Origin of the sequence: Alkanindiges illinoisensis DSM 15370 (assembly GCF_000619845.1) — a bacterium.
GTDB classification, from domain to species: Bacteria; Pseudomonadota; Gammaproteobacteria; order Pseudomonadales; family Moraxellaceae; genus Alkanindiges; species Alkanindiges illinoisensis.
In genome coordinates, this window is the sequence record NZ_JHUX01000004.1 from 295,190 (window position 1) to 410,532 (window position 115,343).

Annotated in this window: 90 protein-coding genes, 4 tRNA genes and 3 pseudogenes (1 of these 97 cut by a window edge); 33 read left to right on the forward strand and 64 right to left on the reverse strand. The window is 45.3% G+C overall.

Annotated features, from left to right (window positions below):
- A partial coding sequence (locus Q337_RS19425; protein WP_211253607.1) for a hypothetical protein occupies positions 1 to 382 on the forward strand: 382 nt, incomplete at its 5' end.
- Positions 383 to 472: 90 nt separating this feature from the next.
- Here Q337_RS19425 and Q337_RS0110250 read toward each other — a convergent pair.
- Both Q337_RS0110250 and Q337_RS0110255 read right to left on the reverse strand, forming a co-directional pair.
- Positions 473 to 1,717, reverse strand: a complete 1,245-nt coding sequence (locus Q337_RS0110250; protein ID WP_051526779.1) for a TIGR03862 family flavoprotein — start codon at positions 1,715 to 1,717, stop codon at positions 473 to 475.
- 1 nt (position 1,718) lies between these two features.
- Positions 1,719 to 2,345 (reverse strand): class I SAM-dependent methyltransferase, encoded by a 627-nt coding sequence (locus Q337_RS0110255; RefSeq protein ID WP_026471522.1) that lies wholly within the window; start codon positions 2,343 to 2,345, stop codon positions 1,719 to 1,721.
- A gap of 317 nt (positions 2,346 to 2,662) precedes the next feature.
- Here Q337_RS0110255 and Q337_RS0110260 point away from each other — a divergent pair, with 317 nt between their 5' ends.
- The gene (locus tag Q337_RS0110260; RefSeq protein ID WP_034279888.1) at positions 2,663 to 2,857 is read left to right on the forward strand and encodes a DNA gyrase inhibitor YacG; all 195 of its coding nucleotides are present in this window, start codon (positions 2,663 to 2,665) and stop codon (positions 2,855 to 2,857) included.
- Between the two features lie 180 nt (positions 2,858 to 3,037).
- Here Q337_RS0110260 and Q337_RS0110265 read toward each other — a convergent pair whose 3' ends face one another.
- From Q337_RS0110265 to Q337_RS17430, 6 genes are all read right to left on the reverse strand, one after another.
- Positions 3,038 to 3,472 (reverse strand): DUF4377 domain-containing protein, encoded by a 435-nt coding sequence (locus Q337_RS0110265; RefSeq protein ID WP_034280033.1) that lies wholly within the window; start codon positions 3,470 to 3,472, stop codon positions 3,038 to 3,040.
- Positions 3,473 to 3,615: 143 nt separating this feature from the next.
- Entirely contained in the window at positions 3,616 to 4,260 is a 645-nt protein-coding gene (locus Q337_RS0110270; protein ID WP_026471525.1) for an MBL fold metallo-hydrolase, read from the reverse strand.
- 87 nt (positions 4,261 to 4,347) lie between these two features.
- A complete protein-coding gene (gene hemH, locus Q337_RS17420) occupies positions 4,348 to 5,475 on the reverse strand; it encodes a ferrochelatase (RefSeq protein WP_084494793.1) in 1,128 nt (375 codons plus the stop codon).
- Positions 5,476 to 5,605: 130 nt separating this feature from the next.
- A complete protein-coding gene (locus tag Q337_RS0110285; protein ID WP_026471526.1) occupies positions 5,606 to 6,610 on the reverse strand; it encodes a DUF4062 domain-containing protein in 1,005 nt (334 codons plus the stop codon).
- A gap of 161 nt (positions 6,611 to 6,771) precedes the next feature.
- Positions 6,772 to 7,713, reverse strand: coding sequence for a glutamate racemase (gene murI, locus Q337_RS17425; protein WP_051526782.1), 942 nt, complete (start codon positions 7,711 to 7,713; stop codon positions 6,772 to 6,774).
- Between the two features lie 174 nt (positions 7,714 to 7,887).
- A complete protein-coding gene (locus tag Q337_RS17430) occupies positions 7,888 to 8,535 on the reverse strand; it encodes a DUF1285 domain-containing protein (protein WP_034279891.1) in 648 nt (215 codons plus the stop codon).
- Between the two features lie 201 nt (positions 8,536 to 8,736).
- On the opposite strand from Q337_RS17430, the gene Q337_RS0110300 reads away from it, so the two are divergent.
- Together Q337_RS0110300 and Q337_RS19340 are read left to right on the forward strand one after the other, a co-directional pair.
- Entirely contained in the window at positions 8,737 to 10,407 is a 1,671-nt protein-coding gene (locus tag Q337_RS0110300; RefSeq protein ID WP_026471527.1) for an electron transfer flavoprotein-ubiquinone oxidoreductase, read from the forward strand.
- A 163-nt stretch (positions 10,408 to 10,570) separates the two neighbouring features.
- Positions 10,571 to 11,149, forward strand: a complete 579-nt coding sequence (locus Q337_RS19340; protein WP_034279893.1) for a cold shock domain-containing protein — start codon at positions 10,571 to 10,573, stop codon at positions 11,147 to 11,149.
- Positions 11,150 to 11,157: 8 nt separating this feature from the next.
- Here Q337_RS19340 and Q337_RS17435 read toward each other — a convergent pair whose 3' ends face one another.
- From Q337_RS17435 to tusA, 3 genes are all read right to left on the reverse strand, one after another.
- Positions 11,158 to 11,985, reverse strand: coding sequence for a phytanoyl-CoA dioxygenase family protein (locus Q337_RS17435; RefSeq protein WP_084494794.1), 828 nt, complete (start codon positions 11,983 to 11,985; stop codon positions 11,158 to 11,160).
- A 31-nt stretch (positions 11,986 to 12,016) separates the two neighbouring features.
- Complete coding sequence (locus tag Q337_RS0110315; protein ID WP_034279895.1) at positions 12,017 to 12,649, reverse strand: TetR/AcrR family transcriptional regulator; 633 nt, start codon at positions 12,647 to 12,649, stop codon at positions 12,017 to 12,019.
- A 184-nt stretch (positions 12,650 to 12,833) separates the two neighbouring features.
- A complete protein-coding gene (gene tusA, locus Q337_RS0110320) occupies positions 12,834 to 13,109 on the reverse strand; it encodes a sulfurtransferase TusA (protein WP_051526783.1) in 276 nt (91 codons plus the stop codon).
- A gap of 198 nt (positions 13,110 to 13,307) precedes the next feature.
- Here tusA and Q337_RS0110330 point away from each other — a divergent pair, with 198 nt between their 5' ends.
- From Q337_RS0110330 to Q337_RS0110340, 3 genes are read left to right on the forward strand one after another with little or no spacing between them, the layout of a single operon-like run.
- Entirely contained in the window at positions 13,308 to 14,141 is an 834-nt protein-coding gene (locus Q337_RS0110330; RefSeq protein ID WP_026471531.1) for a CBS domain-containing protein, read from the forward strand.
- On the forward strand, positions 14,138 to 15,709 hold the full coding sequence (gene lnt, locus Q337_RS0110335; RefSeq protein WP_026471532.1) for an apolipoprotein N-acyltransferase: 1,572 nt from the start codon (positions 14,138 to 14,140) through the stop codon (positions 15,707 to 15,709). Before Q337_RS0110330 ends, lnt begins: the two co-directional genes overlap by 4 nt.
- Positions 15,710 to 15,747: 38 nt before the next feature.
- On the forward strand, positions 15,748 to 16,434 hold the full coding sequence (locus Q337_RS0110340) for a glutathione S-transferase (protein WP_026471533.1): 687 nt from the start codon (positions 15,748 to 15,750) through the stop codon (positions 16,432 to 16,434).
- A 3-nt stretch (positions 16,435 to 16,437) separates the two neighbouring features.
- On the opposite strand, the gene Q337_RS0110345 is transcribed toward Q337_RS0110340, so the two are convergent.
- Positions 16,438 to 17,568, reverse strand: a complete 1,131-nt coding sequence (locus Q337_RS0110345; protein ID WP_228133116.1) for a CobW family GTP-binding protein — start codon at positions 17,566 to 17,568, stop codon at positions 16,438 to 16,440.
- A 184-nt stretch (positions 17,569 to 17,752) separates the two neighbouring features.
- Here Q337_RS0110345 and Q337_RS0110350 point away from each other — a divergent pair, with 184 nt between their 5' ends.
- Positions 17,753 to 18,448 (forward strand): pirin family protein, encoded by a 696-nt coding sequence (locus Q337_RS0110350; RefSeq protein WP_026471535.1) that lies wholly within the window; start codon positions 17,753 to 17,755, stop codon positions 18,446 to 18,448.
- A 50-nt stretch (positions 18,449 to 18,498) separates the two neighbouring features.
- Here the strand turns inward: Q337_RS0110350 and Q337_RS0110355 are convergent, their stop codons facing one another.
- The 6 genes from Q337_RS0110355 to gspF form a co-directional block, all read right to left on the reverse strand.
- Positions 18,499 to 19,311 carry a YwqG family protein gene (locus Q337_RS0110355; RefSeq protein WP_026471536.1) on the reverse strand — a complete coding sequence of 271 codons (813 nt, stop codon included), beginning with the start codon at positions 19,309 to 19,311 and terminating at the stop codon, positions 18,499 to 18,501.
- A gap of 161 nt (positions 19,312 to 19,472) precedes the next feature.
- Positions 19,473 to 21,029, reverse strand: a complete 1,557-nt coding sequence (gene ahpF / locus Q337_RS0110360; RefSeq protein ID WP_026471537.1) for an alkyl hydroperoxide reductase subunit F — start codon at positions 21,027 to 21,029, stop codon at positions 19,473 to 19,475.
- Positions 21,030 to 21,374: 345 nt separating this feature from the next.
- On the reverse strand, positions 21,375 to 21,938 hold the full coding sequence (gene ahpC, locus Q337_RS0110365; RefSeq protein ID WP_026471538.1) for an alkyl hydroperoxide reductase subunit C: 564 nt from the start codon (positions 21,936 to 21,938) through the stop codon (positions 21,375 to 21,377).
- Between the two features lie 258 nt (positions 21,939 to 22,196).
- Complete coding sequence (locus Q337_RS0110370; protein WP_026471539.1) at positions 22,197 to 22,532, reverse strand: hypothetical protein; 336 nt, start codon at positions 22,530 to 22,532, stop codon at positions 22,197 to 22,199.
- Positions 22,533 to 22,827: 295 nt separating this feature from the next.
- Positions 22,828 to 23,283 carry a type II secretion system major pseudopilin GspG gene (gene gspG, locus Q337_RS0110375; RefSeq protein WP_051526785.1) on the reverse strand — a complete coding sequence of 152 codons (456 nt, stop codon included), beginning with the start codon at positions 23,281 to 23,283 and terminating at the stop codon, positions 22,828 to 22,830.
- 136 nt (positions 23,284 to 23,419) lie between these two features.
- Positions 23,420 to 24,628 carry a type II secretion system inner membrane protein GspF gene (gspF, locus tag Q337_RS0110380; protein WP_026471541.1) on the reverse strand — a complete coding sequence of 403 codons (1,209 nt, stop codon included), beginning with the start codon at positions 24,626 to 24,628 and terminating at the stop codon, positions 23,420 to 23,422.
- A 408-nt stretch (positions 24,629 to 25,036) separates the two neighbouring features.
- Here gspF and Q337_RS0110390 point away from each other — a divergent pair, with 408 nt between their 5' ends.
- The 3 genes from Q337_RS0110390 to hslO all read left to right on the forward strand — a co-directional run bounded on the left by Q337_RS0110390 (position 25,037) and on the right by hslO (position 30,207).
- Positions 25,037 to 27,256, forward strand: a complete 2,220-nt coding sequence (locus tag Q337_RS0110390) for a primosomal protein N' (RefSeq protein WP_034280048.1) — start codon at positions 25,037 to 25,039, stop codon at positions 27,254 to 27,256.
- Between the two features lie 127 nt (positions 27,257 to 27,383).
- Entirely contained in the window at positions 27,384 to 29,216 is a 1,833-nt protein-coding gene (locus Q337_RS0110395; protein WP_026471543.1) for a monovalent cation:proton antiporter-2 (CPA2) family protein, read from the forward strand.
- Between the two features lie 118 nt (positions 29,217 to 29,334).
- Complete coding sequence (gene hslO / locus Q337_RS0110400; protein WP_026471544.1) at positions 29,335 to 30,207, forward strand: Hsp33 family molecular chaperone HslO; 873 nt, start codon at positions 29,335 to 29,337, stop codon at positions 30,205 to 30,207.
- An 80-nt stretch (positions 30,208 to 30,287) separates the two neighbouring features.
- On the opposite strand, the gene Q337_RS0110405 is transcribed toward hslO, so the two are convergent.
- Both Q337_RS0110405 and Q337_RS0110410 read right to left on the reverse strand, forming a co-directional pair.
- Positions 30,288 to 31,682 (reverse strand): YdgA family protein, encoded by a 1,395-nt coding sequence (locus Q337_RS0110405; protein ID WP_026471545.1) that lies wholly within the window; start codon positions 31,680 to 31,682, stop codon positions 30,288 to 30,290.
- 135 nt (positions 31,683 to 31,817) lie between these two features.
- Entirely contained in the window at positions 31,818 to 32,699 is an 882-nt protein-coding gene (locus tag Q337_RS0110410; protein WP_026471546.1) for a LysR family transcriptional regulator, read from the reverse strand.
- Between the two features lie 94 nt (positions 32,700 to 32,793).
- Between Q337_RS0110410 and Q337_RS17440 the strand changes: the two genes are divergently transcribed.
- Positions 32,794 to 33,243 carry a PACE efflux transporter gene (locus Q337_RS17440; protein WP_051526786.1) on the forward strand — a complete coding sequence of 150 codons (450 nt, stop codon included), beginning with the start codon at positions 32,794 to 32,796 and terminating at the stop codon, positions 33,241 to 33,243.
- A 180-nt stretch (positions 33,244 to 33,423) separates the two neighbouring features.
- Here Q337_RS17440 and Q337_RS0110420 read toward each other — a convergent pair whose 3' ends face one another.
- The 7 genes and pseudogenes from Q337_RS0110420 to Q337_RS0110450 all read right to left on the reverse strand — a co-directional run bounded on the left by Q337_RS0110420 (position 33,424) and on the right by Q337_RS0110450 (position 38,246).
- Complete coding sequence (locus Q337_RS0110420) at positions 33,424 to 34,683, reverse strand: YncE family protein (protein ID WP_156935772.1); 1,260 nt, start codon at positions 34,681 to 34,683, stop codon at positions 33,424 to 33,426.
- Between the two features lie 652 nt (positions 34,684 to 35,335).
- Complete coding sequence (locus Q337_RS0110425) at positions 35,336 to 36,109, reverse strand: MORN repeat-containing protein (protein WP_026471548.1); 774 nt, start codon at positions 36,107 to 36,109, stop codon at positions 35,336 to 35,338.
- 382 nt (positions 36,110 to 36,491) lie between these two features.
- Positions 36,492 to 36,713, reverse strand: a pseudogene (locus tag Q337_RS0110430) (integrase); the annotation flags it as partial.
- A 290-nt stretch (positions 36,714 to 37,003) separates the two neighbouring features.
- Positions 37,004 to 37,080: transfer RNA gene (locus tag Q337_RS0110435), tRNA-Arg, on the reverse strand.
- Positions 37,081 to 37,196: 116 nt separating this feature from the next.
- A tRNA-Ser gene (locus tag Q337_RS0110440) sits at positions 37,197 to 37,287 on the reverse strand.
- A 119-nt stretch (positions 37,288 to 37,406) separates the two neighbouring features.
- Complete coding sequence (locus Q337_RS0110445) at positions 37,407 to 37,604, reverse strand: hypothetical protein (protein WP_026471550.1); 198 nt, start codon at positions 37,602 to 37,604, stop codon at positions 37,407 to 37,409.
- A 557-nt stretch (positions 37,605 to 38,161) separates the two neighbouring features.
- Positions 38,162 to 38,246 (reverse strand) — tRNA-Leu (locus Q337_RS0110450).
- Between the two features lie 261 nt (positions 38,247 to 38,507).
- On the opposite strand from Q337_RS0110450, the gene rnr reads away from it, so the two are divergent.
- The 10 genes and pseudogenes from rnr to Q337_RS17460 all read left to right on the forward strand — a co-directional run bounded on the left by rnr (position 38,508) and on the right by Q337_RS17460 (position 49,846).
- Positions 38,508 to 40,871, forward strand: a complete 2,364-nt coding sequence (gene rnr, locus Q337_RS0110455) for a ribonuclease R (protein WP_034279897.1) — start codon at positions 38,508 to 38,510, stop codon at positions 40,869 to 40,871.
- 191 nt (positions 40,872 to 41,062) lie between these two features.
- Positions 41,063 to 41,635: pseudogene (locus Q337_RS17445) on the forward strand (SIMPL domain-containing protein); the annotation flags it as partial.
- Between the two features lie 77 nt (positions 41,636 to 41,712).
- On the forward strand, positions 41,713 to 41,988 hold the full coding sequence (gene rpoZ / locus Q337_RS0110465) for a DNA-directed RNA polymerase subunit omega (protein ID WP_026471552.1): 276 nt from the start codon (positions 41,713 to 41,715) through the stop codon (positions 41,986 to 41,988).
- Positions 41,989 to 42,215: 227 nt separating this feature from the next.
- A complete protein-coding gene (locus Q337_RS17450) occupies positions 42,216 to 44,339 on the forward strand; it encodes a RelA/SpoT family protein (protein WP_051526788.1) in 2,124 nt (707 codons plus the stop codon).
- A 51-nt stretch (positions 44,340 to 44,390) separates the two neighbouring features.
- Positions 44,391 to 44,774 (forward strand): RidA family protein, encoded by a 384-nt coding sequence (locus tag Q337_RS0110480; protein WP_026471553.1) that lies wholly within the window; start codon positions 44,391 to 44,393, stop codon positions 44,772 to 44,774.
- A gap of 167 nt (positions 44,775 to 44,941) precedes the next feature.
- Positions 44,942 to 45,136 carry a bacterioferritin-associated ferredoxin gene (locus Q337_RS0110485; protein WP_026471554.1) on the forward strand — a complete coding sequence of 65 codons (195 nt, stop codon included), beginning with the start codon at positions 44,942 to 44,944 and terminating at the stop codon, positions 45,134 to 45,136.
- A gap of 545 nt (positions 45,137 to 45,681) precedes the next feature.
- A complete protein-coding gene (gene bfr, locus Q337_RS0110490; protein WP_026471555.1) occupies positions 45,682 to 46,146 on the forward strand; it encodes a bacterioferritin in 465 nt (154 codons plus the stop codon).
- Between the two features lie 249 nt (positions 46,147 to 46,395).
- Positions 46,396 to 47,345 (forward strand): annotated as a pseudogene (locus tag Q337_RS17455) (IS481 family transposase).
- A 351-nt stretch (positions 47,346 to 47,696) separates the two neighbouring features.
- Positions 47,697 to 48,854 carry a glycosyltransferase family 4 protein gene (locus tag Q337_RS0110500; protein ID WP_034280061.1) on the forward strand — a complete coding sequence of 386 codons (1,158 nt, stop codon included), beginning with the start codon at positions 47,697 to 47,699 and terminating at the stop codon, positions 48,852 to 48,854.
- 23 nt (positions 48,855 to 48,877) lie between these two features.
- On the forward strand, positions 48,878 to 49,846 hold the full coding sequence (locus Q337_RS17460; RefSeq protein ID WP_051526789.1) for a glycosyltransferase family 2 protein: 969 nt from the start codon (positions 48,878 to 48,880) through the stop codon (positions 49,844 to 49,846).
- Here Q337_RS17460 and Q337_RS0110510 read toward each other — a convergent pair.
- From Q337_RS0110510 to Q337_RS0110615, 22 genes are all read right to left on the reverse strand, one after another.
- A complete protein-coding gene (locus tag Q337_RS0110510) occupies positions 49,843 to 50,709 on the reverse strand; it encodes a glycosyltransferase family 2 protein (RefSeq protein WP_034280066.1) in 867 nt (288 codons plus the stop codon). The genes Q337_RS17460 and Q337_RS0110510 overlap by 4 nt on opposite strands.
- Positions 50,710 to 50,714: 5 nt before the next feature.
- Positions 50,715 to 51,617 carry a glycosyltransferase family 2 protein gene (locus Q337_RS0110515; protein ID WP_026471558.1) on the reverse strand — a complete coding sequence of 301 codons (903 nt, stop codon included), beginning with the start codon at positions 51,615 to 51,617 and terminating at the stop codon, positions 50,715 to 50,717.
- Positions 51,614 to 53,056, reverse strand: coding sequence for a mannose-1-phosphate guanylyltransferase/mannose-6-phosphate isomerase (locus tag Q337_RS0110520; RefSeq protein WP_034279899.1), 1,443 nt, complete (start codon positions 53,054 to 53,056; stop codon positions 51,614 to 51,616). Before Q337_RS0110520 ends, Q337_RS0110515 begins: the two co-directional genes overlap by 4 nt.
- Before the next feature lie 6 nt (positions 53,057 to 53,062).
- Positions 53,063 to 54,769 carry an ABC transporter ATP-binding protein gene (locus Q337_RS0110525; RefSeq protein WP_026471560.1) on the reverse strand — a complete coding sequence of 569 codons (1,707 nt, stop codon included), beginning with the start codon at positions 54,767 to 54,769 and terminating at the stop codon, positions 53,063 to 53,065.
- 9 nt (positions 54,770 to 54,778) lie between these two features.
- The gene (locus Q337_RS0110530; RefSeq protein ID WP_034279901.1) at positions 54,779 to 55,627 is read right to left on the reverse strand and encodes a glycosyltransferase family 2 protein; all 849 of its coding nucleotides are present in this window, start codon (positions 55,625 to 55,627) and stop codon (positions 54,779 to 54,781) included.
- Positions 55,628 to 55,633: 6 nt separating this feature from the next.
- Positions 55,634 to 57,559, reverse strand: coding sequence for a tetratricopeptide repeat protein (locus Q337_RS17465; RefSeq protein ID WP_211253608.1), 1,926 nt, complete (start codon positions 57,557 to 57,559; stop codon positions 55,634 to 55,636).
- Between the two features lie 125 nt (positions 57,560 to 57,684).
- The gene (locus Q337_RS0110540) at positions 57,685 to 58,092 is read right to left on the reverse strand and encodes a pilin (protein ID WP_026471562.1); all 408 of its coding nucleotides are present in this window, start codon (positions 58,090 to 58,092) and stop codon (positions 57,685 to 57,687) included.
- Positions 58,093 to 58,361: 269 nt separating this feature from the next.
- Positions 58,362 to 58,925 (reverse strand): TPM domain-containing protein, encoded by a 564-nt coding sequence (locus Q337_RS0110545; protein WP_026471563.1) that lies wholly within the window; start codon positions 58,923 to 58,925, stop codon positions 58,362 to 58,364.
- Positions 58,916 to 60,010 carry a TPM domain-containing protein gene (locus Q337_RS0110550; RefSeq protein WP_026471564.1) on the reverse strand — a complete coding sequence of 365 codons (1,095 nt, stop codon included), beginning with the start codon at positions 60,008 to 60,010 and terminating at the stop codon, positions 58,916 to 58,918. Before Q337_RS0110550 ends, Q337_RS0110545 begins: the two co-directional genes overlap by 10 nt.
- 155 nt (positions 60,011 to 60,165) lie before the next feature.
- Entirely contained in the window at positions 60,166 to 60,807 is a 642-nt protein-coding gene (locus tag Q337_RS17470; protein WP_051526791.1) for a LemA family protein, read from the reverse strand.
- 305 nt (positions 60,808 to 61,112) lie between these two features.
- On the reverse strand, positions 61,113 to 62,000 hold the full coding sequence (locus Q337_RS0110560) for a metal-dependent hydrolase (protein ID WP_034279903.1): 888 nt from the start codon (positions 61,998 to 62,000) through the stop codon (positions 61,113 to 61,115).
- 174 nt (positions 62,001 to 62,174) lie between these two features.
- Positions 62,175 to 64,349 carry a TonB-dependent siderophore receptor gene (locus tag Q337_RS0110565; RefSeq protein ID WP_407636768.1) on the reverse strand — a complete coding sequence of 725 codons (2,175 nt, stop codon included), beginning with the start codon at positions 64,347 to 64,349 and terminating at the stop codon, positions 62,175 to 62,177.
- Positions 64,350 to 64,561: 212 nt separating this feature from the next.
- Complete coding sequence (locus Q337_RS0110570; protein WP_026471567.1) at positions 64,562 to 65,986, reverse strand: FAD-dependent oxidoreductase; 1,425 nt, start codon at positions 65,984 to 65,986, stop codon at positions 64,562 to 64,564.
- 78 nt (positions 65,987 to 66,064) lie between these two features.
- Positions 66,065 to 70,561: a glutamate synthase large subunit gene (gltB, locus tag Q337_RS0110575; RefSeq protein ID WP_211253611.1), complete on the reverse strand. Its 4,497-nt coding sequence runs from the start codon at positions 70,559 to 70,561 to the stop codon at positions 66,065 to 66,067.
- 471 nt (positions 70,562 to 71,032) lie between these two features.
- Positions 71,033 to 71,932, reverse strand: a complete 900-nt coding sequence (locus Q337_RS0110580; protein ID WP_026471569.1) for a hypothetical protein — start codon at positions 71,930 to 71,932, stop codon at positions 71,033 to 71,035.
- Complete coding sequence (gene aroB / locus Q337_RS17475; RefSeq protein WP_051526792.1) at positions 71,929 to 73,038, reverse strand: 3-dehydroquinate synthase; 1,110 nt, start codon at positions 73,036 to 73,038, stop codon at positions 71,929 to 71,931. The genes Q337_RS0110580 and aroB overlap by 4 nt, the downstream gene beginning before the upstream one ends.
- A 36-nt stretch (positions 73,039 to 73,074) precedes the next feature.
- A complete protein-coding gene (gene aroK / locus Q337_RS0110590; protein ID WP_051526793.1) occupies positions 73,075 to 73,623 on the reverse strand; it encodes a shikimate kinase AroK in 549 nt (182 codons plus the stop codon).
- A gap of 26 nt (positions 73,624 to 73,649) precedes the next feature.
- Positions 73,650 to 75,866, reverse strand: a complete 2,217-nt coding sequence (gene pilQ / locus Q337_RS0110595) for a type IV pilus secretin PilQ (protein ID WP_026471571.1) — start codon at positions 75,864 to 75,866, stop codon at positions 73,650 to 73,652.
- Between the two features lie 19 nt (positions 75,867 to 75,885).
- Positions 75,886 to 76,413 (reverse strand): pilus assembly protein PilP, encoded by a 528-nt coding sequence (locus Q337_RS0110600; RefSeq protein WP_026471572.1) that lies wholly within the window; start codon positions 76,411 to 76,413, stop codon positions 75,886 to 75,888.
- Positions 76,413 to 77,132: a type IV pilus inner membrane component PilO gene (locus tag Q337_RS0110605; RefSeq protein ID WP_026471573.1), complete on the reverse strand. Its 720-nt coding sequence runs from the start codon at positions 77,130 to 77,132 to the stop codon at positions 76,413 to 76,415. Before Q337_RS0110605 ends, Q337_RS0110600 begins: the two co-directional genes overlap by 1 nt.
- The gene (locus Q337_RS0110610) at positions 77,132 to 77,800 is read right to left on the reverse strand and encodes a PilN domain-containing protein (RefSeq protein WP_026471574.1); all 669 of its coding nucleotides are present in this window, start codon (positions 77,798 to 77,800) and stop codon (positions 77,132 to 77,134) included. The genes Q337_RS0110605 and Q337_RS0110610 overlap by 1 nt, the downstream gene beginning before the upstream one ends.
- Positions 77,800 to 78,858 (reverse strand): pilus assembly protein PilM, encoded by a 1,059-nt coding sequence (locus Q337_RS0110615; protein ID WP_026471575.1) that lies wholly within the window; start codon positions 78,856 to 78,858, stop codon positions 77,800 to 77,802. The genes Q337_RS0110610 and Q337_RS0110615 overlap by 1 nt, the downstream gene beginning before the upstream one ends.
- Before the next feature lie 166 nt (positions 78,859 to 79,024).
- On the opposite strand from Q337_RS0110615, the gene Q337_RS17480 reads away from it, so the two are divergent.
- Positions 79,025 to 81,712, forward strand: a complete 2,688-nt coding sequence (locus Q337_RS17480) for a penicillin-binding protein 1A (protein WP_084494795.1) — start codon at positions 79,025 to 79,027, stop codon at positions 81,710 to 81,712.
- 103 nt (positions 81,713 to 81,815) lie between these two features.
- Here the strand turns inward: Q337_RS17480 and Q337_RS0110625 are convergent, their stop codons facing one another.
- The 10 genes from Q337_RS0110625 to Q337_RS0110675 form a co-directional block, all read right to left on the reverse strand.
- Positions 81,816 to 82,619: a putative RNA methyltransferase gene (locus Q337_RS0110625; protein ID WP_026471576.1), complete on the reverse strand. Its 804-nt coding sequence runs from the start codon at positions 82,617 to 82,619 to the stop codon at positions 81,816 to 81,818.
- A gap of 175 nt (positions 82,620 to 82,794) precedes the next feature.
- The gene (locus tag Q337_RS0110630; protein ID WP_026471577.1) at positions 82,795 to 83,565 is read right to left on the reverse strand and encodes a hypothetical protein; all 771 of its coding nucleotides are present in this window, start codon (positions 83,563 to 83,565) and stop codon (positions 82,795 to 82,797) included.
- A 139-nt stretch (positions 83,566 to 83,704) separates the two neighbouring features.
- A complete protein-coding gene (gene mraY / locus Q337_RS0110640) occupies positions 83,705 to 84,823 on the reverse strand; it encodes a phospho-N-acetylmuramoyl-pentapeptide-transferase (protein ID WP_026471578.1) in 1,119 nt (372 codons plus the stop codon).
- 26 nt (positions 84,824 to 84,849) lie between these two features.
- Complete coding sequence (locus Q337_RS0110645; RefSeq protein ID WP_034279905.1) at positions 84,850 to 86,304, reverse strand: UDP-N-acetylmuramoyl-tripeptide--D-alanyl-D-alanine ligase; 1,455 nt, start codon at positions 86,302 to 86,304, stop codon at positions 84,850 to 84,852.
- A gap of 57 nt (positions 86,305 to 86,361) precedes the next feature.
- The gene (locus Q337_RS0110650; protein WP_051526794.1) at positions 86,362 to 87,963 is read right to left on the reverse strand and encodes a UDP-N-acetylmuramoyl-L-alanyl-D-glutamate--2,6-diaminopimelate ligase; all 1,602 of its coding nucleotides are present in this window, start codon (positions 87,961 to 87,963) and stop codon (positions 86,362 to 86,364) included.
- An 8-nt stretch (positions 87,964 to 87,971) separates the two neighbouring features.
- Positions 87,972 to 89,804 (reverse strand): peptidoglycan D,D-transpeptidase FtsI family protein, encoded by a 1,833-nt coding sequence (locus tag Q337_RS0110655; protein ID WP_034279908.1) that lies wholly within the window; start codon positions 89,802 to 89,804, stop codon positions 87,972 to 87,974.
- Positions 89,805 to 89,821: 17 nt separating this feature from the next.
- A complete protein-coding gene (locus Q337_RS0110660) occupies positions 89,822 to 90,130 on the reverse strand; it encodes a cell division protein FtsL (RefSeq protein ID WP_026471582.1) in 309 nt (102 codons plus the stop codon).
- Complete coding sequence (gene rsmH, locus Q337_RS0110665) at positions 90,130 to 91,041, reverse strand: 16S rRNA (cytosine(1402)-N(4))-methyltransferase RsmH (protein ID WP_026471583.1); 912 nt, start codon at positions 91,039 to 91,041, stop codon at positions 90,130 to 90,132. The genes Q337_RS0110660 and rsmH overlap by 1 nt, the downstream gene beginning before the upstream one ends.
- A gap of 205 nt (positions 91,042 to 91,246) precedes the next feature.
- Positions 91,247 to 99,988 (reverse strand): Ig-like domain repeat protein, encoded by an 8,742-nt coding sequence (locus tag Q337_RS0110670; protein ID WP_026471584.1) that lies wholly within the window; start codon positions 99,986 to 99,988, stop codon positions 91,247 to 91,249.
- 455 nt (positions 99,989 to 100,443) lie between these two features.
- Positions 100,444 to 101,454, reverse strand: a complete 1,011-nt coding sequence (locus Q337_RS0110675) for a sulfate ABC transporter substrate-binding protein (RefSeq protein ID WP_034279910.1) — start codon at positions 101,452 to 101,454, stop codon at positions 100,444 to 100,446.
- Between the two features lie 195 nt (positions 101,455 to 101,649).
- On the opposite strand from Q337_RS0110675, the gene gltX reads away from it, so the two are divergent.
- The 3 genes from gltX (at position 101,650) to Q337_RS0110690 (ending at position 104,677) form a co-directional block, all read left to right on the forward strand.
- Positions 101,650 to 103,167, forward strand: coding sequence for a glutamate--tRNA ligase (gltX, locus tag Q337_RS0110680; RefSeq protein WP_026471586.1), 1,518 nt, complete (start codon positions 101,650 to 101,652; stop codon positions 103,165 to 103,167).
- Positions 103,168 to 103,210: 43 nt separating this feature from the next.
- Positions 103,211 to 103,286, forward strand: a tRNA-Ala gene (locus tag Q337_RS0110685).
- 206 nt (positions 103,287 to 103,492) lie between these two features.
- Positions 103,493 to 104,677, forward strand: a complete 1,185-nt coding sequence (locus Q337_RS0110690; RefSeq protein ID WP_026471587.1) for a tyrosine-type recombinase/integrase — start codon at positions 103,493 to 103,495, stop codon at positions 104,675 to 104,677.
- A gap of 275 nt (positions 104,678 to 104,952) precedes the next feature.
- Here Q337_RS0110690 and Q337_RS0110695 read toward each other — a convergent pair whose 3' ends face one another.
- Positions 104,953 to 105,411: a hypothetical protein gene (locus Q337_RS0110695; protein ID WP_026471588.1), complete on the reverse strand. Its 459-nt coding sequence runs from the start codon at positions 105,409 to 105,411 to the stop codon at positions 104,953 to 104,955.
- Positions 105,412 to 105,628: 217 nt separating this feature from the next.
- On the opposite strand from Q337_RS0110695, the gene Q337_RS0110700 reads away from it, so the two are divergent.
- The 5 genes from Q337_RS0110700 (at position 105,629) to Q337_RS0110725 (ending at position 110,280) form a co-directional block, all read left to right on the forward strand.
- Positions 105,629 to 106,807 (forward strand): hypothetical protein, encoded by a 1,179-nt coding sequence (locus Q337_RS0110700; protein ID WP_026471589.1) that lies wholly within the window; start codon positions 105,629 to 105,631, stop codon positions 106,805 to 106,807.
- 69 nt (positions 106,808 to 106,876) lie between these two features.
- Positions 106,877 to 107,176: a helix-turn-helix transcriptional regulator gene (locus Q337_RS0110705; RefSeq protein ID WP_407636769.1), complete on the forward strand. Its 300-nt coding sequence runs from the start codon at positions 106,877 to 106,879 to the stop codon at positions 107,174 to 107,176.
- Positions 107,177 to 107,541: 365 nt separating this feature from the next.
- Positions 107,542 to 108,627, forward strand: a complete 1,086-nt coding sequence (locus Q337_RS0110715; RefSeq protein ID WP_026471591.1) for a YagK/YfjJ domain-containing protein — start codon at positions 107,542 to 107,544, stop codon at positions 108,625 to 108,627.
- A gap of 112 nt (positions 108,628 to 108,739) precedes the next feature.
- Positions 108,740 to 109,054 carry a hypothetical protein gene (locus tag Q337_RS17485; protein WP_051526795.1) on the forward strand — a complete coding sequence of 105 codons (315 nt, stop codon included), beginning with the start codon at positions 108,740 to 108,742 and terminating at the stop codon, positions 109,052 to 109,054.
- Between the two features lie 236 nt (positions 109,055 to 109,290).
- Positions 109,291 to 110,280, forward strand: coding sequence for a Fic family protein (locus Q337_RS0110725; RefSeq protein WP_026471592.1), 990 nt, complete (start codon positions 109,291 to 109,293; stop codon positions 110,278 to 110,280).
- A gap of 216 nt (positions 110,281 to 110,496) precedes the next feature.
- Here the strand turns inward: Q337_RS0110725 and Q337_RS0110730 are convergent, their stop codons facing one another.
- The 4 genes from Q337_RS0110730 to Q337_RS0110745 all read right to left on the reverse strand — a co-directional run bounded on the left by Q337_RS0110730 (position 110,497) and on the right by Q337_RS0110745 (position 113,462).
- Positions 110,497 to 111,054, reverse strand: a complete 558-nt coding sequence (locus Q337_RS0110730; RefSeq protein WP_026471593.1) for a hypothetical protein — start codon at positions 111,052 to 111,054, stop codon at positions 110,497 to 110,499.
- 109 nt (positions 111,055 to 111,163) lie between these two features.
- Positions 111,164 to 111,892, reverse strand: a complete 729-nt coding sequence (locus tag Q337_RS0110735; protein WP_026471594.1) for a DUF805 domain-containing protein — start codon at positions 111,890 to 111,892, stop codon at positions 111,164 to 111,166.
- A gap of 95 nt (positions 111,893 to 111,987) precedes the next feature.
- Positions 111,988 to 112,353: a hypothetical protein gene (locus tag Q337_RS0110740; protein WP_026471595.1), complete on the reverse strand. Its 366-nt coding sequence runs from the start codon at positions 112,351 to 112,353 to the stop codon at positions 111,988 to 111,990.
- Positions 112,354 to 112,931: 578 nt separating this feature from the next.
- A complete protein-coding gene (locus tag Q337_RS0110745) occupies positions 112,932 to 113,462 on the reverse strand; it encodes a DUF6985 domain-containing protein (RefSeq protein WP_026471596.1) in 531 nt (176 codons plus the stop codon).
- A 409-nt stretch (positions 113,463 to 113,871) separates the two neighbouring features.
- Here Q337_RS0110745 and Q337_RS0110750 point away from each other — a divergent pair, with 409 nt between their 5' ends.
- Positions 113,872 to 114,915, forward strand: a complete 1,044-nt coding sequence (locus Q337_RS0110750; protein WP_026471597.1) for a DUF932 domain-containing protein — start codon at positions 113,872 to 113,874, stop codon at positions 114,913 to 114,915.
- Between the two features lie 139 nt (positions 114,916 to 115,054).
- Positions 115,055 to 115,343, forward strand: the 5' portion of a protein-coding gene (locus Q337_RS19100; RefSeq protein WP_084494797.1) for a transposase family protein. Its footprint extends 107 nt past the window's final position; 289 of the gene's 396 nt are visible here — the first part of the coding sequence; the start codon lies at positions 115,055 to 115,057; its stop codon lies off the right edge, out of view.

Below are 115,343 nucleotides of genomic sequence, written 5' to 3' on the forward strand. Positions count from 1 at the left end.
GGATACTGCGGATACTGCGGATACTGCGGATACTGCGGATACTGCGGATACTGCGGATACTGCGGATAAGCTATCTTCCGCTAATATTAATGCAAGTGGCTTAGCCTCAGCCAGTGCATCGGAAATTGCTGAAAGTAATGCCAATCACATTGCCGATAATCCTGCCGAATTCATTGATGAGAAAAATACATCAACAGCAGCGGATGAACCGGCAACAGGTGCAGAAGATCATATCCATGCCAGCACAGCGCCTGAACATGACACCGACAAGCATATACTTGATGGTCACGGTGCGGCTGATCCTGCAACAGATGCTACCCGCGATGGTGAACGCACTGAAAAAGTGGTAAGCAGCGAAAATCAGCCAGCCAATAAACCGTAATACAGGCTGTTGTCTTGGGCTTTATGACAACACAGCCCCATTAAAAAAAACGGCAGAAATTTATCGTTCTGCCGTTTTTTTAATTCATTTTTAAAGCTGTTCCTGAGCAAGCCAGTGCATCACGCCCTGTGCTGCCTGCTGCCCGGTTGCAAAACAGGCTGTGAGTAAATAGCCGCCGGTTGGTGCATCCCAGTCCAGCATTTCGCCGCAGCAAAATACACCCGTTTTGTGCTTGAGCATTAATTGGCCATCCAGTGCTTTACGGCTTACCCCACCAGCGGTACTAATGGCCTCATCAATAGGTCGAAACCCTTTAACCTGAACAGCTAAGCATTTTGTCATAGCTGCTACCTGTTGTGGATTTTGCCAGTCTGCCTTGGGCAATACTTCACGTAACAAAGCTGCCTTGGTTTGATCCAGTCCAGCCTTGCGCCAGATATTATTAAGCGATTGCTTGGCAACTGGCTTTAATTTTTGTGCCAGTACAGCCTCCTCCAGATCTGGCAATAGGTCCAGATAAATACAGGCAGATTTGTACTCATTAAACTGCTGACGCAATTCACGGCTCAAGCGGTAGATTAGTCCGCCTTCCAGCCCGTAATGACTAATGACGGCTTCGCCCTGATAAATCCTGATTTCCTGACTATTATCTGATTGTACCCAGGCCTTAATGCGCTTAAGAGGTTGTCCGGCCAGTGGCTGCATAAAGTCCGACCAGTTAACCTGCACCCCCACATTGGAGGGCTGCAACGGCACAATGTCTACATTCTGCACCTGCAATAACGGAATCCAAGCAGCATCACTGCCCAGCCTTGCCCAGCTTCCACCACCAGTGGCCAGAATCACAGCTTTTGCCTGAACAGTAATTGATTGATCCTGACGCAAAAATTCCAGTTGCTGATCTTGCCATCCTGTCCAGCGATGACGGTAAAAAAACTCTACCCCCAGTGTTTTTAACCGGTTTAACCAGGCACGCAATAAGGGTGCGGCTTTCATTTCTACCGGAAAAATCCGCCCGGAACTGCCAACATAGGATTTAATACCAAGACCCTGCATCCAGTCCTGAATCCAGCGTGCATCACACGCCGCCAGCATGGGTTTGAGCCAGTCTGGCTGGTCATAACGCTGCACAAACGCCTCAAAGGCTTCATTGTGGCTAATGTTAAGGCCAGTTTTCCCAGCCATCAAAAATTTGCGTGCTGCCGAAGGCTTTTGCTCATAGACCTGCACCGTATGCCCAGCCTGCGCCAGTACTTCTGCTGCCATCAGTCCGGCTGGCCCGGCACCCACAATGACTATCGGTAAGTCGCTTGATGAACAAGTATTTTCAGGCATATCAACAGCGCGCCATAGGACTGATATAACTATCAAAACGGGTTTGATACTGCGCAGGCTTGGTGATAATCAATTCTTCACATGGCTCGCCACGCGCCAGATATTTCACCTCAAAATGGGTACGTGCCGAATCAGGTGCAATGGCCTGCCGCACAAACGGCAATTTCCACATCTGCTCAAGCTGGCTAGCTGCTTCATCCAGATAGGCCGGGATATTGCTGGCAAGGGTAATGCGGGCATTATCCTGCAAGCGCGATAATAAAAATTCAAAAAATGGCATGTTCAGCCAGCGCTGCGCCGGGTTTTTCGGTTCTGGATTGGGATATAGCAGAAATAACTGCTCAACCGTTTGTGGCAATAAAGCATGCACCACCCACGGAATGGCATCGGCATGTACCGGATATAAATTTTCCAGATGGTGATCCTGCTGGCGTGCGGCAAACACCTTGAATTTTGCGCTGGTGCGTTCAACCGCCACCAAGATTTTGTCAGGGTTTTGCTCGGCAAACAAAATGGCATGCCGACCCATGCCTGCACCGATTTCCAGGCAAATGGCCTGACTAAACTGCGGCAGCACAAAATTGCGCGGCGCTTGCAGGTATTGGGGCTGAAATAAACGCGCAGACATGGTTAATTTCCTAAAACAGTTTAGCGGCAAATTTACTCACCACCCTCAATTCTTCCTAGACCTGCCCTATGGTGCTGTTCAGGTTTGTCTTGCTATAAACAGGCGCCAGATACATTGTATAGCTACGTTTTATAAGCATGTTGAACTTTAATATGGCAGCAAAACCTTGCAGTAGTGTAGTTGAACAAGGGCTTATCATTGCGCGAAGTCTAGCAAGACTTTGACAGGCGGTGGGAACATTGTACAGAACTCCACATTGCAAAAAAATCTCAAGCTTTTACACTAGTGTTTTCCATGACCAAAAACTTGTACGCATCATGTCCAAGCCTGTTACTTTTCCATGCCCACACTGCAAAAAACCATCCCTATGGCATGACAATCCCTCGCGGCCATTTTGCTCGGAACGCTGCAAACTGATTGACCTAGGGGCATGGGCCAATGAAGATTACAAGATTGCCAGCCCCACTGCACCTGAACATACAGAGCCCAAGGCTGATGATCTGAATGATTAATCCATAAAATATTTAAGATGCTGTTTTGCTGAGATATTATCGAATAAGTCCTGACAATAAAAAAACTCCTGTCATTGCCAACAGGAGTCATCACCGTATATATCAACTTACTGCATTTTTCTTAATAAATTTTTAACTGCTAGCTTTCTTAGCCTTCTTTAATTTTCAAAATAAATCTGGTTAATTAGCCAGAGGCGCAACGGATTTAGAAATAATCTGGTTGAGTACCCATTTGGTTTCCAGTTGGCCAGAAGCGGGATTTTGCATCACATCCTGTCTGACATCCAGAATATAGGAATAGCCAGGTTCAAAATTAAAGCCTTCAATATTGGTTTTGAGTGGATTAAAGTTGTTTTCATAACGGTTGCGATATTGCAGGCATTCAATCTGGCCACCGTTGATACTGTCACACAAGGCTTTACGCGGTGAAACTTCAATCAGGAAACTAGGAATAGGTTTTACCTTGACTGCTTTAACCTCGCCATTTTTAACCACTGGCGCCTTGGTATCTATCGCTTGATTGGTCTGGCAGCCGGTTAGGATTACAGTACTAGATGCCACAGCAGCCAGCACTAGTTGTTTGAACGACAGGTTTTTTAGCAGCAGGTGTTTCATCTCATTACTCCAGTCATATGACATTTTAAAAAATTTTAATAAACCTAGAGTAAAGGTTTTTTGATGAATTACCAGTAACTTACACAATTTTAAAAACGACAACATCTGTAAAAAAATATTTAATGACAAAATGTTACATGGTATTAGCCCGCACGGCCTGCCAAAAATGGATTTGTTCGTTTTTCCTGCCCAATCGTTCCCATCGGCCCATGACCGGCAATAAAACGGGTTTCATCCGGCAGACTAAACAGCTCACGCTGGATAGAGGCAATCAGTTGCGCATGGTTGCCACGCGGAAAATCAGTGCGGCCAATCGAACCTGCAAACAGCACATCGCCAGTCCATACCAGATTTAAATCCTTGCTATACAACACCACATGGCCTGGGGTATGGCCGGGCGTAAACCGTACTTCAATCGGATACTGGCCCAGATACAGGGTTTCATTTCCCGCTAGCCACTGATTGACTACCACAGGCTGCGGCACTGGAAAGCCAAACATCTTTGACTGCTGCTCCAGCGCATCCAGCCAGAACGCATCTTCTGCATGCGGGCCAATAACTGGCACCTGATAATACTGTGCCAGCTCACCCACTGCACCCGCATGATCCAGATGGCCGTGTGTTAGCCACAGGGCGACTAGTTTAAGCTGCAACTGTTCAATGGTTTGCTTGAGCCGCGCCACCTCCCCGCCTGCATCAATCAGCACAGCTTCGCGACTTTCATCATCCCACAGCAGGGTACAGTTTTGTGCAAAGGGCGTTACGGTCAGAATTTGATAGTGCAACATGGCTATCTTTGCTCTCTACAGGTCAATTTCTTAACAAAAAACAGTTTTAACAAGGTGCTGACTTAACAGCAACAGGGTTATGAGCGCTTACAAATTAGGACTAGAGGTTTGAGCAGCACAATGCACAGGCTCGCTGCCAGAGACAATCCCTGAATTCAGAAACCCTTCAATCAATGGCGCGGTAAGCGCTTCCATCATGTCCAGATGCAAGGGGTGGATATTAAGCGCTGGAATGTAATGATACGATTTGCCGCCCGCTTGCAGAAAAATATGCTGGTTTTCCAGTGCCAGCTCCTCCAGGGTTTCCAGGCAATCCGCAGAAAATGCCGGACTGATTACCTGAATATGCTGTACCCCCTCTGCCGCCCATTGCTGTAATAAATCACTGGTATACGGCTTGACCCATTCCTGCTTGCCAAAGCGGGACTGAAAGCTAATGGCCCACTGTGCATCATTCAGGCCTAGTGCCTGCGCTACCAGTCTGGCCGTGACGTGGCAGCGCTCGGGATAAGGATCGCCCTTATCGGCGTATGGCTTTGGAATGCCATGAAAAGACATCAGCAGTTTGTCTGGCTGGCCGTGCTCCTGCTGATAATCCCGTATAGTTTGCGCCAGTGCCTTAATCAATAGCGGGTGCTGGTAATAATCCTTGATAACGCATACCGATAGCATATCCCGCTGCTTTGAAGTCCATTGATTAACCGCATCAATTGCTGCCCCTGTGGAAGTGGCGGAGTATTGGGGAAACAACGGCAGCACAATCACATGCTCAATCCCGGCCTGCCTGATTTGATCCAGTGCACCGGAAGTACTGGGGGCACCATAACTCATGGCAGGTAATACCCGAACATCCACATGCGCAAAACGCTGCTGTAAGCGGTCGGCCAGCAAATCGACCTGCTGTTGCAGGATCAGCCGCATGGGTGAATCTCCATCCTGCCAGATGCTGGCATAGGCTTTTGCCACACGCTTGGGCCGAAATGGCAGCACAAACAAGTTCAGGATAATAGCCCACAGCAACCGGGAAATTTCAATCACACGCTGATCCGACAAAAACTGCTTTAAAAACTTGCGGACTGCGGCAGGCGTGGGCGCATCTGGTGTGCCCAGATTCATGAGCACAACAGCCACACGTGGCTTAGATACTGTAACGCTGGACGCTGTAGCGCTGGATAAAACAGAGGTTGAGAGTGCAGGCTTGGTAGAAACAGGCATGGACAGTATGAAATGTCAGGAATAAGTCATCTAAACTTAGCAAGGCTGCGCTAAAATTACAAAAGCTTTAATGGCAAATAATACAAAGTCTATTTAATTATAAAAATACTGGTCAGTTATAAATTTCTGGTTAAATGGCTTTTTTGCCCTGATTCATGGTCATTAAGGTTTTTTCAGCTTGCGGGGTCAGTTCCCAAAGCAAGCGCTGCCGGTTATCGCGCCCGGAAGGCACAATCCAGTTGTTGTGTTTGAGCTGCATCTTGATGGTATGCAAAGCCCGGATGTTAATCTGGCTACGGGCAGTGGCGTGTGCACGTGGCATCACTTCGCGCACGTCTCCCAGCGAGGTCTGGTTTAAAAACTCGTTAATGACGCGGGAAAAGTTTTCTTCAGGCGCTGCAGGACTAAACCCGGGGCCCAGCACTGCCAGTATTTCACCCCACTTCATTTTGCGCTGGGGACGCAGTTCCTTGAAATTGCCATCCTGATAGGCATGCACTTTATAATCAAAGGAAAACAGCTCATCCGGATGAACACGCGGAATCTGGATTGCTTCTTCACGAAACACATTATTTTTCAGTTCCAGCTGGGCAATTTTCTGGCGCAACTGGTCAACTTCTTCCTGGAGTTTCTGGGTATTTTGCGGACGAATCCAGCCGGCTGAAGGATAACGCTCAATCATTTGCGGCATGGCATGGCGCACTGCCATTTCCAGATCACGCATGTTGCGATAGCTTACCACCACATCGCGCTCACGCTGGAGCTGCTGGCGAAAATCACTGAACTTGGATTTCCCTTCGCCAGTTTTTTCCTGTAATTCTGGCGCACGGCTATCCGGCGCTTCATGCATCAGCACCAGAATTGGTTTTTGCTTGGTCACTGCATAAATGTACTCAAGGTGCATATAGCTAACACCAGACGCAGACAGGTCGCCGTAGCACCCGCCCAGCAGCAGCACAAAATAATCACAGTCATCAATCTGGCGGCGGGCAAATGCCGTGGTGAGCGGTGTACGCTGTTCCAGACCCCAAGAAAAAAAACCCTGACTGACAAGCGCCTGTGACAATACAACGCGTTCAGCTTGCATATCTACACCAGAGGTACAGATAAAAACATGATAGCGTTTGTCAATCATAACGACATCCTTGCTAAATCACCCATCAGTGCATACCGCGTTAGCATGTGATACTCATCACATTATACTGCAAGTTCATTGCAAAAATGGTCACTTTTATCCCAATAGCGGTATTTACAAGCAATTTATGCTTACTTCCTTAATGCTGGGCAGTCTACCGCTCAATTCTGCGCGACGCAACTGGCGGCCATGGATTCAATATCTGCCTGCTGCACTGAGATGAAAACAGGTGAAAACGATTTTATTAAACTGTTGAGTACCGGTTGCGCCATATTCGCATTTCCGGTCACATAGCATTGTAACTTAACTACTGGCTGCTTTGCACTTTCAATTTCAGTGCCAGCCGTCTGTATTTGTCCATTATTTAACCGCTGGGCAGTAAGTACCCGTCCGGTTTGCCGGGCAACTGCCAAACCGGAATCTACCAAAACAAACTGCTCACCAAATACCGCACGGATGCTGTTTTTTAAAAACGGATAATGGGTGCAGCCCAATACCAGATGATCTGCCCCGGCTTGTTGTAATGGCCGCAAAATCCGCTCCAATTCCTGCTGGCAGGCCTTGCTATCCTGCTGGCCCTGCTCAACAAACGGCACCAGTGCCGGACTTATTGCTGTCAAGACCTGTACCTGTGCAGGCACCGCAACCTCAGCAATCACATCCTTGAGCAGACTACCACGCAGGGTTCCCGGCGTTGCCAGCACACCTACTACCTTTGAGCGACTTTTTAGCACGGCAGGCTTAACCGCTGGTACCAGCCCAATAATCGGAAAACCCGGCCCATAGTGTTCACGCAATGGCGTCAGGCTAAAAGCAGAAGCAGTATTGCAGGCAATCACCACCGCCTTGCAGCCCTGCGCATGCAACCATTGCACCGCCTGTGTGGTGAGCTGGCAGATTTCATCATCACTGCGCTCGCCATACGGCACATGCTTGGTATCGGCCAGATAAATAATGGATTCCTGCGGCAAATAAGCCTGTAACTCCTGCACAATCGACAAACCGCCCATACCAGAATCGAACACACCAATGGGAGCTGAGCTGAGCTGTAACGGATTGACAGCAACGGCAGGAGATGAAAAATCGGTAAGCGTAGACTTCATAGGCGCAGCATTTGCACGTTAAGGAAACTGGACACAAGCCAGCAATTGATCAGGACTATTTTGTTTGGCAAGTCACTGAATACTTGGACGGTTTGCTTTAATCTCCTCTTAAATCAAGATCAAAGCTGTACCAAAGATCCGGCTACTAACCCGTCAGGCCATTAAGCATTTGCGCTATTCTGCCAGCGCCTCACTATTTAAGCAAAACTCAAAATCACCGCTGCTGAATTTTACAACAGTCTGGCCATCCTGTTCCAGAAACTCACCTTCATTCAGCAAATGATAAAAAGCATTGCGATGAATCAGGGCATCCAGATTCCAGCGTACATTAATATAGGGCCGGATTTCGCCCGCATATTCGCGCATGAATACCGGATGCTGTTCATCAATCACCACGACATCATCAGTCTGAGTAATGCAGGTTAGATATTGCTTGCCATCGGTACAGACTTTTTCAATGCGGTTGACTAGCAAAGGTGCGTCTTCTACCTCAATCAGCAGCTTTTCAACCGGGGTTTTCAGGTAATACTGGCCGTCATCTTCACGCCACAATACGGTAGAAAATAGCCGGATTAGCCGTTCCCGATTGATTTTTGAACCCTCATGCCACCATTCGCCGTTGGCCCTGACTGTCAAGTTCATACTTCCACAGACCTGTGGATTCCAGCGCTCCAGTGGCGGAATGGCACGTTTGGACTGACCCTCATAGTCTTTCAGTAAAGCCGCGATTTTGCTAAGGCTGGCACCCGCTGAAACTATGTCGGACGCTGAAGCTATTGACGGGCTTTCAGGCTGATTTTTGGGTAGGTTTTCTTCATTCATTGTCTAATATGTCCAAGTTGACACCAAATAATCAACGTATTGCCAATTGGCTTAAACCTGTGAATAACTTTATACTATAGGATAATGCTTAAGACACTCCTTTTTTGTGTCTCACTGTACTCATGGCAGCACCGGACAATGCTTGGCAAATTGCCTTGAAGCATCTTACGGTTGCCACCCTTATCATATGAGGAGTCCTTCATGGAACACATCGAACGCGAAGCGATGGAGTTTGACGTGGTCATCGTTGGTGCAGGACCTGCTGGTCTTGCTGCCGCTATTCGCCTGCGCCAATTGGCAATTGAAAAAGACATGCCTGAACTATCGGTTTGTGTGGTAGAGAAAGGTTCCGAAGTGGGCGCTCACATTTTATCGGGTGCAGTGCTGGAACCGCGCGCAATGAATGAGCTGTTCCCGGACTGGAAAGAACAGGGCGCGCCGCTGAATGTACCAGTAACCGAAGACAAAACCTATTTCCTGCTGTCAGATGAAAAAAGCGTGGAAATGCCGCATTTCTTCGTGCCAAAAACCATGCACAACCCAGGCAACTATGTCGTGAGCCTTGGCAACGTGGTGCGCTGGCTGGGCCAGAAAGCCGAAGAAATGGAAGTGTCCATTTTCCCGGGCTTTGCTGCGGCTGACGTGCTGTACCATGAAGATGGCAGTGTGCGTGGCGTGGTAACTGGTGACATGGGGATTGGCAAGGATGGTCAGCCAACCCATAACTTTGCACCGGGCTATGAGTTGCTGGCCAAATACACTATTTTTGCTGAAGGCTGCCGTGGTCACTTAGGCAAGCGCCTGATGAGCCGGTTTGATTTGTGCAAGGATTCTGATCCGCAGCATTACGGTATTGGCATTAAAGAACTGTGGGATATTGATCCTGCCAAGCACAAGCCAGGTCTGGTAATGCACGGTGCAGGCTGGCCATTGACCGAAACTGGTTCCAGTGGCGGCTGGTGGTTGTATCATGCTGAAAACAATCAGGTGACACTGGGCATGATCATGGATCTGTCCTATAAAAACCCGCATGCCTATCCGTTTGAAGAAATGCAGCGCTGGAAACATCACCCTGTAATCAAGCAATATCTGGAAGGCGGCAAGCGTGTTTCCTACGGTGCGCGTGCCGTAGTCAAAGGTGGCTTGAATGCCCTGCCTAAACTGACCTTTCCGGGCGGCTGCCTGATTGGTGATGATGCAGGTTTCCTGAACTTTGCCAAAATTAAAGGCTCACACACCGCCATGAAATCCGGCATGCTGTGCGCCGAAGCAGTGTTTGAAGCCTTGGCAGCAGGTCGTTCTGGTGATGAAGTCACTGCCTACACCGACAAGTTCAACAATAGCTGGTTACGTGAAGAGCTGTTCAAGTCCCGTAACTTTGGTGCGGCCATGCACAAGTTTGGTACCTTTGTGGGTGGCGGCTTTAACTTTATTGACCAGAATATTTTCCGCATTCCGTTCACCCTGCGTGACCTGATGCCGGACTATAAGTCTTTGCAAACTGTTCAGGAAAATAACCACAAGCCCAACTATCCAAAGCCTGATGGTAAAATCAGCTTTGACCGCTTGTCGTCTGTATTTATTTCCAACACCGTGCATGAAGAAAATCAGCCAGCGCACCTGAAACTGACTGATCCGAATATTCCGGTTGAAGTGAACCTGCCGAAATGGGCTGAGCCTGCACAGCGCTATTGCCCGGCTGGCGTGTATGAAATTGTGAACGATGGCGGTGCGAATAAAGACCAGCCACGCTTCCAGATTAACGCGGCCAACTGTGTACACTGCAAAACCTGTGATATTAAAGACCCATCACAAAACATCACCTGGGTAACTCCAGAAGGTGGTGGCGGTCCTAATTATCCCAACATGTAGGATTGTTCTTGCGGTACGGCAAAGCAATGCTTTGCTAGTCGTACCTCATATCCAAATATGTAATTCGGATATGAAAAAGGCCTCAACAATGGTTGGGGCTTTTTATAATGAGATAATACGTTAATTTTAAAGTGGTATTTTCTTAAATATTTTTGAGAGAAACATGGTGCGTCAGCAAGGCATATTAAAACAATGGAACCCTGAAAAGGGCTTTGGTTTCATTCGCCCTGATGACGGCGGCAAAGATATCTTTATTCATATTAGTGCATTCCCAAAAGATGGAGTTACCCCACGAATTGGCGAAAAAATTCGCTATGAAGTCAGTGTAGATCATCAGGGAAAACCAAAAGCAGCATGTATTGAGAGACTTGATGTTACCCCCATAACGAACCGAGCAACAATTAGAAAAAATTACAATAAAAACAAAAGATTAAAAACCAATTTTTTATCGGGCATTGTGTCACTACTGATTGGAATACTTGTGGTTCTTGGCATTGTTTATACTATTTACAGCCAATATCAGCGCAGTCAATTGGCCAAGCAGCCCGTGACATCACCTTCAGTCTCTACCCCAGTTGAAGTTACTCATATACCTTCGTCCACATCTCAATTTAGCTGTGATGGTCGGCAGCATTGCAGTCAAATGCATTCGTACGAAGAAGCAGTCTTTTTTATTAATCACTGTCCGGGTACAAAGATGGATGGCGATAATGATGGTGAACCTTGTGAAGGTCAGTTTTAATCAGCTTTCTATTCCAACTTCGCCGCTTCTATAAACCAGTCCTTATTTTCAATTTGTGCCAGCTCGTCAGTAGTCGGCTGTACTGCGCTATCCCGAAAGCCCTGAATGAGTGGATGCGGTGTGCCAATGCAAATATCCAGTGCCAGTCGCTCGGCGTTAAAATCATAGCGTCCGCGATGAATCATTTGGGCATTAAACACCAGCACATCACCCTGCTTTAAGGTAATGAGCTGGCTGTGTGGTAAATCATCGTGCTGCTGGTAGCCATCTTTGGCAAAACGGACCTTGCTTTCGAGGCCTGAATCCCACTGCTGATGGCTATGCGGAATCAGCTCAATCCCGGTTTCATCCCGTAGTGGAATACGTACATGCAGTGAAGTCAGTTCAGAATGTGCCTGCTGTTGCTGCACCTCAGGAATGGGGCTGTATTGCAGGTCACGGTGCCAGTAGTTGTGTTTTTGTGGATCAGCAGGGTTAAAAAATAGCTGGGTATTGTGAAAATACAACCCTTCGCCAAACACTGCTTTTAAAGTATCAACCAAAACCTTGCAGGACAATTCCTGAAAAAATGTCAGTCGCTGTTCAGGCTGTCCTGCAAAATACTTGGGCAATGTGAGTGAATGCATATTTACCAGTTGATCAAAATCCGGATTAGGTTGGTTTTGTTCCAGCCATTGCGTATAAATGGGTTCAACACTTTGGTAAAGCTGGCTAATTTGCAGTGAAGTCAACAGTTGCGGCAACACTAGATAGCCATGTTGCTGGTAATGGTGCTGCTGGTAAGCGTGTTGATCATACTGGCACCGGGAGTGAACGGGTTGCAGGGCTTTATCCATGCTGTGCTCCGAGCTGCTGCGCTTGCCTGCCCTAGTTTTGCTGTTCTGTATTTTTGGTACTTTCAGCTAGCTCGGCATTGACATAGCTGACAATCATGCGGGTCACGCCCTTGATCATGTCATCAAAGCTGATATTGGGATTAGGCATTATCAGGTGACGGATAATTGGAAAAATCCCGCTATTGATGCAAATGTAGGCCATTGCCGGAATATTCGGTACGCGCAGATATTTGGGATTGTTCATCACATAACGCATAATCAGTTCCATCAGGCCCTGTTCCATCTTGTCCACGTATTGCTCATATTCCAGCGCGCCCACATAACGCACGCATTTCAGGTAACGCTCATTATCACGCTTGAGCAAATTACTGAACTCATAAAACATGATTTCAAGCGCCTGTTCCAGCTCCACCTGAACCAGCAATGGGGCAACATTTTTGAGCATCATCAGCACTTCATCAGTGAAATGCCGACCCATGGCTGCATAAATTGCTTCCTTGTTCCTGAAGTATTCATACAGTGAACCGACGCTAATTCCAGCAATTTCAGCAATATGCCTCGTGGTCGTGCCTTCCATGCCGCGCTCCACCATGCAAATGAATCCTGCTTCAATAATGGCATCAACAGTGATTTTGGCACGAGTTTGCTGTGGCTTTCTGACCATAAAACACCCCAATTGAATCCGAACACATGATCGGATTATAGTGGATGAACCATGACAGCAGGTCAATTGCCTATCTGCCCAGCCCAGTAAAAACCAGCCTTTATTTACAAACTTTATTGATAAATCATGTGGTTTATTCAGGCGTATATATTGCTAACAGTATAATCCGGTAAAGCTGTAGCCTTTATTTTTTCTTGATATCAAACAGATACTGCGTTTTTCCGTTATTGTCCTGCTGGTGCTGGCCAAGCAGTTCATGCCCCAGATGCAGGCAAAACTTGGGAATATCACGCGTGGTTGAAGGATCAGTTGCCACCACATGAATGATCTGGCCAGACTGGCTTTTGCGAATGGCCTGATGCAGCATCATGACAGGTTCAGGACAGTTTAGGCCGCTAGTGTCAAGATGAACGCTATCCAGCGTTAGGTTGTCGGCAGGGTTTGAAGAATTTTCAGGCATGATCAATTTGGCAGGTTCAGTTTGACAGGTTAAACATGCCTCACATCATAGCATTAACCGCTTGTAAATTTCCGTGCGGTTACAGCAAGCTTAATGATGCAAAAAGCCTGTTTTTTAGGCAAGAAGTTTTAATGCAAGAAGCGGCGAGCTCGGCTATGATAGCCCTATCCTTTTTTGTTTTTGACTTGAGATTTAAAAATGCGTGAGGAACCAGGCCCGTCGTGGACAATGCGTGGCCTTAAAAAATGGTTATCAACTGCACCAGAAACCCGTGATGAGCTAATGAAGCTGGTGCATGATTCACGAAAATTTTTAGAACCCGATACCGTCGATATGCTGGAAGGCGTTCTGGATTTGCCTGCAACCCAGATCCGCGAAATTATGACGCCACGCCCTGCCATTGTCAGCCTGGTTGAAGACGATGCCCTGCTGGATATTTTGCCGGTATTGATTGAATCGGCGCATTCCCGTTTTCCGGTTTTTTCTGCCAGTGAACAGGACACCGTGGTTGGCATTTTGCTGGCCAAGGACTTGCTGCCAGTGCTGGGTCAAAGCAACCAGCTCATTGATGTAAAAAGCCTGATGCGCCAGCCAGTGTTTGTGCCGGAAACTGCGCGTTCCGATCAGGTGCTGCGCATGCTCAAGCACACGCAAACGCATATTGCCATTGTAGTGGATGAATACGGGACAACATCTGGCATCGTCACGCTGGAAGACCTGCTGGAAGAAATTGTGGGTGAAATTGAAGACGAACATGATGTCGATGATCCACTGGCCGAATATATCGTGCCAGACCATGAAGTCTCTGGTGCCTGGCTGGTACAGGCTCTAACCCCGATTGAGCATTTTAATGATGTGTTAAGTGCGGAATTTTCCACTGAAGAGGTGGAAACCATTGGCGGCCTGCTGTTGCAGGAAATTGGTCGTGTGAGCGATCTGGAAGGCCAGGTGGTCAATCTGAATGAGTGGACGTTTAAGATTTTGCAGGCGGATGCCCGCAGCATCATTCTGGTTAGAGCTGTAAAAGCATGAGAAATGTATTTGCACGCTTGAATAAAAAAAACAGCAAATCCCGCAAAAACGCCAATGACCCCAAACTGCCGTTAATTAGTGCCATGATTTTTGCGCTGCTGGCTGGAGCCATGCTACCGCTATCGCTATCGCCCTATGAATGGTGGTGGTTTGCGCTGATTTCTCCCGCCATTTTTTATGTGTTGCTCAATAACCGTAGCACCAAACAGGCCTTCTGGATTGGTCAAAGCTATGGTTTTGGTCTATGGACGGTAGGTGGATTCTGGCTATACACCTCAATTCATGTGTACGGCGACACACCGATGCCGCTAGCCCTTGGCATGATTGCTTTTGTTGGCATAGGCATGGGTCTGTTTAATGCAATTCAGACCGCACTATACCGACGTTTTTTTGGCCATAGTCCGCTCACCTTTGCCCCGCTGTGGGTGTTTGCCGAATGGACCAAGACCTGGATTTTTACCGGTTTCCCGTGGCTATTTGCCGGGTATGCGTTTACCACTTATCGGCTGGATAATTTTGCCCCGCTGGCTGGCATTTATGCTGTATCGTTTGTGGTGATTTTTATTGCTGCCAGTCTGGTGGAAATTGCCAAAGGCCGTCTGTTCTGGGCCTTGCCATCCCTTTTACTGATAGCAATTGCCGTTGGTTTGGGACAAGTGCAATGGACCAGCCCCAAAAAATCCGCGCCGCTAACGGTGTCATTAATTCAGGGCAATATTCCACAAGATTTAAAATGGCTCACTGAATATCAGGGCGAAACACTGGCCATTTATGCCACCTTAAGCCAAAAGGAATGGGGACGTGATCTGGTGGTGTGGCCGGAATCCTCCATTCCTTTGTTTCAGGCCGATGTGCAACCATTTATTGATGCCGTGGCAAAGCATGCGGCGCAGTCCAATTCCGCGTGGGTGACTGGTATTCCCTATGCCGAATTAAATACCTATAACCCGGCCACCAACAGCTACGATGAGTTTTATAATGCCATTATGGCGGCTGGCAAGGACTCGCATGGCTTGTATAAAAAGCAGCGACTGGTGCCATTTGGTGAATATGTGCCATTATCAGGCACCCTAAAATGGGTACTGCCCTCGCTTAAAAATGACGTGAGCATGACCAGCTTTAGCGCAGGTGGCAGCAACCAAAAGCCATTAAATGTGAAAGGACATCGTCTGGCTGCTGCGATTTGCTATGAAGTGGCCTATCCCAACCTGACCCGCAACAATGCACAGCGCAGTGATTTTCTGGTGACACTGTCCAATGATGCCTGGTTTACGGGTACTGATGGCCCGTGGCAACACCTGCAAATGGTACAAATGCGCGCCAAGGAAAATGGCCGCTGGTTTATCCGTGCTACCAATACGGGCGTAACAGCCTTTATCAATCCACAAGGCCACATTGAACGTATGCTCAAGCAGGATGTGCGTGGGGTATTACGCGGTGACTTGCCAGCCATGCAGGGCAGTACCCCTTACATGCGTTTTGGCGACTGGCCGATTTTAATTATTAGTGGTCTGCTGTTACTGCTGGGTGGTTGGGTGAAGCGCAGTAGTTCGCCACGACGACGCTAATTTGCCACCCAGCGCAGAACCCAAAATAGGACAACACCATGATTACCCTGCATCACTTGAATAACTCACGCTCGCAAAGAATCTTGTGGCTGATGGAAGAACTGGAGATTCCCTACCAGATCAAGTTTTACCAGCGTGATGCCAAAACCATGCTGGCACCGCCAGAACTGAAAGCTGTACATCCGCTAGGCAAATCACCTGTGATTACCGATGATGGCAATCCCATGGGAAATATCACCTTGGCAGAATCCGCGGTCATTATTGATTATCTGGTAAAAACTTACGGAAATGGCCGTCTAATGCCTGCCGACAATACCCCGGAACGCATCCGTTATGATTACTGGATGCATTATGCAGAAGGTTCTGCCATGCCACCGCTGGTAATGAAACTGATTTTTAACCAGATTCCCAAGCAGAAAATGCCATTTTTTGCACGGCCGATTGCCCGCAAGATTACTGAGCGGGTGCTGGGTGCCTATATTGATCCGCAATTAAAGCTGCATCTGGATTATTTAAGCAGTGAACTGCAACCATCCGGTTGGTTTGTGGGCGATACGTTTTCAGCAGCAGATATCCAGCTTAGTTTTCCACTGGAAGCGGCGTCCCAGCGCACTAGCCTTAAGCAGCAATACCCTAAGCTGGTGGATTTCCTGAAGCGGATTCATGCACGGCCAGCCTACCAGCGTGCCCTGCAAAAAGGCGGCGCCTATGCCTATGCTGAATAAGCACTAAGGCATCAACTGCTCAACCTGTGGTGAGCGCAGGCAGGCCAGCAACTTGCGTTCAAAGGCCTGCCAGTCCGTGGTATTGCTTGATTTTTCTGTGCTATTTTCAGTGGTAACAATAATTTCCAGCCGGTTATCACTAAGCCCATCATGGCTATGATAATTCAACTGAGTTGGGCTAAAATTAATGGCAATCCAGCCTTGCTCGGTATGCATTACGCCTTTGATACGTAACCAGTTGCTGGCGGTTAGCAGGCAGTCAATGAGAGCTTTTTGCTCAAATTGCCATACGGCAGGTAAACACCAACCTGCCACCTCATGGCCTATGGCCTGCTCTACATAATGAAATGGCGGTTCCAGCGTACTGGTACTGGAATCTGCTGGCTGCTCGGTTAATTCAAGCGAATTCTGGTCAATAGACTTCTGGCCAAAAGACTTATGACCAACAATAACTGGATTCAGCAAAGGCCGTCGTTGTATAGAGTGATGTGCAGGGCGATAGTTAATATATTGAAAGTCCAGCCTGCCCTGCTCAATCAGATAAACCTGCTGCTCAAACTTGGGATATTGCGCAATGAGCTGCTGTATGGCTTGTTCATGCGCTGACTGCATCTCATCTGCGTGTGAAACCAGCAAAATGTCTGACACTTCCAGCTGACTGAGCAAGATACTGTGCTGGCGATAGCGCGCGTCCAGCAACATGGCTGCACTAACCACACATACCACAGCCTGTAATTGCAGGCTGGTTTGCCAGTGCGCCTGACTCAACTGGTAAATCAATTGATCAGCATGCGCCAAACCCGTGGGCTCGATAAACAGGCGATCCGGCTTGGTTTGCTGCAATAGCCGGGACAGCGCCACCTGCATCGGCAGTTGGCTGGTACAGCACAGGCAACCGCCGATCACTTCCTTAATGGCAATTCCATCCTGCTGGCGAATTAACGCCTGATCCACACCAATTTTGCCAAATTCATTAATGAGCACTGCCCAGGTTTCACCTACTGGCTTTTGTGCCAGCAATCCATTCAGCACTGTGGTTTTTCCAGCGCCTAAAAAACCGGTAATGATATGGGTTGGTACGGCTTGAATAGAGCTTGCCTGCACAATCGGCTTTAGCATGGCATTGATCATCATTAAATCACTATTGTTATAATATAACATTAAACTTAAAAAATGAATGCTCTCCAATTAACCCCTAAATCTGTTGCCAATCATTAAACATTGCTTCAACGCAGCGTTGCAAAAACGTGTCTTGTTGGCTGATTTAATATCCGCATAATAGGCTTATCGCAACGATAAACATTCAGGAGCAAACAGCATGAACAACTATATTCATAAAAGCGAAAATCGTGGTCATATCAAAGCAGGCTGGCTGGACACCAAGCACAGCTTTTCCTTTGGCAGTTGGCAAGATCCACGTTATATGGGCGTGTCTGCCCTGCGCGTCATCAATGAGGATATTATTGCCGCCAATCAGGGTTTTGGCCGCCACGGGCATGACAACATGGAAATCCTGACTTATGTATTGTCTGGTCGCTTAAGCCATCAGGACAGCATGGGTAATATTGAGCATATTCCTGCTGGTGAATGGCAACTGATGAGCGCCGGAACAGGCGTACAGCACAGTGAAATGAACGCCACTGACCAGCCGGTGCATTTGCTGCAAATCTGGCTATATCCCAATGTGCGCAATGCTGAGCCAACTTACCAGCAGGTGAAACTTGATCCAAGGGATCAGCCCAACCAGTGGCATCATATTGTATCGCCAACGCAGGATACACCGCTGTTTATCCGTCAGGACGCTGTCATTTCAGCAGCTTATCTGCATGAAGGCAAAACCTTGGCGCTGGCACCGCAAAAAGCCCTCAATTACCTGCATGTGATTGAAGGCAAGGTTCGGGTAAATGACAGTGTGGTGCAAACTGGTGATGCGATTGTGTTTGAAGGCAATGCCGAAATTATTGCCGATACTGATGCGCATTTATTGTGGTTTGATTTGCCCGCAAAGGCTTAATGCTCTAAATAAAATCCCTGTCAAATGCGGCAGGGATTTTATAATTCATCTCAACTGCAATCCCAGTTATATAATACTTTTGAGAAATCTTTGTTTTTTAAGTCTTCTGGACGGATAAAGAAGTTGGCCACACCAACATCGCCCCACATAATATCCTTGCTTTGCTCCCCATCCTTATAGTCATAATCACTATCCATCTGAAATAGTAAAACATAGTCCTGAATGTTCTCGTCGTATTGCCGTGGATCAGCCTGGGTAAAAAACGGATAGCCGCCCAGCTTATGGCCAGTGCTGCCAAAATGGTCATGGTACGTTTCATAAAACTGGTCAGCTTCATCACCGCCATAAGGCTCACGCTGCATAAAGCGGGCAAATGAAAAGTCACTTAAGGAAACAGGTGCCTGCTTGAGTACCGCTTGCAAACTGTATTGTTTAATGAATGGTGTTAAACGATCTTCCTGCTGTGGCAAAAAGCTGAAATCACTGATTAACTGGCTTTCATCGGTAATAATTTCTTCAAAATACAGCACCCGGAAACCGTCTTGATTAAATTGCTGGTCAAAGTCAGCACCATACAAGTCATCATCAGCGGCAATATAAAACTGTAAAATGCCTTTATCGGGGAAATTCTCTAGGGTGGGCAATTCAGCAAAATTGAATTGTGCCAGTAATATCAGTGGCGTGCCTTCGCGATCTACAGGATAAGCCTGATCTTTTGGAAAGTACGGCAAGCCACCAAACTTGCTTTGCCATAGACTAAGTTGGGTAGCGGGTTCAGCTTCAATTGCAAGATAAGGCTTTAAGCTGGTTTGAAGGCCTTGTTCTAGTGGTTTTAAAATGTCTGGTAGGTTTGATAAGTTCATCTTGTTTTCATCACTTTTCAAATTTAGTTTTTTATATATTTATTTTGAATCTCAGGCAACTGATGCCAGTCATAGCTTGTCGTATCACCTTTAATTATCCAATAAAAATCCCGCCATATCGACGGGATTTTCACAGCAAATTGCTTTGTGCAGTTACTGCTTTAATTACTGCGGATCAAATAATCAAAGGCACTTAACGCTGCTTTAGCCCCTTCACCGGTTGCAATAATGATTTGCTTGTACGGTGTGGTGGTGGCATCACCGGCGGCAAATACGCCAGGCACTGAGGTTTCACCGCGCGCATCCACCACAATTTCTCCGCGTGGGGATAACTCAACGCCACTGGTTTTAAGCCAGTCGGTATTAGGCAGCAAACCAATTTGTACAAAAATACCTTCCAGCTCAACGGTATTGAGTGAGTCGCCAATGCGGTCTTTGTACACCAGACCGGTGACTTTTTGGCCATCACCTAGCACCTCAGTGGTTTGTGCGCTGGTAATCACCCGCACGTTTGGCAGGCTGGCGAGTTTCTTTTGCAACACCGCATCCGCACGCAGCTTGCCATCAAACTCTAGCAAGGTGACTTCTTTCACAATACCGGCTAGGTCAATTGCCGCTTCCACGCCAGAATTACCACCGCCAATGACGGCTACACGCTTGCCTTTAAACAGCGGGCCATCACAGTGTGGGCAAAATGCCACGCCTTTGGTTTTGTATTGTTCCTCACCTGGCACATTCATTTCACGCCAGCGCGCACCAGTCGACAAAATTACGGTACGGCTTTTTAAGGTAGCGCCATTTTCCAGCTCAATTTCAATCAAGTCGTCCAGATTACCGGTTTTAAGCTGTTTGGCACGTTGCAGATTCATGATATCCACATCATAAGCACGCACGTGTTGTTCCAGGGCTGCCGCCAGTTTTGGTCCTTCGGTTTCTGTTACGGAAATAAAGTTTTCAATGGCCAGCGTATCCAGCACCTGTCCGCCAAAGCGCTCTGCCACCACGCCAGTATTGATGCCCTTGCGTGCGGCATACACCGCAGCGGCTGCACCTGCCGGGCCACCACCGACTACCAGCACGTCAAACACGTCTTTGGCATTGATTTTTTCAGCATCACGCGCGCCACTGTTGGCATCCAGCTTGGTCACAATTTCTTCCAGCGTCATGCGACCCTGACCAAACTGTTCACTATCTTTAAACACCATCGGCACTGCCAGAATCTGGCGCTGTTCTACTTCCTGCTGAAAAAACGCGCCATCAATCATGGTGGCTTGTGTGCCGGGATTATAAATGGCAATCAGGTTCAGCGCCTGTACCACATCAGGACAGTTATGGCAGCTTAAAGAAACAAACACTTCCAGATTTGATTTTAAATTCAAACTTTTAATCTGGTTCAGTAATTCATCAGAAATTTTCGGTGCATAGCCACTCACCTGCAATAGCGCCAGAATTAACGAAGTAAACTCATGGCCCATGGGCAGGCCAGCAAAATGTACTCTTGGCTGCTCACCGGTTTTTGCAATACCAAAGCTGGGACGACGGCTGTTTGTGCCATCAAAACGTGCAGTGACCTGATCTGACAGGCTGGCAACCTCGGTCACAAACTCACGAATCTTGCCTGCTTTATCTGACTCATCCAGTGAGGCCACGATTTCAATGGGGGCTTCCAGACGCTGTAAATAGGTGGCCAGTTGGTCTTTAATGGCTTGTTCTAACATCTATCAATCTCCAAAGTTGCAGTTAATTCTTCAATAGGGTTATCTTAGACCAGCTTTCATGATTGGTAAAACAGAATAATTTTATAAAATTAATCGAATTTCTAGATGAATTAATTTTATAAAATGTTTACTGGCAGAGCACTCCCATAGAGGGATGTATAAGCACAGCAATCTATCTTCAAGTACTTGCTACAAAACAGGCTTAAAAAACCACCTAAAATTTTTATTAAATCAAAATGCCTAAAAACAAAAATCCGCCTTGTTGGTAACCCATGCAAGGCGGATTTTTATTTCAAGCTATGCCATCAACTGATCACAATGTATGGATCAATTGATTAAGCCAGCTTAGATCTTACCAACCAGATCAATGGAAGGTGCCAGTGTTTCATCACCTTCTTTCCACTTGGCTGGGCATACTTCACCAGGATGCGCATGCACGTACTGGGCAGCTTTTACCTTGCGCAGCAGTTCCTGAGCATCACGGCCAATACCACCGGCAGTGATTTCAACGATCTGAATCTTGCCATCCGGGTCAACCACGAATGTACCACGATCAGCCAGACCATCAGTTTCAATCAGTACGTCAAAGTTGCGGGCCAATGTCCAGGTTGGGTCGCCAATCATTGGGTATTGCAGCTTGCCAATCACGTCAGAGGTATCGTGCCAGGCTTTGTGGGTAAAGTGGGTGTCAGTAGAAACAGAATAGATTTCTACACCCAGTTTCTTGAATTCTTCGTAGTTGTCGGCCAGATCACCCAGCTCGGTTGGGCATACAAAGGTAAAGTCCGCTGGATAGAAAAATACAACAGACCATTTGCCTTTCAGGTCAGCTTCGGATACATCAACAAAGTTGCCGTTATGGTAAGCAGTCGCTTTAAATGGTTTTACTTCGGTATTAATCAAGCTCATTAATCGTGCTCCCTAAGTTTCAATGTATGGTAAGAGTGGATGCAGGGCTAAGAGTAAGCCCAGTTTTACAATTGTTCAAACAGTAATTATTTTTTGAATTAATCGCTTTTTCCGATTAAATTTTATTTTTTAGGTTATTCCTATTTTATAATCTAGCTTAATTAATTGAATCATAATCATTTTTTAAAATTATTAGTTTTTATAAAGGCTGAAATACATTTAACTATTTGCAACCCTTTGAAATAAATTACATTTCTATTAAAAAAGATACAAACTGAAATAAATCGAAGTTCCGATCAAGCACAGCATGGGTAAATGGCGATAACCGTATAGCATATACTGTCCTAACCGACTGGTTACCAGAGTTAAGCCAGTATGCAGGGTTTTTAGCGCACCATAAAAGGCCAGAATAAAAGCCACTGTGGTAAAGCTAAGCGCATAAAAATACACCACAATCTGGTCAGCCATATGGAACTGCTGAATAAAGTCATGCCCCAGATTTATCAGTGGTAACAACAGTAAAGTCAGCAAGGAATTTTTTAATACCTGCCAATGCAACTGCTCCAGTTGATCATCAAGCCAGAAAATTTTCATGCCTACTTTCCTTAAATAATTTAGCTTTTGTTGTAGGGCTATTATTCCGTAAGCAGTAATCTAAGCCTATTGTTTTGATTTAGTTTTTGGCTTTTATTTTGTGACTATCATGGCTAAGAAACTGGGTGCTTTTAAGAACTTAGACAAATTCAAGAATTCAGGCAGCTTTAAAAACAAGAATGATTCCGGCTTTTAGTTGCATTTTGGCTAATAAAAAAGCTGCTTGAGGTCAGCAGCTTTTTTAGTCAAACAAGAAATCATTAAATGCGCTTTTTAGGCTTGTTTTTCAAAGCATTTACTTTTCAAAATACAGGTCCGCATCGTTGCCTTCACCACCTTCTTTGCCATCGGCACCAAAGGAGTACAGGTCATACGGACGGCCACTGGAACCTGGTGAAACATATTGCAGGTCGTTGTCCCAGCTGTCTTTTGGCGTGCCACCTTTTAAATAACCACCTGCCATCCAGTTTTTGGCCCCGGCAGGCTGATTAATTAGTGCGTCCAGTCCTTCCTGCGTGGTGGGATACTTATTGTTATCCAGCTTGTACTGATCCAGCGCACTGGCAACGTTAGCCAGTGTAATCTTGCTAGTATCCACTTTGGCTTTTTCACCACGGCCCATGACGTTAGGCACGATCAGCGCAGCCAGAATACCCAAAATCACCACCACCACCATTACTTCAATCAAGGTAAAACCTTGCTGGGCACTACGCTGCATGGCATCACGGCCTTTAGTTATCGATTTTTTCATTACTCTGTTTTTCCAAAATACAAGGGTTCAAGATACGCTTGTTGCAAAATAGAACCATGTTGAGCTTGGCTGATTGTAGCCTAAATTCTGGCAGATACCATGACCTGCTATTCGAACCATACAATCTTTAACAGCATCAAACCAGATTATTCATATTCACAATCGGCAGCATCACGGCCATCACAATGGTCAGCACAATACCGGCCATAAAAATCAACATCAAAGGTTCCAGCAAAGCCAGTAACGTACTAATCAGCGTGGTGACTTCACGATCCTGCATATTAGCTGCACGCGCCAGCATATTATCCAGCTCGCCAGAAGCCTCGCCGCTACGAATCATTTGCACCATCATCGGTGGAAAATAACCGCTACGTTCCAGCTGGGTGGCCAATGCGCCGCCTTCGGTCACCTTAACTGCTGCCTGTTGTACGGCATCGCGGATCAGCCAGTTGCTTGATACCGCAGCCCCAATGTGCAGGGCTTCTACCAGTGGCACGCCCGACTGGGTAAGGATTGACAGGGTACTGGCAAAACGGGCGGAATTAATGCCTTTGCTTAACTTGGCAAATAATGGCAAGCGCAAGGTCAGGCGATCCAGCGCATAGCGACCCGGTTCTGTCCGCACAAATCGTACCAGCACCACCACAAACGCAATGGTTCCCACCAGCAAAAATGGCCAGGCCGCACGGATAAAATCACTCATGGCCATGAGCGCGCGGGTAATAAATGGCAGCGCCTGTTTGGTATTGGCAAACACCTTGACAATATCCGGCACCACATACGTCATCAGGCCCATCACAATGGCAAACGACATCAACATCAGCAGTACCGGATAAATCATGGCACCCTGAATTTTCTTTTGCATGGCAAAGCGGTTTTCGGTGTAGTCCGCCAACTGGTTTAAAATCAAGTCCAGATGGCCTGATTTTTCACCCGCTGCAATGGTGGCAATATACAATGGCGGAAACTTGCCTGCCTGCCGGAAACCCTGTGCCAGTGAATGCCCTTCCATCACCTTGGCGCGCACCGACAACAGCAGGCTTTGCACATGGCGTTTTTCAGTTTGCCGTGCTACCGAGCGCAAGGTTTCTTCCAGTGGAATACCAGCTGCAATCAATACGCTGAGCTGGCGGGTCACCAGTGCCAGATCATAGGCGCTTAGGCCCTTTTGAAAAAAATGCTTGCCGCCTTCGCTGGTTTTGCTTTCCTCAAGCGGCTCTACCAGTACCGGCATCCAGCTTTTATCACGCAGCTGCTGGCGAATCTGGCGGGCAGAATCACCTTCCAGCACACCTTTATGTTGCTTCCCTATACTGTCTACAGCAGTAAACTGATATGCAGGCATTTGCGGTTATTGCTCAAATCAATCCAGAATGATGGGAGGGATTATGGTGGCTTTATAAGCAAATAGAAAGACATTGCCAGCCATAAAATTATTTTTCTTAAGCACTAGTCTATGGCTTTTTCTATCAATTGGGCTGTGCCTGTTGATTTTGCTAGCGCTATGTCAAATTATCCGGATTCACGCACATTTTACCAGCCCAACCTGCTATCCATTTAGCTGGAAAACTGCTTTTCCCACGACTGCAATTCAGCATAAAATGCCCTGAACTGGAGTAGCTTAATGACATCACTTGGACAGCAGGTTTTTAGCCAAAACAATGCTGAAGGCAATACGCAGGATAAAAAAAATCAACAGGATCAGCCGGACTTGTTAGTGCCAGTTGTTGCTCCAGTTATCGCATCCAAGCTTATGCCAGTAGTGATTCAGGTCGCATTGCCTGTACCGTTATTTGATGTATTTGATTATTTGGTGCCAGATCATTTGCTGGCCCAGTGGCCGTTTGCCGTGGGCTGTCGTGTGTGTGTCCCATTTGGCAAGCGCGAACTGGTGGGTATTTATCTGGGGCAAGCCACTGGCAGCGACATTCAGCTTAGCAAGCTTAAACCGGTTCATAGCGTGTTGGATGATCAGGCGCTACTGTCGGACTCCAGCCTAAAGCTGCTGCACTGGGCGGCGGCATATTATCACTATCCGATTGGCGAAGTGATTAGTTGTGCCCTGCCCACCCTGTTACGTCAGGGTCGTCCCTACAACCTGCTGGCGCAATACTGGCGCTTAACAGCATCTGCCGAACGTGAAATCCTCAAGCGCGCACCCAAACAGCTAGAAACTTTTGATTTGCTGCAACTGCATGATGAACATGGCGCGCCTGAAAGTGCACTATTAATGATGGGTGCCAGTAAAAAGCAGTTGCAACTGTTGCAGGAAAAAGGACTGGCCGAATGCTTTTTGCAAAAAACCGAGCATCAGCCGCATCCAGTTAAATTGGCCGAACTGCCCCTTATTCCAAACCATGAACAGCAACTGGCGATTGATACCATCAAGCAGCATTTGGGTAGCTTTAAGGGTATTTTGCTGGATGGCCTGACGGGTAGCGGCAAAACCGAAGTGTACCTGCAAGCCATGCAACCTGTGCTGGAAGCGGGCCAGCAGGTGCTGGTGCTAGTGCCGGAAATTGGCCTGACGCCGCAAACACTGGATCGTTTCCGCTCGCGCTTTCAGTGTGAGATCGTGGCCATGCATTCCAACCTGACCGACGTGGCGCGCTTGCAGGCGTGGCAAGCGGCACAAACCGGGCGGGCGCAAATTGTGATTGGCACGCGCTCGGCCGTTTTTACACCCATGCCCAAGCTGGGGCTGATTATTATTGATGAAGAGCATGATGTGTCCTTCAAGCAGCAGGATACCTTTCGCTACCACGCGCGCGATGTGGCACTGTGCCGTGGCCATCGTGAATCCTGCCCGGTGATTTTAGGCTCGGCCACGCCCTGTCTGGAAAGCCTGCATCTGGTTGAAGAAGGTAAGCTGCTGTCACTGAAACTAACCCAGCGCGCTGGCAATGCCGCACTGGCCAAAATCCAGTTAATAGACCTGAAAAACCAACCGCGCGAGCATGGCCTGGCCCGCGATTTAATCGATGCCATCAAGCAGCGTCTAAAAAAACAGGAACAGGTACTGATTTTTTTAAACCGGCGCGGTTATGCCCCTATCCTGCTGTGTCCACAATGTGCGTGGCAGGCTGATTGTCCGCGCTGCGATGCACACCTGACCGTACACCGTCAGCCTAGCGAACACCTGCATTGCCATCACTGCAATTATCAAAGTCGCTTGCCCACTGCCTGCCCCTCCTGCCAGTCCACGACGCTAACACCAACGGGTATGGGCACAGCGCGGCTGGAAGAAGGCCTAAAGGAATTGTTCCCCGATACCGATATATTACGGGTGGATCGCGACAGTACCAGCCGGGTGGGCAGCTGGGAACGGATTTACGAGCGCGCGCATCAGGAAAAAGGCGCGATTTTGCTCGGTACGCAAATGCTGGCCAAGGGGCATCACTTTCCACATGTCACGCTGGTGGCCATTCTGGATGTGGACGGTGGCTTTTTAAATGTGGATTTCCGTGCCCCGGAACGCACGGCACAGCTTATCATGCAAGTGGCTGGGCGTGCTGGGCGTGGGCAAAAAGCCGGACTGGTGCTCATCCAAACCTTTAAGCCGGAAAATCCGCTGCTGCAAATTTTAATCCAGCAGGGCTATGCTGCCTTTGCCAAAACCTGCATGGCCGAGCGCAAGGCCATGCTGCTGCCACCGTATCGCTATTGCGCGTTGATCCGGGCAGAAACCCCGCAGGCGGAAAAATCGCTGCAATTTCTGCAGCATGTGTTAAGCCTGCTGTATGCCCAGCCTGATGCAAAACAACTGGAAAACCCACCCCTTGAAATCTGGGGCCCAGTGCCTGCACCGATGGAACGCCGGGCTGGTGTGTTCCGTGCCCACGCATTGATTTTTTGCAAGGATCGACGCCTGCTGCATCACCTGCTGGGTAACTGGTGGCTACAGGTGTGTAAACTGCCGGAACGGCGTGGCGTACGCTGTAGCATTGACATTGATGCCCAAGAGCTGAGTTAAGCTCAGTATAGCGACGTCAAGCCAGCCTCAAATTAAATCTCAGCAAAAATTTGCGACCATTTTCATATTTTTACCGTAACTTTGCCGCTAAACTGCTATAAAAGATTTTTTAGTTGTTATGACGACAATGCCGCTGTTACTGCAAATAACAATTTTTCTGGGCGCTGCCTTATTGCTGGTTCCGCTAGGCAAACGCTTTGGGCTAGCTACTGTACTGGGCTATCTGTTTACCGGCATCCTGCTCGGCCCCTATGTCCTAAAAGTTGAACGCGACCCCGAATCCATCATGCATCTGGCCGAATACGGCGTCATCATGCTGATGTTTTTAATTGGCCTTGAACTCAGGCCACAACGCCTTTGGGAACTGCGCCGCTCCATATTTATGATGGGTGGCCTGCAAGTGGGCATTACCGCAACCCTGCTGCTCACCCTGATCTGGCTGTTTCTGGATTTAAGCTTTTATGCCAGTCTGGTGATTGGCTTTGGCCTGGCCTTGTCATCCACTGCGTTTGTACTGCAATTACTGGCTGAAAAGCAGCAACTGGTCAGCACGCATGGGCGGCAAGCCTTTGCCATTTTGCTGTTTCAGGATATGGCTGTCATTCCGCTGCTGGCGTTGCTGCCGCTGATGAGTGGCATGAATGACACCCATCATGGCATTGCCCATTTTGCCGCCATTGTGGCTGCTTTTTCCGGGTTGTTCCTGTTTAGCCGTTATGTCATGCGGCCTTTTTTCCGCTTTATTGCCAAAAGTGATGCCGCTGAACTGCTTACCGCGATTGCCCTGTTTATTGTGCTGGCGGTGGTGCAACTGATGAATCTGCTGGACATTAGCACCACGCTGGGCGCCTTTTTAACCGGTGTGCTGCTGGCCGATTCGGAATACCGGCATGAACTGGAAGCCAGTATTCAGCCATTTAAGGGTTTGCTGCTGGGCCTGTTTTTTATGACCGTCGGCATGACCGTCCAGCTAGATTTACTGCGTGAAATTCCCTGGCTGATTATTGGTGGTGCGCTGGGTCTAATGGCGCTGAAGTTTTTAACCCTTGCAATCATTGCCCATTTGAATGGTTATCGCTGGTCAACCAGTATCAGGCTCGGCATTGCATTGGCGCAGGGGGGTGAATTTGCCTTTGTGCTGTTTAACAGTGCCAGCCAGTATCAGATTCTGGAGCGCAGTATTGTTGAGCCGCTGACTTTAATTGTCACCCTGTCGATGATGTTAACGCCGCTGGCCTTTTTTGTGCTGGAACGCTGGGGCGAACCGATTTTTAAAAAGCGGCAGGTTTCTCCCAAATACGATCAGATTCCCGACAATGAACATACCGTCATCATTGCTGGTTTTGGCCGGATTGGACAAATTGTGGGTCGCTTGCTTCGCATGCACAATATTGAATTTACTGCCATTGATAAAAATATCAATCAGGTCGATTTTGTGCGCAAGTTTGGTAATGCGGTTTATTATGGTGATCCCAAGAACCCGGAAATCCTGCGTGCGGCTGGCATTACTCAGGCACGCCTGCTAGTGCTCTCCATGGATGAAGTGGAAGACTGTACGCAAGTGGCCAAGTACATCAAACGTGCTTACCCGCAAATCAAGATTCTGGCGCGTGCCCGTGACCGCCAGCATGTGTACCGTTTGCGTGAAGCCGGTGTAGAACACATCTGGCGCGAAACCTATTTGTCCGCACTGGGCATGTCCTATGAGGCGCTGGTGAGTCTGGGCATTGATAACAAAAAAGCCTTTGATGGGATTGAACTGTTCCGCGAGCATGATGAAAGCCTGTTACGGCGCCAGCAAACCATTTACAAGGATGAACAGCAACTGATTGAAAGTAGCCGGGCCGCCATGGTAGAGCTGGAAAGCCTGTTTGATAGCGACATGCGTACAGCACGCAAAATGGATATGGAAAGCAGGGACGTGAATATTCAGCATGGCCCAGAAAGCAAACATCAATGACAATCATTAACAAGAGTTCCCGCGATCACTATTGCTCACTAAAGAAGTAAGCTGTCATCAGCCCCTTGATTTCCAGTAGCCGCAACTCCATTAAACACTGCATGTGGAGAGAATTAATATGACCGATATTCGTCAGCGTTTTTTTATTGAACATAGCCCTGTGCGTGGAGAGGTGGTACATCTGGCAGAAACCCTGCAAACCATCCTCAAGCAGCGTGATTACCCAAAGGCCATTGAGCTATTACTGGGCGAATTGCTGGCGGGTAGTGCCTTGCTGGCCAGTACCCTGAAAATCAAGGGTCGCCTGAGCCTGCAAATTCAGGGCAGCGGTTCACTCAAATGGGCTATGGCCGAGTGCAATCATTTGGGTGAACTGCGCGCACTGGCCGAATGGAACGATGATCCGGTGCTGTTGCAGGCCGACAATGGCAATGTGGCGCTGGGTACGCTTAAAGATGGCGTGTTATTTATTAACATTGAACCTGAACATGGCGAACGTTACCAAGGGATTGTGCCACTGGAAGCGGAAAGTCTGGCCGGATGCCTGACCCAGTATTATGACCTGTCTGCGCAAATTCCGACCCGGCTGGCACTAGCCTGTGACGGAGAGCAAGCGGGTGGCCTGTTGATTCAGTTATTGCCGCGCAATGATGAGGAAGAAACCCTGGTTGATGAAGACCTGTGGCCGCGCCTGACTTTGCTGACCAATACCCTAAAAGCCGATGAGCTGATTTATCTGCCCTCACAGGAAGTACTGTACCGCTTGTATAATGAAGAAGAAGTGCGCCTGCCGGAACAGGAAAACCTCAGCTTTGGCTGCACGTGCTCGCGTGAGCGCTGTGAACAGGCTTTGCGTCAGGTGGGACAGGAAACCGTACAGGAACTGCTGGCTGAGCAAAATGAAATCAAGATGGACTGCCAGTTTTGCAATGCGCAGTACCGTTTTGGCCCGGAACAGGCGCTGGGCCTGTTTGGCATTCATGTCAGCTAATAGTTGACCGCACCTGCCACCCTGTTTTTATCCATAAAAAAGCTCAGAACATTCTGAGCTTTTTACTTTTTAACAATCCATTACTCGGCAGCAGACAGCATGCTTTCTGATTTATGCGTTTCAGGTGCCGGAGTGGCTGAAAGCTCACCTTCTGCTGTGCGATTACCCAGTGGCTTGCCATTGATATTGGGCTGTCCATCGCTTAAGGCAAAAGTGGCCTGATAGCCTGTCGCGGTTTTGGTAAAGTAACCTTGCTCCAGCATGCCCTGCATGAGCATTTGCACGGTTTGGGCTGCTTCTGCCGGACTGATCGGCTGACCTTTGAGCTGGTTAACCTGCTCAAAAATACCGCTCAGTAACTGGTCAGAAACCTGCACTTTGCCATTGGCCATGACTTTTTTCAGAATATGCTGTGGTGACTGCTGGGATGCTGCTGCAATCGGCTGCATCACAATCAGTGCATTGGCTTGTGCCTTGCCCTTGAACAAATTCAGGTCTGCCTGGCTTAAATTCACCTGAAAACCTTCCTTAAGCACAGGTTCAAGTGCCTTTAACATATCCTGAGCCGATGGATTGCACTGGCGTTGCAGGCGGTTAAAGGCCACATAACTTTGCTGGGCAGCCTGTACCGGAATATGGCCCAGTGACAAATTGGCCTTAAAGTTGCCAATATTTTTCTCACCCAGCAGGATTTTATCAATCTTGTAGCTGGCTTCTGCTGACAGCATATCCTTGTTGACCTGATTCTTGCTGCTCAGCTTAACATCACGCAAGCCCCATTGCTGCTGCGCCAGATTGGCCTGCATGCTGTCCAGTGAAAATGTGGTACTGCCCAGTGGCAATCTGGATTGCCCTGATTTTTGCTCGCCCTGATAACGCAGGTCATCAAAAGAAATACTGCCGCTATTGGAGGCCAGATTCTTAACCAGTAACTTGGGCGCCCTGATATCAAATTTTACTTTGTTGGATGGTGATAATTTAAGGCTGCCCTGCATGCCCTGCCAGTTGACCTGAACTGTTTTGCCTTGCCATTGCGCTGCTGGACTGGTCAGCGTGGTAGTGATACTGCCCAGCACATTAACCCGTGAATGAATGGTTAAGGGCTCCTGCCCCTTGAATACTTTGCGAATCTTGGCTTCTACACTATCAGGCCAGATAATATGGCTCTCAATACTGGCCCAGCCTAGCGACGGAATAAAACCATTGTGGATTTCATCATACCCAGTGAGCACCATGGCATTGTCAGGATGACAGGGATCAAGCGTCAGGCTAATTTCCCAGTTGGCGCGACTTTGTAAAAAGCCCTGCTTAAATGACGTGAGTTTAATACTGACCGGACTTAAGGTAGTGGCGTTAAATTTCTGGATAGTGTTCTGATAATAGGTTTCCATGTGCTGACTGCTATACCAGGTAGTTCCCAGCCAGCCTGCGCCTATGATCAGTACTGCACCTGCTACCGCGCTTGTTTTATTCATCGTTGCGAGATATCCGTATTTAATCCTTTAGTTATGCGCAAATCATACCCAAGCTTTACGCTAAAAGCTGTAGCCGTCCGCAGTTCAGCTTAATTATTTTTCAAAATAAGCTGCTGATTTACTGGCAGGTATATTTTAAAGCTTCTGGTCAATCAGGCTCACCAGATATTGTGCAGCCATGCCCAGCGTATGCTCACGTGACCATACCCAGTCTATGCACAGGGGAAAACTATTGCTCAGGTTTTGTATTTCCAGAATATACAGTTGCCGGGTTTCCACATATGGTGCTACAAAACTGCGCGGTAAAATCGACCAGCCCAGACCTGTCAGGGTTAAATTCAATGCAGCAATATGGCTGTCCGTGCGCCAGTACACATGCGACCATAGCAAACGCGGTGCCTGATGGGGCTGCTCACGGCTGGCCACTACAATTTGCCGGGCAGTAACAAGCTGATCCAGATGAATCATCCCTTTTTGCTGCAATAAATCATGGCTGGGCGCAGCAACTGCTACCAGTTCCTCCTTAAAAACTTCCCGAAAACTTTCACGGCCATCAAACTCACTGCGCTCATACAACAAGGCCAGTTGCACCCGGCCCTCATGCAGCATTTGCATGGCATCCTCATGTGGCGCGGTCATGATTTCAATATCCAACTCCGGAAAACGGGCTGCGACTGGCGCAATGTAATCCACCCAATGCATGGACAATAGTTCCGGTTCAATAGCAAGACTTAGCTTGCTTTCAAGTCCCTGTGATAGTGCCAATGCTTGCGCTTCCCACTGCTGCATTTGTTGTACCAGAAAGCGTGCCTGTGCGGCCAGAGCATGTGCCTGTGTAGTAGGAACAGGCTCACGCCCGCTACGCTCAAACAGATTCAGGTTAAGCTCTGCTTCCAGATTGGCAATTGCCATGCTTACTGCCGAAGGAGCACGGTTTAAATAGCGCGCTGCGGCAGAAAATGAGCCTTTTTCCATAGCCGTTAAGAATACGGTTAACAGCTCCTTACTAACATTCATGGGATCAACCTTTCAGCTTTTCTGAAAGTTAATCACTTTTTCTATCAAATAACACTATTTAAAATAGCACTTATGTTTTAACCATGAGGCAATTATGCAAGGTCTAAAGCGGCGAGTGATTCAAGCCATCAGTTATGAAGCCATCTTGCTGAGCTTGTTTATTCCCATTGTGACACTGGTTTTTAAGCAAGCTGTCATGGATAGCGCGGCGCTAGGTATGAGCCTGACTATCCTTGCCCTGCTGTGGAATATCATTTTTAACTATGGCTTTGAAAAATGGGAAGTACAGCAAGGCTGGTATACTCGGGGTCTTAAACAGCGTTTGCTACATGCTCTGGGTTTTGAGGGCGGCCTGCTGTTGCTGGGTGTGCCAGTCATTGCTTATTTTCTTGGGATCAGCCTGCTAAAGGCCATTATCGCCGACATTGGGTTTACTATAGTGATTATGATCTACACCTTTATATTTCAGTGGGCTTTTGACCGATTGTTTGGTGAACCCGAGCGCACATTTAGAAGGCCAAAATCACCACATCAACCAATATAACTTTTATGTAGCCTGCCATCGGCATTGCCAGCGTTTTATGAATTGGACTGTTTTTGCTGTTTTAACTATATCCATGTAAATCGTCGTTTCCGGTACAGCATGCCATGAACCCTGCTGACTGATACGTTGATTATTCAAACAGACATAGCAGCCTGTCTGAATAAACCAGCTTTTTTTATGTTAACGCGTTGACCAGCCTGCGGGCGCATAACCCAGTCGAACCCGTTGCGGATGATTGCCCACTGGCACACTCAGCATCTTGTTACCAGTCTCAAAATCGATGACGGTAACCACATCATTTGCACTCTCAGAAATCACACAGTACTTGCCATCCGGACTTTGGGTAGCCCAGTAGGGTTTTCCAGCACCAATAAGCTTGCCTGCCGTTAGCGTCTTACGGTCAACGATGGTGGCATAGTCATCCATGGTGCCTGCCACACATAGCTTTTCACCATTACCACTAATGGATAAGCCATGATGGCGCGAATCATTCACCCACTTGCTGCGGTCAGATGGAATGGTGCTGCTACCCGGCAATTGCGCAATCCGCGTTACCTTATCCTGATTCAGATCGTACTCCACCAGCCCATTAAAAAATGAAACCTGTGCATACAGCTTGCTTTCATCTGGACTAAACACTACCGGCCGTACCGCATTGGACAAATCCTTGCGCCCTACTGCATCCAGTGCCGGACGAAAATCAATTTTTTTAATAATTTGATAGGTATTGGCATCGGCAATGGTAATAAAGCGCTTGCCCTTGGTGAAATCCTGCCAGGGCGCATCCAGTGAGGTTTCCACATTGCCAATTGCCGAATTCAAAATCCTGCTACCGCCATTAAAGAAAATGTTCTCATGCGGCTTGTCGCCCGTGGCAAAACGACCCAGCTCCTTGCCCGTTTTAATGTCCAGAACCTGAACCACATTGCCGGATGAAGCAGACACTGCTACCCGCTTGCCATCAGGCGACACGGCCATATGATCAGCGCGGAAACCTTCTACTGGCGTGCGCCAGTTAATCTGCCCAGTCGCAATATTAATTGAAACCACATCGGCAAAACTGGGACGTGAGGCCACCACAGACTGGCCATCGGGTGTGGAATACATGTCATCAACCAGCTGGTCATTACCCTCGCCTGCTGTATTACGGATATATTGATAGGCAACCAGTTTGACCGGGTTTAGGTAGATTTCCCGCAACCGGGCTGTCCGGTCAGGCACCATATTAATGACGCCAATTCTGGCATAATCCTGAGAAGGACGAATCACCGTCACCGTGCCATCCCAGTTATTGCCCACAAAAAATACCTGCTGGCTATTGGGAGGTGTATTTAGATTAGAGGTAGCGGCCAAAGCAGCTTGACTACCCAGCAGTGCTAAGGCGCTTATGCCCAGCGTACTAATTAACTTGTTTTTTAAGCATGATTGATTGTATTTCATATAATTTTCCAGTTTCAGCTCCATGAAAACTGCCGAAAAATTATCATTAGGATATTTTTTAAACAATATACACTTGTCTAAAAAAGACTTTGGGTTACAAAAGCCAACACGTGAATTATCAGAATTTTTAAAAGTTGTGATCATTGACGCCTTATGAGCAGCCTATAATCGTATAAGGTTTCTAAAGCAGCATAAGAAAATGATGTAAGTATGGGCGAATTATCTGGACGAGTTGAAAGCTGAACAAATCACTCAGCTTCCTAAAAAAGTAGGCAGCTTAGATGCCGAATTTTCCTGTTTGAATACATCTACTTCTTTAAACTGAGACAATCAAGTTGTTGACGCATTATAAAAATTATTTTTCTTATCAGGAAATTTTATTTGATTAAATTCTTAAATCCACTGATAACTACTAGTCTATTGTTATCCATATAAATAATGCTGTTTTTATTAACGATCTGACAGTACTAGTGTTAACGCTTGCAACCCTTGCACCGCAATGCTTTTGAAGTTGCCGCTGAAGGCTGCATGGTGTGTGAGCAATAAATATAGGCCGTGTGACCGTCCAACAGGAGCTGTACAGGGTGGTTACTACAGGGGAATAAAAAGCTGGGCAAATGCCCAGCTTTTTATTCCCACCACACTACATAGGCTACCGTGAGTAATCAATAGAAGTAGGAATACCCTGCCAAGAAAGTTGAACATTAATAAGAGTACCTTCTTCTGCAACCCTGCCATCTGGATAGATTACCTTACCTTGTGTTGTCATCTGCCCATTTACAAAATATCCTTCGTAAATTAACCCATCAGGTCGAGTATATTTACCATATTTAGGACATTTATTTTCAAATGTACCTACGAAGAAGCTACCATCTGGCAGAATAACTTTTCCCTGTTGAAAATCACCCTCCTTAAAGAAGCCCTCATATCGAAATCCGTCAACTGTTACCAAAATACCTTCTCCTGTTGGAGCATTATCTAAAAAATCGCCTGTATAGACATCTCCATTTTTCAAAGTCAGCTTTCCTTTACTACTCTCTTTACTTATAGTGGTGTAGTTTTCATACATTGTTCCATCAACATCAATTATTTTTACAGGGTCTTTAAATTTATTATCTATGAACTCTGCAACAAATTTACTTCCATCAGATAACGTAATTATATTCTTTCCATTCATTTGACCTTTTGCAAAGCTCCCATTAACTAAGGCATACAACTGCTCACCTTGATACCAAAGTAATATTCCACTTCCTGCTACATAACCATCTTTACAAGTTCCTGACCACTTCATCTCAGTAACTATAGAATCAATCTTTTTAGCTTTACAATTATTGCTACTATCAGCCAACCAACCCTCTTCAGCATACGCCTGTGTCATTATAATTAGATACAAAATAAAGCCCAAAATCCTTTTGATATCTTTCATCTATGACTATTCCAATAATTGAATGCCTTATTAATCATGTCAGTTTTTTTATTAAATCCTGCTATAACCTTACCACAGACTCACAAATTAGTATTATGCTCAATAACCTCACAACAATAGGCTCATATGTGTTTTTTTACCTAATGTTGCCCTATAAGCTAACAATGGCACCTGTTTTGCTTCAAGGCTACACTTTTTAATTTTCTAATATTCCCTAAAAAAGCAGTAGGATATTCCTTTTATTGGTAAATTAAATTCCTTAAATTATTAATGGTATAAATAACTCGTGGCAATGAAGAGGCATAAAAAAACCACGCTTTAACACGTGGTTCAGTTTCAGTCTAAAATACAATTCAGCCAATCTCACTCTACCGATATAGGCCTAACAAAGTAACTTGAGAGAATCCAGATAATCAGCCCAAGCCTGCATCATTTCTCGGCGCTTCACTAAATGCTTAGTGCAGTTATAGACATGGCCATGCATGTCTCGGACTTGATGGACTAATTGCTGCTCAATGATTTCTATTGGGTATTTTAATACTTCTTCTAGGATGGTTCGGGCTGCGGCGCGAAAGCCATGACCACACACCTGCTCTGAGCTATACAGTCTAATCGCCATGTCTTGTTGTCCTGTGGATCAACTGATAAATATAAGCCACAACCATCAAAAAGTTTGATCGTTTTATCAGTTGCTTTGATGGTTCTAAGACGCGTATCAGTACGCGAGACAACGACTTTAAGCATTTTTACGATAAAAGCCTCATACCGCATCATATACTGCAAAAGAAGTTAGCTTACATTGGATAAGTTAGGTCAATATTAGACAATAAAGTTAAAAATTATTATATTTTTCAACGACTTTACTACCATTTTAGACTACTTTAGAAAAGTAGATGGCGCGCCCAGAGAGATTCGAACTCCCGACCCCCAAGTTCGTAGCCTGGTGCTCTATCCAGCTGAGCTATGGGCGCGTCGTTTTGTGTCGCGCATTCTACAGTGCAGTTTGCGCCTCGTCAACTTCTTTTTAATTTTTGCTAACTATCTGTCGTTTTATTAAACACATCAAGTTTTGCAAACATTATAAAAGTGGCGGTGAGAGAGGGATTCGAACCCTCGATACCCATAACAGGTATGCGTCCTTAGCAGGGACGTGGTTTCAGCCACTCACCCATCTCACCGCAACGAGGTCGCCATATTACAAAAAGCTGGCCGCTTGAGCAAGCCCTCATTGATCAATATTCAGCCGCACTCAACATAAAACAATCATTAATGGCTAAATAAAGCACAACTTATCGATTTAAGGGGTAGTTTTGGCTTCCTGATTCACTTCATCCAGCAGCGCATCCGGATTTTCAACCTTAACGTCCTTATTTAAGCGCTCAATATATAGGTCATTTTCACTTTTATGTTTGTCACTAGCCTGTGCTTGCTGTACTGCAGGTGCATCGGTTGCCTTAATGGGTTCCTGTTTTTTATCACACCCTGTAAATGCCATGATTATAGTACCCACTAACAAACCCTGCCCTAAAATTTGCTTACTTATCATTTTTAAACCAACTCCATGAAAATTGAGATTGCATCTTGCAACATTACCCTTATAAGCAGTTTTAGATCAGGCTAAACTGCTTGTTGACTATATCTTAACCTTGTTTGGGCAGACAGCTCAATTTTAAAACTACAAAAAATCACAATTTAGTGAAGCACTTGGCAGAATTTCTTAGAAATATTGGCACATTTATCTATTGGGTGTATGCGTTTTTAATTGTCATCTTTTAAAGATAAATAACATGCTTATCACAAACACTTTATTGAGGCTGTATTAAGTAGCAATGATCTAAAAATATAATACTAAGCCTCACTGGCTTTTATTCAGCTTGGCCATAGGTTTAATTTTTATCATTAACCAGCATAATTTTTTAATAAATAGGAATACTTAAGCCTCTAGCCTATAAATCGGTTATGCCTAAAATTGGCAGTAATAAACTTTGGCGCAACAAAAAAGCCTTGATGTATGGCATCAAGGCTTTTTGCAGATTCACTGGGAATCGAATTTGGTGCGGATGAGAGGACTTGAACCTCCACGTCTTGCGACACTAATACCTGAAACTAGCGCGTCTACCAATTCCGCCACATCCGCATGTAGTAGGTGCGTTATATTAGGAATAATTTAATGCATCGTCAAGTCACTCTGCTTAAAGCTTGAGCTAATAAGCAAGGGTTTGCCTTAAATTTAACCAAATCTTGCATTAAGAAGTTTAAACCCCATATAAAACCAGCTTGCACCTACAAATTCAGCATGAATACAACAAACTGCAACTTGTCATCTTGAATTATCAATTTTAGTGTATGGTAGCAAGGTGAACTGATTTTCGTCATTAAAGCGTATAAAAGAGAACCTATGAATTGGCAAGACCCTGATGCCGCACGCGAAGCTGAACGCTACGACTCCCCGATTCCCAGCCGCACCCTGATTCAAACTACGATTGAATCGCGCAAGGATGGCCTGACGCATGCAGAGCTGGTTGAAGAATACCAGCTAGACCAACCTGATGCCATTGAGGCATTAAGCCGCCGTCTGACCGCAATGGTGCGTGATGGACAATTGATTCGCTCGGCCGGTTATCCGCCACTTTATCGGGTGGCCACTGATGAAGACCTGCTGATTGGCCGTGTACAAACCAATGCCAAGGGTTTTGGCTTTGTGGTGCTGGAAGGCCAGATGGATATTTTCCTGCCAGAGCGTGAAATGCGACTGGTATTTAATGGCGATATTGTCAAGGTACGCCAGAATGGTACTGATCGCCGTGGCCGTATGACTGGTTATATTGTCGAGGTGGTTGAACACCAGCAGCGTGAACTGATTGGTAAGGTAGTCGAACATGAGGGCGACTACTTTGTGCAGCCTGCCCAGCCGAATGGTCACCAGCCCATTGCCCTGGAGCCGGAGCAAATTGCCAGTGCCGGGTTAAAGCCGGGTGATTCCACGCAGATTGCCATTGATGAGTGGCCAACCCGTGAAGAATTTGCCAATGGTCATATTATTGCCAATCTGGCCGATAAAGCCGATAGCCAGCTCATTATTCCGGCAACCATTCTGGATTTTGACCTGCCCTTTGAATTCAGTGATGAAGTTTTAGCTGAAACTGCAAAATTTAGTGAACCCGGCGCACGTGATCATAAGGATCGTGTTGATTTACGGGATTTACCGCTGGTTACCATTGATGGCGAAGATGCGCGCGACTTTGATGATGCCGTGTATGCTGAAAAACGTCCCGGCGGTGGCTATCGGCTGGTCGTGGCGATTGCAGATGTCAGCCATTACGTCAAGATTGGGACGGCGCTGGATGATGAAGCACAGGATCGCGGTACATCGGTTTATTTTCCAAACCATGTTATTCCGATGTTGCCTGAAGCACTTTCCAATGGTTTATGTTCATTAAAGCCAGAAGTTGACCGCCTGTGCATGGTCTGCGACATCAAGTTGTCACGACAAGGTCGCGTCACTAGCTATGAGTTTTATCCGTCCGTCATGCATTCGCAGGCGCGCCTGACTTATAATCAGGTTGCATCATACTTAAATGGACAAACCGATGCGGTGCCAGACAAGGCCGCAGTGCGCAAGTCACTGAATGTACTGTTTCAGCTGTTTCAAACCCTGCTTACCGTGCGTCAGGAACGGGGTGCCATGGAATTTGAAACCATTGAAACTTACATGACTTTTGATGAGCTAGGTGCCATTCAGCAGATTCTGCCGCGTAGCCGCAATGATGCGCATCGCCTGATTGAAGAATGCATGTTGCTGGCCAACGTTTGTGCCTCGGATTTTGCACTTAAAAATGACTTGCCGATCCTGTATCGCAACCATGAAGCCCCTGAAGCTACCCGTGTGCAAAAAGTACGGGATTATGTGCGCCTGCTAGGGTTTGATTTTCCTGAAAAACCAACCCAAAGCGACTATCAATACATCATTGAAAAAACCAAGGATCGCGTGGATGCCACCAGTATTCATGCCGTGCTGTTACGCTCCATGATGCAAGCCTATTATGGTCCTAAAAATTTGGGGCATTATGGCCTGGCCTATGATGCCTATACGCACTTTACTTCGCCGATTCGCCGCTATCCGGATTTGCTGTTGCATCGTGCCATCAAGGCTTTTTTAAAGCAAAAGCCCAGTGAGCTGGAAGGTCAGGCTCTCTCAAATGCTGGTGAGCATTACTCGCAAACCGAGCGTCGTGCCGATGAAGCCTCACGCAGTGTGATGAGCTGGCTCAAGTGTCACTATATGGAACAACATATTGGTGAAGAATTTGACGGCACCATTACCTCAGTGACCGACTTTGGTTTGTTTGTCACCCTCACTGAGCTATATGTTGACGGCATGCTGCACATTAGCCAGCTGGGTGATGACTATTTTGTTTATGATGCCATTAGCCAGAGTCTGGTTGGTCAGCAACATGGCCAGCGCTTTAATCTAGGTGATCAGGTGCGTATTAAAGTCATGGCAGTGCATCTGGAAGAGCGCAAAATTGATTTTGGGCTGGTCAAACAGTTGACTGCTCAAGGTCGTGCCGTACGCCAGAAGGCGCCCCGTACCCAAATTGCTGATGAGGTAACAACTTCTAGCACTAAAAAGAAACCCACAAGCAAGACGGCAAAGGGTGCCAAGCCGTCCAAGCTTGAGCCTGCTGAAAAGTCAAAGAAAACTAGAAAACCGCGGAAGAAACCCAAGAAATCCAACGCAAAACCTAAATCCAAAGAGTAAGGGTTAAAGCCGCCATGTAATTTTAGATGGCGGCAACTTATCATTTAGTGAGTCGTTATCCCATGCGCTTAAAATTTCGTGATTTATTTTTGGGGGTTTTACCTATTAGCCTAGGTCTCACTTTAAGTAGCTGTACTTCTCCTACCCAACCGGAACACCGTGTCATTGAACTGTAAGCTCAGGCATGGCATGAAGTGAATAATGATGAGGCCGTTGCCACTCTTTATACACAGCAACAGGCAGCCAATCCACAGCAACTCAATCAGCTGATTCAACAAAAATTAAATACCGGTTTTGCTATTGCCAAAAAATATCCAAGCGTAAAGATCAGTTCAGGTCAGCAAAATACCTCGCCCATTTATAATCAGAGGCAACGGATTACAGGATGGACGACTCATGCTGAAATCATTCTTAAAAGCACTGATTTAAAATCAGTCAGTGAGTTGCTGGGTATTTTGCAGGATCAACTCATGTTACAGTCCTTGCAATTTCAGGTTTCAACCCAACAGCGTAAGCAGGTTGAAAATCAATTAATTACCGAAGTCTCTAAAACATTCCAGCAAAGAGCAACTATTGCTCAACAGGCTTGGCATTCATCTAACTATGAATTAGTCCGATTTAAAATTTTAAGTAATACGAAATCTACTCAACCCATTATCTATCAGTCCGCCATGGGTGACGCCGCCGCAACTGCTTCTGCGCCTATGCAGGCAGGACAAAGTCAAATTATTGTTGAGGCAATTGGCAGCGTGCAACTGAATTAATCTTGAGTTAAATACGTATTAGTCGTATAATTTTCGGTCTTTCCAAATCCTTACCTTAATCGCAAGCGAGAACCATAATGGCACGCGTAACTGTAGAAGACTGCCTGAGCGCAGTAGACAACCGTTTTGAACTGGTTCTGGTCGCTGCCAAACGTGCACGTCAATTGGCACGTGGTATCAGTGAGCCAACCTTGCCTTGGGATAACGACAAGCCAACTGTTATGGCACTGCGTGAAATTGCTGAAGGTCATGTTAGCCGTGACATCCTCAAGCAAAAAGATGACGCGCTACAACCTTCCAGCCTTGATCTGGCACTGGCTCCTGCCCTGAATCTGGACAACTTTAGCTTTTAAAGCAGCGTTTACTTTTAGCTTCTGATGTTCAGTGTTAACGTCAAGTGTAACTGCCTGCTATCATTGAAAAAGCCTGATTTGTTTCAAGTCAGGCTTTTTTAATTTTTATGCTGTCCTTAGCATAAAAAGCCAAATAATCAATTGACAAGACCTGCGTTTTGCTTTTCATTAGAGGGTTAACGTAGAGCTTATTTGTCCAGGCCCTTATTGATTTAGGAATCATGCCTATGCAAGGCGACGTTATTCGTCATGCCCAGCAACAACTTGCCAACATCCTGGCAGCCTATTTAAATGCTGAACAAATTCAGCAGATCATTGCTGCCTGCGATTTTGCCAACGATGCCCATAACGGTGTTATTCGCAAAAGTGGCGAACCCTATATTCTGCATCCCATCGCGGTGGCCTGTATTCTGGGTAACATGCATCTGGACGCCGACAGCCTTATGGCAGCGTTACTGCATGATGTCATTGAAGATACGCCAATTAGTAAAACAGAAATTGCCAACCTGTTTGGTGCCAAGGTTGCAGAACTGGTCGATGGTGTCACCAAGCTCACCATTTCCAAAGATAAGCAGGACAATAAGGCCGCATCATTTCGTAAAATCCTGTTAGCCACCCTTCATGATCCACGGGTCATTATTATCAAACTGGCTGATCGCCTGCATAATATGTCAACGCTGGATGCCTTGCGCCCGGAAAAACGCCAGCGGATTGCACAGGAAACCTATGATATTTTTGTGCCCATGGCGCGGCTGGTGGGCATGAATGATATTGCCGACCAGCTTGAATTGCTGTGTTATGAAAACCTTGATCCTGCCCTGTTTAACCGCATCCAGACCGCCTTACAAACCACCCGAACCCAGCGTAGTACTTACCAGAAAGTCTGGGCAGAACGCCTTGATAAAACCATTAAAACCCTTGGCCTTAACGGCATACTTGAAGAAAAAGACAATAATATTCAACTTTTCCAGCGATTTTTTAAAAATAAAACCGATTTAAATTCACTCATTCATATTCATGCTTTTGACATTGTGCTGGAAACTGTTGCAGCCTGTGATCAACTCGCTGCTTACCTCAAGCAGCACTACCATGTGCTGAAACTGGCAGATCATATCCGCAACCCCCTGCCCGGCGGCAATCAGGCGCTGGAGCTGTCATTACGCGGTGAAGTCACCACACTGGATTTAATGCTACAAACACCCCGCATGCGCGAAGCTGCGCGCCTTGGCGTAGTGCTGGGTGAATCCGCACCACAGGCCAGCCGCTCGGCCATTCAGGCGTCCTTAACCAACCTGAGCGAATTGATTGATCGCGACTGTGCCAAAACCACCTTAAACTCGTTGCTGGATTACTTGCATCGCGAAAAAATTCTGGTGTCCACACCGGATGGCGATATTCATGAGCTGCCACGCGGGGCAACTGCGGTTGATTTTGCCTATGCTGCCAGCTTGTTTCTGGGTAACCATGCTATTGGTGCCAAGATTGATGGCATTATCAAGCCCTTAAGCACACCGCTTAATAGTGGTGAAGTGGTTGAAATTATTACTGATGTGCTGGCAACCCCTAATCCAGAATGGCTAAGCTTCGTCAATACCCAAAAAGCCCGCCGTTCCATTCAAAATATCTTGCGCGATCAGGATATCGAAGAACAGCGTCTGGTCGGCCAGCAAGCCCTGAATCGCGCGCTTAAGCTCTATCATCATAGTCTGAATGACCTGAGCACTCAGGATTGGGAAAACTTGCTGACCTGGCGTCATGTCCACAGCAAAGAGCAGCTATTTGAGCAAATTGCTATTGGTGACCTGCTGCCCCAACTGGTTGCTTCGCGCCTGTTTGCCGACCAGAACCAGCAAGCATTATTAGCGTCTGGTCAGCTCATTCGTGGCACTGAAGGCATCGACGTGCGCTATGCCAATTGCTGCACACCCATTCTGGATGATCCGATTCGTGGCCATCTCACCCGTCGCGGCTTAATTGTTCACCGGGCACGCTGTAGCAACCTGCTGCATGAAAACCAGCAGCACCCGGAAAATATTATTCCCTTGAACTGGCAAGAATGTGACGAGGCTGATGCACGTTTTCCGGCCTATCTGTGCATAGATGAAAAACTGGATGATGAGCAAACGACCGAAATTATCTATAAAATCCGGCAATTTCAGGCTGGCCTTGAGCAAATGACCAGCGATGATGAAAAAACCTATCTATCTTTGATTGTCCGTGATCGTGACCATCTGGCACACCTGATCCGTGAATTACGTATTTTACTGGACTTTCCTAGCCTGACCCGTTTAGATAGTGCCTTTAATATTCGCGAACGTGAATACTCAGCCAAACAAGATTCTTTAGCTTGACTCATGAATTGGTTATTATCCTGAAAAATTTATACATGATTGGAGTCTTTCATGACACGCACTGTCATTCATAGTGAACAAGCACCAGCTGCTATTGGAACTTACTCACAAGCCATCAAGATTGACAACGTGGTGTATTTGTCAGGCCAGATTGGTCTTGATCCTTATAGCATGGAACTGGTAGAAGGTATTGAGGCCCAGATCCGTCGTGTATTTGATAACCTTAAAGCAGTGTGTGAAGCAGCCGGTGGTTCCCTGGCGGATATTGCCAAGCTCAACATCTTTTTAACTGACCTGGGTAATTTCCAGCTGGTTAACCAGATTATGGGTGAATACTTTACCCAGCCCTACCCTGCCCGCGCAGCCCTAGGGATTAATACACTGCCGCGCAATGCCTTGGTTGAAATGGATGGTATTCTGGTTATCAATCAATGATCCTTCACATCTTCTGCTAAATCATTAAGCCGCTTTGTGCGGCTTTTTTATTAACTATAATAATTTAATTTTTTTGTAAATAAGAATACGACAACTTGACATTTGATAATAATTATCAATAATATCTATTATCTTATTTGTACTTCCAACTACGGAAACAAAAGACCATGTACGTTTGCCTATGCCGTGCTGTGACTGATCGCCAAATTCGGACTAGTGTTGAAAATGGGGCATCCAGCTTCCGTGAAGTACGCGATGAGCTTGAAGTTGGCACCTGTTGTGGCCGCTGTGTGCCTGAAGCTCGTGAACTGATTGATCAAACCCTGTCTGAAATCGCTAGCCGTATTTCGGTCGCTGCCTGATTTTAAAAGCTGCCTGACTCTAAAATAATTTTCTGTTTCTCCTCTCCCGCTCTCATGAAAGATCATAATTCTGTAGCGGGATTTTTCTTTTTTAACCTGCAATTTTTATAATTTTAAAAAGCTTAGCTTTAATGTGATTGTCATTTTCATTTGCGGTTCCATAAACTGCTCGAAAAATTCTGCTAATTTTTATAATCTATAAGCAATTTAAAAGACTAGCCAAACCATTTCTTGTTCTATCCTTAATACGTTTAACTAGGCCTTTGCTTTGTATTCAGCCCAACAAGAAACAGCGTTTTAGCTTTATCGATTCTTGTGCTTGAAGTGAATTGTCGCCTAGCGCTTAGAAAAGCAATGCCTCGTTTAATCTTCGGACGAAGCTCTTATCTTCTTGAGGAACATATTCCTCAGGGCGAAGCCTTAAAGCAGTGCTTTAAGTTCGCTTAATACTTTAACTTCGAGCAAAGCTCCTTGCAGAGCGGTGCTCTTCATACGCTCGGGCAATGATTATTAATCATTGCTTAATCCTCGCTCAGGAGAAAGCCATGAAAGGCGATCGTCAAGTTATCATTCATTTAAACAATGTGCTATATAATCAGCTTACGGCGATTAATCAGTACTTCCTTCATGCGCGTATGCTTAAAGACTGGGGGATTGAAAAGCTGGGCCAGCACATTTATAAAGAATCCATTCATCAAATGAAACATGCAGATAAAGTGATCGAACGCATTTTATTTTTAGAAGGCCTACCCAATTTACAGCAACTGGGCAAATTGCATATTGGGGAAAATACCCAAGAAATTTTAGCGTGTGACTTGCGTATGGCCACTGATTCGCATGTTACCTTAAAAGCTGCTATTGCCTATGCTGAGCAAGCGGCAGATTTCGTTACCCGTGACATGCTACGTGCAATTATGGCTGAGGAAGAAGAATATATTGACTGGACTGGCACCCAGCTTGCCTTGATTGAAAGTGTGACTTTGGAAAACTATATTCAATCTCAGCTCTAAGCATAAGTTTGAAGTGATAAAAAAGGTAAAAAAAAGCCCGCGGGGGGCGGGCTGAAGGGGGTCTTACTGTCTTGGGGACAGTATTAATAGTAGAGAAAATCTATGTATTTGTCTGTTAGACGAATGTAGAAAGGGTGTAACGAGAGGTAATTCTTTAACGTTTACTTGGCTCATTCTAAAACTTATTATTAGGTGTTTAGTCCCACACTTTGATGGTGCAAAATTCTCACATGAATGGAAGGAGGCACTATGGGACAAGTTTTACACGGCAGCGCCACAACGACACAGGCAATACGTCGAGCAATACAAAATAGTCAAGAAAGCTTAAGAGTCTTGGCCAAGCATTACAGCATCAATCAAAAAACAGTTGCAAAGTGGAAGAAGCGCACATCAGTCGTTGATAGAGCAACAGGGCCGAAGAATCCTCGCTCAAGTGTGTTATCGCCTGAAGATGAGGCAGCAATCGTTGCTTTTCGAAAACATACTTTGCTGCTGCTGAACGATTGCCTTTATGCGCTACAGCCGAGTATTCCTCATCTACCCGTTCCTCGCTACACCGCTGCTTGCAACGGCATGACATCTCACAGTTGCCTGACGTCCATGGCGATCTTCCTGTCAAGAAGCGTTTCAAGAGCTACCCCATCGGCTACTTTCATATCGACATCGCAGAGGTACAAACAGCACAGGGCAAGCTTTATCTCTTCGTCGCCATTGATCGCACGTCGAAGTTCGCATTCACCGAACTGCATGGCAAGGCTGGCAAGATGGCAGCCGCGCAGTTCCTGCGCAATCTGGTTGAGGCTGTACCCTACAGCATTCATACAGTACTGACGGATAACGGTATCCAGTTCACGAACCGCACCTGTGACCGCTATGCCTTTGAACACATATTTGACCGGGTTTGTGCTGAATATGGCATTAAACATCGGCTCACCAGGGTTAAGTATCCATGGACCAACGGACAGGTTGAGCGCATGAACCGAACAATTAAGGAAGCCACCCTCAAACGGTACCATTACGATGACCACACTCAGCTACGCACTCACCTGACTGAATTTATTAGCGCATACAACTTTGGCCGCAGGCTCAAAACACTAAAAGGGCTGACACCTTATGAATTCATCTGCAAACAGTGGACAGATGAACCTGAACGCTTCAAGATTGATCCGATCCATCAAATGCCGGGACTAAACACCTAGATATATTCTATGCTATTGAAATATATTTTATTTTAATAAGGTTTTACAATTACTCTTTTCCATCTTTAATATATTGCGAATAGTGAATCTTGGGATCATATCTAAGCCATGAAAAATATTAGTTTATTTTCAAAGTAATTCGTATACTTAATTTTTCTATAATCTTTTAATCTAGAACTAGTAATTTTAAATATATTTTTCTATAGTAAAATAAATATAACACCTCATCTTACTATAAGATTTAAGGCATTATAACGACTTGCTAATTTACAGTTTTTTTAGAAAAATATTGTTAAACTAAAAAGAATCAAAAGATTCCTGCTGAGCTAGTTATTTTACATGTTTAAAACAATGCAAAAAAATTCCGATCTTAAGAGAGTTTTGATCATAACACGTAACTTACCACCTCTTATAGGCGGGATGGAACGCCTCAATTGGCACATGGCAGATGAACTCTCCAAATATTACTGTGTTAAAGTAATTGCTCCTACAGGCTCGGCTAACCTAAAACCAAAGCACTTAGATATGATTGAAGTACCTTTAGTGCCATTATGGCTATTTCTTATTCTTTCGCTCTGGGAAGCCATCAAAATTACACTACAATGGAAACCCGATATCATTCTTGCGGGTAGCGGATTAACTGCCTTAGCAGCAAAATTAAGCAGTATATTCTATACAAAGAGTAAATCCGTTGCTTATTTACATGGACTTGACATTACAGCAGATCATAGATTATATCGGCTAATATGGCTTCCCATATTGAGACAACTTGATCATGTCATTACAAATAGCAGTCCAACTTCACAACTGGTAAGCAATTTAGGTATTCCAGACACCCGTGTTAGTATTATTTTTCCAGGCGTTAACTTACCAAGAACAATCCAAACGCAAGCTCAAATAGAACAATTTCTACATAAATATCAATTACAAAATAAGCATATACTATTATCCGTAGGTCGACTGACCACTCGGAAAGGTATTCATGAATTTATTCAGTATGCTTTGCCTGATATTGTCAAAGCAATGCCAAATATAGTTCTTGTTATTATTGGAGAATCACCAAAAAATGCCCTATTGGCTGAAACCCAAAGTAAAGAAAGTATTGAAGCAACTGTTTCGCAATTAGGCCTTCAAGAACATGTTAAATTCTTGGGAAAAATTGACGATCAATCTCTCTCGTATGCATATGAAAGCAGTCATGTACATGTATTTCCTGTACGCCATATTCCCAATGATCCTGAAGGCTTTGGTATGGTAGCTATTGAGGCCGCTGCTCATGGTTTACCTACCGTTGCATTTGCAACAGGAGGCGTGGTAGACGCTATTTCTGATGGGAAATCAGGATATTTAGTTCGCTCTGAAGATTATTTATTATTAACTCAAGCTGTGATCAAGGCGCTTGCCTTGAATAATTTTTGGAAAAAGTCTTGCCAAACATTTGCAAAAAATTTTACATGGGAAAATTTTGGAAATGATATTAAAACAAAGTTAAATAATATTTTAAATTAAATTCAAGTAGTGGAGCTTACTTTATGATTGAAGATGAAAAAATTGGGGTAGCAATTATAACTTATAATAGACCAGATGGCTTAGAAAAATTATTTAATTCTTTACCACATGAATTTATTGACTGCTTTATCATTATAAATGATGGAAAACCAATAGTTTCTGATATTATTCCAGCTCAATATATATCCAACAACATTCATAATTTAGGTGTTGGAAAATCAAAAAATAAAGCTCTAAAATACTTAATGGATAATCAGATGGATCATTACTTCATTTTTGAAGATGATGTTCATATAATAAACCAAGAGATATTTCATGCTTATATTCAAGCAAGTAAAACAACAGGAATTCATCATTTTAACTCTGCTTTACACGTAGCTGAAAATAAGAAGAGCAATGGTCAACCAAATCCTCTTATAAAAATTATATACCCGAACGATGTCAAAATTTCATTTTATTTTACTTGCTGTGGTGTATTTTCATATTATTCAAAAAAATGTCTTCTTACTGTTGGATTAATGGATGAACAGTTTTTTAATGCAGCTGAACACATAGATCATACTCTAAGATGCTCTCAAATGAATATGCATTCTGACTTTTGGTATTTTGCAGATATATCAGATTCTTATATATATTTGAAAGATACATATAATCAAGAAAACTATCAATCAGTAATATTAGTAAATAGTGACTCATGTCAAGTAATCAAAAATGCTAAAATACGTTTTAACTTAAAATATCAAATTAATTCTGTTAAAGAAATAGAAATAAATAGTCTCTTTAAATTTATAAATAATTTAAATACTCTTTATAACAAAGAGAGAAAACAGAACGAAGAATTCAACCTAATAAAAAAAAACCTGAAGGAATTAATTAGAAAATTTCCTATTATATTTGGTTTTAAACTAATTCATGACTTAAATAGAATAATAATAAAGTGCTTTCATGGATTAAAAAAAACTCTATTAAATATTAAGAAAACTCCACCCTAAATACCATCTTTTATTCCCAAAACTAACGATTTGATTTGTCCTAATTTATCCTTTTTCACTAGACAGATGATTATAAATTGATAAATTAGACCTAAAAAAAACTCTTTTGCTGCAAATATTTTTGGCACATAAGGCTCTTTTAATAGATACAATGTATTTCTAATTCGAAAATATCTTCTGAAAGCGGAGTGTATTGTAATGCTTTTACCGAACACTTGAATATTATAATCACCTATTCTATGCTTCATTGTAGCTTTATTTGAAATATAGCAATGTAATCCCTTGGCTTTTGCTCTAAAACACCATTCGATATCTACATAATCAATAAAATAGTTTGCTTTCATAAAGCCGATACGTCTTAATACATTAACTTCAACGTACATTCCAGATGAAATAATCAAGCTAGCTCTTCGCGGCTGTTTAATATTAGAAACGTCAATAGTCTTGCGAAAACCATATTTGTTAACAGATGTTATCTTATAAAAAAAACTATATTCCTTATCAAACAACCTTGGGCCTATGGCAGCGATATTTGCATCAATATAATTTCTTACATAAGTATAATCGCTAGCAATAAAATTAATAAAATTACGACTAATCATGCTATCTTGATCAAAGAAAACAATGTAACGAGCTCCTGATTGAATCGCCCTTTTTATACCGACATTCTGAGCATAAGCAATTCCCTTATTACTTTCCAAGTAAATAGTTTCAGCTTTTTTTATGCTATCTAACATACAGGCATTTTTTGAAGCATTATCAACCAAAATTACCCTGACACTTTGCTCAGATAGCTGTGTAATTAATGTAGATAGATTCTCATGTTTTGGATTGAACGACACAATCACTGCAAAAATATTCATTTCAATCATTTTGGATATTTAAAAGCTGCTCCAGCGCCCTTTAACATACTCCTAGCCTGTGTTTTTCTATCTATAGAAAAGATTAAATAAACTATAAAAGTAAGTATCAACTTAATGATTGCCCAAAATTTCCATGTCAAAGGAACATATTTTCTAAAGAGCAAAAGAATAGTATTTCTAAATAAATAAAAATGCCTAAATGCAGAACGTATGGGCCAAACTTTCCAACCAAATAGCCAGAATTTTAAACTGCTTTCACCCATTTGATGATAAAATACAGCGGTTGGAATCCCATATAAATGATAACCAGCATTTAGTACTCTAAAAGACCATTCTGTATCAATATGATCAATAAAAAAGTCCTGATCTAGCGCACCCAATTGTGTAAATAAATTAGCACGCATGAATGTCCCACTACCATTTATATTTGTACACTTAACTGGCTGTATTGAGCCAGATTCTGGATAAATTCTACTCCATAATCCATTACGCATTTGATGAAAGCCATGCTGCTTCTGAGTTTTAAAATCTATTAATTTTGGACCAACACAACCAACTTTACTACCATTCTCCTCCAATTGATTGAAGTATTTATAAAGCTGATTGATTGCATCAGTTGCTGGCACGCTATCCTGATCCAATAAAAGAATAAACTCTAAAGTTTTGTGCATCTTTATTGCATGATTGACGCCAATATTTAAAGCCGTTGCTAATCCAAGATTCTCATTATTATTAACTAAATAAATATTATTTCTTTTTTGGCTAATTTTGCTCAAGCGCGTAATATCTTGAGCATTAGATCCATTATCTACAATAATCCAGATAATTTCTCCTAAACTATGCATTTGTTGAGTTAATAATTCAAATGATGGATTATAGGTTACTGTAATCGCAGCAATATTATTCATAATACACGCCCATAGTCATCTTTCAACCGAACAATATCATCCTCACCTAAATAAGCACCTGACTGAATTTCTATCAGCTCCAAAGGAATACTTCCCGGATTTTCTAGACTATGAATTGTACCAATTGGAATATAGGTTGACTCATTCTCAGAAATAAAGTATTTCTCATCTCCTCTAGTTACTTTAGCTGTACCCTTTACTACGATCCAATGCTCTGCGCGATGATGATGTAACTGCAAAGATAGTTTTGACTTTGGATTAACAGTAATTCGCTTCACTTGATAACGTTCACCTACATCAATTGAGTCATATTTGCCCCAAGGCCTTATGACTTCTCGGTGGATAGATAGCTCTGTCCTTTGATATCGGGTTAAGTCTTCTACAATCTTCTTCATTAATTGTGATTCTGTTTTATTTGCTACCAGAATAGCATCTTTGGTTTCAACAACAATCAAATCATCTACGCCAAGCACTGTAACTAACCGACTTGAAGCATGCACATAGTTATTTTGACCTTGCTCTATTAATACATCACCAAAAACCACATTCTGTTGCTCATCTTTGATACTGGACTCCCATAATGACTCCCAAGATCCAAGATCATTCCAACCGGCCTCTAGGCGAACTACGGCACCAATTGTCGTGTGCTCCATCACAGCATAATCAATTGAATCCTCTGGACAATCTTTAAAGGCTTCAGGATTTATACGTATAAAATCTAAATCTGCTTGGCACTGCATAAATGATTGCTTGCAGCTTGCCAGAATTTCTGGTTGATATTTTTTCACCTCATTGAGAAAGCTATTTGCCCCAAATAGAAACATACCGCTGTTCCATAAATACGACTGGCTCTCCAGATAATCTTTTGACGTTGCTAAGTCTGGCTTTTCCACAAAATGGGCTAACTGATAAGCCTTTCTATCCTCTAACATCTGACCCAATTTAATATAGCCATAGCCTGTATGCGCGCAATATGGTGTTACTCCAAACACAACAAGCATACCCTGCTGCACAACAGTCAATGCAGATAAAATACTGCGATGAAATTGAGGGATATCTACAATATGATGATCTGATGCCAAAACTAATAAGGCAGGATTTTTCTCTAAATATAATGCTTGTGCCTGCAATGCCGCTAATGTAATGGCTGGTGCAGTATTTTTACCTACAGGCTCTAGCAGAATAGAAGCTTTTTCTATACCAATCTGTCGCAATTGCTCTGCAACAATAAATCGATGCTCCTCATTACAAATTATAATGGGTGAAGTCATCGGAATGTCCAGATTGTCTAACCGTTTTAATGTTAATTGTAACATGGACCATTCTGGATCAATTAGCCGTAGAAACTGTTTGGGGTAGGATTTTCTAGACAATGGCCATAAGCGTGTACCGGAACCACCGGCCAATATAACGGGTGTAAGTATCCCTTTTTCATCCATGAAAAATTATCCTAATGACAATATTTTATTACACCCGGCCACAGCAGACTCTCTATGTGCAATAATAATTAATGTCTTTTTACCATTTAACTCATTAATAGCTGCATTTACTGCCGCTTCCGTTTCTGCATCTAGTGCGCTGGTGGCTTCATCCATAAGCAATACAGGGGGATCACGGTATAGTGCACGTGCTATGCCAATCCGCTGACGTTGTCCCCCAGAAAGTAATACACCTCGTTCACCAACAGTGGTGTAATAACCCTGATGTAATTCACTAATTATAAAATCATGTATTTGTGCAGCTTTAGCCGTTCTTACTACGGCATCCATATCAATATTTTCTTGGGGCACCCCAAAAGCAATATTTGCTGCTACACTGGCATCTGCTAGATAAATATGTTGTGGCACATATCCAATAGATTGCTGCCAACCAGTAACATTATCAGCAGTGATTGGAACATCATCAATTAATAATTGTCCCAGTTGTGGTGTTAATAAACCTAACAGAATATCCATTAATGTGCTTTTGCCAGAACCGCTTTTACCCACTATTCCTAAGCTGCTATTGACCGGAATAGTTAAATTAACATGTTGTAGTATCTCTTTATGTTGACTACCAGGATAAGCATAGCTTACATCCATTAACTGAATATCACGCTGTGGGATTAACGGTGCCATCTGATTAATCTTAGCCAACAAGGGTAATGAAAGATCACGATGAATATTTTGCAGTGTTGCCCCTGCAAAACGCATTCGAGCAAAAGCACGATAAATAATTTGGGCAGCTGGTAATATGCGATATGCTGCAAATCCGTATAAACCTAATACTGGCAATATATGTGCAATATCATTACTTTGATGAATTAAAAGAAGTGCCAGTAAAATTAACCCAGTATATCCTGTTGCTTCAACAAGAAATAAAGGCACTTGACTTAATGTCTCATTAGCTGCTAAATGCCTTGCAAAAATTCGAGAAGAACGATTAAACCGCTCCATATAAGCTGAAGCAGAATGAGTAATTTTTACGTCTTTAATGCCGCTTAGTGCTTCTTGGCAAGCTATAAACCGCTCTTTATTCGCTGTATGTAATTCTAAACCAATTTTGGTTAAATGCTTTCTTACTAGCCAATAAATTAGACCATACAAGGAACCCACTATAAGCATTAAACTAAATGCCATAACCGGATTATATATAAACAGAAGTGCAAGCATTGCCAGAACAATAAATCCTTGACTCAGCATTTGCAAAAGCGGCTGCAACACATTGCCAAGCAAGTGGTCTACTTCCGATAAAATATTTTGGTTTAATTCTGCACTATTTCTCTGCAAGAAAAAAATATATGGCTGCTGAAGGTATACAGACAGAAGACGAAAACTAAAATAATAACGTTGTAAATTGGCAAAACGATTTAAGGTATGGATCGTAATGGATTTAAAGAGCGATGAAAAAAGTACTATAAAGATAGAAAATATACCCAAAACCAAGATAAAGCTTTGTTTATTATTGAAAGAAAAGAAATTATAAATATAAGCCAGTATGGCATTATCATGAATAACATCTGGCCTAGCAAGCACTGCAAGAAATGGCATAATAGAAACAACGCCAGCTGTTTCCATACCTGCCATGACTAATACCAAGATAAATACAAGCAGTGCTTTTCTTTTCTCCATTGGTGTGAGTATGTGCCATAACTTTTTAAGTGATTCAAGCATTGCAGCCCCTTACTCACCCTTATACATTAGTGCAGTTACTTGCTCTGAAATCAGTCCCATTAGAAAAATCATTACACTTCCTGTATAAAGCAATGCACTCATATTGGTAAAACGGTTGAACTCATAAAGAGTATAACCATACCAACTAGATGCCATCAAAAACAATATAGTGGCAATTGGCAAGAACATTTTAAGTGGAGAAAATAATGTTGCAATTTTAAAAATAATAAGAAAAAAACGAATGCTATCTTTTACTGGATGGATATGGCTCTTACCAATGCGTTTAGCTGCATGAATCGGCACATAAGCAACCGAATAACCCGCTCTAAAAAATGCCATTGTACTTGTTGTAGGATAGGAAAAACCATTCGGCAGTAAATACAGAAACTCTCTAAATTTATTAGCATTTACTGCTCTGAAACCAGAAGTTAAATCCTCTATAGGATGCTCGGTCATATAGGTTGCAAGCCTATTATACAATTGATTGGCTATACTCCGACCTATACTGGCTTGTGAACCTCTTTGCCGCGCTCCAACTACAAGGTCATATCCTTGGTTCATTTTCTCTAGTAAAAGAACAATATCTGCTGGATCATGTTGTCCATCGGCGTCCATAAATATAATGACCTCACCAGTAGCTACTCTTGCTCCTGTTTTAATTGCTGCGCCATTGCCCTTAGGATAAGGATGAGACACCACATGTGCACCCGCTTGCTCAGCAAGCTGTAAAGTTTGGTCTCTAGAACCATCATTAATTACAATTATTTCTGCATCTGCATATATTTTTTTAATTTGTCTCACAGTTTGGCCAATTGCACCAGCTTCATTTTTCGCAGGTAAAACTATACTTAACTTCATTATGCTTTACTTATCCTTATGGTAAACATGCATTTTATCAGCCTCCATATCTGCTTGTATATTCTTCCTTAAATCCTCTGCAATACGCTTGTACATTACCTCATCCTTTAACTGCTTTTGATAAATAAGCTCAATTTTTGTTAAAAGCTGTAAAGCTAATTTATAATAACCTTTATTTCCTAGATCAGCGACCATAGCTAATGCAGCACTAACATCTCGATATTGAACGGCTGCTCGCAAATAATTCTGATATGCTTTGTGTGGTAGCTCTAATGCAGCAAATAATTGTGCTTGCAGATAATTCGATAATGCATAAAAATTAGGGTAATCTCTGTAAGATTTATTATATTTTATAAGATTAGTGAGAAGCTCAGTCATTTCTTGAGCATATAATCTAGTAAGTTTTTGATCCTTAATGATTTTATCAACCAAGCCACGTAATCCCCAAATAGCCGCACCATCAGCATTTTGTTTTAATATCTGGTGTTGAAGCCTTAAAAAATCTTGTTTACTAACCTTTCCGATATCTATTTTTTGTTTTAACAGTTGAATAAGTAAACTTGAATCAGGATGGCAAGCTATTGCTTGCTCTAACACTTGATTAGCTTCTTGAGATCGACCATGTTGCATCAATATTTCGGCTAATTTACTCTGAGCACGTACTGACTCAGGATTATTCTGTGCCCAATAAACCTGCAGTTTTGTTGTATCTGACCATAAAATCACACGTTGCCATGTCATCCATGCTAATATTATTAATATTAGACAACTAATGAAAATAACAGAACTCGATTTAGTTCTTTCAGATAAATTGTATAAACCTGCAGCTATAGGTAAAAATAAAAATATTGCTGCTACATAATTTCGGTGCTCAAAATATAACTCTAAACCAATGACACTTGATTCAATTAAGTGGGCTGCAAAAAAGAATAAAATTGCTAAACAAATTAGTGGATATTTTTTTCTAATAGCAAATGCAAAACCTAATAAAAAAATTATAAAGATAATCGATATTAATGTAGTAACTGGGTTTAACCACCCCTTAGAAATATAGTAACCATCTTGAAATAAACCATAACCTTCTATACGTGGAATGAATAGCTGATATAAATAACTACAAATGATTCTTGCTTCGCTCCATAAACGCTCAGCCTGATTAAATGAACGATATGGCCAAGGATTTTCTGAAAAATCAATATAATGAAATAATAATGCTGCGATTACCGTTGATGGCATCCACAAACATATTGCACGCCAATACCAAATAGGTTTATTAACCTTAGTAGGATTACAGAATTCTATAATTAAAATTAAAAGTGGTAATAAAGCACCATTTTCCTTGCTATAAGTTGCTAATATACTACTAATACTGATGGATAAAGTCATTATAATATAAGCATGTAAGGGTCGTCTAGTTAATAAAGCTCTTCCTCTTAAATATCCAATCATACCTAACAGGCTAAATAATAACGGTAACTGTGCCATCCGTTGTATAACATATAACGTTGTAGAAACAAAGAAAGGATGTAACAACCAAAAGCCACATGATAAAAGTGCAATCCATGTTGCCTTTTTTTCTATGTATCCATAACTTAATAAAATTAAACGTATTGTCCAGTAGATTAAAATGCCACATGATAAATGAATAGCTAAATTGACTAATTTAAAAGGATAAGCGCTTATTGGCCATGAATAAGCCTGAGGAATAAATGTGGCTAACGCAATGGGACGTCCTGTAGGTCCAGCAAAACCACTAGTTATAAATTGTTGGATATCTTTCCATTGTCCAGAATCCCTATAGTGAGCTAGACCCGCGAGATTAGATTGATCATCAAATAAAAACCCACCTTGAAGGCCTGGCCAATAAACTAATCCAGTAAGTAAAATTAATATAAATAAACCAGTTGTTGGAATAATGCGAGTCATCAACATATATTTATAATCTTAAAATTTATAGAACAATCACTTTAAGTACATTTTTTTCTTAAGATGATCTTAAATAAGAAGAGGCTCCTATAGAGCCTCTTCTTATTTTATAGGTCGTTAATACTGATTAATTACAGTACGCCTTTAGGTAAATATTTAGCAATACCACCATTACTAGTAACTTTTATTGAACCATTTCTATCTGTCTTAGCAACTACTTGTTTACTTTCAATTTGTTTAGCAACTCCAGAAGATGCATAGGTAATAGTAACAGTACATTCACCTGTAGCACTTGGAGCACCAGCTGTTACTTTTACACTTGCAGCATATTTACCGTGTGCACTGCTACTACCACAATCTCCAGTTTGCAAGCTGTCGCCGATATCAGCTTTTAGGCCATCAGCTAATGCAAAACCTTCAGCAGCTTGTGATCGTGCAATATAATCTTGGTAAGCAGGAATCGCAAAAGCAGCCAGAATACCAATGATCGCTACAACGATCATCAATTCAATTAACGTAAAACCCTTTTGTGCGTTCATATAAATTCTCCTAGGAATACAAAAATAGTAGTGTTGGCTTGTTGTTTTGACCAACGCTCTAACACACACGCTGTTATATTGCATTTGTCATGCCAAATCAATATCTGTGAATTGATAACGCTGCAAAAACAGGCAAATAAAGCCATTTTGTTAGTTAGAGCACATTTATATTTATTATTAAAAAGCAATTTAAGGAAATATTTGACATTTTTTGTCACTTAGCCATAGCATCTACAAAAATAGTCAGTTTAATCAATAGCCTTAAATTGCTATAAAAATATAGCCTGATTGCTTAATTCATTACCTAAGTCTTTTATTTTGTTAGCATAAAATTGGTTGAGCACTTCGCCAATTTGCTCAATACCGCTAATTACCCCGGCACAATACTGTTTTTGCTTGAGCTGCGCAGTAATATTACTGCAAATTGTGTCCCAATTCTCGCTTGTAACAAAATGATTTATGCCGCGATCAGCCACAATTTCAACTTTGCGTTCACATAAGTTGATGTATAGCAGCACACCGCTGTTATAGGCAGTGTCCCATACCCCATATTCAGCAAACAGCTGTTTTGCACGGGTTCTGGTATTAGTGCGCAATGCCATATCCAGTGGCAGATGTCCTTCAATAATCACCTGGATCTCACCTGCATGATTTTGTTCAGCCTGCGCGACGGCATTGCTAATCTGCTTTTGTACATCCGCATTAAAGCATCGACGCGTCTGCCACGGTAGATAAATAAAATTTCTAAACCAGCGGGGAAAATCCAGTTGTTTACAATCATCTGTTAGTTTTTGATGACTACTTATCAGGTCAGTATCATTATTTACCATGATCCAGAAGCTCCGCCGCCGCCAAATGAGCCACCGCCACCGCGATAGCCTCCGCCACCAAAACCGCCACCACCGCGTCCTCCACCAAACCCACCACCGTTTAGTACACCGGATAGAAGTAGCTGTGCAATTGAACTAATTAATAAAAAGAATACACCCCCACCTAGCATCAAACTGCTAATGAGACCAAGTCCACTGCTTAAGCCCCAGCCGATTCCTACTGCACCGGCAATACTGGCGCTTAGGGATTTTCCTATAAACAGTGCCGCAAACATACCGCCCAAGCAAAGAATGATCAGCATGGTCAAACTGCTTTGGGTACGGGCCTGTTGCTGGGCCTGAGCCGCCTGCTGTTGTTTGAGCTGATCCGCACTGTTTTTAGCAATTTCTGGATCAAGTTTTAAGATTTGGGCAATCTGGTTTAAGCCAGCAGTCAATCCAGCCGCATAATTGCCTTGTTTAAACTGGGGGGTAATTTGCTCTTCAATAATGCGCTTAAGTACAACATCGGGTAATACGCCTTCTAGTCCATAACCCGTTAAAATCTGGATACGGTGATCATTGACTGCAACCATGATGAGCAAGCCATTATCTGTTTTTTCGTTACCCAGTTTCCATTGTTCAAAAGCACGGTTAGCGTAATCAAAAATGGCTTCCTGCCCGGTACTGGGCAAGATAATAAGTCCGGTTTGTGCGCGTCCTGTCTGATAAATTTCTAGAATTTTTTGGCTAAGTTGCTGCTGTTGCTCACTGGTTAATAAGTTGGCCTGATCAATCACCGGGCTGTTTAAATCTGGCAATGTGGCTTGAATGAGGTTGGGGTCAGCCTGTGCAGGTCTCTCTGCCGACGTTGAGGCGTCTATAGTGCTTTGATTATTGATGGGCGCACTGATGGGCGGAATAGCACTGTTCAGTACTGGCCCACCCGCCTGCTTGGCCTGATTTAGAACGATTGCCGCTTCTGCCACCTGGTCTGCTTGCGTCGCTGATTCTGCATGGGTTTGGACAGCAGTTAACAGCAATACCATCATTATAAAAATGATTAAATATTGATGGCATTTTTCCTGTAAAACTGCAAGTAGCGGCATGGCATTGTCTTCTGCTTTGGCCTTTTAACTGCGGATAATTTTTAGTTATCCAGCGTTACGGCATTAAAATCAGGTTTCTCACAAGCAAGTTATTTTCACAATATGGTTTTAAAAACATGATCCTAAGAACCTAATTTTACAACCATGAGCATTAATCAGGGCTGTGCCACTGGTGGTGCTGATTGACCAGCGGGTGTTGCTGTATCAAAACTAACTGTCGGTGCGGTGGCAATGGCAGCTTCATTATTCACTGAAAAATTGGGGCGTGGCTGCATGCCAATCACTTTGGCTGTTAGCGACTGTGGCAACTGGCGTACATAGGTGTTGTAGTCCTGCACCGTCGTGATATAACGATTGCGTGCCACGGTAATGCGGTTTTCAGTGCCCTCCAGTTGTGCACTTAAATCACGGAATGAGGCATCTGCTTTAAGGTTTGGATAGTTCTCAGACACCACCAGCAAACGTGACAAAGCCCCGGTTAACTGGCTTTGGGCTTGCTGAAATTTCTGGAATGCAACCGGATCATTTACTAATTCAGGGGTGGCCTGAATCCCAGCCACCGATGCACGGGCACGGGTAACTTCGGTCAATACCTGCTGTTCGTGGCTGGCATAGCCTTTGACGACATTGACCAGATTGGGTACCAAGTCGGCGCGACGCTGATACTGATTCAAAACTTCAGACCAACTGGCGTTTACCGCTTCATCTTTGGCCTGCAAGTTATTGTAGCCACAACCTGGCAAGCTGCTGGCCAGTACGCTTATTAGCAGTAATGCTGGTAATACCCGACGTGTCATGTGTCTAACCTGTTTTTATCAATGTATATGATTGACATCATGCGGCAACGGACAAGTTTTTCCAGATTGAAATTGTGAATATTTTTAATGGCTTGTTACTGTTGGTGCTTCAAACAACTTTTAAATAGTTTAAAAAAAGCCCTGAAGTGACGATGGCAAATAACACTTATACTTAACAAGACAGCGTGGCTTTGCTAAGCGTACACTCAAGCATAGCTTTCATCTTGCGGTACGGCTAAGCGATGCTTTGCTAATCGTACCTCAGGGCGGTAGGAGAACAACAAAAACTATTTAGGGGCCAATTATTAGTGGATGGTCTTGGCAACTTCCATAAAACTTGCCACCTGATATTCATTCGCCAGTCGGTTTTTCCAGTAATTCAAAATCTTGGAATGGTCAATTTCCGAAGGGTGAAAATCCTTTTTATAGTAGGAAAAATATTCAGGGGTGAGCTGAACCAGCATTTTTGCGACCAGATACAGTCCGCGAAGATTGCCACCAACTTTTGGCAGACTTTTCCATTTGTCCTGCCAGAATAAACGCTGGGTGGCATACAGGGTCAAACTGGCAAAACTGGTGGTTACCGCCTGCATGACCTGACGGCGCAATTTTAGGTCACCATACAGGGCTTGATAGGTGTCAAATGCCACACTGCGATGCTCGATTTCTTCAATGGCATGCCATACCCAGAGCTTTACCGCATCATCATCCAGCGTTTCCAGCAATTCAGGATGATTTAGAATATAACCGCCTAGCAAAGCCGTGAAATGTTCAAAGGCACTGGTAATTGCAAGCTGTACTTTATAAGGCGCATTTTTCAGGCGGTGATCGTGTTTGGCCAGCCAGGCCTGAAAGCTATCCAGTTGATAGTCATCACGTCGCCAGGCCTGATTAAACTCAGTATGCGCCTTGGAATGCATGGCTTCCTGACCGATAAACGCAGCAATTTCAGCTTGTAACTGCTCATCAGTAATCCGGTCACGAACATTACGGACACTGTGCACAAAAAACTGTTCACCAATCGGAAAGGTAGAGGATAACGCGGTCAGCAGATGCGACATAACCGGTGAATTGGCAAAAAAATGACGCTTGATGAGCTGAGGATTAAAATCCAGACGGCGCACTGTAATGCCATTGGCTTTACGGCGATTTAAATACTTCTTATCTGATATTGTATTGGCCACAGCAGTCATGGCGAGTTCCTCATACCATCTCAAGTTGACATACAGTATTGTCATATTTGATGAGTGAGGCTATGGCATGAATGTTCAGCCAGTGACGAAAGTGCTCAAACTTTATTCTTAATTTGTAAGTAAACCCTTGCCCGTCTTAGATCATCCGGGCAAGGCATTTTTTAAATAAACGGCTTAATACTTAAATTTTAACGCGACTGTGTAGTTAGCTGGTGCGCCATAATAGGCTTGACCATCCGTAAAACTATTTAAATATTTTTTGTTACCCAAATTATAGCCATTGACCTGTACACTCATCTGGTCATTCACCGCATAGTTTGCCATTAGGCCAAGCAGCGCATAGCTTTCCTGACGGATATAGGCATCATAAGCGTTGTCATACCGATAGATTTTATCCTGCCATTGCAGACTACCGCCCACTTTAAGTGCGGGTAATTGAGGCATTGTATAGGTGGTGGTTAAATTGACTGTACGCGATGGATTATAAGTCCGGGCATCACCGCCATTTTTTAAGTCGGTTAAATTAAACTGTGCAAAGCCAAAAGATACGTCCGTGTTGTCATTGAGCTTGCCAGCCAGGCCTACTTCTACGCCCTGTGAACGCAAGTCGCTAACCAGCACTTTATGATTTAAGGGATTCCCGTCGGAAGAACGTAAGGGATAATTGCTTTCTTCAGTTCTAAAAATGGCCAGCGTTCCCGTGAGTCTGTTATCAAGCCATGCGCTCTTGATCCCTGCTTCGTAGCTATCACCTTCAATTGGTTTTGCTACCTGGCCTGTGGCAGCATCCAGGGTAGTTTGTGGCCGGAAAATCGAGGTATAGCTCAGGTAACCAGTATATTCAGGGCTAAAGTTGTAGGTTAAGCCGGTGTAAGGCGCTACCTTGCTTTCATCAAAGTTCATCGGTGAGCCATAACTCATCCCTTTACTTTTGGCTTCAACATAATTGGCGCCCAGTGTGAACTTTAAATCATTGTTAAGATGCAAGCGGGTAGCGGCATACCATGAATTGATATTCTGGGTATAGTAGGAAGCATCGGTAAAATCTGACCAGCTGACTGATGTTGGCGTCCAGCTTTCCCAGTTAGTCGTGAACTGGGTTACACCATAAACATCGGTGATGTTGTTGATATTACTGTCATTGATAATCCCGTTGGTTTCTCTATCCTTTTGATGGTTTTGCGAATAGCTATAACCAAAAATGGCATCGTGCTGTTGTTCCAGCAGATTAAATACACCCTGTACATTCAGGTCAGTATTCCGCTTGGTATTGTGCTCTTGCCCGCCCCATGCTGTTAGGGAAATGCCTGAGCCATCGGCCTGCGGATAGCCATAGTAATACAGCAAGCGGCTATCACGGTCTTTTTGCGCATAGTTATAATTCAGGTTAACTGTCCAGTCCTGACCAAGCTTTTGCTTGAGTTCAATAAAGCCATTTTGTGAAACATTATTCCAGTAGGCCCAGTCTGGCACAGGGTTATAGGAACGCTGGTAGGAAATCTGCTGGCCTTGCGCATCCAGTAAAGGCAATGCGCCCCAGTTATTGGCATTGGGCAGGTTCTTTTCATAACTATACCCCGCTGTTAATAAGGTGCTGTCGGTGAGATCGGCCTCAATGATACCAGCCAGTCCATTTTTTTCCTGAGAGTATTTATCCAGATAGGAATTACCCATTTGTTCATAGCCCATCAGGCGGCCACGCACACGCTCATCAGGTGTTAATGCCCCCGATACATCAGCCTCATAGCGTTGGGTATCCCATGAGCCATAGCTAATCCCTGCATTGGCATTCAAATTTTTGGTCGGACGCTTACGGATATAATTAATCGTAGCACTGGGATCACCAAAACCATTGGTCAATGCATCTGCACCCTTGACCACTTCAATACGGTCATAAAAAAAGCTATCCGGGTTGGTGTCATTGTAATTATATGAATCGCTGGGAAAGCCTACCCCATCTACCAGAATATTGGAAATTTCAAAACCACGTGCCAAATATGTGGTGCGTTCAGTTTCCTGATTACTCACTGTCACACCGGGTGTATTGGCCAGCACATCACGTGTTGAGTTAAGGCCAAAATCATCCATTTGCTGACGGGTCACCACATTAATGGTTTGCGGCGTTTCCTGCGCACTGAGATTTAGTCTGGTGGCACTGGAACTTTGTTTTACCGTATAGGCTTTGCTGCTTTCAGATGAGCCTTCCTCTGCAGTTGCCGTAACCTGAATGGTTTGCAGCTGGTTTTCTGTTTCTCCATCCTGTGATAAAGCAGCATGTGCCTGCGCAACCAAGGCCAGCGCCAGTGGCAAGGCTGCCAACCGGCAAGGAACTGTAAAATGATGAACCACGATAAACCCCAGCTAAAATTTAGAAACAATAACAATAATGATTTTCATTTGTAATTTTAGTTAACTGAGCTATAGATGACAAGTGCTATTTAAGAAATGCTTAAGTTTTCATAATCAGAGAAAATAAAAATAATAAAAAAGCAGCTTAACCAATTGATTAAGCTGCTTTTAAAACACAGGGATGAGAGTTTAAATACTCAGTCCTAGAGCTGTTAAACGTTTAGATAATCCAGAATACCTTCGGCAGCCTGACGGCCTTCCCAGATCGCAGTTACCACCAAATCGGAGCCACGCACCATATCGCCACCAGCAAAGATTTTTGGATTACTGGTCTGGAACTTGTAGGCTTGATGCTCTGGAGCAACGACACGGCCTGAACCATCCAGATTAATGGTTGAACCTTCAAACCAGTTGGCTGGACTTGGACGGAAACCAAAAGCCAGAATCACTGCATCGGCTGGCAGAATTTCTTCAGAACCCGGTACTGGTTCAGGACTGCGACGGCCACGGCTATCCGGTTCACCCAGTTGAGTGGTTACGACTTTAACTCCGGTTACCTTGCCATCTGCATCACCCACAATTTCAATGGGCTGACGGTTAAACAGGAACTCTACGCCTTCTTCACGCGCATTTTTTACTTCACGCACCGAACCGGGCATGTTGGCTTCATCACGGCGGTAAGCACAGGTCACATGCGCAGCACCCTGACGAATGGAAGTGCGGTTACAGTCCATGGCAGTATCGCCACCACCCAGCACAACAACACGCTTGCCTTCCAGATCAATATAATCCGCTGGATTCTTTTCCCAGCCCTGACAACGGTTGACGTTGGCAATCAGGAAATCCAGTGCATCGTACACGCCGCTAAAGTCTTCACCGGCAAAGCCACCTTTCATGTAGGTATAGGTGCCCATGCCCATGAACACTGCATCATAATCAGCCAGTAACTCATCAATGGTCACATCAGTGCCTACATCGGTATTCAGGCGGAACTCAATACCCATGCCTTCAAAAATCTCACGGCGACGCACCATGACATTTTTTTCCATTTTAAATTCTGGAATACCAAAGGTCAGCAAGCCACCAATTTCCGGATTTTTGTCAAACACGACGGGTTTTACCCCATTACGTACCAGAATATCAGCACAGCCCAGACCGGCAGGCCCTGCGCCAATGATGGCTACTTTTTTGTCGGTCCACTTAACATGCGACATATCCGGACGCCAGCCTAATGCAAAAGCAGTGTCGTTGATATATTTTTCGGCGTTACCAATGGTTACGGCGCCAAAGCCGTCATTTAAGGTACAAGCGCCTTCACACAGACGATCCTGTGGGCATACGCGGCCACAAACCTCAGGCAGTGTATTGGTTTGGTGGCACAGTTCAGCTGCACGGAACAGCTGGCCTTCTGTCACCAGTTTTAACCAGTTGGGAATATAGTTGTGTACAGGACACTTCCATTCACAGTACGGATTCCCGCAAGCCAAACAGCGATGTGACTGGTTGGCAGCATGTTCCTGGGTAAATGGTTTATAAATTTCTACAAACGCTTCGGTACGAACAGCAATATCTTTTTTCTCTGGATCCTGACGCGGCACTTCCAGAAACTGAAAATCATTGTTTAGGCGAGTCGCCATGGTTATCTCCGTGGGTCAGTGCTGTCGCTCTATTAAAAACAGGCGGCAGCACTTGCCTGGTGCGAAAGTGAAAAAGACTTATTGAGGATCGGCCTTGGTGGTTTTCAGCAGGCTATTGAGGCTTGCTGCTTTTGGCTTCACCAACCAGAACTTGCGGCTGTAGGAATCAAACTCATCAATGATGGTTTGTCCCCAGGCACTGCCTGTTTCACGCACATGATCTTGCAGGATTTCCATCAGGTGATGGCGATAATCTTCCATCGGCTCAGTAGAAATACGGTTCAGGTCAATCAGTTCATGGTTGCAGTAATCGAAGAAATCACCGTCCAGATCCAGCACATAGGCAAAACCGCCGGTCATGCCCGCACCAAAGTTATGGCCTACCCGGCCCAGCACGGTCACAATACCACCGGTCATGTATTCACAGCAGTGGTCGCCAGCACCTTCAATCACAGCAAAACTGCCTGAGTTACGCACGGCAAAGCGCTCACCCGCAGTACCTGCTGCAAATAGCTTACCGCCAGTCGCACCATATAGACAGGTATTACCAATAATGGCTGTTTCCTGCGTTTTAAATGGTGAACCTTTTGGCGGGAAAATGGCAACCTGACCACCGGCCATGCCCTTGCCAACATAATCGTTGGCATCACCTTCCAGACGGATATGCAAACCACCAGCATTCCACACGCCCAGTGACTGGCCAGCAGTTCCGGTTAAGTGAACCACAACGGGCGCTATTTCCATGCCAAGGTTGCCATAACGCTTGGCAATTTCACCGGAAACGCGTGCACCAATGGAACGGTCACAGTTACCCACGATAAACTCAAAGCTACCGCCTTCACCAGCTTCAATCGCAGGCAACATTACCTCAACCATGCGCTCAGCCAGCAAACCTTTGTCAAATGGCTCATTTTTTACCACTTCACAATAGTTGGATTTGCCTTCCGCCGATGCATGGGAAGTCAGCAGGGCGCTTAAATCCAGATTGGCATGCTTGTCGGTTTCACCCGGCAGCACTTCCAGCAAATCAGTGCGGCCAATCAGGTCACGCAGAGAGCTTACACCCAGGGCTGCCAGCCATTCACGGGTTTCTTCAGCAATAAAGCGGAAGAAATTGATCAGCATTTCCGGCTCACCAATATAATGCTCTTCGCGCAGGTGATCCTGCTGGGTAGCCACACCAGTTGCACAGTTATTCAAGTGACAGATGCGCAGGTATTTACAGCCCAGCGCAATCATTGGGGTGGAACCAAAGCCAAAGCTTTCAGCACCCAAAATGGCTGCTTTTACCACGTCCAGGCCAGTTTTCAGGCCACCATCGGTTTGCACCCGAACCTTGCCACGCAGGTCATTCACGCGTAGCGCCTGATGCGCTTCACTTAAACCCAGCTCCCACGGAGAACCGGCATAATGAATGGAACTTAATGGCGATGCGGCTGTACCACCGTCATAACCGGAAATGGTAATGAAGTCGGCATAGGCTTTGGCAACACCCGCTGCAATCGTACCGACACCCGGCTCAGACACCAGCTTTACTGAAACCATTGCTTGTGGATTGACCTGTTTTAAGTCAAAAATTAGCTGTGACAAGTCTTCAATGGAATAAATGTCATGGTGCGGTGGTGGGGAAATCAGCGTGACGCCCGGTACAGAATACCGCAGGCGTGCAATCAGACCGTTAACTTTACCACCTGGCAACTGCCCGCCTTCACCCGGTTTAGCACCTTGCGCTACCTTAATTTGCAAAACTTCTGCAGAACACAGATAAGCCGGCGTTACACCAAAACGGCCAGACGCAATTTGCTTGATTTTGGAGTTACGAATTGTGCCATAGCGCGCTGGATCTTCACCGCCTTCACCTGAGTTGGAGCGACCACCAATGGTGTTCATGGCAATGGCAATAGATTCATGCGCTTCCGGCGACAAGGCACCCAGTGACATACCCGCAGAATCAAAGCGTGGCAGAATGTCTTCAATGCTTTCAACCTGCTCCAGTGCAATGCTGTTATCAGTTTTCAGCTTGAACAGGTCACGAATTGTCGCAATCGGGCGATGATTCACTAAGTTGGCATATTCACGGAAATCGTCATAGCTGCCAGAACGCACGGCTTTGTGCAGCGTTGCAATCACATCCGGATTAAAGGCATGATACTCTTTGTTGTAAACAAACTTGAGTAAACCGCCCTGATCCAGTGGCTTGCGTGCTTGCCACGCCAGAGCCGCCAGTTTTTTCTGGTCATTTTCCAGATCAGTAAAGCTGGCACCAGCAATACGGCTAGGCACGCCCTTAAAGCACAGCTCCACCACGTCTTTAGACAAACCAATCGCTTCAAACAACTGGCCGCCACGGTAAGAAGCAACCGTTGAAATCCCCATTTTGGACAGGACTTTCAGCAAGCCCTTTTCAATGCCCTTACGGAAATTAGCCTGCGCATATACTGGATCACCCAGCAGTTCGCCTTTATCAACCAGCTCATTGATCACGTCATAAGCCAGATATGGATAAATTGCTGTGGCACCAAAGCCCAGTAGTACGGCAAAGTGATGTGGATCACGTGCCAGACCGGTTTCTACAATAATATTGGCATCAGCACGCAGCCCTACTTCGGACAAGTAGTGATGCACCGCACCAGTGGCCATAATGGCATTGGCAGGCAGGTAGCCTTCACGAATATTTTTATCAGATAACACCAGCATGCAGTTACCAGTTGCAATGGCAGCAGCAGCTTCCTTACAAATGCGCTGTAACGCGGCTTGCAGACCTTCGCTCTCAAGATAGTTCAGGTCAACTACATTCATGCCATAGCCGGGACGATCCAGCTCACGCAACTGGTGCATTTTGCTGTTAGACAGTACCGGACTGGAGATAATCACACGGTCAGCATGGTCTGCGCTTTGCTCAAACACATTTTGCTCATGACCAAAACAGGTTTCCAGCGACATCACAATCGCTTCACGCAATGGATCAATGGGTGGGTTTGTTACCTGCGCAAACTGCTGACGGAAATAATCGGCCAGATGACGTACCTGACGTGATAGCACCGCCATAGGCGTATCATCACCCATGGAACCAACCGCTTCCTGCCCACTTTCAGCCAGCGGACGGATAATCTGGTCACGCTCTTCAAACGATACCAGGAACATTTTTTGTGCAGCTTTCAGACTATCGCCATATAAGCCAGTAGACAGCAACTGCTCTTCCAGCTCGTTATCTACCTGCAGGTTCAAGGCACGCTCACGCAACCATTTGCGGTAAGGGCGCATTCCTTTCAAATGGTTATTAATAGCGGCAGTATCCAGCACTTCACCTGTCAGGGTGTCTACTACCAGCATCTGGCCAGGGCCAACACGGCCTTTGGAAACCACATCTTCCGGCTTATAATTCCAGACTCCAATTTCCGAGGCCAGTGTGATATAGCCATTTTTGGTAATCACCCAGCGTGCAGGACGCAAACCATTACGGTCCAGCATACAAATAGCGTGACGGCCATTTTGAATCACCAGACCCGCAGGACCATCCCAGGCTTCCATATGCTTGGAATTAAACTCGTAAAATGCACGCAGGTCAGAATCGAGGGTTTCCACATTTTGCCAGGCCGGTGGAACCAGCATGCGCAATGCACGGAACAAATCCATGCCGCCGCCGACCAGAATTTCCAGCATGTTATCCAGACTGGATGAGTCAGAACCAGTGCGGTTAACCAGTGGTTTTAAATCTAGCAAACCCGGCAATAAGGGATTTTCAAATTTTGGTGTACGCGCAACCGACCAGTTACGGTTGGCGGTAATGGTATTGATTTCACCATTGTGCGCCAGATAACGGAATGGCTGGGCCAGGGGCCAGCGCGGTAAGGTATTGGTTGAAAAACGCTGGTGGAATACCACAATATGCGATGCCAAACGCTCATCCGCCAGATCCGTGTAAAAATCAGCAATAGCGGCTGGCATCATCAGGCCTTTATAGCTGATAACGGTACTGGCCAGCGTGGTCACATAAAACAGCGAGTCATTTTGTAGCTTGTGTTCGGCACGACGGCGCGCCAAAAACAGCTTACGGTTAAAATCAGCTTCAGGCAGATTTTCAGGGTTATTGACAATAATCTGCTCAAAGGCAGGCAGGGAACGTAATGCAATTTCACCCAGAATACTGACATCAACGGGCACTTTACGCCATGTGGCCACTGCAAGGCCTTCTGTCTCGATTTCTGCATTTAATACGTCACGGGAATACTGCGCCAGTGCTGGATCAATATTCAGGAAAATGGTACCAACCGCGAAAATGTCGGTCAGGCTCACCCCAAGCTTTTGGGCTTCATCACGAAAAAATGCCTTGGGCATTGCCAGCAGTAAGCCACAGCCGTCGCCCGTCTTGCCGTCAGCAGCAATACCGCCGCGATGCGTCATGCAACTCAGGCTATGAATGGCTGTTTGAACCAAATGGTGACTCGCCTCACCCTGCATCTGGGCAATCAGGCCAAAGCCGCAGTTATCGCGGAACTCATCTGGCTGATATAAACCCTGTGCGGATTGAGTGGGAGCTACATGATTGGGAGCTAAAGTATTAAGCGATGGCATTTGCATAGCGTACCCTTGTCTTGGTATTGTCCAACCAGACCCTTACGTCTGGCAGAAAAAAATAGAGCAAAAAAATCATCGTTGACTTGATGCCCGTGAACCACCTGTTCGACCCAAATATGCTGTCAGCGCCAAGCATGCAATTCGCAATAATGTGCAGGCAACACGGCCCAGGGTCAAATAAGCACAACCCTTATAGGCTGGTGTAAACAAAAAACGGCGGTGTATTTTACAGACAAAACATAAATAAATAAACCAATATTGCACAACAAGAAACAACATAAAATTGAAAATTAGTCGTGCTATAAACAGTTAAAGCAAATTTTAGACCATTTTTAAGGCAATACCTTCATATCTTAATGATTAATAGTATCTTTATTTCATGATTTTAAAGGAAATTTGCATAATTTTAATTATTTTAAAGTACTGCAATATTTTTTGCGGCAAAATATTGCAGAGTACGATTAATCTTTAATTAAATGGATCAGCAATCGGAGTTGTGCTGGCTGGGGCTGGATTAGTTTCTGCAGGGACTGGGTTAGTCACTGAAGACCCCGCAGGCTTGGCTGGATTTGGCGGAACAGTGCCTAAAGGATTAACTGCTGGATTTGTTCCAGTCGGTTGCCCATTAACTGATGGCAATGCGGGAATTGCGCCTATGGTTAACTGCGAGCTATTGGCACTTGAATCAATAGGAGCCGTTGGGGTAGGCGGTGCAGCAGGTGCTTCTACTGGAACAGGCACTGAACGCAGGCGTACCTGATAGACCTGGCCTGCTTTTGATAAATTGGTAATGCTGTCTTCTGAACCCACATCATCAATGACTGATGACTTAAACTCGGAAAAACGCACTGGATAGGCCTTTACACTGGCTGGCAGATCAAAGCTGATGGTCTTGCTGGCTTCGAGCGCTTTACCCACTGAAGAAAAACTACCATACACCAGCACATAGCGTTCACCCTGCTCCGGCGTACGGGAGCGCAAATAAAAAAACTTGTCGCGGTCAGCACGCTTGTCCAGATAACTTTTGACAATTTCTTCCTGTGATACACTCATCACATGCACTGTCCAGTTACCAGACTGCGTCTTAACGAAACTTGCACCGCGAAATTCTGCGGTCCGTTCACTAGTACTCATATCCTGATTAATATCCAGCTCTGGCACCATATCAGTCATCATGCCAAGCGTTGGTGAAAACTGTACTTTTTCAGGTTCCACCGGAACATCCCGAGCTTTTAAATCCTTTTCAACCGTAATCCTTTGATGAATTTGCATGCCAACCCATAGGAAAAAAGCAATCGCCAGCATGATCAGGCCACCCAGCAACCATGTACTGTTTTGCACAGTGCGCCAAATACGAGTACGGTTCATGCGGTCTGTTCCCCGACTGGCTGAGTAGGCTGCTGGCATGCAGCAATGGTGTCCCGAATAAGTTCAGGCGTGGCATCACGGCTAATTACAGCTTGCCCCACTTGCCTGAGTAAAATCAGGCGCAACTGGCCAGCCAGTACTTTTTTATCCTGTGCCATTAAAGCCATAAACTGTTCAACTGGAATAGCGGGGCAAACCGTCGGTAAATGCGCACGCGCAATAATCTGGCGTACACGGGCAACATCAGCAGTACTAATCCAGCCCATGCGACAGGATAAATCAGCAGCCATAACCATACCGGCTGCCACAGCCTCACCATGCAACCATTCACCATAGCCCAGATAAGCCTCAATCGCATGACCAAAGGTATGCCCCAGATTTAGTAAGGCTCGCTCTCCATGTTCATGCTCATCGGCTGCCACAATTCGGGCTTTGTGCGCACAGGAACGGTAAACCGCTTCTGCCAGCAAATGGGCATCACGCGCTACCAGCTGTTCCATATGGGTTTCAAGCCATACCAGAAAACCCTGATCACCCAGCAAGGCATACTTGATAATTTCTGCCAAGCCTGCTGACAATTCGCGATCAGCTAATGTGTCTAGCTGTGCCATATCGGCCATAACTACACTGGGCTGCTTGAAAGCGCCAATCATGTTCTTGCCTAATGGATGGTTAATCCCGGTTTTTCCGCCGACACTGGAATCAACCTGAGACAACAATGTTGTAGGCACCTGCACAAAATCCACACCGCGCTGAAAGCTTGCTGCAGCAAATCCAGCCATATCACCAATCACGCCGCCGCCCAGCGCCAGCACTGTACAATCACGGTTAAAACTGGCAGCAAGTAAGGCATCAAAAATCAGGTTTAAGGTGTCAATATTTTTATAAGCCTCACCATCTGGCAAAATACAGGTCATCACCTGCTTGCCAGCATGCTCCAGGGCATCCTGATAGCCCGCCATATAGAGAGGCGCTACAGTTGTGTTGCTGACAATCATTACTTGCCGCCCTTTGATATAAGGTGCTAAGCACTCCTGAACAGGAAGATGACTACCAATAAAAATAGGGTAACGACGTTCACCAAGCTCAACATGTAGCGTTTGCATAAAATGATCTAAAATGTAGCCTTGAAGATTTTATGTTTATCTTAACGTGTTTAGGCCAATCAATTGAATAATTTTTTGTGCCAAATCGCGTGCAGAGCCATCCGAAGTAGGAATGACATGATGAGCCACCTGCCGATATAAAGGGTCGCGAAGGCTTAACAGTTCTTTTAATTTTTCTTCGGGATTGGCTACTTGCAATAAGGGTCTATTACGATCACGGGAGGTACGTGCCAGCTGCATTTCAACAGGGGTGTATAAGTAAATTACAATACCACGCTGCTTTAGAAATTCACGATTTTCCTGGCGCATGATTGCACCACCCCCTGTAGCCAGTACAATTCCTGACCGCCGGGTTAGATAATCAATTACCTGCTGCTCACGCTGCCGAAAACCGTTTTCCCCTTCTTTTTCAAAAATCCAGGGAATACTGGCACCTGTTCTAGCTTCAATTTCATGGTCACTGTCGATAAAAGAACGGCCCAGCAAATCTGCCAGATGCCGTCCTACCGTTGTTTTACCAGCACCCATTGGCCCAACCAGATAAATGCTGGTATTGGCCTCTAGGTTTAAGCAGCTTGACTCCAAAAAACTGTCCTTTCTAGCAGCACACCTTATTTTGGCGTACGAGTGGTTGTATCAGACACAAGGCGTGGGGTTACAAAAATGAGTAACTCCTGCTTATTATCAAGATTAAGATTTTTTCTAAACAGATTACCTACGTAAGGGATATCCCCTAAAAATGGAACTTTAGTTACGGTATTACCAGTTTCATTAATAAAGATGCCCCCAAGCACAACAGTTTCCCCATCATTTACCAGTACGTTGGTTGCTACCCGGTTGGTATCAATCTGGCGCTGACCTGTAGAGAGCACTGTACCTGGCGTATCACTATTGATAAATAACTCCATTCCAATTTTACCATCTGGCGTAATATTGGGTGTTACTTCCAGGCTTAATTCAGCATTAATAAACTGTACTGAGGTTGCACCGCTTGAAGTAGCAGCCTGATAAGGAATTTGAGTACCTGAAGCAACCCGGGCCTTTTGCTTATCCCCTGTAAGTACTTTCGGCGTTGAAATCACTTCACCCTTACCTTCAGACTGTAAAGCTGACAACTCAAGATCCAGCATTACATCAGATAGGCTAATCAAGCCAAAAGCAATCCGGCTAGCACCTGCTGAAGTTACACCTAAGTCAACATTAAGGTTATCTGGTCGGTCAATCTCATAAGTATATCCTCCCAACTCATCATCCAGTTCTGGCTCGCGCAGGTTCCACAATGTTGTTTCTGAGCCGCCAACTAGTAGATTGTTATTATTGGTAATCCCCTGAGAAAGCACACCCCACTTCACACCCATTTCCTTACTAAAATTATTAGTAGCTCTTACAATCCGCGCTTCAATCATTACTTGTTTAACTGGTACATCTAGACGATTGATCATGGCTCGTATTTCATCAATTTTTGCTGCAGTATCCTGAATAATTAAGGTGTTGGTCCGTGGATCAATTGAAATTGTTCCACGTGTTGATAATAAACTACCGACGTTACTATCAATGCCGTTGTTGCTTGAATTGCTACCTGTTGAACCAGAAGCCCCATTATTACGGCCTGAAGTAATCAGGGTTTGAATGTCTGCTGCTTTTGCATAGCTAATTTGGATATATTCGGTTTGTAACGGGGCTAGTTGCTCTACCTGCTGGATTGCCTGTGCCTCCAGTTTTTCGCGCGCAGTAATTTCAATGGCTGGTGCTACCATGATTACGTTGCCGGTGCGACGCTTATCAAGACCTTTGGTCTTTAAGATAATATCGAGCGCCTGATCCCAGGGTACATTCTGCAAACGAATTGTAATACGGCCATTAACGCTATCACTGGCCACCAGATTCAGATTAGTAAAATCAGCAATCAACTGAAGTACTGAACGTACATCAATGTCCTGAAAATTCAGAGAAAGTTTCTGGCCTGTATAAATTTCTTCAGCACGGGCTTTTGTGGTTACCTCAGGTTTTACAGCAGGCTTAACGCTAATGGTAAGCTTATTGTCAGTCTGATAAGCCATGTACTCATATTCACCTTGCGGTTGAATCACCATCATGCCATTACTGCCTTCATTATAGGCATCAATGGTTGATACTGGTGTGGCAAAGTCATTCACATCCAGACGACGGCGTAATTGTGAAGGAATTTTTGCACCGACGAAGCGCACGATAATACGGCTGCCTTGCTGCTGCACATCAACCGGCAAAGAAGAATTCAATAAATCAACAGTGATTAATCCATCACCTGAAGCGCCACGCTGGAAATCAATATTACGAATATCAGCAGAAACTGGTGCTATGCTGGTATTGATGGTAGCAGGAACAACAGGGGTCATGGTGGAAGTTGTAGCTGCACCCGCTGCTCGACTAATTTTTAAAATCAGGGTATTTCCTTCAACCCGGGTACTATAATTGCCTGCCTCGGTAAGATTAACCACCAGGCGGGTACGCTCCTGATTGGTGACTACACTGACATCCTGGGCATTCTTGCTAGCAACACTAATCCGGTTACTTGGTAATGCACTGATCGTTTCTGGAAAATCCAGCACCAAACGGGTGGGCTGTTCAATTTGATAGGCTTGCGGATCAGGTGGCGTACTGCTGAATACCAGACGCAACTCCGTTTCATTATTGGGCAATGCCAGTGGAATGACCTGATTTAGGCTGACCTGAGCGGCCATTGCTGCCTGAACTGCCAATGCACAGGCACTTGCAAGTGTAAGTTGACGCATAAAAGAAGTCATTGCGGGTGTTGCCCCCATACCAAACTGATTAATTGGGTTCCTCATTTTTATTTCCTCAAATTCCTTATGCGCCAACATCGATCATGACGAGATTACGTGGACGCTCAACAAAACCATCACGACCATTAGGTACAATTTCAATGACAGAAATCTGGCTTGGTGAAATATCAACAATACGACCATAGTTTTTGCCCAGGTAATTACCTTTTTCTACCCTGACCACACCGCCTTCCGGTGCCTGGATCAAGCCATACAGTGATCCATTTGAGCGTCTTAAGGTGCCTTTCATTACCAAAGCTTCAATCGGAAACTGCTCAAGGTACTGCGGCGGACGCGAAAGATCAGGCATGATTTGCCGGCCCGCTGCTACTCTAAGTTCCATGGCCAGACTGGGCGGCATAAATGGACTTCTTAACTGCTGGGCAGAATAAGCAAAAGAAGGCACAGGCAGAAATACCGGTGCAGGGGGTACAGGTTGTGGTGGCTGACTACGGATTTGCTGCATCTGTTCGTTAACCACATCAAGCCGTGAGCTACAGCCTGTTAACAGGACAGTCCCAAGTATTGTAATTGTAAGGAGCTTGAGCTTCATTATTTTGGTGCTCCTGCTGCTGGTGCTGGTGTTGATGAATCTTCAGCGGGCTGATCATTATAACGATAAGTTTTTGCCTGTACCGTCATTTTCAGCACAGGAACTTCACTTTTGGTTTCGGATTCCGGCAAGGTTTCAATCACAAAGTCATGTAGGGTGACAATACGTGGCAATGCTGCCAAGCCACTTACAAATGAACCAAACGCATGATAGTCACCTTGCGCCACAATCGAAATTGGCAGTTCAATAAAGAACTCCTGTTTTACCTCAGGCTGTACGCTAATATTGTTAAAGCGTAGACCACTGCTGACCCCGGTAAAGTTGATGTCCTCAACCAGACCTGGAATTTCCGTTTCCTTGGGTAGCTGCTGTAGCAATTCACCAAAGGTGCGCTCCATATCTTCAATTTGCTTTTGATATAATTGCAAATTTCTTAGCTTGGAATCTTTCTCACGATATTCATTCAACAGGCTTTCTTCTTGTGCCCTGGCATTATCAATATCGTTTAACAATGGACGAATCAGCACAAAATAAGCCAGTGCAAGCGTCACTAATAATACAAAAATATAAATTGTAATTTTAACCGAAGTGGGCCAGCTCCCCATATTTTGGGGATCAAGAGAGTTAAAGCTGTTGATAAACTCCTGAAAGTTAAACGGCTTTTTCTTTGGTGCCAATAATTCGTCTTTTTCGAGTGTAGAGTCGTCAAAATCGTCCATTACTGTTGACCCCCTGTTGTTGGTGCTGGTGCCGGAGTACTGGCAGGTGCCGATATGCTGGCATCAGTACTAGCATCCATGGTAGCCGCTTCATCACTAATATCTACAGTAACCAGAAACTCGCCAAAACTATCTTCTGGTCGCGGCAATACAGTCCCCGATGGCTTGGGCTGGTTATCCGTGGCTTTGGCAGTATAGGAGTTCATGAAAGCATTTCTAAACCAGGGAGAGTTCTCCAGATTACGCAAAAATTCGGATACGGTATTTGGACTTTCTGCACGGCCGGTAATAATAAATTTGTCATCTTTACGCTCAAACCGGGTAATAAACATCTGGTCTGGCGTTAAACGAGCCATTTCATCAAATAGGCGCACCACCACCGGACGCTTGCCCTGCAAATCCTGAATCAGCTTCATGCGCTCAATAATTTCATCACGGTGGGCTTGCAAGCCATCCAGTGCTTTTAAGCGTACATCCAGTTCGCTATTGGCCGTTTGCACCAGCTGATTGGCCTGTTGCTGATCGTTTAAGCGCTGATTGACAAAAGCCCAGGCCAGTGCTGAGAGCACAAGACCCAGTAAAAACATCCCAATTGATATACTAATAAATTCTTTTTTTCGCTGCTCACGGAGCGCTTCGCGCCATGGCAGTAGGTTTATTTTTGCCATTAATCAAAACTCCGTAAAGCCAAACCGCAGGCAATCAGCAATGATGGCGCATCATTTTCAATCTGGTTCGCATCAATCTGCGAGGCAAAACCCATTTGTAAAAATGGGTTGGCAATAGTAACCCGATGTCCCAGTTTTTCCTGTAATAACCGGGCAAGGCCTGGAATATTGGCATTACCACCAGCGAGCAGGATATGGTCAACATCATTATATTGCGTTGATGAATAAAAGAACTGCAATGAGCGCGCAGCCTGCTGCACAATAGCATCCATATAAGGAATCAGGACTTCCGGCTCATAGTCATCCGGCAGGTTGCCTTCTTTTTTGGCACGTCCGGCTTCATCAAAAGACAGACCATAGCGGCGCTGAATGTCTTCAGTCAGTTGCTTGCCGCCAAATAGCTGTTCACGGCTATAAATAATCTTTTCATCCTTAAGCACGCTTAAGGTCGTCATGGTATGACCAATATCAAAAATCGCAACAATATCCGGAGTACCCGGTAGCGTATCAATAATCAGGGAAAAAGCACGTTCAATGGCATAGGATTCGACATCAATGACGCGGGGCACCAGACCGGCCAGTTCTAATGCTTCACTGCGCATATCTACATTTTCTGTACGCGACGCAACTAAAAGTACACTGACACGGCTGGGATTAGTTGGTGAAATATCAACAACCTCAAAATCAAGGCTGACTTCATCCAGCGGATATGGAATGTATTGTTCAGCATCCAGACGAATCTGCACTTCGCGTTCGTCGTCGGTCATGTCAGCATCCATTTCAATGATTTTGGTAATCACTGCTGAGGAAGCGACTGCCGCTGCTGCGCCATTGCTTTTGGGATTGGTCAGATTAAGCAGACGCTCAATGGTTTCACCAACACTTTCAGGATCGGCAATGTTTTTTTCAACAACTGCATGAGAAGGTAATGGCAGAATTCCATAGCTTTCTACCCAGTACCGTCCATCTCTGATGTCCAATTCAAGTAACTTGACCGAAGTGGAACTGATATCAACCCCGACAAGACTTTTATTTTGTTTACGCTGAAAGGAAAGCACCGTAAGTTCCCTGTTATTGTTCTAAACATCCGGAATATAACACAAGCTACGCCAATACATAGTGCGAATAGCTCACTATAATAAATATAGTAAAACTAACAATCCTAAGTTTCTGGCGCTATACTGCGTCAATTCCGATCCCTGCAGGTATTAAAACGCACTTGTTATGAAAAAGCTATCGTGTTCGGGCCGTATCTATCCATTTTTTTTATTCGCAATTGTGATGGTTATGGCAATTCCAATGGGCTTTTATGGCATGTATTTGTATATTTACCCCAGCTTGCCAGATATGCACCTGTTAAAGGAAGCAGCTCTGGAAAAGCCATTGCAGGTTTATACCAAGGACAACGAACTCATTGCCGAATTTGGCGAAAAGCTGTCCATGCCTGTGGAATACAATCAGATTCCGCCAAAACTGGTACAAGCGTTTCTGGCTGCAGAAGATTCGTCTTTTTTTGAACATAATGGCGTGAGTTTTAAAGGGCTTGGACGTGCCGTCAGTGAATCTGTGAGTGGTGGCGCGCAAACCGGTGGTTCTACCATTACCATGCAGGTCGCCAAAAATTATTATTTAACGCCGGAACGTACGCTGCGCCGCAAGCTGACCGAGATTTTTCTGGCGCGCAAGATTGAGCAAAGCCTGACTAAAGAAGAAATTTTAACCCTGTATGTCAACAAGATTTTCCTGGGTAAAAATGCCTATGGCATTGCTGCTGCTGCACGTATTTATTACAACAAGGATTTAAAAGACCTGACAGTGGCCGAAATGGCCATGATTGCAGGTTTGCCCAAAGCGCCTTCCCGCTACAACCCGGTGGTGAATCCGGAACGTGCACTGGAACGCCGTAACTGGATTTTGGCACGTATGCTACAGTTGGGTTCAATTAATCAGCAAACCTATCAAAATGCTATAGAAGAACCCATCCGGCTAAATATGCGGGAATACCGGGTTCAAACCAGACATCCTTATCTGGCTGAACTGATCCGGGCTGAAATGGTCAAACGCTTTGGCGAGCAGGTCATGAATTCCGGTTATAAGGTTTACACCACTGTTGATAGCAAACGTCAAAGCATGGCAGAAACTGCAGTACGCGAAGGGCTGGAAGCCTATGACCGTCGGCATGGCTGGCGCGGTGCAGAGGCCAATGACAAACCCTTAAAACAATTTGTACCGTATGCCAATACCTGGCCTGCCAAGGTCACCAAGGTCAACTCCCGCAGCTTTGAAGCTATATTTGCCAATGGTAAAACCACAACCGTAGGCTGGGATGGCATGGTTTGGGCACGACGTTATTATAGTGCTGATCGTGTTGGAGGGACTCCGGCCAATGCCAGTCAGGTGGTTAAGCTAAATGATATTGTTCGCCTGCGCCCAACCGATGACAAGAAAACCAACTGGGTGCTCACCCAGATTCCAGCAGTTCAGGGTCAACTGATTGCGTTAAACCCGAATAATGGTGCAGTAGAAGCCGTAGTTGGCGGTTATGACTTTGCGCAAAGCAAGTTTAACCGTGCTGTACAGGGCTGGCGCCAACCCGGCTCAACCATCAAGCCATTTATTTATACCCTGGCACTGGAACGTGGCATGACACCCTATAGCATGGTTAGCGATAGCCCGCTAAGAGTCGGAAAATGGCAACCTAAAAATTCGGATGGCCGTTATCTGGGCAGCATTACCTTGCGCCGCGCCTTGTACCTGTCACGTAATCTGGTGTCAGTCCGTTTGCTGCAATCGGTTGGGCTAGATCGGGCACGTAATTTTCTGGTTCACTTTGGTCTGGTGGAAGACAAAATTCCCCGTAACCTTACTATTGCATTAGGGACACCGCAGGTTTTACCCATCCAAATGGCGACTGGCTATGCCACATTTGCCAATGGCGGTTTCCGTATTCAGCCGTATGTCATTGAAAAAGTGGTTGATCCAGATAATAAGGTCTTGTTTGAAGCCAATCCACTGTATGCTTGCGCCAGTTGCATGAGCAATCCTGAACAGGCCAACGCAACCCCTACGCCAGCTAATGACAATGGCGAAGTAGTTGAGTTAAGCAACAAGCAGGGGCAGCCCATTGAGAAAACAGTGGCATCAACTGCTGAATCAGCAACGCCTGCCACTGAAAACCAGAATGCGAGTTCCAATAATCCAGCACAGGCTGTAACGGCGTCTGCCAATAACAATACGACCTATCGTCAGGCCACCCGGATTATTAAATCCAGTTCAGCATTTGATATGGCCAATATTTTGCAGGACGTGATTGTACATGGCACAGGCCGTGCGGCATTAAAGCTGGGCCGTAATGATCTGGGCGGTAAAACCGGAACCACCAATGACGCCAAAGACGCCTGGTTTGCTGGCTTTAATGGCAATCTGGTAACCATTTCATGGGTGGGTTTTGATAATCCAAAAACACTGGGACGGCGTGAATATGGTGGCGTTGCTGCGCTGCCAATCTGGATCAAGTTTATGGGCGATGCGCTTAAGGATACGCCCAGCAAATGGGTTACACTGGATCGTAATGCCGATGATCCCATGCTTGATCCGGTTGCCAATGATGAACAGCGCAAACAGCGCCGCGTTCCCCCAGTAGCAACCCCGCTATATAAACCCAAACCATTGCAGGTCACTGTGGTTGATGATTTTGCAGACTTGCCGGATATGGGTATTGATGACGATGACCTAAACCTGCCAGGCTCGCCTTCAGTTCCCACTACTGCACTTGCAACACCATCTGCCGGCAATAATGGCAATGCCAACAATAATAGTAGCAGTACTGCTGGCAACCCTGCCAATACTACCCCTGCAGCACCAGCCAGTAAGCCGCCAGCACGTCCCGTTGCCCCTTCAGAAATTTTCTAGGGCGAAACTTAAAGGACACAGCGATTTAACTGTTGCGCAATTATTATCCATCATTTCGCCCTGATTACCTGTGACCGGTTACTTGTAATCAAGGCGAAATGGTTTAAGCCTGTTTTTGAAATAAATAAACCTGAAAACTGGCGCTGGTTTTTAGTAAATCCGCCTGCTCCAATTGCTGTCGTTTTTCCGCTTTGGCTTTCCAGGCATAAGGTGTCATAGCAATCAGATGCCGTAGCGCCGTCTGTTCGAGTAGTATCTCATACGTTAAGACATGCTGCCGGATTAAGCAAAAATCTGGTGCCAGCGTTTCGATAAATTTTTCCGGCTGATGCGGATTAACCTGCTCAAACAGGGCAGCGCGCATTTCATGTAAATGGCCTGCTGCCGGGGTTGCCACCAGCAAATAACCTTGTGGCTTAACAACACGCGCCATTTCATCCCGGGGCAACGGGCTAAAAAAACTGGTGATGACATCGATTGACTGGCTGGCAATTGGCAACTTGGCCGCACTGGCAATCAGCCAGCTAATATCCGGGTAGCGCTTGGCCGCAATTTGTATGGCAGTTTTGGCAATATCCACGCCAATGATTTGTCCGGCGACTGCGGGCATGCCACTGGTATAAAACCCTTCACCGCAGCCAATGTCCAGCACGGACTGCGCCTGTAGTTCAGCCAGCCAGTTCATTAGCTGATCTTTAAGCGGCTGATAATAACCTGCCTGCAAAAATTCACGGCGTGCCTGTACGGCCTCGACGGTATCACCCGGACTTTTACTGTTTTTATGCTGGACAGGCAATAAGTTGACATAGCCCTGCCTTGCCACGTCAAAACTATGCTGATTACTGCAAACCCAGCGTGTTTTTTCCTGCAGCAACGCGGTGTGACACAAAGGACAAATAATGCTCATGGCGCTATCCTGTTTAAAAGCAGCGCTATTGTAAGGGGTTTTTAAGCATGAAGTAATTTTACCCTGCTATTTTTGCCTGATTCCTTAGCCGTAGTTTTTTAATGATTATTTTTTAAGGACCACGTTAAAAATACTTTCCAGTTTTAAGTGGCCTGTTACTGCTTTGTCCTGCTATTTATAAGGTCAATGCTTCAGGGGAACTGGCTGGGCTTTCACCAACATGGTTTAGACTATCGTTGATTTGCTCTATCCATCGTTTAATTTGTGCCGATGGTGCACGGGTTTCAGTGAGGGTCGTCACCCAGCGCATCTGACACATACGTAGCTTGGTAATGCTGCTGGCATGCTGAATATCCTTGATGAGTGCGCTGGCCAGCAAACCACAGTATTCGCGCAGGCTATTCATCATCAGTTGCTTGACGTCATCAAAACTTAAATATACCGGCGTACTTTGCAGCATGGCAGCTGAATGCAGGTCGGTAGAAATGACAATATCCTGTCCGGCAAGACTTGGGATTAAATCCGGCATTGGTTCAGGTGCGGCAAGCGCCTGATGGGTTTGCAATGCTATAGCGCTGGCTGGCTGGGCCACCTGATTTTCAGTGACGACCTGCTGGTGCTGTGGAGCGCCAGCCTCAAAATGAGTTGGCGCAACAGGCTGAATTTCTGAATGAAATGTAGTCGGTATGGCCTGTGCAATGGTTTCTAGCGGCGTGCTCGTTTCTGGAAACTTACTGGTTTCTGGCGCAGCAATCAGCTGGTGTTCCAGTAGCACAGCTAGATTATCCGTGGTGGCCAGTTGCCGCAACTGCTGCTGGCTTAAGTGACTGGCATTGCCATTTTCAATCATCAGCAGCAAGGCGCGCTGGCGCGAAGTTAGTTTGACCGAACGGTTTTCAAGTGCCTGATTTCCCTTAGGCGTACGGTAATACTGAGGCAATGTCACTGTACACACTCCGCATGATTCAACGATTTAACCCGTTAAAAATTTTAGGCAGTATTTGTGACAGCCAAATGATAACTGCAAGCAACAAGCATAAAAAAAGCTGGACCAGCCAGCTTCTATTTATTTTTTAGTGAACAAGTTATCGCAATTTCAGGGTCATCAGGCCAATGACCACCAGAATAATGGTAATGATCCAGAAGCGAATCACCACCTGGGTTTCTTTCCAGCCCTGCTTTTCATAATGATGATGCAGTGGTGCCATTAAAAATACCCGCTTCTGACGCATGCGCAATGAACCAATTTGCAGGAATACCGACACGGCCTCCATCACAAATACACCGCCCATGATGGCAAATACAATTTCCTGCCGCACCATCACAGCCAGCGTACCCAGCATGGCACCTAAGGCCAGTGCGCCCACATCACCCATAAAGATTTGGGCAGGATGCGCATTAAACCACAGGAACGCCAGCCCAGCGCCTACCATTGCACTGCAAATCACTACCAGCTCACTGGCATAGACCACATAGGGAATATGCAGGTAATCGGCAAAGCGCACATCGCCGGACAGGTATGCAAATACGCCCAAGGCAGCAGCCACCATCACCACTGGCATAATGGCCAGACCATCCAACCCGTCGGTCAGGTTGACGGCATTACTGGCGCCATTAATCACCAGATAGGTGAACACAATAAAGGCCAAGCCATACGGAATCACTGAAAATGGCAGGCTCAGGTTTTTGAAAAATGGAATCAGCAAATCCAGCATGCCTGCGCTATGCACAGGATTGGTTTGCTGTGCGGCAATCACATACAGCGCAATACCGGCTCCCAGTGATGCAATCGACGTCCAGAAAAATTTCTTGCGCGCTGGCAAGCCCTTGTTATCCTTATAGCGAATCTTGATCCAGTCATCTGCCCAGCCAACGGCACCGAACACCACCATTACACCCAGCACAATCCACACATAAGGATTACGCAAGTCTGCCCAGAGCAGTGTACTAATGCCAATACTGATCAATATCAGGATGCCGCCCATGGTTGGCGTGCCCATTTTAACCGCATGGTTTTCCGGGGCAAAGCTACTGACTGCCTGACCATATTTAAGCGCGCGTAACCTGCGGATCATATAAGGCCCAACCAGCAGGCCAATGCCCATTGAGGTCAGTACGCTTAACAAGGCACGCAGGGTTAAATATCGAAAAACCTGAAACCAGCTAAAATGTGTAGCCAGTAGTTCAGATAGCCATAACAGCATTACGCGTTCTCCCCTAAATTGGCAGTTTAGCCAGCAATTGCGCCAGCAGGCAGGCCATCAATCAAATCAGCGATCAAGCTTTCCATTCTGGTATAGCGTGAACCCTTAAATAATAAGCTGGCATTAGACGTTTCAGCCTGTGCCAAAAATTGACGCAAATGTAGAAGTAACTCAGGTTTTTCAGTAAATGCCTGTGCCTGCATCTGTTGGTTTTGTGACTGCAACCCATCAATGGTCTGTGCTGCAAATTCACCCACCGCAAATACCGCATCCAGCTCCAGTTCTGCCAGATCCTGCCCCAATGAATAATGCTCTTCACGGGCGGCATCACCCAGTTCGCCAATGTCGCCCAGCACCAGTATTTTGCGGCCTGCCTGCGCTGCCAGAACCTGCGCTGCAGCACGCATGGAATGTGGATTGGCATTATAGGTGTCATCAATAATCAGCCAATTGCCATACTTCTTAAAAGTCAGGCGACCCTGTGCGCCAACGGCTGATTCCAGACCTTGCGCAATTTGTTGCAAAGGAACATTAATCGCCAGTGCAAAGCTGGCTGCTGCCAGTGCATTTTCAATATTATGCTGGCCAGCAAACGGCAATAAAATGCCAATCCGGCCTTGCGGTGTCACCAGCTCAAATTGACTGCTGGTGGTCTGCAATTCAATGTGTTCAGCAAAAACATTGCCGCCTGTACCAAATGAAATGGTCTGGTGACTAGCTGCTGCCTGCTGAACTACATCGCTAAAATCCCCATGTGCAGGCACAATGGCAATCGCCTGATGGGTATCATTGGCTTTTAAATGGTTAAAAATTTCCGACTTGGCATTTGCAATACCCAAACGTCCGCCGAATTCCCCCATGTGCGCCGTGCCAATGTTTAGCACACCAGCAACCTGTGGCTGCACCAGATTTGAGGTGTAGTCAATTTCGCCCACATGGTTGGCCCCAAGCTCCATCACAGCATAGCGATGCTCCGGTAGCAACTCCAGCAACATCATGGGCACGCCAAGGTCATTGTTTAAATTGCCACGGGTTACCAGTGTGGGCGCACTCAAGCGCAAAATACTACCCAGCATTTCCTTCACTGTGGTTTTACCGCTACTGCCAGTCAGTGCCAGCACGGTTAAATCCGGTTGTTGCTGGCGGCGATAACTCCCCAGATGCCCCAATGCCAAGCGCGTATCCGGCACGACCAGTTGGGGCACCGCCAGCTGTTCAATCACACGAGAAACAATCACTGCACTGGCGCCATTCGCAACAGCATCAGCTGCAAAATTATGGCCATCAAAGCGCTCACCCACCAGTGCCAGAAACACCTCATTGGACTGCACCCGGCGGTTGTCAGTCACAATCCGGTTAAATGACGATGGCGCTTCTGCATGCAGGTTATGCCACTGGCCTTGCGTGGCTTGCTGTAATTGCTCACTGCTCCACGGCGCAGTAACAGCCGAAGATGTTGGAAGAGAATCAGACTGACCCATGATTTACTCGATATGCCTTAATATGCCTAAAAACACCAATATACTTAAGAACACCGGCTATGCCGGATAGCCGGTTGACGGAGTGCCTTCTAAACCCAATGCTGCCCTTAACTCCACCACGTCATCAAACCAGTGGCGCACGCCGTCAATTTCCTGATAATTTTCATGGCCTTTACCCGCAATCACTACAATATCCTGCGGTTTAGCCTGAGCAACCGCCAAACGGATGGCAAGGCGACGGTCTGCTTCAACCTGTAAATTACCGCGCTGTTGCTCGTCAATACCAGCCAGCATGTCATCCAGAATCTGTTCCACTGCCTCGCTACGCGGGTTATCTGCCGTTAACAGCACCTGATCTGCAAGCGCCAGTGCGGCCTGGGTCATTAACGGACGCTTGCCCCGGTCTCGGTCGCCACCACAGCCAAAGATTGCCCATAGCTGGCCTTCATTCGTGACATGATGCTTTAAGCTGGCCAACACCTGCGTGAGGGCATCAGGAGTATGGGCATAATCCACCACAAACAGCCGCTGCTGATCCTGAACTACCTGCATCCGGCCCGGCGCACCTTGTAGCAATGGCACAAACTGCTGAATTTGTGCAAGGCTCAGGCCAAATGCCATTGCACCAGCCACCGCCGCCAGTAAATTGGCCACATTAAAATGGCCCAGTAGCGGGCTATGCAAGGTGCACTCGCCGTGCGGCGTGCTTAAAGCTAATGTGGCACCGGACAGTGAATACTGAACCTGCCGAACATAAAAATCAGCCGTGGAATCTTTGAGCGAGCAAGTCCAGATCACTGCGCGCTGTCCTGATCTCTGCCCTGCTTCCTGAGCAGTCCCATGCCCGGCTTGCACAGCTGCATCCTGCATAATGGCCGATGCTGCATCATCCGCATTTAAAACAATGTATTTTAATGAGGGAAAGGCAAACAGTTTGGCTTTGGCTGCAGCATAGTGTTGCAGCGTGCCATGATAATCCAGATGATCGCGGGTTAAATTGGTAAAAATGGCCACTTCAATTGGCGTACCGGCCAGCCGTCCCTGATCCAGTCCATGCGAACTGGCCTCAAGGCAGGCATACTGCGCGCCCTGCTGGCCAAACTGATGTAATTGCTGTTGCAGGTGTATAGCATCCACTGTGGTATGCGTAGATGGCTCTATTTGCGGCAAAATGCCATTGCCTGTGGTGCCCATGACGCTGCTTTTAAAACCTGCCTGATATAACAGCTCGGCCAGCAGACGGGTTACGGTGGTTTTGCCATTGGTGCCGGTAACTGCTGCTATCCGCGGCAACGCTATTGCGTGCTGATGTTGTAGCCAGCGCTGGGCTAGCACGCCAATCCACTGGCGTAAATCTTCAATAAAAAATACTGGCTGGCTTTCAAAATGGCGGGCATACGGCTCTTCAAACCGAGTAATTGCCACTTCACTGAATACGGCCACCGCCCCTTGCGCCAGCGCTGACTGAATAAACTCAGCCATACGCGCAGCCTGTGCGGTGCCTTGCAGGGCAAAAAACACATCGCCTTTTTTAACGCTACGGCTATCTAGAACCATGTTATTTATTGGCTGCGTTGGCCAGTGATCATTAGCATACTCAGGCCAAAGCTGCCCCAGTGAACAGGGTGAAGATGCAACAGGTGAATTAGGTTCTAACATGGCTCACCTCAATCTGCCGGGCTTAACTTTGGCAGATCGAGTGCCCTGTCTAGCGGCACATTCAGTAAGCGCAAGGTTTCCTGCATGACCTTACTAAATACCGGGGCAGCGGCCAGTCCACCATATTTGGTCACCGGGTTTTCGACCACCACCACCATGGCAATGCGTGGATTACTGACTGGTGCAATACCTGCAAACAGGGCACGGTACTCTGTGGTGGAATAACGGCCATTCACCAGTTTACGTGCTGTCCCGGTTTTCCCTGCCACGCGATAACCGGGAATGGCAGCACGGGTAGCTGTTCCGCCCGGCTGAATCACGCCTTCCATCATGCTCAGCACTTCCTGCGTGATTTTGGGGTCAATGAGTTGTTCACCCGCAGGAACCTTATCCAGTTTTTTCAAGGTTAATGGGTGAGCAACCCCATTATTGGCCAGCGTGGCATACGCATGGGCAACCTGCAAGGCGGTAGCATTCAAGCTGTAACCATAGGACATGGTGGCCACTTCAGACACATTCCACAGTTTGGATGGCAGAATCAAGCCGGCAGCTTCACCCGGAAAATGTACGGCAGTTCGCTGGCCATAACCCAGCCGCTTAAAGAAAGTCGGCATGGTGCTATAAGGCAGCGACAAGGCAACTTTTGCAATCCCCACGTTGGATGACTTAACAATAATGCCGCGCATGTCCAGCACGCCATAATTGTGAGTATCACTAATGCGGTGGTTGCCAATCATCATACTGCCGGGATTGGTGTTCACCGTGTTGTTGACCTGCCACTTGCCGCTTTCCAGTGCAGCCATCATGGAAATTGGCTTCATGGTAGAACCCGGCTCAAACATATCAATGGCCGCACGGTTACGCATCGCATCCTTGTTGGTCAGGCCATTGGGATCATTCGGGTTAAACGATGGCCAGCTGGTCATGGCCAGAATCTCACCGGTTTTAACATCCACTGCCACCGCTGTGGCAGAACGTGCATTTTGCGCAATCCCAGCCGCGGTTAACTCTCTATACAAAATATACTGCAAGCGGGAATCAATACTTAAGGTCATGTTCTGACCCGGTGTTTCCGGCTTGATCAGCTCAACATCCTTGATCCGGTTACCGCGGCGGTCACGCATGACCCGCATTTTGCCATCTTCACCAGTGAGCAGCTTGTTCCAGGCCATTTCCAGACCTTCAACCCCGCGGCCATTACGGTTGGTTAGTCCAATAATCTGGGCATTGGGCTGCGCTTGCGGATAATAGCGCTTAAAGTCATTTTCTGGATAAACCGACTGGAACTTGCGGCTTAAGATAACCTTGGCCGTTGGCGGCGGTAACTGGCGCTTTAAAATAATGTAGCGCGACGTTTTTTTGTCACTAACCAGCTTGATCAGCTTTTCCCGGTCTTCACCAATGGCATCAGCCAGTGCATTTAAGTCAAAATTGGTTCGGGCCAGTTGACGTTTTAACCGCGCACTGGTGGGATTTTCTTTTAGCTTTTGTTCAATTTCCCGATGCTCTGCCATGGCCTCAAAGTATTCCTTGGGGTCCATCCACAGGTTAACCATTGGGGTACTGATCGCCAGCGGGACACCATTACGGTCACTAATCACGCCACGGGTTGCCTTGAGCGTATCGGTACGCAAAATCATGGCATCGGCTTTTTGCTGCAAAAACTGGTGATCCAGTACCTGCACATAAAAGGCCCGGGCAATCAGGATCATAAAAAATGCCGCCACACAGCCCCACAGGATTTTAAAGCGCCACAAATCAACGGCAAGGCTGGGCTTTTGAGTTACAGAGCGCTGTTTGGTTCGTTTTTTCTGGTCGCCCGCAAGAATATTTTTTTTCATTGATGCAATAAGCCCGCTTACAACGTCGGTGTGGTTAAAACCACGGTTTGGGTAGGTGGGGGCGAATACATGCGCAGGGTCATGACAGCACGGCTACCAATTTGTGCCGTCGCACCAAAGGTCTGCTGTTCAATCAACAGGCGGCCCCACTCCACATCCAGGTCTTCGCGGGTTTCACGCACCTCTTGTAAGCCCCGGAATTCCTGCCGGTACATGAATACCTGTTGCACCACAGCGATGGCACTACCCACAATCAGTAGTACCAGTAATATTGGTAAACACCATGTTTTTAATGATGGTGAATGCAAGACTGATCGAATACCCATTAGGCATGCTCCAAACGCTCAGCCACACGCAGCCATGCACTGCGGGCACGCGGATTTTCACTTACTTCTGCAGGGCTTGGGGCAATACGGGCAACTTTCTTGATGGTCCGCGGATCCGGCTCTGGCTGCGACAACCAGCCCTGTTCCGGCAACGTAGATTGCTGCTGGATAAACTGCTTGACCAAGCGGTCTTCCAGTGAATGAAAACTTATCACAGCCAGTCTTCCCTGTGGCTTTAAGGCCTGTACAGCCTGTGGTAAAAAGTTTGTTAAATCATCAAGCTCGTGGTTAATGGCAATCCGGATCGCCTGAAAACTACGCGTGGCCGGATGCTTGTGTTTTTCCCACTTGGGATGCGCTTCCTTGACAATTTGTGCCAGTTGGCCTGTGGTTTCAATCAGGCCAGCCTGCTTAATGGCTCTGGCAATCCGGCGGCTATAGCGCTCTTCGCCATATTGAAATAATACATTGGCCAGGTCTTCTTCTTCAATATCCTGTAGCCACTGGCTGGCAGTAAGCCCCTTGCTATTGTCCATGCGCATGTCCAGTGGGCCATCCTGCATAAAGCTAAAGCCCCGCCCGGCCTGATCCAGTTGCGGTGAAGACACGCCAAGGTCTGCCATGACCCCATCCACTAGTCCCATTCCTAACTGTGCCAGTTGTTCCGTCAATTCAGCAAAACTGGCATGCACCATGGTTAACCGCGCATCCTGCTGCATCAGTTCGGCACCCACAGCCTGTGCCTGCGGGTCCTTATCAAATGCAATGACCCGACTATTGGCACTTAAGCGGTTTAACAAAGCCTGCGTATGACCTCCACGCCCAAACGTGGCATCAATGTAGATTCCTTCTGTGCGTCCAGCCAGTAACGCATCAATCGTTTCATGTAATAGCACAGAAATATGGGACATACCGCAACACTTTTAAAGAATAAGACCTGCAAGGGGCGACATTATCATGTTGTTGCACGGCTGCGCAAAGCAACTTTTTGTAGCAGGTCACATTTTTTATAATAACTTCAAGCTGAGTCTGCTTTATTTAAAATTGCTGCATGATAAAGCAACCACTACCAATAGAAAGAGGAGCACATTGCTCCTCTTTTGGCTTAGGTTAACATTAAAACAGGACTGGCTGGTGGGCAAAAAGCTCATCCGGACGTTCAGGAGTGGTGAGCGCATGCAGTAAGGAGCCATTACTGCTTAAACGCTGGTCTGGCACAGCACTGTCGCCTAAAGCAGCAAAAATATCCTCAGGAGCAGTATCAACCTGACTGGTCAGCAGCTCATCAATATGAATCGCTTGAGGATCAGATTCCGGATTAGATGCGAAGTCAGCTTTTAAGGCTGCTGTGTCACTGGTTTCAGCGCCAAGTAGCAATGAATAGATCTCACTGGAATACTCGGTAACCTCTATTTCTTTGTTGGTCATATCTGTTAAGGCTGGCACCACAAAGTTACTGCTTTCACTGCTATTACCTGCCCGATCAGTTACAGTGATGGTTAATAGTTTGTCTTCAGCATCATCATAGTACGGTAATGCCACCTCAAAATTTCCATCATGGTCTGTATAACCATTGCCCACTATATTATTTTCTTCATCAAATACCTGAATAAAGCTATTTGACTCGGCACGGCCCACAAGCACAGAGTAATCCTGAAGTATCAAATCAGTTGGAGCATTTGGTGCACTGACATCAAATGGCGCAGTAATAGTGGCTGACGAACTGACATGGCCGTCGCTGTCAGTAGCGATAACAGTAAAGACTTCCCCTTTATAATAGGCGCCGTACAGGTCAACTGTAAAATTACCCTGATCGTCTGCATAGCTACTATATACAGCAGTTCTATCTGGACTGTAGATTTCAATTAGATTATAGGGGTCACTTTGACCCGATATTATCTGTAGTGTCAACTCATTTTCCCCGCCATCATTAATCATAAGATTACTTGGCTGAGCAGGTGATATGTAACTAAATGGCACTGTAATAGAACTAGAATCGCTCACATTACCTGCCCGGTCAATTGCCTTAACCGTTAAAATATCACCTTCCGTATAAGCATAATTTGGAATATAAATTTCAAAATTACCTTCAGTACCAATATCTGCTGAACCAATTAAATTATTGGCTGAGTTATAGATTTCAATATAACCCGGAGAATCTGTCTGACCTGTCAACAAGATATCCGACCAACCGTCGTTAATGATAACTAAACTAGAAGGTGCTGCGGGGGCGATATTATCTAACGGTGTGGTAATGGTAGCTGGCAAACTACTATTTCCTATATCATTCTTTACAATTACCTGTAGCTCTACACCATTTAGATAATCACTATATAAATAAATGGCAAAACTACCCTGGCTGTCAGTATAACCATCTCCCACTAAAATATTATCAGCAGTACGCACTTCTATATTGCTATAGGCCTCTGCATAGCCAGTTATGATTTGCGATATACCATCATCAACAATTGCTAGTTCAGTGGGTACCAGTACTGGATCAAAAGGCACCAGTATTGAGGTTGATAGACTGCTGTTACCTGCCCGGTCGGTAGCTACGACGGTAATACTCTGGCCCTTATACCAGTCAGGGGCAAAGTCAATAGAGAATGAACCATCCGCTTTGGTATAATCCATGGTGTTGATTTCAAACCCATTCTCATCAAATAGCTGAATCTGGCTATACGCTTCGGCATGGCCTGTAAGGATGGTATATTCCGTATTAAAACTTAAGTCTACAGGCACATCTGGCGGCGTAATGTCAGCAACCACTGTTATCTCAACCGGAGCACTCTGGTTTCCTGCATGGTCTACTGTGATAAGAGTGACCTTACTCTCTGCCTGAAGTGGCTGATAAAAGTAAATTTCGAATTCACCAGGGCGAACTTCCGAACTTGAATAAAACCATAGCTCATCACCGGAGTCGTCTTTTACAATAATTTGGCTTCCTGACTCTGCATTAACATACAAGTAGTCTAAATGGCTATTAAAGGATATAGGCTCTGGCGCAGCGGGTGGTGTATTGTCAACTGGAGCCGTAACATTGATTACTGGGCTTTGATTATCTGCATAATCCTTAACCACAACTGACAAGATCTGGCCCTTTAAATAGTAGTCGTTCAGATTGACTATAAATTTGCCTGACGCATTACTCATCCCTGTAGCAATTGCATAGCCATCACTGTTGAACACCGTAACCAATGCATTGGCTTCTGCATGACCGGTAACAGAAAGACCATCCTGGGTAACCTTGACACCGGTCGCAGCATCCGGTGGAGTGGTATCTATCGGCGCAATAATGGCTGCTGGTGTGCTGTCATGACCATTTTTCTGCACCACTACCCGTAGTTTTTCACCCTGTACATAATAATTGTTGAGTTCAATAGTAAAATGCCCTGATGCATCTGTCATGCCCCACCCAACTTCAAAACCTTGTTGGTCATGAATACCGATATAACTGTTGGCAGCGGCAGTACCACTTAAAACATGACCATCACTGGAAATATCAAGATGCTGTGCTGCAGAAGGCGCTTTTTTATCAGTAGCGACAGTATAAGTAGCTGCCTGGCTCTGGTTGCCTGCACGATCAGTCGCCGTGATGAAAATCTGTTGCCCTTTTAACAAATAGCCATTGATATAGCCATTAAATTCACCGCTTTGATTCGTTGTTATTTCACCCAGTGAAAACCCATCACTATCTTTGATGATGATTCTACTGTCAGCTTCTGCTTTGCCTGTCATGTAACTACTGTAACTGTCAACAGTGATACCTTCAGGGGCAGCTGGCGGAGTAATATCTTTCGGGGCAGTAACCGTTGCCGCATTACTAAAGGTTCCATAAGGCTCTTGAGAAACATAAACCTTAAATGTTTCACCCTTGATGTAATAATTATCCAGCTCGACAGAAAAATCACCCGAGGAATCTACCTGGGCGTTATAGACGATATAATTGCCCGCTTCGTCATAGACGTAAATATAACTATTTGGCGTTGCATGACCTGTCAGGAGATTACCGGCTTCATTAATGGCAAGGCTGGTGGCGGGTGACACTGTACTTGATGGCACCATAACATTTACTGCCGCACTGGCATTCCCGGCATGGTCAACCACAGTGACAGTTATCGTTTCGCCATGGAAAAGGTTTAAGCCAAAGTCCGCCACAAAATGACCACTACTGGATGTTTCAGTGGTATACAGCATGTGACCAGCATTATCTTTGATAACAATAGTGGTATTTTCTTCGGCATAGCCCTGCAAATAATTTTCGCCCATTAAAACCAGTTTGCTTGCAGCATCTGGTGCCGTGGTGTCTATAGGTGCCTTAATATGAACTGCTTTGCTCTGATTACCGGCTGCATCTGTTACAACAACCTTAAACTGCTGGCCATTTAAATAGTAATCACTAAAGATTAAGGTAAAACTGCCATCAGCATTCACCTGTTCAGGATAGCTATAAACTGGCTCACCCTCAGCATCCAATACTTGGATTTTGCTGCCGGGTTCGGCTATTCCCGTTAGTTTGTGGCCATTCTGGCTGAATTTTAAGCTGGTAGCAGATTTAGGGGCAGTGCTATCTAGTGGGGCAGTCAGGCTAATGCTGTCGCCCTGATTGCCAACACGATCTATAGCTTTAACTGTTAACTGCTGACCCTTCAGATAAACATCATTGTATAAATAAGTAGAGAAGTTACCGCTGCTATCTACTACCGCCTCACCAATCTGATCACCCGCCTTGGTATAGACATGAATAATACTTCCTGCTTCTCCATGCCCTGTCAGTTGCCTTCCATCATTGCTAATCAGCAACTCGGTAGGACTGGCAGGAGCAATACTATCCACGGGAGCGCTAAACTTGACTGCCTCGCTTTGATTACCTGCTGCATCATTGGCAATGACGGTTAATTTTTGTCCTTTTAGATAAATATCATCATATAAATATACGACAAAGTTTCCACTACTGTCTGCCTCACTGCTATTAATTAGTTGACCCTGTTGATCATAAACGGATATCCGGCTATTGGCTTCAGCATGACCACTCATCTGCTGACCATCTTCTGCAATCACCAGATCCATAGGAGCTGAGGGTGCGATATTATCCAGTGGTGCGGTTACTTTTTTGCCTTTACTTTGATTGCCAGCATAATCAGCGACTTTTACAGTCAGTACCTCACCTTTTAAATAAGTGTCATACAGATAGGCTGAAAAATGACCATTGGCATCTACAGATGTCTCAGCAATATAGTGGCCTTTACTGTCATAGACCTGAATATGCATGTTGGCTTCGGCATTTCCGGTTAGATACTGGCCATCTTCTGTAATTTTAAGCTGGCTTGCAGCGGCTGGCTCGGTTGTATCCAGCGGTGCAGTGAACGTCGCTGTCTTACTCTTGTTGCCTGCCACATCAGTCACAATGACGCTCAGGCTCTGGCCTTTCAAATAAACATCATTATATAAATAGATCGAAAACTTGCCGTTTTCCTGCGTATAACTACCCCCAACCTGATGACCCTGGCTGTCATAAACGCTAATTGTGGAAAATGCCTCGCTGTTACCTTCAAGGTAGCGTCCATCTGCACTGATTACCAGATTTTTTGCCACTTCTGGTGCGATGTTATCCAGTGGCGCTTTAATATGAGCAGCCACACTCTGATTTCCGGCACCGTCTATCACCACTACTGTAAGCTGCTGGCCCTTGAGATGTGTCTGCTGAAACATAAAGTTAAACGTACCATCAGGGTTTACTTCAACTTTATCGAAATAACTAGGAACTTCTTCTCCATTCTCATCAAATACTTTAATACTACTATTGGCCTCTGCCTGTCCGGTTAATACCAAACCGTTGGCCTGGATTTTGAGGTGTGTTGCTGCATCCGGGGCAATGTTATCCAGTGGAGCAGTAATGGCGGTGCTGGCGCTGATATTACCCGCTGGATCAATAACAGTAACAGTGAGAGTTTCACCGTTTAAATAAGGTTTCGACAGCCACGCACTAAAGTGTCCGTCACTATCAACATAGCTGCTTCCCACCGGATTATGGTTTGCATCATATAACTGAATCCGCGAACCGCTCTCAGCCTGTCCGGTCAGATAGTGCCCATCCTCACTGATGCTCAGACCAGTGGCTGCTTCAGGTGCAGTATTATCTAGCGGTGCAGTGAAGCTGGCTGGTTTTGAACGGTTGCCAGCCTGGTCAGTGACAGTAATGGTGAGCTGCTGGCCATTGAGATAAATATCATATAACCCTGCTGAAAACTCACCCTTACTGTTGCTATAACCGGAGCCAATCTGCTCACCGTTAATATTAAAAACAAGAATGTAGCTATTGGCCTCGGCATGGCCAGTAAGATACTGCCCACTCTCACTCATCACCAGTCCGGTGGGTGCAGTAGGGGCCGTTTTATCTACTGGCGCCACCAGTGGCTCTGATTTGCTCTGATTACCGGCATTATCACTGACCGTTACTGCAAGTTGCTCGCCCCGGACAAAAAAATCATTTAGTTCGACAACAAAATGACCAGTATCATCACTATGGCCTATACCCACTATCTGGTTGTTGACATCAGTGATACTGACGGTGCTGTTGGCTTCTGCGATTCCGCTAACGCTATGGCCCTGGGCATCAATACTGATCTGCTGTGCAGTCTCTGGAGCAATATGATCAACCATGACGGATGTAGGCTTGCTTTCATGACCATGGGGATTAATGGCAGTAATATAAAGTTGCTGACCGTCTTTTAGGTCGGCATCAACATGAATTGAACTATAGGGATACGATACGCTATCAATCAGATGATATGGCAGAATAGTCCCCTTTTCATCCCTGACGACGATAGTATTATTGCTGTCCACCAAAAGGTTAATAACATTATCCAGGCCCACCTTGGCATTAATCTGAGGCGGCAAGGCATAATCCGGCGCAGTTACTTTAACGGGTGCACTGCTATTCTGATTGGAGTCGGTAATAATCAATTCAACAGTTTCACCGTTATGCAACTGATTATAAAGATTGATTTTAAAGCTGCCATCTATGGAAACCAGCGCGTTGATTCTATAGCCTTCTGGTAATATGACACTGGCATAACTGCCCGGCTCGGCCTTGCCTGTAATAGCTAAGCCACTTTCATCAAAAGTAAGCTCAGTAGCAGGTGCAGGCGCTGTATAGTCAACGCTGATATGCCCCTGCTCACTGGTTTGTCCCTTGCTGTTTACTGCTGAAACCTGTATTTCCTGGTTATTTTTTAAGGTCTGGCTGGATTGAATGAAAAAATAACCCTCAGAATCCGTTGTTCCCGTGGCAATCACGTTCCCTTTGGCATCTGTAATGGTAACTATGCTGTCAGGTTCTGCCATGCCGGAAATTAGGCCATCCTTGGTAATACGATAGATACTAGGGATTGGTGCATAATCGGGTGCGCTGATGAATGCTTCCCCACTTTTATTCTGGTTCTTGTCATACACAATCACCTGAACTTTTTCACCATCATGTAGTGGTTGTGTCAAGCTGATACTAAACTTGCCATTAGCGTCAACCTGTGCGCTACCAAGAAATGTTGATTGTTCATCGTCTGTGCCAATAATGCTTAGCTGTATGTAACTACCTGCCTCAGCTATTCCAGTTAAAGTGGTGCCATACTGGTCAAATAACAATTCACTGGCGGGTTCAGGCGCAGTGTAGTCAGCAGTTATTGGATAAGGGCGGCTTTCAATACCATCCTTAATGGCAATAACGGTGACTGGCGTACCTTCTGGCAGCGGCTGATCCAGACTAAACCTAAAGAGGTGAAAATCAAATGAGCCTGAGGAAAGCGCTCCATCGAAATTATCAGGGGCCTTATATTCGGCAATTACCTGACCTTGTGCATCCAGTACCTTAATCAAACTACCCGACGTTGTGAAACCCTCAATCAAGCCAGTTTCGCTAATGTGCATTACCTGTAAAAAAGGCACTTCACTCACAATAACTGGATTCGATAAATTACTCTCATGGCCATTCACGGTAGCGGTGACGCTAATACTGTTACCAGCCTGTAGCAACCCTGGCTCTCCGTTTACCGTAAACTGGCCATTATCATCCGTAGTTCCACTGGCAATGATGTTACCTTGTGAGTCCTTGATGGTAATAGTACTGCCTTTAAATGCTGTACCTGTAATAATCAGGCTACCAACGCCACTAACTGTTGCCAGAATTTCTGTAGGCGCTTCAGGAACTGGATTTGTGCTGTAAGCTTTATCGACGTCCACCTGAGCCACATTACCTGCTGTATCTTTGAGTGACAGGTGTGCAGATATCTGATCGGCACTAAACAGCACATTCCCTGCTACTTCGACTGACCACTGACCTGTAGCCGGATCAATGCTTGCCTCATAGCTTTTGCCACCCACTTCCACCATCAGGTTATATTGAGTGATATCAGACGCAAGGCCGCTCACTGAGCCACTAATAATCTGGGTATTCTCTGCTTCCAGTAAATCAATGCTGTTGTCTGCTGTAATAGCATTAATGCTGATAACGGTTTTTGTAATATCAATCTGCTTGTCAATAGTGACGGCCTGCACGGCACTTATGCTGCTGTTGCCGGCACTGTCAGTAATCACTGCACGGAACTGATAACTGCCCTCGGCCAGATTACTTTGCGCTGCAGTGGTGGCTGTCCATGTTTTGCCGCCATCAGTAGATATTTCATAGCCAATGCTGCTGCCCGCTTCTGGATTGCCCAGCGTCAAATTAAAACTGTCATCCTGCGTAATATGATCAGTTGTAGAAGAACCGGAATCAGCCAAACCAGTAATACTCAGATTGCCTGCAACAGGCGCAATCGTATCTACCGTCACAGCCTGTACTTCACTAAAACTGCTGTTACCAGCTGTGTCGGTTACCTTGGCCCGGAACTGGTAACTGCCATCTGTCAGGTTAGACTGGGTGGCTGTTGTGGCTGTCCAGCTTTTGCCACCATCAGTAGAAACCTGATACTCAATCTGGCTGCCTGTTTCAGCACCTTTAAGTGTCAAATCAAAGCTTTTATCATTACCAATATGGTCAGTTACAACACTACCGCTATCCTGATAGCTGCTAAGGGTTAACTGTCCAACAGCAGGTGAGGTGGTATCTACCGTCAGCGCTGTGGTTTCACTAAAACTGCTGTTACCTGCTGTATCAGTAACTTTAACCCGGAACTGATAATTGCCATCTGCCAGATTACTTTGTTGTGCTGTGGTGACTGTCCAGGTTTTGCCGCCATCAATGGACATCTGGTATTCAACACTGCTACCGGTTTCCTGCCCTGTCAGTTGCAAGTTAAAACTGCGGTCGCTGGTAATACGGTCTGAATTGGATGCACCCGTATCCTGTAATTTTACAAAGGATAGATTGCCTGCGTCAGGCGCAGTCGTATCTTGTGGTGCCTGGCTACCACCGCTACCACCACCTCCCTGACTGGCTGCAGCAACAATGCCACCGAATGCAACAGCACCAATAGCATATAAGCCTAGATTTCCTGTTTCACTGGCCAACGGCATGACTGTGGTATCAATGGGCAAATAATCAACAGTGATTTGTCCTGTAGCAGATGGTGTCATATTGACTTGCCAGCTGCCCGTCGCATCTTCCAGCACAATCTGGCTACCGGTCAGGGTAAAGTAATTTTCAAGGGTAACCACTTCACCATTTTCAAGGGTAATGACAGCGTTATTTCCTATTCGCTCAATTTTTGCAATCTGGTCTGGCTTAATGCCTAGTTGTATTTTTGCAGATTGATCCAGACTGACAATAGTTTTTTGATCATTAACAGACTTAACAACTGATTTTTTCTCTATTAATCCACCCAAGCTATTTGTTTGATTTAAAACATTAATTGTTACCATGTTGTACTAACCTGTATACTTTTGTAAATTTTCCCTCGTATATAGCTGTTATTTTAGAAAAAAGCCATGGTTAAACTTAAAAAACAGAACTATTTTTTATAAATTTTCAAGTTTATGAAATAACAGACTGGCCTCACCACACTGCCGGCTTATTCAACGCAAAATACATGCAACAAACCGGCAGCATAGGAGCTTTTGAAACAATACTAGGCAAAGACTTCATAAAGTCACTCTTAAGCATTGTTTTTATCTGGTGGTAGCACGGTCAGGTAAGCCAATACCACTATGTCGGAACCCATCATGTCTACTCGAGCTTATGAGACATATATGGCTCAAGGTCTTACAGCGCGGTAAAGCATGAGCAGTACTACTGCACAAGAACTTATCGCGCTAAAAAATCATTCTTGCGAAACAGTGTTTCTCATTTCTTGCGACACGGTCGAGCGGTGCTCGACTTATCGTGTCTCATATAACTGATCGAAAATAGCACCATTGACAAAATGGGTTTGCTGGGCCTTATGCCAGCCCCCAAATACATCACCAATGGTAAATAGCTTAATTTTGGGAAACTGTGCTGCATACTTGGCTTGTACTTGTCGGTCACGTGGCCGGAAAAAATATTTGGCGGCTAGCCCCTGCCCTACAGGCGAATACAGATAGTTTAAATAGCCTTTGGCCAGATTGCGGTTACCATCCTTGTCAACATTTTTATCAACAATTGCCACAGATGGTTCTGCCAAAATGGAAACAGACGGATAAACAATCTCAAACTGGTCTTTGTCCAGGCCACCCTTGGTGGCCAGCAGTGCTTCGTTTTCCCAGGACAGCAACACATCACCAATACCACGCTCGGCAAACGTGGTGAGCGAACCACGTGATCCTGAATCCAGCACTTTGACATTGTGATATAACTGCTTAACCAGCTCGCGTGCCTTGGCATCATTACCACCAGGCTGCTTGAGTGCATAACCCCAAGCCGCCAGATAAATCCAGCGCGGTGCGCCTCCGGTTTTTGGGTTAGGGGTAATAATTTCCACACCGGGCTTGGTTAAATCATTCCAGTCCCTAATGTTTTTAGGATTACCCTTACGCACTAGAAACACTACGGTTGAGGTATAAGGTGCGGAGTTGCTTGGAAACTCTTTTTGCCAGTTTTTATCAATCAATCCAGCATTACTGATTTCATCAATATCATTGGCTAGAGCCAGTGTCACCACATCAGCCTGCAAGCCATCAATCACGGCACGGGCCTGTTTGCCTGAGCCACCATGTGATTGCTGAAAATCAACGTCCTGACCTGTCTTATTTTTCCAGAACGTCGCAAATGATTTATTATATTCCTGATAAAACTCACGCGTTGGATCATATGACACATTTAAAAATTTGGTTTCTGCAAAAGCAGTGCTCATAACGCCCGTAGCGATCAGCACGGCCACCACAGTTTTTCTTATCCCCCGCTTGCGCATCAGTTATTACCTTGAATATTGTTTATGCTGGCAAGATTACGCAAAAACCTTTGCCCTGAAAAATAATTAAAATATGTTTTCTTATCTTATATTTTGCTAAATCTGCCAGCAGCGGCCAGCGCATGAATAGCGGGACGTTACCGTAAATTTTCCGCTATAATCGATCCAATCTAGAAATTTTGCATGCCAAGACCTATGACTGTTCGTACCCGTATTGCGCCCTCGCCAACTGGTTTCCCTCATGTTGGGACTGCTTATATTGCGCTGTTTAACCTGTGCTTTGCCAGACAACATGGCGGTGAATTCATTTTAAGGATTGAAGACACCGACCAGACCCGCTCTACGCCTGAGTCTGAAAAAATGATTCTGGATTCACTGCGCTGGCTGGGCTTAAGCTGGGCCGAGGGGCCGGATATTGGTGGGCCACATGCGCCCTATCGCCAAAGCGAGCGCATGGACATTTATCGGCAATATGCTGAAGACCTGGTGGCAAAAGACCATGCCTTTTATTGCTTTGCCAGTAGTGAAGAACTTGATCAAATGCGCGCTGAACAACAAGCACGCGGCGAAACGCCAAAATATGATGGACGCGGCTTAAAACTGTCCGAACAGGAAGTTCAACAACGTCTGGCTTCTGGTGAACCGCATGTGATCCGTATGAAAATCCCGCAAAATGGCACTTGCCAGATTGATGACATGCTACGCGGCACGATTGAAATTCCGTGGGAACAGGTGGACATGCAGATTTTGCTAAAGACCGATGGCATGCCCACTTACCATCTGGCCAATGTGGTGGATGACCACCTGATGCAGATTACTCATGTGATTCGTGGCGAAGAATGGATTCCATCCGCACCCAAACATCAATTGCTGTATCAGTATTTTGGCTGGGAAATGCCAGTACTGTGCCACATGCCGCTGCTACGCAATCCCGACAAATCCAAATTATCGAAACGCAAGAATCCAACCAGCATTACTTATTACCGCGATATCGGCATTTTGCCCGAAGCCTTGCTGAACTATCTGGGACGCATGGGCTGGTCGATGCCGGATGAGCGTGAACTGTTTGACTTAAATGACATGATTGCCAATTTTGACATTAAACGGGTGTCTTTGGGTGGGCCAATTTTTGATGTGGAAAAACTTAACTGGCTGAATGGGCAATGGATTAAAGGTCTAACACCGGGACAGTTACTGGACAAAATTCTGGCATGGCGTGGCAACCGGGAAAAACTCGAACAAATTGCTGCGGCAATCCAGCCACGTATTAACACCCTGTCTGATGCAATTGACTGGGCTGGGTTTTTCTTTAACCGTGTCCCCAAAGTTGGGCCTGACGCTTTTGCCAGCAAGAAGCTAAGTGAAGAACAAGTCCGTCAGAGTCTGCAACTGGCCGTATGGCGTCTGGAAGCACTGATCAGCTGGAATAAGGACACCGTAAGCCAAACCCTGATGACGCTGGCAGAGCAAATGGGCATCAAGCTGCGTGATTTTATGCCAGCATTTTTTGTGGCGATTGCCGGTTCAACCAGCAGTACCCCAGTGATGGAGTCGATGGTGATTCTGGGCGCTGACCTCACCTATGCCCGCCTGCGTGCAGCGCTGGAAGTGCTGGGTGGCGTGAGTAAGAATGAAACCAAAGCCTGGCAAAAACTTAATGAAAGTCTGCAACTGCTGAAAAATCCAGCAGATGATGACGCCAATCCAACTTAATGATTGACAGGATGACGCTGACTGCTTAACATCTGCAACCCATGGGGATATAGCTCAGTTGGTAGAGCGCTACAATGGCATTGTAGAGGTCAGCGGTTCGATCCCGCTTATCTCCACCATATTTAGATTCAAAGAAGTCCAAAATCGTCCGAAAAGCCTTGAAGCATATAGCTCCAAGGCTTTTTGTTGTCCAAGCTAATCCGATATGATCCATTGGAATCTAGGCATTTTGTTGGTAGATCTGTTGGTATATGATGGTATTTAAAAATCCATACCAACAAATCAGCCAAATCACTCATAACCCTTATGATTTGAGGATGCCAAGATGCTCACTGATGCCAAAATTAAAAAATTACCAATCCCGCCTACCACTCAGAAATCCCCTGACAAATATAGTGATATCCAGGGTTTACAACTTCATGTGTTCAGCACTGGCCGTAAATCCTGGTATATGGCCTACCGTTTTGAAGGCAAACAGAAGTCTTATGGCATTGGCACCTACCCTGAAGTATCACTTGCCGAAGCCAGAGAGAAAAAAGAGGATGCGCGAAGGCTATTGAAAAAAGGGATTGATCCTAATGCCCTGAAAAAAATTCAGCAAAAGGAAGATGCCGGGTTAAACAGCTTTCAGCATGTTGCTTTAGAGTGGTATGGCAAAAAACAGTCTGCCTGGGCAACCAGTACTGCCAATAAGGTTAAGCGTCGCCTTGAAGTTGATTTATTGCCCTATCTGGGTGAAAAGAATATTGCAGAGATTAGCGCACCGCAACTGCTTGAAGTGATCCGCCGTATTGAAGATCGCTCTGTTGATACGGCATACCGGGCATTGGAGGAATGTGGGCAGATTTTTCGCTATGGCATTGCAATCGGTACTAATGTTAATGATCCTTCAAGTGCATTACGCAGTGTACTCACCAAGCGCAGTAAAAAACATTTTGCTGCGATTACCGAACCAGGTGATGTTGGTACTTTATTGAAGACAATTGACGGGTTTAATGGCACATTCGTCGTTAAGTGTGCTTTACAGCTTGCTGCCCTGTTCTTTGTACGCCCAGGTGAATTACGGCAGGCCAAATGGTCAGAAATTGATTTTGAGCGGGCTGAATGGCGCTATTTTGTCACTAAGACCAAGCAAGACCATATTGTCAGTTTATCAAGGCAGGCTTTATGCATTTTGAAGCAATTGCATCAACTCACAGGTAGCCATGAGTACGTTTTTATTGGTGGCCGTGACCCAAAACGTCCTATGAGCGATGCTGCCATTAATGCCGCTTTACGACGCATGAAATACGACACCAAGACTGAAATGACAGGTCATGGATTCAGGGCAATGGCCAGAACCATACTGCATGAACGACTGGGTATGGATCGTGATGTGATTGAGCACCAGTTAGCTCACCGGGTGCCTGATGCGCTGGGTGGTGCTTATAACCGCACCCGGTTTCTTGATCAACGTAAAGCAATGATGCAGGCTTGGGCTGATTATCTGGATGAGCTGAAGGCTGGATAAATATTTACCCCTTTAAAAAGCAGGCTGGAATGCAAAGCTTGATACAAGCCAGCCTGTTTTGATAGCCAGATATCCAGTTCAAAGTACAACTATAACTATTTCATAAGGATTATTTAAATAGCCGGCTATGCTAATTAAAATATAAATTTTTATTTAGCTAAAGACGTAAATCTTCCAGATTCATATTCAAATAAATTATTTAAATGAGCGAAAATATATTAAATAACTATACTTAGTTATTTAAAAAAACCAAAGGTAAAAGATTAGTTAATACTTTAAAATTGCATTTCATCAAACTTTTCATTAATCCCTGGCTGATCTGTTTGGTGAACTGATTTTTTATGTTTTCTATTAATCTTCACGGTTTGTGCTGCATTTATTTCATTTAATTTTTTCAAAATCTCCTGGTTTATTCCAGTTTTTTCTTCTAGATTATTGTATCCAGACTCCTCAATAGTACGAATTATTTTCTGATATATAGGCTGAAATTTTCTTTTAAATTCGCGTTCAATTAATAGCTCAATATATTCAGCTCTTTCCATGTCTTTTCGGTGCATTAACAGTAAATTTAGAAAAACCTTGCTTTCGCTACTTATATAACCGCTGATACTAACTTTACCTTCTGCTTTCAATTTCTCACGGCGTTTTGTTTGCCGTGTAGCCCCAGTTGCATCATGCTTTGGGGAGGCTACGGGTTCTACAAAGTCACGGCTCAGATTTTCTACAAATGTCATTTTTCAACTATTCCAAGCTAGATCATTCAACCTTAATTCCACGTCAAATGATGTCAACTTATTATAAATTCATTTTGTAACCAAATGTGTAAATACTAGCGTTACTCGTCACGCTTTCAGGTAGGCTTCCTAATCATCAGATAATTAAAACAAAACATACCCTATTTAGCTAAATCATGTTAAATTTTACCATTTCCATTCTTATACTGCGTTTATCATGCACAAAAAAGACGCTAAATTACTTTCTGAAGTAGTGGTCCCAATACTGATTTATCCTTCTGATGAACCAAAGGGAAAAAACCCATCCATAGAAAAAGATGGTATCAATATGGGTAACCGCGAGGTGAATAGGACGAATAATTACTATAAGGCGACAGAGCTTTGTCCAGAAAAACTAATGGAAAATTTCTGTGCTTTGATTTTCTATACAAAAAAGCTTATACAACGGGCAAATTATACCGCAATTGAAATTGAGAAAAAATCAAAAGGCTACTCTTCCGGATTAACACCACACCTAAAGATAGTATTGAGATTGATGAAATTAAATATAGGTTATATGTCTGCTATAGGTGATGGTCATATAGGATGGCTAGGCCACAACAACCTAATGAACCCTTATCTAAAATTAGCACAGAATATTCAACCTATATTAAGAGAATGCTTCAAAATTATCCATCAACGCTCCAATACAAAAGAAGAGATAGAAAATATCAATATTGAATTAGTCAAAAAAATAAACTCAATGGCCATATATTATCAAAAACCAGAATTTAAACGATCAAGAAATGGTTTTGAATCAAAGCCAGAACAAAGGCGGAAGTCAATTTTAAAATATTTGAGAAAATTATTTACTATATTTCCAACTTTAAGTGTATTGAGATTTGATTTGCTATACGTTTTACCTAAAATAGGCGAGTACCCAAAGAACTATACCCCCTATCCAGGGGCTGATGAGTTGGTGAATCAGCGCACTCCTGAACTATATAAATTGATATCAATAATTAAGAGTGGAGAACACAGAAATTTGGATTTTTTATCGCGCTCATTAGTAGGCTATATGGCAATCTGTGACTATCATCAATACAAAGGAATGCATTTCCACGTTATGCTTTTTCTATCTGAACCATTGACACAAGAACAAGAAAAACATGCTGTTGATCAGATAGATATAGTGTGGCGTAGTACAACTATGCATAACTTAGGTTTTGCCTACCATTGTAATGAACAAAGTGGCTCTTATCGGTTTTCATTAATACCAACGCTTTATCAGGCTAACTGGTTTGACGATCCAGCTCTTAATCGCGCAATCGATTATTTCACGCGGCCTTCACATTTTTTTAAACTTGATACCTCCCACAAATTATTCTTTAAGGATAAAGTGAATAAGCTAAAATAGTCCCAGGTAATTTTATACAGACCTGCCCATTGATATGTGGAACCCGCCACCTATCACTTGGAGATCAACATGACTACCTGTCACAGCAACCAGCCATTTAATGCACCTGCTTCTACTGCTGCTATTACTAACCATCCTACTATGGCTACCCCGCCTATAGCATCCAATCGTATCCTGCGCTTAAAGCAGGTGACAGCGCTGACCGGCCTGTCCCGCTCAGCCATCTATGACCGGCTTGATCCCAAGTCAAAACGCCATGACCCTCATTTTCCCAAACAGGTCAAACTCGGCACATCCAGTAATGCCGCAGTCGGCTGGCATGAGGCTGAAATACTGGCCTGGATCAGCCAGTGTAGTGTGGTTGGCTAGCCAGTCTTTTTAAGTTCTTTTTTTATTATTTATTCCGCTTAACTCAACATCCATTTTTAGCCATTCCTGCTATCAGAAATCACCTGACCAGAAGCATTTGACGCATAGTGTAAGCCTTTGATACCAAGGCTTTGCATACCCTTGGCGTAAGCCATGCCCTGACGCTAATCAGCATGCTTGGGCCAGCCCTACATTACGGTTCTTATATTATTAAAACCAGAGAACAACTTTGATACTGCACCCGACAGGGTGCTGCGGTAGTCAACCTGTTCGTCCTGAGTTTAAGCCCAAGTACCGACACAATGGTGTCAATGCAAGCACATGCCTGGTCATTCCTCTGACAGCAGGAGGTGATGAGGTTACCCATGAATCATTATTTTCCCAATGAATATTTTCCCGAGGATGAGTTACCGTCCATCAGTCAACCATTTTTCCATGAACTGTTTAGTGACCTGTTCGCCATTGAACAGCTGGTGAACAGGCTTAAAAATTATGCTTACCCGCTATTTGGCCCGGTGCAGTATCTGGATGAAGTGACTGAGCCTGAACGGCTGGAACTACAGCAAGAGTTTCTGCGGTTAATTAAACGGGTGCCCAGCCTTGAAATCCTGTATCCGCATGCCAGCTTTTCTGTGCTGATCAGGAGTTTTATTGATTGTGTGAGTCCTTACCTCGAAGACGGGTTTGATTTACTGCAAGGCACTGCCGCTCAACAGGATTTAAACCAGTGTGTAGAAGATATCCGCCATAACCTGCAAAGGCCGGAAATCCGAAAGCGTAGCTACCGGGCCAATGAAAAATATGCTGACCAGGAAAAAGGCATTACCTCCTTTATTAACCACCTGTTTACCCAACATGGCCGGGTGATGGTATTGCGGCTGGATTTTGGTTATCGCATAGGGCAGTACCCATCCTTCCTAAAGATTGGCCATGACCGGGATAAGCTGATCCGTTACCTGCGGGAACGCCATGACCGGGAGGGCAAGGCATTCCTGGGTTGTATCTGGCGTATTGAATATGGACAGGAAAAAGGCTATCACCTGCATATGCTGATTCTGCTCAATGCCAACCGGGTCAGGGAAGATGTCACCCATGGCAGGCTAATCTGCGATTACTGGAACAATGCCATTACCCATGGTAATGGTACAGCCTATAATTGCAATGCCAACAAGCAGGCTTACCGGTTCTGCGGGATTGGTGAGGTCAAATGGAATGACCAGGATAAGCGTAAGATTTTTAAACAGGTTGCCCTATACCTGGCCAAGCCTGATCCACGGCTTGAGATTGCCCGGACTTTAGAGGCTGAACACTTTAAGGCAGCTCATGCGTTTATCCATGATTTACGCGCTGACCGATATCAGTATGACCGGATCAGAAATGGCCGGGTTTTTGGCACCAGCCAGCTGGATGAGTACAAGACCCGGCGCGGGCGTCACCGTCATATCAGTTAAGGTAAGGCTTACCCCTTTGATGGATGGATTCCAAAAAAACACAGGTACACATCATTTACATGAAGATTTCATGCTTCATTCCCTGTTTTTTTTCATCTTAAGGAATTCATCCATGACCATTTACTGTCCACGCTGCCAGTCTAGCAACCTGGCACTCATTCAGCAGGCCCAGCCTATCAATCAACCGGATTACAGCGATTCATCCATCGTGCTAAAAAGCATGGCCGGACTTGCCACCTTAGGGGTGACCATTGCCCGGCAAACCAGTATTGCCACACCACTGGCCGGTGGTATTGCAGGTGCGGTGCTAGGCTGCCTGTTTGGCAATGCTGCTGCATCCCAGCCTGCTTATCCACCACGTACCGATATTCGCTATACCTTGTGCTGCCAGGACTGCCAGCATGTATTTAGCCCTTCTGGCAGCTAGGGAGGCTATACCCATCGTCAGGTTTATCTGTTTAGCAGGTTGGCTATTGATCGAATGATTTGATTGATAGGTGGGCTAGCAGATTAAGGGCTACCGGAATAATTCCGGTAGTCCTTTTCGTTAGATGAGCATGTTTTATTTTTTTTATTAAGCCTTGAAATCTTATGATATAACAGATAATTAAAGGCTGAGAGGCCCTCTTAAAAGTTCAACTGACAGGTTTTAAAGATAAGCACATGGATCAGCACCCTTATTCTTTTACAACAACAACGCTCAACTTATTTGCCCGGATTCATGAGCTGGTTGGTCAGTTGACTGAGCATGTCAAGAATGACAATCAGAATGTGGTCAATGATGAGCGGCCAGAGTTTCACACTGAGGCCTTAATGACCACTGGGTATGGTGGGCAAGCGTTACCACAATGGCAGCCCCATTGTTTTGACGATTTTCTAGAAGCCTGTAGGTTAGTCTCTGGTATAGCAGTTGATTCTGATTTATTCAGGCAAGGCGAATCAAATTTACACTTTAGTGGTCAGTCAGGTCAGCAATGCTATCCACCCAGTGCAGGCCAAATCAAAAGATTCATTAAAGGCTTAATTGAAAATAAGCATAATCCACAGGAGCAACCACTCTTGCAGAGTATCTTTTTTCATTATGATTTATACCGGATACAACCTTTTGCAAGGATAGATGATATTTATCTAATTGCCCCTATCTGGCAAAAACTCATTCTTGGACACTGGCGCCCTGTGTTTCACCAGTTACCCATTGAACAGGCAATTGATGAGCAGGCAAAAGATTATCAGTTTAGCCTAGCCAGAAGTGTGAAAGCGGATGATCCTGCATCATTTGTTGAGTTCATGCTAGGAGTTATTTTAAATACCCTTCAGGAGACTTGTGACTGCTATAACCACCAGGAACAGGCAACTGCTCATTCTGCTAAAGCAGACAGTAGAAAATTCGGGGATGTATCAGCCAAGCAAAGTCCAGTAGAACCAAATGTCACACCATCACTTCGTCATGAAGCAAAAGCTTTGGTTAAGGCCATGGGACCAGCCGAATACAGTACTAAAGAATTAATGAACCTCATCGGCTTATCTCACCGGCCTACATTTATGCAAAACTATTTGCAGCCAGCTTTAGAGGCCGGATGGATTGAACGAACCAATCCTGATAAACCCAATAGCCCAAAACAGAAGTACCGGTTGCGCGTACAACCCTCATAAAGTCGAACTCCGTACAACTACCGTTCAAGTGGTGATGATATAAACGTGTAATTTTATCTACAGCTTTAACCAGAACCTATATTTATAAAAAACATCTAATACAATAGGTTAAACTTAACCGTTCAAGTACCGTACAAGTTTTCTTGAGGGCATACAGTTGCTTCCTGAAACGGTATCTTGCCTGATGTGCATATTCGGCAAGATAGCTATTAGATGCTATTCATGACCAGGCATGGTTTCTGCATTCACCTGATCGGCAGTTTGTAATGGCCCAGTAAGGGCAGCTTTCAACTGATCCTGCATGAGTGCCGTATTATCTGTCGATGTCATCTGATCAATATCATTTGACTGTGGTTGAATTGCAGGTGGCTGTGCCGGGCGTAAAGCACGCTCTCCCAAGGCAGCGATTTTGGCATTAATACGCCAGCCATCATCTACTTCAAAGGGATATTCATCTTCACCTCTAAACCAGCGCAGCAGGATATTGGGTCGCTCTTTTTTCAGATGCTCAATTTTCTGGTCAAACAGGGTTAGCATCTGTCTATAGTTAGCCTGGCCAATTTCCCTTGCAGCCTCTGCCTCGTGAGCAACCAGCTCAGCTTTTTGTGTCTGGGCTTGCAGGATCATCAATCTGATTTTTACGTCAGTGCAACGCACGGTATAGCTACCCATGCATTCAGTGCGGTAATCATAGTTAAGCTTGGCCTCCCGGACATCAGAGCAAGCAGACAACAGGATCAGGGTGCTCAAGAGCACCGGAATAGATAGTTTCATGATCTGATCAATTTAACGGGGTGAGTTAATAATGAGTGACCGGCAGTATTAATAGCCGTTGCGCGCATAACTAAACATTTGCAACGGCTATCCTATTTTGATCATTAAGTTATTTAACCGGTGAGCCGTACTGGTTAGCTTCCATCTCACCTTCCTGCGCCCACCAGAATGCCAACACCAGGATACCCAGCACTGGAATCAAGCCCAGCAGTGTCCACCAGCCGGAACGGCCCGTATCATGTAACCGTCTTGCAGATACCGCTAAGGAGGGTAATAAGAGCAGCAGGGTGAACAGGTTGACAAAGACACTGTCCGGCCCAGCCACAATACTGCCCAGCACAATGATTACCGTATAGGCCAGGCTAAAAAACCAGAATTCCTTGCGGCGTGCCCGTCCCTTGAAGTTGACATAATTCCAGATGCACTTTTGATACCAGTCCATGGGGCTGTACTGCTCTTCGGTTTTATTCTTCGGTGGACTAAACAGCTGCTCCCAAATATTGCTGGCCGGGTGTGCTGATGTGGCTGTCCCTGCTGCTGCTCCACTAAGCGTCGATGCAGCAGCCAGGCCAGGTGCTGCTGGTGCGGATACTGCCGGGCTTACAGCAGGCTGTGCGATGCTCGGGCTAACTGTTGCCGTGCTCGCTGATTCTGCTGCCATGATATAAATGCCGGTGGCATGGCCTAGTGCATCAATATCAAAGTCCACTTCCATCCCGCGTATGGGTAATGCCTGTTCCTTCCATTCACTACCATTAAATGAATAGCGCTTGTTGTCATTACCGGAAATAATGCCGGTGCTGGTCTGTATGGAAAAATCCAGTATCTTGCCTTTCATGTTGATATCCCCGTTATCCTGTTCATTGTTTGCTGATTACCTGCTGCCTTGCCATGCTGCTGGGTCTGCCCATCCTGGGTCAGTGTTAGGCTTTATTAAAAATTAAAGGTATAGGTGTCCTGATCGGTGGTCACACTCACTTCCTTGACATTATCCTGGTCACAGCTGAGCTGGCCCTTGATTTCCTGGCCATACGGCAACGGATCAGGATGGCTAAACCAGTGGCTGACCTTACAGTTGCCCCGATTAATGCTGGCATCGGTGACTTTGACGGAATCCTCAATGGCGCGGATATGCACATAGGTCAGGTATTCGGGATACCATGGCTTGGAACCATCGGGATTAAGTGGATTAACCTCCTGGTCAATTTGCACTTCAACCGGTGCTGAACTGCCGCCACAGCCAGACAGGGCAAAGGCCGCCATCAATCCAGTCAATAAAGCGATCATCATTGTTTTCATGTTATTTCCCCATCCTGTTCTGGCCTGCTATGAATCTAGCGGCGTACAGGAATTGATGTGTATTGGCACACAGCAACGACAGGCCTAGAACTTACAGACAGGTCAGCCTGTGCAGGGCCATAGTGCTGGTCATACGTGATTATTGGATTGGCTTAAACCAAAATTAAGAACGGACTAGGCCGAACTGGCTTGCAATAGCGAATGTATTTTTAGGATGGGGATAAAACCGCAGGGATGATTCAATATAGTCATGACTGACTCCTAGATGAGATTAGAAGTCCTGCCAGATCACTGCTAAATGATGGGTGGCAGAACGAAAAGGGGTTAGCAGACTGGTCATCTAGGAACCAGCACGCGCGAACGCGTCCCCCTCCCGTTCCACCGCAGAGGGGGGCGAGAAAGGCACACGTAATACACAGGCATAAGCCAAAGGATTACGCGCTAGATGAACTCGGTCTGCTAAAACCGTCTGGCAATGTAGGCCAGCCCAAAAAGCATAATGTTGGGCAGTGGCTTAGTCAATGGCATTAAACAGGTTAAGCCAATTGTTTTATAGCGATTAAACCAATAAGGGTGGTTTACCCTAAAGTCGTGTAATAGATCACATTCTCCAGGGCGTCATCTGCATAAGCATCTGAGTTAGTGACATGGCCGTCATAGGCACCAACCTTGCATACCTGGCTACCATTTTTAAAGACAATCATTAAGCCATGCTCAGGTTCCCAATCGCATTCGCAGGATAAGGTGATATAGACATCTTGATCATTCTCCGTACGTCTTGATACAGCAGCTTCATCACCAAGTTCAATATGGTTCCATATCTGGTCAGGTGAATGAATCTCTATATATTCTTCATCACCGGGTTCCCAGAATGAGTTCATGACTTGGTAATACTGAAAAATGTAGGGCTGTGCCGCTTTAAGTATTTCAGGTGAGGCATTTAAAAAATTAGCAATGGCTGTGTGATAGCTTTCCTGATCAGCAGTTGTCTCATAACCCTCAATATCAAAATAACACGATTGCTCCAGCATCGGGATATAAACAGGCTGACTTTGATAATGGCCAAACTGTGGTTCTTTGATCACTGTACCCAAGTTGGGAATATCCATTAAAAGCTCCTGAATTTTAGTTTATTGATTTTATCTACCTGGATAGGTAATAGAGGTATATATCAATGTAGCGAATGCTACTGATTGCTCAATGAGGATAGCATGTACGTCAATTTTTCATGAGATTTTCCAGCAAGTTGCGATAGCAGCATAGCGCCTTGTTAGGACAGGACAAAATGTTTCAGCTATATGCTTATCAATTTACAAAAGCGAACTTTCCAGAAAATCCCTTAATTGCAGTTTTTTACAGCTATATATCATCTAGGGGATGCGTGAACTTGTATTAATTGACCGCTTTCTTCACGTCACAATATTTCATCATTTTTTAATCTCGCACTAACAGCACAGGCCATGGCAATCACTGCTATGGCCTGTGCTGTTTTGCATTTCTATTCTTAAGGATATCATCATGGCACATTTAATTGATTCAATGGCTTTTGTCGGTCAAACCCCCTGGCATGGCCTTGGCAACCAGTTGACCCCAAGGCAACCGATTGAAGTCTGGGCACGGCAAGCGGGTATGAATTGGACAATAGAAGCATCCCCCGTCCATTACTTGACCCAGTTGCCTAATTTGGATGGTAGTGATCCTAAAGCTTCCTTTCACACTGGCAAACATCCCAAGTGCGATATCCTGCTGTCCTTTGATGAGCAACAGGTACTCTACCGTTCTGACAATCAGGCACCGTTATCAGTAGTGAGTCAGCGCTATCAGGTGGTACAGCCCCGCGAGATTCTGGAGTTCTACCGGGAGTTAACCGAGAAAGCGGACTTTGAGCTGGAAACCGCTGGCGTATTAAAAGGTGGCAAGAAGTTGTGGGCACTAGCACGCACTGGACAATCGGCATCCATCAAGGGTAAGGATGTATCTAATGGCTATATCCTCTTGGCTACCGCCTGTGATGGCTCCATGGCAACCACGGCTCAGTTCACGTCCATTCGTGTGGTGTGTAATAACACGCTGGCGATTGCACTGCGGCAGGGCAAAGCACTAGGCAAATCATCCAGCTCACTTAACAATCAGGGCATGGTGAAAGTGCCACACAACACCCGGTTTGATGCACAAAGCGTTAAGCAACAGCTAGGTATCTCCATCTCTGCCTGGGATGAATATATCTACCAGTTAAACCAGCTATCTAACCGCAAGGTCAAGAATGCTGAGGTAGACCGTTACCTATGGCAGGTGTTTAATGACAAGACAGCGCCGATCAGCAGCAGCTTTAACGAGCGCGCCATGACCAAGTGCAAGTCATTGTTTGAAGGGCATGGCCGCGGTGCCATGCTGGAGTCTGCCAAGGGAACAGCTTATGGCCTGCTCAACAGCGTCACCGAGTTTGTGGATCATGAACGGCGAGCTAAAAGTACCGATCACCGGCTGGAATCCGCATGGTTTGGTAATGGTGCAGTGATTAAGCAGCGGGCGCTGGATTTGGCAGGATTAATGGTTGTATAGATCATGAATGAAAAGCTGATGGGAACATTGGCTTTTTATTTTTTCTCCAAAATAGATCTCTTTCATAAATCAAAAAACGATCTTCTTTTTGGTTAATATTTGCACTCCGGATTTCTTGGCATTCGTGCATAATCTGCGGATGAAATACATCGATTCAAACAAGCTTTCTGATCCTCAGTTCAAGCGATACACAGGCATCTCATGGTCAACCTTTTATTTAATGGTTGAGCAATTGCAGAAGCATGTCTGTGCCAAAGGCAGACCACCCAAGCTAAGCCTCGAAGACCAAGTTCTGCGCTGTCTGAGCTATTGGCGCGAGTATCGAACCTTATTTCACGTTGCGACGAGTTACGGGGTTTCAGAGCCCACAGCCTCAAGCATTGTCCGTCATGTTGAAGACTGCCTGATTCGGTCCAATCTGTTTAATT

Bases quoted from the DNA above. Each gene is read 5' to 3' on its own strand.
- Q337_RS0110250 (WP_051526779.1), bottom strand. From the start codon at position 1,717: ATGCCTGAAAATACTTGTTCATCAAGCGACTTACCGATAGTCATTGTG.
- Q337_RS0110255 (WP_026471522.1), bottom strand. From the start codon at position 2,345: ATGTCTGCGCGTTTATTTCAGCCCCAATACCTGCAAGCGCCGCGCAAT.
- Q337_RS0110260 (WP_034279888.1), top strand. From the start codon at position 2,663: ATGTCCAAGCCTGTTACTTTTCCATGCCCACACTGCAAAAAACCATCC.
- Q337_RS0110265 (WP_034280033.1), bottom strand. From the start codon at position 3,472: ATGAAACACCTGCTGCTAAAAAACCTGTCGTTCAAACAACTAGTGCTG.
- Q337_RS0110270 (WP_026471525.1), bottom strand. From the start codon at position 4,260: ATGTTGCACTATCAAATTCTGACCGTAACGCCCTTTGCACAAAACTGT.
- hemH (WP_084494793.1), bottom strand. From the start codon at position 5,475: ATGCCTGTTTCTACCAAGCCTGCACTCTCAACCTCTGTTTTATCCAGC.
- Q337_RS0110285 (WP_026471526.1), bottom strand. From the start codon at position 6,610: ATGATTGACAAACGCTATCATGTTTTTATCTGTACCTCTGGTGTAGAT.
- murI (WP_051526782.1), bottom strand. From the start codon at position 7,713: ATGAAGTCTACGCTTACCGATTTTTCATCTCCTGCCGTTGCTGTCAAT.
- Q337_RS17430 (WP_034279891.1), bottom strand. From the start codon at position 8,535: ATGAATGAAGAAAACCTACCCAAAAATCAGCCTGAAAGCCCGTCAATA.
- Q337_RS0110300 (WP_026471527.1), top strand. From the start codon at position 8,737: ATGGAACACATCGAACGCGAAGCGATGGAGTTTGACGTGGTCATCGTT.
- Q337_RS19340 (WP_034279893.1), top strand. From the start codon at position 10,571: ATGGTGCGTCAGCAAGGCATATTAAAACAATGGAACCCTGAAAAGGGC.
- Q337_RS17435 (WP_084494794.1), bottom strand. From the start codon at position 11,985: ATGGATAAAGCCCTGCAACCCGTTCACTCCCGGTGCCAGTATGATCAA.
- Q337_RS0110315 (WP_034279895.1), bottom strand. From the start codon at position 12,649: ATGGTCAGAAAGCCACAGCAAACTCGTGCCAAAATCACTGTTGATGCC.
- tusA (WP_051526783.1), bottom strand. From the start codon at position 13,109: ATGCCTGAAAATTCTTCAAACCCTGCCGACAACCTAACGCTGGATAGC.
- Q337_RS0110330 (WP_026471531.1), top strand. From the start codon at position 13,308: ATGCGTGAGGAACCAGGCCCGTCGTGGACAATGCGTGGCCTTAAAAAA.
- lnt (WP_026471532.1), top strand. From the start codon at position 14,138: ATGAGAAATGTATTTGCACGCTTGAATAAAAAAAACAGCAAATCCCGC.
- Q337_RS0110340 (WP_026471533.1), top strand. From the start codon at position 15,748: ATGATTACCCTGCATCACTTGAATAACTCACGCTCGCAAAGAATCTTG.
- Q337_RS0110345 (WP_228133116.1), bottom strand. From the start codon at position 17,568: ATGATGATCAATGCCATGCTAAAGCCGATTGTGCAGGCAAGCTCTATT.
- Q337_RS0110350 (WP_026471535.1), top strand. From the start codon at position 17,753: ATGAACAACTATATTCATAAAAGCGAAAATCGTGGTCATATCAAAGCA.
- Q337_RS0110355 (WP_026471536.1), bottom strand. From the start codon at position 19,311: ATGAACTTATCAAACCTACCAGACATTTTAAAACCACTAGAACAAGGC.
- ahpF (WP_026471537.1), bottom strand. From the start codon at position 21,029: ATGTTAGAACAAGCCATTAAAGACCAACTGGCCACCTATTTACAGCGT.
- ahpC (WP_026471538.1), bottom strand. From the start codon at position 21,938: ATGAGCTTGATTAATACCGAAGTAAAACCATTTAAAGCGACTGCTTAC.
- Q337_RS0110370 (WP_026471539.1), bottom strand. From the start codon at position 22,532: ATGAAAATTTTCTGGCTTGATGATCAACTGGAGCAGTTGCATTGGCAG.
- gspG (WP_051526785.1), bottom strand. From the start codon at position 23,283: ATGAAAAAATCGATAACTAAAGGCCGTGATGCCATGCAGCGTAGTGCC.
- gspF (WP_026471541.1), bottom strand. From the start codon at position 24,628: ATGCCTGCATATCAGTTTACTGCTGTAGACAGTATAGGGAAGCAACAT.
- Q337_RS0110390 (WP_034280048.1), top strand. From the start codon at position 25,037: ATGCCAGTAGTGATTCAGGTCGCATTGCCTGTACCGTTATTTGATGTA.
- Q337_RS0110395 (WP_026471543.1), top strand. From the start codon at position 27,384: ATGCCGCTGTTACTGCAAATAACAATTTTTCTGGGCGCTGCCTTATTG.
- hslO (WP_026471544.1), top strand. From the start codon at position 29,335: ATGACCGATATTCGTCAGCGTTTTTTTATTGAACATAGCCCTGTGCGT.
- Q337_RS0110405 (WP_026471545.1), bottom strand. From the start codon at position 31,682: ATGAATAAAACAAGCGCGGTAGCAGGTGCAGTACTGATCATAGGCGCA.
- Q337_RS0110410 (WP_026471546.1), bottom strand. From the start codon at position 32,699: ATGAATGTTAGTAAGGAGCTGTTAACCGTATTCTTAACGGCTATGGAA.
- Q337_RS17440 (WP_051526786.1), top strand. From the start codon at position 32,794: ATGCAAGGTCTAAAGCGGCGAGTGATTCAAGCCATCAGTTATGAAGCC.
- Q337_RS0110420 (WP_156935772.1), bottom strand. From the start codon at position 34,683: ATGAAATACAATCAATCATGCTTAAAAAACAAGTTAATTAGTACGCTG.
- Q337_RS0110425 (WP_026471548.1), bottom strand. From the start codon at position 36,109: ATGAAAGATATCAAAAGGATTTTGGGCTTTATTTTGTATCTAATTATA.
- Q337_RS0110445 (WP_026471550.1), bottom strand. From the start codon at position 37,604: ATGGCATTTACAGGGTGTGATAAAAAACAGGAACCCATTAAGGCAACC.
- rnr (WP_034279897.1), top strand. From the start codon at position 38,508: ATGAATTGGCAAGACCCTGATGCCGCACGCGAAGCTGAACGCTACGAC.
- rpoZ (WP_026471552.1), top strand. From the start codon at position 41,713: ATGGCACGCGTAACTGTAGAAGACTGCCTGAGCGCAGTAGACAACCGT.
- Q337_RS17450 (WP_051526788.1), top strand. From the start codon at position 42,216: ATGCAAGGCGACGTTATTCGTCATGCCCAGCAACAACTTGCCAACATC.
- Q337_RS0110480 (WP_026471553.1), top strand. From the start codon at position 44,391: ATGACACGCACTGTCATTCATAGTGAACAAGCACCAGCTGCTATTGGA.
- Q337_RS0110485 (WP_026471554.1), top strand. From the start codon at position 44,942: ATGTACGTTTGCCTATGCCGTGCTGTGACTGATCGCCAAATTCGGACT.
- bfr (WP_026471555.1), top strand. From the start codon at position 45,682: ATGAAAGGCGATCGTCAAGTTATCATTCATTTAAACAATGTGCTATAT.
- Q337_RS0110500 (WP_034280061.1), top strand. From the start codon at position 47,697: ATGCAAAAAAATTCCGATCTTAAGAGAGTTTTGATCATAACACGTAAC.
- Q337_RS17460 (WP_051526789.1), top strand. From the start codon at position 48,878: ATGATTGAAGATGAAAAAATTGGGGTAGCAATTATAACTTATAATAGA.
- Q337_RS0110510 (WP_034280066.1), bottom strand. From the start codon at position 50,709: ATGAATATTTTTGCAGTGATTGTGTCGTTCAATCCAAAACATGAGAAT.
- Q337_RS0110515 (WP_026471558.1), bottom strand. From the start codon at position 51,617: ATGAATAATATTGCTGCGATTACAGTAACCTATAATCCATCATTTGAA.
- Q337_RS0110520 (WP_034279899.1), bottom strand. From the start codon at position 53,056: ATGGATGAAAAAGGGATACTTACACCCGTTATATTGGCCGGTGGTTCC.
- Q337_RS0110525 (WP_026471560.1), bottom strand. From the start codon at position 54,769: ATGCTTGAATCACTTAAAAAGTTATGGCACATACTCACACCAATGGAG.
- Q337_RS0110530 (WP_034279901.1), bottom strand. From the start codon at position 55,627: ATGAAGTTAAGTATAGTTTTACCTGCGAAAAATGAAGCTGGTGCAATT.
- Q337_RS17465 (WP_211253608.1), bottom strand. From the start codon at position 57,559: ATGTTGATGACTCGCATTATTCCAACAACTGGTTTATTTATATTAATT.
- Q337_RS0110540 (WP_026471562.1), bottom strand. From the start codon at position 58,092: ATGAACGCACAAAAGGGTTTTACGTTAATTGAATTGATGATCGTTGTA.
- Q337_RS0110550 (WP_026471564.1), bottom strand. From the start codon at position 60,010: ATGCCGCTACTTGCAGTTTTACAGGAAAAATGCCATCAATATTTAATC.
- Q337_RS17470 (WP_051526791.1), bottom strand. From the start codon at position 60,807: ATGACACGTCGGGTATTACCAGCATTACTGCTAATAAGCGTACTGGCC.
- Q337_RS0110560 (WP_034279903.1), bottom strand. From the start codon at position 62,000: ATGACTGCTGTGGCCAATACAATATCAGATAAGAAGTATTTAAATCGC.
- Q337_RS0110570 (WP_026471567.1), bottom strand. From the start codon at position 65,986: ATGGCGACTCGCCTAAACAATGATTTTCAGTTTCTGGAAGTGCCGCGT.
- gltB (WP_211253611.1), bottom strand. From the start codon at position 70,561: ATGCCATCGCTTAATACTTTAGCTCCCAATCATGTAGCTCCCACTCAA.
- Q337_RS0110580 (WP_026471569.1), bottom strand. From the start codon at position 71,932: ATGAACCGTACTCGTATTTGGCGCACTGTGCAAAACAGTACATGGTTG.
- aroB (WP_051526792.1), bottom strand. From the start codon at position 73,038: ATGCAAACGCTACATGTTGAGCTTGGTGAACGTCGTTACCCTATTTTT.
- pilQ (WP_026471571.1), bottom strand. From the start codon at position 75,866: ATGAGGAACCCAATTAATCAGTTTGGTATGGGGGCAACACCCGCAATG.
- Q337_RS0110600 (WP_026471572.1), bottom strand. From the start codon at position 76,413: ATGAAGCTCAAGCTCCTTACAATTACAATACTTGGGACTGTCCTGTTA.
- Q337_RS0110605 (WP_026471573.1), bottom strand. From the start codon at position 77,132: ATGGACGATTTTGACGACTCTACACTCGAAAAAGACGAATTATTGGCA.
- Q337_RS0110610 (WP_026471574.1), bottom strand. From the start codon at position 77,800: ATGGCAAAAATAAACCTACTGCCATGGCGCGAAGCGCTCCGTGAGCAG.
- Q337_RS17480 (WP_084494795.1), top strand. From the start codon at position 79,025: ATGAAAAAGCTATCGTGTTCGGGCCGTATCTATCCATTTTTTTTATTC.
- Q337_RS0110625 (WP_026471576.1), bottom strand. From the start codon at position 82,619: ATGAGCATTATTTGTCCTTTGTGTCACACCGCGTTGCTGCAGGAAAAA.
- mraY (WP_026471578.1), bottom strand. From the start codon at position 84,823: ATGCTGTTATGGCTATCTGAACTACTGGCTACACATTTTAGCTGGTTT.
- Q337_RS0110645 (WP_034279905.1), bottom strand. From the start codon at position 86,304: ATGGGTCAGTCTGATTCTCTTCCAACATCTTCGGCTGTTACTGCGCCG.
- Q337_RS0110650 (WP_051526794.1), bottom strand. From the start codon at position 87,963: ATGTTAGAACCTAATTCACCTGTTGCATCTTCACCCTGTTCACTGGGG.
- Q337_RS0110655 (WP_034279908.1), bottom strand. From the start codon at position 89,804: ATGAAAAAAAATATTCTTGCGGGCGACCAGAAAAAACGAACCAAACAG.
- Q337_RS0110660 (WP_026471582.1), bottom strand. From the start codon at position 90,130: ATGGGTATTCGATCAGTCTTGCATTCACCATCATTAAAAACATGGTGT.
- rsmH (WP_026471583.1), bottom strand. From the start codon at position 91,041: ATGTCCCATATTTCTGTGCTATTACATGAAACGATTGATGCGTTACTG.
- Q337_RS0110670 (WP_026471584.1), bottom strand. From the start codon at position 99,988: ATGGTAACAATTAATGTTTTAAATCAAACAAATAGCTTGGGTGGATTA.
- Q337_RS0110675 (WP_034279910.1), bottom strand. From the start codon at position 101,454: ATGCGCAAGCGGGGGATAAGAAAAACTGTGGTGGCCGTGCTGATCGCT.
- gltX (WP_026471586.1), top strand. From the start codon at position 101,650: ATGACTGTTCGTACCCGTATTGCGCCCTCGCCAACTGGTTTCCCTCAT.
- Q337_RS0110690 (WP_026471587.1), top strand. From the start codon at position 103,493: ATGCTCACTGATGCCAAAATTAAAAAATTACCAATCCCGCCTACCACT.
- Q337_RS0110695 (WP_026471588.1), bottom strand. From the start codon at position 105,411: ATGACATTTGTAGAAAATCTGAGCCGTGACTTTGTAGAACCCGTAGCC.
- Q337_RS0110700 (WP_026471589.1), top strand. From the start codon at position 105,629: ATGCACAAAAAAGACGCTAAATTACTTTCTGAAGTAGTGGTCCCAATA.
- Q337_RS0110705 (WP_407636769.1), top strand. From the start codon at position 106,877: ATGACTACCTGTCACAGCAACCAGCCATTTAATGCACCTGCTTCTACT.
- Q337_RS0110715 (WP_026471591.1), top strand. From the start codon at position 107,542: ATGAATCATTATTTTCCCAATGAATATTTTCCCGAGGATGAGTTACCG.
- Q337_RS17485 (WP_051526795.1), top strand. From the start codon at position 108,740: ATGACCATTTACTGTCCACGCTGCCAGTCTAGCAACCTGGCACTCATT.
- Q337_RS0110725 (WP_026471592.1), top strand. From the start codon at position 109,291: ATGGATCAGCACCCTTATTCTTTTACAACAACAACGCTCAACTTATTT.
- Q337_RS0110730 (WP_026471593.1), bottom strand. From the start codon at position 111,054: ATGAAACTATCTATTCCGGTGCTCTTGAGCACCCTGATCCTGTTGTCT.
- Q337_RS0110735 (WP_026471594.1), bottom strand. From the start codon at position 111,892: ATGAAAGGCAAGATACTGGATTTTTCCATACAGACCAGCACCGGCATT.
- Q337_RS0110740 (WP_026471595.1), bottom strand. From the start codon at position 112,353: ATGAAAACAATGATGATCGCTTTATTGACTGGATTGATGGCGGCCTTT.
- Q337_RS0110745 (WP_026471596.1), bottom strand. From the start codon at position 113,462: ATGGATATTCCCAACTTGGGTACAGTGATCAAAGAACCACAGTTTGGC.
- Q337_RS0110750 (WP_026471597.1), top strand. From the start codon at position 113,872: ATGGCACATTTAATTGATTCAATGGCTTTTGTCGGTCAAACCCCCTGG.